Source organism: Delftia sp. S65, from assembly GCF_016516495.1.
GTDB classification, from domain to species: Bacteria; Pseudomonadota; Gammaproteobacteria; order Burkholderiales; family Burkholderiaceae_C; genus Comamonas; species Comamonas acidovorans.
In genome coordinates, this window is sequence record NZ_JACVUR010000002.1 from 112,844 (window position 1) to 224,580 (window position 111,737).

A 111,737-nucleotide genomic window follows, 5' to 3' on the forward strand; every position below is an offset into this window, starting at 1 on the left:
CCAGGTGGGTGTGGCAATCGACCAGGCCCGGCGTGGCCAGCATGCCCTGGCCGTCATGGCGCGGCAGGGCCGCATATGCGGGCGGCAGGGCCTGCTGCGGCCCCACCCAGGCCACGCGGCCCTGCTGCACCACGATGCAGGCATCCTCGCCATCACCCACGGCCTGGCCGGCCTCGAACATGTCAGGCGCCAGGCGCATGTTCTGCCAGCAGCCGTCGGCCGAAGAGGATGGAGCGAGTGCGCAAGCGGATGCAGAAGCGGGTGCGTGGGGCTCGGTCATGGCGGGTGATTCCTTGGATGTCGTGGGTCGTCAGCAGGCTTGCAGCAGCACCTGCACCAGCCGCGCGTCGTCGGTCTGCGGCACCAGCTGCTGCGGGTCGGGCTGCGGCGCGCTCCACCACAGGCCCTGGCCGGGGATGAGCGCAGAGCCATCCGCCTGCCAGTTGCCCTGCAGCACCATGCACAGGCCGGCGTCGGCGCGGCCGGCGTCGGCAGCGCTGTCCAGCACCTGGACCTGCGCCCGCCACCGGCCGCGCCGCGCCATCACGTTGAAGTCGGTGGAAGTGCCGCCCAGCAGCGAGCAACCCAGCGCCACATCGCCGGAGAAGGCAAACGGCTGCCAGCGCGCGTCCAGCACATGGTCGATGCCTTCGCCGCGCAGGTGCACGCCGTCGCCATCGAGCAGCATGATCTGCCGGTCCACGCCCGCAAAGGCCGAGAACGGGCCGGGCTGGTCAATGGTGGCCACGCTGATGCGCCAGCCGAAAGCCTCCATGCCCGCCCCGGGCGGCCAGCAGGCGATCTCGCGCGTGCTGCCGCCCCCGTTCTTCCAGGGGCTGGCGGCGATCTGGTTCAGGTCGAAACGCTGCATGGCCGTGGTGTCCTGCAAGCGGCTCACTTGACCATGGGCAGGTTCAGCTGATGGCGCTTGGCGGCCGCCACGGCGATGTCGTAGCCCGCGTCGGCATGACGCATCACGCCGGTGGCCGGATCGTTCCAGAGCACGCGGCCCAGGCGGGCGGCGGCCTCGTCCGTGCCGTCGGCCACGATGACCACGCCCGCATGCTGGGAGTAGCCCATGCCCACGCCGCCGCCGTGGTGCAGGCTGACCCAGGTGGCGCCGCCTGCGGTGTTGAGCAGGGCGTTGAGCAGCGGCCAGTCGCTGACGGCGTCCGTGCCGTCCTTCATGGATTCGGTCTCGCGGTTGGGGCTGGCCACGGAGCCGCAGTCCAGGTGGTCGCGGCCGATCACGATGGGGGCCTTGAGTTCGCCGTTCTTCACCATCTCGTTGAAGGCCAGGGCCGCCTTGTGGCGCTCGCCCAGTCCCAGCCAGCAGATGCGCGCGGGCAGGCCCTGGAAGCTGATGCGCTCGCGCGCCATGTCCAGCCAGCGGTGGGTGTGCTTGTTGTCGGGGAACAGTTCCTTGATCTTGGCGTCGGTCTTGTAGATGTCCTCGGGGTCGCCGGACAGGGCCACCCAGCGGAACGGGCCCTTGCCCTCGCAGAACAGCGGCCGGATGTAGGCGGGCACGAAGCCGGGGAAGTCGAAGGCGTTCTTCACGCCCTGGTCCAGGGCCACCTGGCGGATGTTGTTGCCGTAGTCCACCGTGGGAATGCCCATGGCCTGGAAGTCCAGCATGGCCTGCACGTGCTGGGCGCAGCCCTGGGCGGCGGCGGCCTTGAGCTGGGCATGGCGCGACGGGTCGGCGGCGGCGGCACGCCACTCGTCCACGGTCCAGCCCACGGGCAGGTAGCCGTTGATCAGGTCATGGGCCGAGGTCTGGTCGGTCACGATGTCAGGACGGGCGCCGCCGGCCTGGGCGCGGCGCACCAGCTCGGGCAGGATTTCGGCGGCATTGCCCAGCAGGCCGATGGAGATGGCTTCGCCCGCGGCCGTGTGCTGGGCGATGAGCTCCAGCGCGTGGTCGATGTCGCGCGCCTGCTTGTCCAGGTAGCGCGTGCGCAGGCGGAAGTCGATGCTGCTTTGCTGGCATTCGATGGCCAGCACGCAGGCGCCGGCCAGCACGCCGGCCAGGGGCTGGGCACCGCCCATGCCGCCCAGGCCCGCCGTGAGGATCCACTTGCCCGTGAGGTCGTTGTTGTAGTGCTGGCGGCCGGCCTCGACGAAGGTCTCGAACGTGCCCTGCACGATGCCCTGGGCGCCGATGTAGATCCAGCTGCCGGCCGTCATCTGGCCGTACATGAACAGGCCCTTCTGGTCGAGCTCGTTGAAGTGCTCCCAATTCGCCCACTGGGGCACGAGGTTGGAGTTGGCCAGCAGCACGCGCGGTGCGTTCTCGTGCGTCTTGAACACGCCCACGGGCTTGCCCGACTGGATCAGCAGCGACTCGTCGGCCTCCAGCTTTTTCAGCGACTCCAGGATCTGGTCATAGCACTCCCAGTTGCGCGCCGCGCGGCCGATGCCGCCGTAGACCACCAGGGCCTTGGGGTTCTCGGCCACGTCGGGGTCCAGGTTGTTCTGCAGCATGCGGTAGGCGGCCTCGGCCAGCCAGTTCTTGCAGTGCAGTTCGCTGCCGCGCGGGGCGCGGATGACGCGGCTGGCGTCATAGCGGGGATTGGTGGCAGCCGTGGCAGCGTTGGCGTTGAGGATGGCGTCGTTGGCGTTCATGGCGATCTCCTGGATGCGGGGGGTGAGCGGTTGCGGGGTTCAGGCAGCCTGGTGGCTGGGCAGGTGGCGGGAGATGGCCTGGGGCCAGTCCGTGGCAAGCGCCCACTGGCGCATGGTTTCGATGTCGGGTGCCAGGTAGCGGTCACGGTCCAGGTGCGGAACCTGGCTGCGGATCAGCGCGTACTGCGCTTCGATCAGTTCGGAGCTGTTCAGGCTGCGGTCGAAGTCCATGCCCTGGGCGGCGGCCATGGCCTCCACGCCCACGATGACGGCGGTGTTGCGCGCCATCTCGCCCAGGCGCCGCGCGCCGTAGGTGGCCATGGAGACATGGTCTTCCTGGTTGGCCGAGGTGGGCAGGCTGGTGACGCTGCTGGGATGGGCCAGGCACTGGTTCTCGGCAGCCAGGGCGGCGGCCGTGACCTGGGCGATCATGAAGCCCGAGTTCACGCCGCTGTCGGCGATCAGGAAGGCCGGCAGGCCCGACAGGCCGGTGTCCAGCAGCAGGGCCATGCGGCGCTCGGAGATGGCGCCGATCTCGGCCAGGGCCAGGGCGATGATGTCGGCCGCGAAGGCCACGGGCTCGGCGTGGAAGTTGCCGCCCGAGATCACGTCGCCGTTGTCGAAGACCAGCGGGTTGTCCGAGGCGGCGTTGGCCTCGATCACCAGCACGCGGGCCGCATGGCTGAGGTTGTCCAGGCAGGCGCCCATGACCTGGGGCACGCAGCGGATGGAGTACGGGTCCTGCACGCGGCCGCAATGGGGGTGGGAGGTGTCGATGGCGCTGCCGTCCAGCAGCTCGCGCACGGCGGCGGCCACGGCGATCTGGCCAAGCTGGCCGCGCGCCTCATGGATGCGGGCGTCAAACGGCTTGACCGAGCCCTTGATGGCCTCCAGCGTCAGGCAGCCCGCCACCAGGCCGGCCGCGAACACGCTCTCGCCCTGGAAGAGGCCCACCAGGGCCAGCGCCGTGGACACCTGGGTGCCGTTGAGCAGGGCCAGCCCCTCCTTGGGGCCGAGCACGAAGGGCTCCAGGCCCACATGGCGCATGGCCTCGGTGCCGGACACCACCTGTCCATCGATCTTGGCCTGGCCTTCGCCGATCAGCACGCAGGCCAGGTGCGACAGCGGCGCCAGGTCGCCGGAGGCACCCACCGAGCCCTTGGCGGGAATCACGGGCAGCACGTCGGCGTTGGCCAGGGCCAGCAGCGCATCGACCAGCTCGGGGCGCACGCCCGAGTGGCCGCGTGCCAGGCTCACGGCCTTGGTGGCCAGCACCAGGCGCACCACGGCGTCAGGCAGCGGATCGCCCGTGCCCACGCTATGCGACAGCACCAGGTTGCGCTGCAGCTCTGCCAGGCGGTCATGGGCGATCTTGGTGGAGGCCAGCTTGCCGAAGCCGGTGTTGATGCCATAGACGACCTGGTCCTCATCCACGATGTGCTGCACATGGGCCTGGGCGGCGCGCATGCGCTCGTAGGCGGGCGCCGCCATGGACAGGCGCACGCCGCCCTGCTGGATGGCCCGCAGCTGGGCCAGGCTGACCTGGCCGGGCTGCAGCGTCAGCGCGGTGCCGGGACGGGAGGTGAGGCCGGGAGTCGTGATGGTGTTCATGGTGATGCCCTGTCGGTGTCTGGGAGGGTGTGCCGGGATGGATGTCTATGCCTGTCTATACAATATCAATCGAAGCGGAACAGCGCAAGAGCGGGAACCCCGCCTTTCAGGCCTCAGCCGTCGTGCGATCCGCCGTCGGTGCGAAAGCGGCTGCCCAGCCGGTAGCGCATGCCCGGATGCACGCAGTGCACCCAGGTCACGGGCGTGCCCAGGTACCAGGTGCGGCGCGTCAGCGTCAGGCAGGGCTGGTCCGCGTCCATTTGCAGCCAGCGCGCCTGCTCGGGCGTGGGCAGCATGGCGTCCACCACATGCTCGATCTGGTCGAAGGGCACGTTGCGCACCAGATACACCGAAGGCTGGATCAGCGAGAAGTCCTGCTCCATGAAGTCCGGCGCCATGCGCGGGTTCACATGGCGATCTTCCAGCTGCACGGGCACGTCGTTCTCGAAATGCACGCCCTGCAGGTGGAACACCGAGCTGCCCGCAGACAGCTGCAGCGAAGCCGCCGCCTCGGGCGAGGCCGACTCGCGGCGCACGCTGATCAGCTCGAAGCGGTGGTCATGGCCGCGCTGGCGGATTTCCTCGGCAATGTTGGCGATGCGCAGCAGCGTGGACTGCGGCTTTTCCTCGGCCACGAAGGAGCCCACGCCGGCCACGCGCACGATCACGCCCTGCTCGGCCAGCTCGCGCAGCGCGCGGTTGGCCGTCATGCGGGCCACGCCGAACTCCTGCACCAGCTCCTGCTCGGACGGCACGCGCTCGCCGGCCGACAGCGAGCCATCGGCGATCTTGCGCAGCACATGGTCCTTGACCTGCTGGTACAGGGCCATGGGCACCTCCGCCGTCGTTGCGGAAAGTCGGGAAGCCGTGGAACGCGAAGACATGGTGTGGGCAGTGGTCATGGAAAAGCGTCAGTGTGCAGCAGCGGCCAGCGACTCTGCGCGAATCTCTTCGGTCAGCCGGGCTTTCAGCTCCATGAACTCGGGCGAGGTCTTGACCGTGTAGTGGCGCGGATGCGGCAGGTTCACGGGGATATCGGCCTTGATGCGGCCCGGCCGCGCGCTGAACACGGCCACGCGGTTGGCCATGAAGATGGCCTCGTCGATGTCGTGGGTGACGAACATCACGGTCTTGCGCTCGGCCTCCCAGATGCCCAGCAGCAGCTCCTGCATGAGCACGCGGGTCTGGTTGTCGAGTGCGCCGAAGGGCTCGTCCATGAGCAGGATCTTGGGATCGTTGGCCAGCGCGCGCGCAATGGCCGTGCGCTGCTGCATGCCGCCCGACAGCTGCTTGGGAAAGTGGTTCTCGAAGCCGCGCAGCCCCACCTTGGCGATGAAGTAGTCGCTGCGCTCCTTTTGCAGCGCCTCGCTCACGCCCTTCTCGCGCAGGCCGAAGCGGATGTTCTGGGCCACCGTCAGCCAGGGGAAAAGCGTGTAGCTCTGGAACACCATGCCCCGGTCGGCGCCCGGCCCGTCCACGGCGCGGCCGTCCAGCAGCACCTGGCCCGTGGTCGGGAAATCCAGCCCCGCCGCAATGCGCAGCATGGTGGACTTGCCGCAGCCCGAGGGGCCGAGGATGGTGACGAAGTCGTTCTCGCGGACCTCGAAATCCACAGGCAGCAAGGCCTGCGTGCTCGTGCCCTTGTGGCTGGTGAAGGTGCGCGAAACACCTTGAATGGACAGCAGATTCATCACAGGGTGCTCCACTCGAACATGCGACGGTTGACGGTCTTGAAGATGAAATCGGACACCAGGCCGATGAGGCCGATCACGATGATGCCGAAGATGATCTGGCCCGTGTTCAGCAGCGCCTGGCTGTCGGTGATCATGTGGCCGATGCCCGAGGACGAGCCGATCAGCTCGGCCACGATCACATAGGTCCAGGCCCAGCCCAGCACCAGGCGCAGCGTCTCGGCAATGCCGGGCGCGGCGCCCGGGATCAGCACGCGGCGCACCACGCCGGTGTTGGAGGCGCCCAGCGTGTAGGCGGCCTCCACCAGGTCCTTGCGCGCGCCGCCCACGGTGACGGCCACCATCAGCGTGATCTGGAACACCGAGCCGATGAAGATGACCAGCAGCTTCTGCGTCTCGCCCACGCCGGCCCACAGGATCAGCAGCGGGATGAAGGCCGAGGCCGGCAGGTAGCGGCAGAACGACACAAAGGGCTCGAAGAAGGCCTCGACCGGCTTCCAGGCGCCCATGGCAATGCCCAGGGGCACGGCCACGACCGAGGCCAGGATGAAGCCGCCCATCACGCGCCAGACCGTCATGCCGATGTCGTGCAGGAAGCCGTACTCGGTGAACAGCAGCACGCCCTCGCGCGCCATGGTCATGGGGCTGGCCAGGAAGGTCGGGGAGACGAAGCCGCCCAGCGTCACAGCCGCCCAGACGAGAAAGAACAGCACGAAGAAGGCCACACCCAGCACCCACTTGGCCGTGGGGCTGACGGGCTCCAGCGGCGCCATGCGGCGGCGGCGGACGGGGGCTGGCGCCGCGGCGGGCGCGGGAGCGTGCGGTGTGGCGTGGGTCATGGGCTTGTTAGCCGGCTGGACTGCGGAAGTGGATGCGGCTTGCATGGTCATCCCCTGGCGGGCTTACTGGATGAAGCTGGCGTCGTACATCACGCCATAGTTCTCGGGGATGGAGCGGATGATGCCGGCCTCCTTGAGGATCACGGCCGATTCCTTCATGAAGGGCACCAGCTCGTTGGCGAAGAATTTCTGGTTGGCTTCCTTGTCGGACCACTTCAGGTAGGAGGCCGACTTGCCGAACTGCTCGCCGCCCTGCTTGACGGCTGCGCCCATGATCTCGAAGGACTTGGCCTTGTCGGCCTCGATCATGGCCACCGCATCGAAATACGACTGGGCCAGGGCCTTGGCGGCGGCCGCGTTGGCCTTGAGCCACTTGGGATCGCAGCCCACCGTGTCCATGACCATGGGGTAGTCGATGGTGGTGGCCAGGATCTTGCCCGCGGCCGGATTGGCGCGGATGGTGGACAGGTAGGGCTCGTAGCTCATGGCCGCATCGTTCTGGCCGGCCACGAAGGCCTGGGCCGCGGGCTGGGGCTCCAGCGAGACGGTCTTCACATCCTTCATGGTCATGCCGTTCTTGTGCAGCATCCAGGCCAGGCCGAAGTACGGCGCCGTGCCCGGCGCGCTCACGGCCACGGTCTTGCCCTTGAGGTCGGCAAAGCCCTTGACGTCATTGCGCACGGCGATGCCGTCGGCCCCATAGGACTTGTCCATCTGGAAGATCTGCACGATGGGCACGCCGTTCGTGTTCCAGGCCACATGCGTCTCGATGGTGGTGGCCGCGCACTGGATGGCGCCCGAGGCCAGGGCCAGGTGGCGGTCCTTCTGCGGAATCATCTTCAGGTCCACCGCCAGGCCGTTCTTCTTGAAGATGCCGGCCTTGTCGGCCAGGGTCAGCGGCGCGAAGCCGGTCCAGCCCGACATGCCCAGGGTGATCTTGGTCTCCTGCGCGGCAGCGGGCTGCAGTGCGGCGGCAAGGCAGAGGGCGGCGGCCAGCGGCCCCAGGGGCAGGCGGCGGAACGTGGGGATCGAACTCATGTGGCACTCCTCGGTCGGGAAAGCAAGTTGGCGATGGCAGTTTCGGGGTCCGCAGGCAGACCAGTGCGGGAGCCCGAAGTGTGTTTTTGCCGACCGGACATGTATATACAGGATTACCCGGCAAACCGGTGATGGAGCGAGCATCCTGCATCTACCTGCGATCAACACGGAGAGCAACAGCAAATGCCGTGCCAACCAAGCTTGTCCATACAACCTGGGGAAAATCCCGGGTAACAGCTCACCACCGTGGTGCATGCCCCGGGGCTGCGCGCCGCTACGGTGCAATCACGGCACGTGCCACCTTCAAGAACGGTGCAATCAGCGGCGAGGCATTGCCCGCCGGCACGGCCAGCACCACGCCCTGGGGGGCCACGCGGCCCCGGATGCGGCGGCAGGCCAGGCGCTGGCCATCGTGGGCGCGGTCCACCACCGGCCGCGTGGTCAGCACGCTCAGCCCGTGGCCGTTGGCCACCATGGAGCGCAGCATTTCGATGGAGGCGAACTCATGGGCCACCAGCGGCGTCACGCCGGCCTCGCGGAACAGCGACAGGAAATACTCGCGGCTGTGCGGCAGGTTGATCAGCACCAGCGGGTAGCGGGCCATCTCGGCCAACCCCACGCTGGTCCTGGCCGCCAGCGCATGGCGCTGCGGCAGCAGCACATAGGGCGGCAGCGCCGCCACGGGCAGCAGCTCCATGCGGGGACGCGCCAGGCCCGTGTCGTACTGCAGGGCCGCATCGAGCTCGCCGCGCTCCACCTGCTGCGTGAGCGAGGCGATATCGCCCTCCACCAGCTCCAGCGCAATGCCGGGGTGCAGGCGCTGCATCTGCGCCAGCAGGGCCGGCACCCAGCGCGCGCCCAGCGTGCTCAGAAAACCCAGGCGCAGCACACCAGCCATCGCCGCCGTGCGCGGCCCCTGCAGGCTGCGTGCGCCGTCCAGCAGCGCCTGGGCCTCGCGGCTGCGCACCGCGCCGGCCGCCGTGAGATCCAGTCCCCTGGCATGGCGGCGCACGAACAGCGCCTCGCCCCACAGCGCCTCCAGGTCGGCAATCGCCTTGGAGATGGACGGCTGGGACACGCCGATGGCCTCGGCCGCGCGCGCCGTGCTGCCATGGCGTGCGGCGGCCACGAAATACTCCAGCTGGCGCAGGCTGATTTGGATCATTTTTTTGAATGCAATGAATCAGGAATGAATATTTTCCATTGATTCAATCACGCGCCAGCATGCAGCCATAGACCACCCGTCCAAGGCTGCCCCCATGACCGAGTCCACCCCCCTTACCGCCCGCCCGCTGGACGGCGTGCGCATTCTCGACTTCACGCGCGTGCTGGCCGGGCCGCTGTCCACGGCCCTGCTGGCCGACCTGGGCGCCGAGGTCGTCAAGATCGAGCCGCCGCAGGGCGACGACTACCGCGCCATCGGCCCCATGAACAACGGCGAAAGCGCGCTGTTCACGGTGATGAACCGCAACAAGCAAAGCCTGGTGCTGGACCTCAAGCACCCCGAGGCCACGGCCCTGGTCCACGAGATGGCGGCCCAGGCCGACGTGGTGGTGGAGAACTTCCGGCCCGGCGTGGCCGAGCGCCTGGGCATAGGCGCAAGCCAGTTGCGGGCGCTCAATCCGCGCCTGGTCTATGTCAGCGTCTCGGGCTTCGGGCAGACCGGGCCGCTGGCCCACCGGCCGGCCTACGACATCATCGTGCAGGCCATGAGCGGCCTCATGGAGGCCACGGGCGAGCCCGATGGCGCGCCCACCGTGGTGGGCGAGGCCGTCAGCGACGTGGTGGCCGGCCTGTTCGCCTCCTGGGCCACGCTGGCCGCGCTGCTGCAGGCCCGCGCCACGGGACAGGGCCAGCAGGTGGACGTGGCCATGTTCGACACCACGCTGAGTTTTCTGGCCACCTCGGTGGCGCGCTACCTGTTCACGGGCCGGCCCGCGCGCCGCGTAGGCAACCGCCATCCGCTGTCCGCGCCGTTCGGCGTGTACCGCGCAGGCGACGGCCACTTCGCGCTGGCCGTGCTCAACAACAAGCTGTTCGCCGCCGCCCTGCAGGCCATGGAGCTGGGCAGCCTGGCCGGCGACCCGCGCTTTGCCAGCGATGAATCACGCTCGGCCCACGAACCCGCGCTGCGCGAGGCCATCGAGGCCTGGGCCGGCCGGCATGAAGTGGCGCAGGTGGTGGCCGCGCTGGATGCGGCCGGCGTGCCCGCCGCCCCCATCTGGAACATTGCCCAGGCGCTGGAGTCGCCCCAGAGCCAGGCGCGCGGCCTGCTCGGCGCGGTGCAGGACCCGCGCCTGCCCGGCCTGCGCCTGCCCACCCAGCCCGTGCATTTCAGCGGCGCCGCACCCAACCGCGCCGAGCGCGCACCGGCCCTGGGCGAGCACACCGAGGCCCTGCTCTCGCAGTGGCTGGGCCGGGGCGCCGAAGCCATTGCCACGCTGCGCGCATCCGGTGCCCTGGGCACTGCAGGCGCGGCCCCCTCTTTCCCATCACATTGAGCGAACCTCCATGAACTTTCAACGACTGGGCACCACCGCCGACGACCACGCCATTGCCGATGCCGTGGCCCGATTTGCCGACGACGCGCTGGCGCCCTTGGCGCAGCGCATGGACGAAGAGGCACTGTCCGCCACCTGCCATGTACCGGGCCTGTCGGCCCTGGGCGTGATGGGCATGAGCCTGCCCGAGGCCCTGGGCGGCCCCGGCGTCACGCCCACGGCCATGCTGCTGTCCCTGGTGGCCATCTCACGCGCCTGCGCGGCCACCTCGTCCATGATCGGCGCCCACTACCTGGGCACGGACGCCGTACTCATCGGCGGCGACGACGCCCAGCGCCAGCAGTGGCTGCCGCGCTGCGCCAGCGGCCAATGGCTGGCCGCCTTTGCGCTGACCGAGCCGCGCGGCGGCTCGCACCCGGCCGACATGCGCACGCGCGCCGTGCGCGATGGGGACGACTATCTGATCACGGGCGTCAAGCACTTCATCTCCAACGCCGCCGAGGCACGCTTCATGGTGGTCTTCGCCAAGACCGACATGGAGGCCGGCGCGCGCGGCGTCAGCGCCTTCATCGTGCCGCGCGATCTGCCCGGCATCCAGATCTCGGCGCCCGAAAAACTCATGGGCATCCGCGGCGGCCATGCCTTCGAGGTCTCGCTGGACGGCGTGCGCGTGCCTGCCAGCCACCGGCTGGGCGCCGAGGGCACAGGCTTCAAGACGGCGATGAAGGTGCTGGACAACAGCCGCCTGGACGTGGCGGCCACCGCCCTGGGCGTGGCCGAGGCCGCCCTGGCCGCCGCCGCGCAATGGGCCAGTCAGCGCCTGGTCGGCGGCGAGCCACTGGCCACCAAACAGGGCATCCAGTGGAAGTTGGCCGACATGAAGCTGCGCCTGGAGGCATCGTGGGCACTGACCATGCAGGCCCTGGCCTTGCGCCAGGCCGGCCAGCCCTTCACCCAGCACTCGGCCATGGCCAAGCTCCATGCCTCGGAAATGGTGGGCTTCGTCACCGACGAGGCCCTGCAGATCCACGGCGGCTACGGCTACACGCGCGAAATGCCGCTGGAGCGCCTGGTGCGCGATGCGCGCATTCTGCGCATCTACGAGGGCTCGTCCGAAGTGCAGCGCAGCATCATTGCGCGCGGGGTGCTGGGCGGCAGCTGAATGCAGCAGCGGGTGGCTAGGAGAAATCTGAAAATGGCACCCTCGCGCCCGGAAAAGGCCGTTGATGCAGAGCGGCTCAAACCCCAGGTCTTCCCTGGACCTTGCGAGGGGGCGCAAAATGGCGGCTGTTGCGGCCTTCGGGCCGCAGCGCATTTTTTGCGGGAAGCGCCCGCATCCCGCTCCCTCCCGCGCCAGCCGCCTCTGCCGAAAGAAGTCCCCGTTGTCCGCCGCGCATTCCGTCCTGCAAGCCGTGTTCGGCTACGAACAATTCCGCGGTCCGCAGGAAGCCATCGTCTCGCACGTGGTCGCCGGCGGCGATGCGCTGGTGCTCATGCCCACGGGCGGCGGCAAGAGCCTGTGCTACCAGGTGCCGGCCATCGTGCGCCAGCAGCAGGGCCACGGCGTGGCGGTGGTGGTGTCGCCGCTGATCGCGCTCATGCACGACCAGGTGGGCGCGCTGCACGAGGCCGGTGTCAGCGCGGCCTACCTGAACTCCACGCTGTCCTATGACGAGACGCAGGAAGTCGAATGGCGCCTGCAAAGCGGCGACATCACCCTGCTGTATGCCGCGCCCGAGCGCCTGAACACGCCGCGCTTCCTGGGCCTGCTCGACGACCTGCACGCCCAGGGCAAGCTGTCGCTGTTCGCCATCGACGAGGCGCACTGCGTGAGCCAGTGGGGCCATGACTTCCGGCCCGAATACCGCGCGCTGAGCGTGCTGCACGAGCGCTATGCGGGCGTGCCGCGCATTGCGCTCACGGCCACGGCCGACGCGCTGACGCGCGCCGACATCGTCGAGCGGCTGCAGCTGGAGAGCGCACGGCACTTCGTCAGCAGCTTCGACCGCCCCAACATCCGCTACCGCATCGCCGAGAAGAAGGACGTCAGCAACCAGCTGCTGCGCTTCATCGAGCGCGAGCACGAGGGCGAGGCCGGCGTGGTCTATTGCCAGTCGCGCAAGCGCGTGGAGGAGCTGGCCCAGACGCTGAGCCAGGCCGGCGTGCCCGCCCTGCCCTACCACGCGGGCCTGCCCTTCGAGACGCGCCAGCTGCACCAGGACCGCTTTCTGCGCGAGGACGGCATCGTCATCGTCGCCACCATCGCCTTCGGCATGGGCATCAACAAGCCCGATGTGCGCTTCGTGGCCCACGTGGACATGCCCAAGAACATCGAGGGCTACTACCAGGAAACCGGCCGCGCAGGCCGCGACGGGCTGCCCGCCGATGCCTGGATGGCCTACGGCCTGTCCGACGTGGTCAACCAGCGCCGCATGATCGACGAAAGCCCGGCCGAGGACACCTTCAAGCAGGTCATGCGCGGCAAGCTCGATGCCCTGCTGGGCCTGGCCGAGGCCACGGACTGCCGCCGCGTGCGGCTGCTGGCCTACTTCGGCGAGCAGTACGGCCTGGGCGCACCGGGAGAAGACGCAGAGACGGACCTTGAAGGCCGGCCTCTGCAGCGCGTGGCAAAGACCGCCTGCGGCAACTGCGACAACTGCATGGAGCCCCCGGCCCTGTGGGATGGCACGGACGCCGCGCGCAAGCTGCTGTCCACCATCTACCGCGTGCACGAGGCCAGCCAGCTGACCTTTGGCGCAGGCCACATCATGGACGTGCTGCGCGGCAAGGACACCGAGAAGGTGCGCCAGTACGGCCACGACAAGATCTCCACCTTCGGCCTGGGCAAGGACTACAGCGAGCCCCAGCTGCGCGGCGTGATGCGCCAGCTGCTGGCCACGGGCGCCCTGGGCCTGCACAAGATCACCAGCGAGAACAGCGGCCACAGCTTCGACACCCTGTGCCTGGCCGATGGCTCGCGCGACGTGCTGCGCGGCAACGTCCCCGTGCAGCTGCGCGAGGCCGTGGCCGCGCCACGCACGCGCACCTCCAAGCGCGCCACCCAGCCCAACGCGGCCGCTGCCAGCCTGGGCCCCGATGCCCAGGTGCGCTTCATCAATCTCAAGGCCTGGCGCGCCGAGGTCGCGCGCGAGCACAACCTGCCCGCCTACGTGATCTTCCACGACGCCACGCTGGCCGCCATTGCCGAACGCAACCCGGCATCGCTGGACGACCTGCAGGGCATCAGCGGCATGGGCGCCAAGAAGCTGGACGCCTATGGCGCCGAAGTGCTGCGGGTGGTGGCCACGGGCTGAGGCGCATCGCCCTCATGCACATCGCATGGGGCTGGGCTTCACCATGAGAAAAGGCCTGCACCTCCATGGCGGCAGGCCTTTTTCGTGAAACCGGAACCCCTTACTGCGCCAGCACCCTGAAGGTCAGCGTGTAGTTGTTGCCGTACTGCGGCGCGGCGGCGCCAGCGGGGGCGTCGGCGCGGTAGCGCACCAGGGCCAGGTAGATGCCGGACTTGGGCAGGGCGTAGGAGATGCGGCCCTCGCCATCGGTGGTCAGTGCATCCACGCTGTGCTGGCTCGCCAGGTCCATGGCCGAGCGGAAGATTTCCACCTTCTGCGCGGCCAGCGGCTTGCCGTCGTATTGCACGGTGAAGTCGAACTTCTCGCCCGCGAACAGGTCGGCGGGATGCGTGACGGGCACGATCTCCAGGCCCTTGCCTGAGGGCGCGAGTGCGGCCCGGCTGGGCTTGCCCACCGTGATGTAGGTCTCGGAGACCGACAGCGATTGGTAGTGGCTCAGCAGCTTGGCATCGGCCGGCGTGGGCGTGGCGGGATCACGCGCGGTCTCGACCTTGCCGTTGCGCTCCCACGAACGGAAGACGGCGCCCAGGCGCGGGCCGGTGCTCACGCGGTAGGTGCCCTTCTCGTCGGGCAGTTGGTGCTCGGCCACGGTGCGAGTCTTGAACTGGCGCACATCGGCCATGGGCGTGACCGAGCCGTCGGGCGCCGTCACGGTGAAGCGCGTTTCGCCAAAAGCCACTTCGGGGATGAAGAACTTGTCGGCAAAGCTGGCGTCCACGCTGATGACGGCCCGGGGCGAAGCCTCGAAGCTGGTGGGCAGCAGGTAGGGCGTGTGGGCCTGGGCGGAGATGCACACGGCCGACAGCAGCGGCAGCCACCAGGCCAAGCGCTTGGATGGGGTTTTGGCCATGTCCGCTCAGGGCTTCTTGACGTCGTTCTTGTCCACGACGCCATCGGCATTGACGTCGGCTTCCTTGAAGCTGCGTTCGGCGATGGCCATGTCTTCTTCCACGGTGTATTTGCCGTCGCGGTTCCTGTCCACGATGCCGAAGCGCACATGGGCCTGCTTCATGGACTGGGCATAGCGCTCGTCGGGCTGGCGGCCCGCGTACTGCTGCTTGAGGCGGGCCTCGAACTCGTCCACGTACTCCTTCTCGCTGAGCCAGCCGTCGCCATTGGTGTCGCCGGCCAGGAAGCGCTGCTTGCGCACGGTGTCGTACTCCTGGCGCGTGACCACGCCATCACGGTTGGCGTCGTAGCTGCCCATGAAGGCAGACTGGCCATGCCCGCCCGCAGGCTGGGCCGGGCCGCTGGCGGACGGTGCCGTGGGCGATGCGCAGGCGGTGAGCAGGGCCGCCAGGCCGGCAGCGGCCAGCATGCGGTGGGACAGAGAGAACTCGATCATGAAACGACTCCTGAAGTAGGCAGATACAGCGGCGGCTGCGATGGTGGTGGAGGCTTTCCGGCCGACACCGCCGCTGTAGGGAAGGCCGGCCGGCCCCTGGAGAAACTCCTCGGATCCGCGCCACGCGGCAAGTGAAGGTGGCGTGGGTGCAATGGCATGGTGCGCAGGGTGCTCAGAACGCAACGTTCATGGACACGGCGAAGGTGCGGCCCGGGTTGCTCAGCAGCTCGATGTCGCGGCGGTCGCGCGCCACGCCGGGCTGCAGGCTGCGGGTGCTGGAATAGTCCCAGTAGCGCTTGTCGCCCAGGTTGTAAATGCCGGCGTTCAGGCGCACGTTCTTTGCGACCTGCCAGTAGCCGGCCAGGTCGAAGATGGCATAGCCGGGCACGCGGAACAGCTCGGTGGTCGAGTCGGTCAGGCCGGTGCCCGCGTTCTGGTAGCTGTCGCGGTTGGTGGCCACGGCCTGCTTGCCCGCGACGAAGGTGCCGGTCAGGTTCAGGCCCCATTGCCGGGCCGGTGCGTCATAGCCCACGCCGACGATGGCCTTGCGCGGCAGCACGCTGTCCAGCGGCACATCCTTGTCGCCTGCATAGTAGGACTTGGAGGTGCCGCGGCTGATGCCCAGCGCCCAGGTGGAGTACAGGCCCCTGGCGGCGGGCATCCACTGGCCGTGGTCCAGGCGCGCGCTGGCCTCGAAGCCGTAGATCTTTGCGCTGTCGCGGTTCTCGGCCTGGTAGATGGTGCCGATGTGGGCGGGCACGTTGACGAACAGGTCGGGACGGCCCGCGCGCAGGTAGCGCGTGTAGGCGATGAAGTCGGAGTACTTGGTATAGAAGACCGAGCTGTTGAAGGTCACGCCCGGCGTGGGCGACCCCTTGAGGCCGAAGTCGAAGGCATTGCTGCTTTCCTCCTTCAGGTTGGGGTTGCCGACCAGCGCGTACTGGTTGCCGGTGTTGTAGTTGCTGGCCATGTTCCACGAGCCGAAGATCTCGCCGGCCGAGGGCGCGCGCCCGCTGCGCTTGAACTGGGCATAGGCGCTGAACGTGGGCGTGAGGTCATAGACCAGGGCCAGGCTGGGGCTGAGGATGGTGTTGCCACGCGTGCCGCCGTAGAGCTTCTGGACATCGGCGGGCGTGAGCACGCCCGAGACGAAGTTGTCCAGGTCGCGTGTCTTGATCTCCACGCGGTCCACGCGCAGCGCGGGAATCAGCGCCAGGCGGCGGCCACCGGCCTGGAAACTGATCTCGTCCTGCAGGAAGGCGCCGTAGCGGCGGGTGGTGGTGTCGGGCTGGGGCTTCATGTTGCCGGACACGGCCCAGGGGCGCTCCGTGTCCTGTGTCGATGCATTCACGCCAAAGCTCAGGCGGTGGCGGTGGATGCGCTTGTCGCCCGTGCTCGAGAAACCCCAGGTGCGCGTCTCGTTGCCGGAGACGTTGTGCACCTTGGCGCCCGTGGCCAGCGTGGTGGTGTCGGTGACGTCGTTGGTGTCCGTGTTCTGGAAGTACAGCCGCGTGTCCAGCTGGTCCACCCAGGCGCCGGCCGGTGTCCACAGGTGCTGCAGCTGCAGCGTGTTGCGACTGGTGTCGCTGTTCTGGCGCGAGCTTTCGGTGATGCTGGTGTTGGTGGTGTCCCAGCCGTGGAAGGAGGTGTCGTTCTTGCGGCGGTACAGGTCGGCCGACAGCACCAGACGGTGGGCCGGGTTGATGCGCAGGCCGCCCTTGAGCAGCAGCGCGTTGGAGTTCCAGTCGTCGGGATAGCTGTTGACGATGGCGCTGTGGTTGCGCGTCTCGTGGCCGTCGCGGCGCGAGTAGGCGATCAGGCCATCGAGGTCGCCCGAGCGGCCAGCGGCCGTGAAGCTCTCGTTCCAGGAGCGGTCGGCCGTGTCGTGGCCGATCTTGCCGCCCAGGTAGGAGGTCTTGCCGCCCACCAGGTAGTCCTCGGCGGACTTGGTGCGAAAGCCCACCGAGCCGCCGATGCCACCGGCCGCGCGCCGCGCCGTGGTGGTGCCGGAGAGGATGTCCACGGCCGAGAACATCTCGGGGTCGATGAAGTCACGGCCCACGCCGAAGGTGTTGGCGCCGACACGGCTCACATAGGGGCGCGTGGTGGCGTCGGGCATCTCGACGCCGTCCACATCCATGCCGATGCGGTTGCCCTCGATGCCGCGGATGTTGTAGCCCGTGGTGCCCGAGCGGTCGAAGCTGCTGCGGTTGCGGCTGGTGCCCGAGGCCGTGCCCGGCGCGGAGACCAGGGGCTGGTAGCGCACCACGTCGGCCATGCTGCCGGCCTGCTCCAGCGCCGGGCCGCTGACGGTGGTGGAGGCGCCCGGCGTGCGCTGCACGGGCTCGGCTGCATCGACCACATCGACCTGGGCCAGCGCCTTGGTGGGAGCCTGTGCCATCAGCCGGGCCTCATCGTCCGCAGTCTGCACATGCGTCTGCGTCTGCGTCCGCGTCTGCGCCCAGGCGCCGGGCGAGGCCAGACCGATCACGGCGGCCTGCACGGCCACGGCCAGCAGGCTGGGCCGCAATGCCGGCGTACGCGAGGGATTGCGGGAGAGGGAGAGGAAAGACGAACGCGAAGACACAGCCATGGCGGGAATCGGGGAAAGAGGGTTGCTGGCTAGCTGCCGACCTGTCCGCGGAGTGCTCTTGCGAGACCATTGCTCCCCCCGTGTGTGATTGTTCCTGCTGGCTTTCCGCGATTCTCCCATCAATTGATAATGATTATCATTTGTTTTGTCTCATTTACGTCACAGGGGCCGATCCAGGCTCCGCGCGGGCCTCCTCCACAAACCCCACACAAAGACTCGACAGCGCAGCAAGATTGCCCGCTCACACTGCGGCGGCTGAATATCTGGAGCCCTTTGCTGTGATCAATAACGCCCAACTTCTGGCCGACGAAGCCAAGTACTGCTCGTTCGGGGATACCGTCCACTACGTCAACCCGCCCAAGATCTTCTCGGGCTGCGAAGGCAGCTACATGTACGACGAGGCCGGCACGCCCTACCTTGATCTGCAGATGTGGTATTCGGCCGTGAACTTCGGCTACAAGAACAAGCGCCTCGAGCAGAAGATGATCGAGCAGCTGCAGACCCTGCCCCAGGTCGCCAGCCAGTACCTGCACCCCACCAAGATCGAACTGGCCAAGTTCATCGCCCAGGATGCGGAGCGCAAGTGGGGCCATGCCGGCCGCGTGCACTTCAACGTGGGCGGCGCCCAGGCCATCGAGGACTCGCTCAAGGTCGTGCGCAACGCCAGCGGCGGCAAGAGCCTGATGTTCGCCTTCGAGGGCGGCTACCACGGTCGCACGCTGGGCGCCTCCAGCATCACCTCCAGCTACCGCTACCGCCGCCGCTACGGCCACTTCGGCGACCGCGCGCAGTTCATCCCCTTCCCCTACCCGTTCCGCCGCCCCAAGGGCATGACGTCCGAGGAATACGCGGACTCCATCGTCCGGGAATTCGCGCGCAAGTTCGAGAACGAATACCACGCTATCTGGGACCCCAAGACCAACCAGTGCGAGTACGCGGCCTTCTACGTCGAACCCATCCAGGGCACGGGCGGCTACGTCGTGCCGCCGCCCAACTTCTTCAAGGGCCTCAAGAAGGTGCTGGACGACCACGGCGTGCTGATGGTGGTCGATGAAATCCAGATGGGCTTCTGGCGCACCGGCACGCTGTGGTCGGTGGAGAACTTCGGCGTCAAGCCCGACGTGCTGGTCTTTGCCAAGGCGCTGACCAACGGCCTCAACGCCCTGTCGGGCCTGTGGGCGCGCGAGGAGCTGATCAACCCCACCATCTTCCCGCCGGGATCGACGCACTCCACCTTCGCCTCAAACCCGCTGGGCACGGCCCTGGGCCTGGAAGTCATGAAGATGACCCACGAGATGGACTTCGGCCGCCAGGTGCGCGAATCGGGCGCCTACTTCCTCGAAGGCCTCAAGGAGCTGCAAAAGCGCCACAAGGAAATCGGCGACGTGGACGGCCTGGGCCTGGCGCTGCGCGCCGAGATCTGCACCGAAGACGGTTTCACGCCCAACAAGGCGCTGCTGGACAAGATGGTGGACATCGGCCTCGAAGGCGGCCTGGAATACCAGGGCCAGAAACGCGGCCTGGTGCTGGACGTGGGCGGCTACTACAAGAACGTGATCACCTTCGCGCCCTCGCTGATGATCTCGCGCCCCGAGATCGACGAAGCCATGGTCCTGCTGGACCAGTTGCTCACGAAAGCCAAGGCGGCCTGAAGGCGCGATGCCCGCAGAGCGCCTGCACAACCAGCTCGAACCCCCAGGCCTGCTCGCGCAGTTCGCGGCCCATCCTCCCGAGGGCTTCGCACTGCTGCAGGACTGGCCGGCGCCGGCCTTCACGGCGCCCTTCGATCTTCTGACCACGGCGGACGACGCGCTCAAGGCGCGTCTTTTGTCGTTGCCCGGTGGCGGCTGGCTGTCGCGCCGGCTGCGCCTGTCCACCGACTTCGTGGGCACCACGGTCAGCGAGTACGCCGTGCTGCCCATGGGCACCCCTGCCGCCCAGCAGGCTGCCGCGCTGCGTGCGCGCGCAGGCCGGCGCATGCTGACCATCGTCAAGGACCTGCCTCAGGATTCACCGCTGCTGCCGGACGCCGACAACGCCCACGCACGGGCGCTGGCGCAGGCGCTGGCCGATGCGGGCTTCATCCTGGTCGAAGGCCAGGCCCTGGCCCATGTACCCATCGACTTCTCCAGCCTGGACGAATACCTTGCACGCCTGTCCAGGAGCCGCCGCCAGAACCTGCGCCGCAAGCTCAGGAGCCGCGCGCAGCTGCAGGTGCAGCGCATTCCCACGGGCGCGGCCTTTGCCGATGACGCCTGCGTCGATGCCTACTACGCGCTGTTCGATGCGGTGTATGCGCAAAGCGAGATCCACTTCGACAAACTCACGCGCGATTTCTTCGCGGCCCTGCTGCGCGATGCAGGCAACGGAGGCACCGTGTTCGAGTACCGCGCGCTGCAGGACGACGGCACGCCCGGCGCGCTGCTGGGCTGGAACCTGTGCTTCGAGCACGGCGGCAAGCTGATCGACAAGTACATCGGCCTGTCCTACCCGGCCGCGCGCGAGGCCAATCTCTACTTCGTGAGCTGGATGGTCAACCTTGAATACGCCATCGAACGCGGCCTGAGCCACTACGTGGCCGGCTGGACCGACCCCGAGGTCAAGGCCCAGCTGGGCGCCAGCTTCACCTTCACGCAGCATGCGGTCTTCATCCGCAATCCGCTGCTGCGCGCACTGGGCCGGCGCTTTGCCGGCCACTTCGAAAGCGATCGCCAATGGAGCGAACAGAACTGAATGCCCAGCCGGTCGTGCTGGATGTGGATGGCTCGGTGGGGACCCTGCCCGGCGAGCTGCGCCTGCCGCTGCAGGACTGGCAGGAGCAGGTGCGCTTTGGCTGCGGCCTGCGCCGCTTTGCGCAGTTCCGCGCGGCGCTTGACGCGCAACTGCCCGCCGCGCATGGCACGGCCCTCATGGGCAGTGGCGACTTCCACCACCTGAGCTGGCCGCTGATCGAGCGCTGCATCACCGCCCAGGCCCTGTCCGCAGGCCGGCCGCTGCGCGTGGTCGTGCTCGACAACCACCCCGACAACATGCGCTTTCCCTGGGGCGTGCACTGCGGCTCCTGGGTGCGGCGCGTGGCCCTGCATCCGGCCGTCTCGCATGTGCATGTGGCCGGCATCACCTCCGGCGACATCGGCCGCGCGCACGCCTGGGAGAACTACCTCACGCCGCTGCGCGCCGGCCGCCTGAGCTACTGGAGCGCAGGCGTGGACACGGGCTGGGCGCGCCGCCTGGGCGTGGACGCCGCCTTTCGCGGCTTTGCCAGCGTGGCCGACCTGTCGCGCACGCTGGCGCGCATGCTGCGCGAGCAGGCCCAGCCCACCTACCTGAGCATCGACAAGGACGTGTTCGCGCCCGAGGTGGTGCGCACCAACTGGGACCAGGGCCGCATGCAGGAAGGCGAGGCCCTGGACATCATCGGCGCACTGGCCGGCCAGATCGTGGGCAGCGATATCACGGGCGATGTGTCCTCCTGGCGCTACACGACCTGGTGGAAGCGCTGGATGAGCGCCGGAGACGGCCAGGACACGCAGATCGACGCGCAGACGCTGGCCACCTGGCAGCTGGGCCAGCATGCCTTCAACGAACGGCTGGTCGAATACATCCAGACCTGCACCAGCCCCTAGGATCCGTTCACACCCCGCATACCCCACGTCCGCGCACCGCGGCCGACCGCAAGACAGGAGGCAACCCCATGATCGACCGGCTGACCGAAAGACTGCTGCAGCGCAGTTTCACACCCCTGGTGCGCAAGGGACTGCTCGAAATCTGCCTGCCCTGGGGGCGCATGCTGGCCTTCGGCGACGGCGGCCAGCCGCAGGCACGCATCCGCTTCACGGACAGGCGCGCACTGTGGGCCCTGATGCGCGACCCGGACCTGAACCTTGGCGAGATGTTCATGCAGCAGCGCCTGGTGGTGGAGCGGGGCAGCATCTACGACGTGCTGGAGCTCGTGCTGCGCAACGCGCGCAACCTGCCCGTGCCGGCCAGCGTTCGGCTGCTCGATGCCTGGCGCATGCGGCTGCGCCCGCTGCTGCAGCACAACCGCCGCGGCAAGGCGCGCGCCAACGTGGCGCACCACTATGACCTCGACGACCGGCTGTATCGGCTCTTTCTGGATGGCGAGCGCCAGTACTCCTGCGCCTACTTCGAGCGTGGCGACGAAAGCCTGGAGCAGGCCCAGCGGGCCAAGATGCGCCACATCGCCGCCAAGCTGCTCGTGGAGCCCGGCCACCGCGTGCTGGACATAGGCTGCGGCTGGGGCGGACTGTCGCGCTACCTGGCCGAGGTGGCTGGCGCGGGCCATGTGACGGGCGTGACGCTGTCCGGCGAGCAGTTGGCGGGCGCCCGCCAGCGTGCCGGCCAGTCCCCGTGCGCGGACCGCCTCAGCTACCGCCTGGAAGACTACCGCGACACGCGCGGCACCTTCGACCGCATCGTCTCGGTGGGCATGTTCGAGCATGTGGGCACGCGTTTTCACGACGCCTTCTTCCGCCAGTGCCGGGAGCTGCTGTCCGACGATGGCGTGATGCTGCTGCACTTCATCGGCAACAGCGATGTGCCCGACTTCAACAATCCCTGGATAGAGCGCTACATCTTCCCGGGCGGCCACATTCCATCCCTGTCGGAGTTCACGCCGGCCATCGAACGCAGCGGCCTGGTGGTCACCGATATCGAAGTGCTGCGCCTGCACTATGCGCGCACGCTGCGGCTGTGGCGCGAGCGCTTCATGGCGCGCCGCGACGAGGCTGCCGCGCTCTACGACGAGCGCTTTTGCCGCATGTGGGAGTTCTATCTGTCCATGTCGGAAGCCGCCTTCCGCTACCAGGACATCGCCATTTTCCAGGTGCAGCTGGCACGCCGCCAGGAAGCGGTTCCGCTCACGCGCGACTATGTCGCCGAACGCAGCCAGGCCCTGCGCGGGCGCGAGCCACCGGCCGGCGCCACGAAACAACCCGGCGCCACGCAGGCCGCAGCCGTCAGCCAGGCGCGGCGTGCGGCCTCTCCAGCAGGCTGAGCAAGGCCCCGAAGCGCGCGTCGTCGAACCACAGGCTGTTGCCCACGGCCACCAGGCGCCGTGCCCAGTCGCGCCCCTGGTCCACCACGTCCTGGCGCGCCAGGCCCAGCACATGGTCGTAGCGGCCATAGTCGGGCAGCACATGGACGAAGGGCAGCGACAAACCCCAGCCCCGCCCCCACTGCGCGCGCAGCAGCGCATCGCGCGTGGCTGCATCGCGCAGGCGCAGCAGCAGCACGGGCCAGACGCCTTGCGCACCCGGCACGGTGTCACCCACCACCTCGATCCCATCGATGGCCGACAGCCAGGCGCCGCGCTCACGGGCCTGGCGCTGCAGTTGCTGCTGGAAATCCGCCAGCCGCGCCAGCGCGCGCCGGCCCACGCGGCGGCGCCAGGCGCCCAGTTCATGGCGGGCAATGGCGTCGTCGAAATCATCGCCGGCGGCCTGCACCCAGTCGCTGCGCGACAGCGCATCGCGCAGGGGACGGCCATAGGCCAGGTCCAGCCCGGCGGGGCGGTACAGCGCCGCATAGCCCAGCAGCTCCAGGCTGCGGCGCAACTCCCAGCCCCGGTCCTGGCGCACGCTGGCCGCATGTGTCTCGCGCAGTGCCTCGCGCAGCGCGGGGTCGCGTGCCAGCAGCACGCCGCCCTCGAAGGTGGTCAGGCCCTTGCCCACGGCCAGGCTGTAGAAGCCCACATCGCCCTGCCAGCCCACGGGCTCGCCGCGCAGGCGCGCGCCCAGGGCCTGGGCCGCGTCCTCCACCACCCAGGCGCCCACGGCGCGCGCGCAGTCCACGGCCGTGGCCACATCGGCCACGCGGCCGCACAGATGCGTGGGCAACACGGCCAGGGTGCGTTCGCTGCACAGGGTGCGAAGGCGCGTGGGGTCCATGTCCAGCGTGTCGGGATGCAGATCGCACAGGCGCAGTTGCAGGCCGCAGTGCGCCACGGCCAGGGCCACCAGCGGGCAGGTATAGGCGGGTGCGATGACTTCGCTGCGGCCCGGCGCCAGGCGGCGCAGGGTCTGCAGCGCCACCATCAGCGCCGAGGTGCCCGAGCATTCAAGCTGCACGGCGGGCACGCCCAGCCACTGCGCCAGCGCCGTCGCCAGGTCCGCATCGCCCCAGGGCAGCAGGTCGGCCGCACGCAGCGGCAGGCCCGCCGTAGGCGGCAGCACGCGTTCAGCCACGGCGTGTGCCGTGCTCGGCCGAGGCCGCCAGATGCGCGGCGCCCGCGCTGGCCGAGCCCGCGCCCGGGTTGCCGCCCGCATGGCCCGGCGTGTCATCGTCTGCGCCGGGCCCCTCGGCCTCCTGCGTCTCGCTGACGGCCAGGCAGGCGATGCCGGCCACGATGAACAGGCAGCCGATGATCTGGGGCATGCCTATGCGCTCGTCGAACAAGCAGTACGACAGCGCCAGCACGGAAAGAATCTCCAGGTGCGATGCCGCAAAGGCCGGGCCGATGGGCGCGCGCTTGAGCAAGGTCATCCACGAGAAAAAGGCGCCGATGTAGCCCACGAAGGCGCCATAGATCCAGGGCTGGCCGAACACGCGCGCCAGCCAGGCCGTGGAGAACTCCAGCGGCAGCGCCGCATTGCCGGCCTGCTTGAAGCTCAGCTGGGCCAGCGTGTCGAAGGCCATGAGCACCAGAAAGCCGATGAAATAGAAACGCTTCATTTCAATGGAGGCCCACGATGGCGACGCCTATGGACACGAGGACAATTCCGGCGACCCGCATGGGTGCCAGCTTCTCGGCAAACAGCAGCCGGCCCGCGATCATGATGGCCACGATGTTGATGGAGCCCAGCAGCACGCCTTCGGACAGCGGCACCAGCGAGAGAAAGGCCAGCCACAGCACGAACTCGGCCACGTAGCAGCCCACGCCCAGCCACAGCCAGGGCCTGGAGGCCATGAAGCGCCAGCGTGCCAGGCCGTCGAGGTCACCGGGCTGGCTGGCGGCGGCCTTGAAGGCCAGCTGGCCCCCGCTGTCCACCAGCACGTTCAGCACCCACAGCGTGATGACCAGCGGCGAGAGATCACTGCCCATGCCGTGCGGCCTCCGCAGCCCGCACCTCGCGGGGGGCAGCACCGCTGGCGATGCGCGCCACGAATTCGGTGGTGCGCGCGATCACGGTGCGGCGGTCGCGGTCGATGGTGACCATGTGGTAGCTGTTGTCCAGCAGCACCAGCTCGACATGGGCCTGGCTGGCGCCATGCACGATGTCATGGGCGTTGGCCACCGAGGAGATGTCGTCGTTGCGCGCATGGATGACCAGGCAGGGCGAGCGCAGCTGGGGCAGGCGCGCCAGCACATGGGCCGAGAGGCGGCGCAGCTCGATGATGGACCACCAGGGATTGCCCGGCAGGCCGGCCGCCGCGCTGTCGCCCGAATGCATTTGCTCGACCACGCGCGCGCGCAGGGCCTCGTCCTTGATGCCGTAGGGCGGCTGCTCCATGAACACGCTGTGGCGGCCAATGCCCAGCGCGCGGAACAGCGGCAGCAGGAAGGCCAGGCGCGTGTAGAAGGGAATGCTCCAGCCGTCGTAGCGGAAGGTGGTGGACAGGGCGCAGACGCCGTCCACCTTGTCGGGGTGGCGCTGGGCCACGGCCAGGGAGAGCACGGCGCCCATGGACAGGCCGCCGACCACCACATGGTCCGTGTGCTGCGACAGTCGCTGCAGCCCGGCCTCCACGCTGGCCAGCCAGTCGGTCCAGCGCGTGTCCACGAGATCTTCCATGCTGCCGCAATGGCCGGCCAGCTGGACCGCATAGACGGTGAAGCCCTGCTTGTTCAGCCCCTTGGCCAGCAGGCGCATTTCGGCAGGCGTGCCCGTGAGCCCGTGCACCAGCAGCACGCCGGTGCGCGCGGCCGCGCCCGTGCCGGGCATGACGAATTCATGCTCGGTCACGCAAACGTTGTCCAGCCCCGTGGCAGGCTCGCTGCGCTGAACCAAGGAGAGCCCATCACTCAAATTCATGTCAATTTTCCATGACGCTGCGCGTCGCCCTCTGACCATGAAAATGGCGTGCCCTGAAGCCAGAGACACCAAGGAAGGGCCTTGGCCGGCCGCGCCGCCCCGCACCGAAGGTATCGTCCCCCTTGGGGGGCGCCGTGCAACGGGAAGGCGCGAAGCGACTCAGGGGGTGGTATGTCATGCCAGCGCCTCCAGGCCCAGGACCACCTTGTCGAGCAAGGCCGTGGCCTGCTCGAAATGCTCGAAGGGCGCATGGGCGATGCCCCGGCTTTCGCAGTGGGCGATGAGCTTGTACTTGGCCAGCACGAAGTCGGCCCGGCCCGAGACGCAGAAGTCCGAGGTGCTGTCGCCCACGTAGAGCACGCGGCCGTGCAGGGCCTGCTGCTCGGCCAGGCGCTCGCACTTGCAGTTGCCGCTGGCGCGCGCGCACTGCGCGCTGGCCCAGGGGGAGTCCAGGCGCCAGCTGCGCTCGCCGGTCTGCACCAGGCGGTTGGCGATGACCTGCAGATGGCCCAGGCCATGGCGCTCCAGCACATGGCGTATGGCGTAGTCGATGCCGTCGCTGACCACCTGCACCACCATGCCGTGGGCCTGGGCGGCCTCCACGAAGCCGGCAAAGCCGGGGTCGATCTCGATGGTGTCCAGGTGGGCGCGCAGCTCGGCCTCGTCCATGTCCAGCAGCGCGACCTGGCCCTTCATGCATTCGCGCGAGCCGATCTCGCCGCGCTCCCAGGCGTCTTCCAGTTCCTGCCAGCCGGGCTTGCCGAAGCGGTTGAGCAGGGTGTCGGTCACGTCCAGCAGGCTGATCGTGCCGTCGAAGTCGCTTTGCACCATCCAGCCGGGGGCGGCGGTGTCCAGATACAGGGGAATGCGCTTATTCATGGAACTGCACCCTTACGTTTTGACCCACGCGCACGGCGGCGGCGGGAGCTTGCTCGAAGACCAGCACGCACTCGATGACACGCACCGGCCCGCGCTGCTGGTCGTCCTGCAGCCGCGCCGTGCCATAGACGGGACTGATGCGCAGCACGCGTGCCGAGGGCAACTGCTGCTGTGCGGCGCCATCGGCGTCCAGCGTCACCGTGGCCCGCATGCCTTCGCGCACGGCGGCGGCGAAGCTTTCGTTGATTTCGGCTCGCACCTGCAGCGGGCGCTGCGGCAGCAGCACCACGGCCGGCGTGCCGGGCACGGCCTGGCTGCCCGCGTGGGTGGCCAGGCGCACCACGGTGCCGGCCTCGGGTGCGCGCAGTTCCTGGCGCTTGTGCTGGGCGCGCAATTGTTCGAGCTTGCGCTGTGCCACCTGGGCCTCGGCCGCGGCCACGTCGATCTCGGCCTGGGCATCGCGCAGCGCCTGCGCGGCCTCGTCCACGTTCTGCGCATCGGCGGCGCCCTCGCGCGCTGCGGCCTGCCAGCGCGACAGGGTCTGCTTGAGCTGGGGCAGGCGCGCGGCGCGTGCCTTCTGGCGGGCCTTGGCCAGCTGGGCCTCGGACTCGGCCACGGCCAGGTCGGCCTGGCCCGTATCGTCGGCCAGCCTCAGCAGCAACTGCCCGCGCTGCACGGACTGGCCTTCCTTGACGGACAGCTGCTGCACCACGCCGGCCACGGCGGGCGACAGGTCCAGCAGGCCGCCTTCCACCTCGATCTTGCCGCGCGCCACGGCCACGGCCGCCGGGCCGTTTTGCTGCGCCTTGGCGCTGGCCTGGCCGGCATTGGCAGGCGCATCGTGCGAAGGACCGCAGCCCGCCAGCAGCGCGGCGGCGGCCAGCGCCGCAGCCAGACCGGCAGTGGACGCGGCAAGGCCGCTCAGGGGGTACTTCATTCTTTTTCCTTCAACGGGGAGGTCTGGCGCCAGTCGCTGCGGATGGCGCCGTCCTCCATGCCGAGCACGCGGTCGGCATGGCGCACCAGGCGCGGGTCATGGCTCACGCACAGCACGGTCGTGCCATGGTTGCGCGCCGCGCGGTGCAGGATGTCGATGACGCGCTGGCCGCTTTCGGCATCCAGCGCACTCGTGGGTTCGTCGGCAAACAGCAGCTGCGGCGCCTTGGCCATGGCGCGGGCGATGGCCACGCGCTGCTTTTCGCCGCCCGACAGTTCGGCCGGGCGCATGTGGGCGCGGTGGGACAGGCCGACCTCGTCCAGCGCCTGCTGCGCGCGGCGCAGGGCCTCGTCGCTGCGCAGGCCCATGTAGCCCAGGGGCAGCTGTACCTGCTCGATGGCCGTCAGCGCCGGGAACAGGTTGAAGCCCTGGAAGACGAAGCCCGTGTGGCGCAGGCGGAATTTCTCCAGCGCCCGCGTGCCCAGCTTGCCCAGGTCCTCGCCCAGCGCCATGGCGTGGCCGCTGTCGGGCGCCTGCAGGCCCGACATCAGCGACAGCAGCGTGCTCTTGCCGCAGCCCGAGGGCCCGGAGATCAGGCTCAGCTCGCTCGGGTACAGCGACACGGACAGGCCTTGCAGCACCTGCACGCTGACCATGCCCGACAGGAAGGACTTGCACAGGCGCACGGCCTCCAGGCTGGGTGCCGTGCGGGGCGCCGCCGTGGGCGCGGGGGAGTGGGCATTCATCACGTTCATGGGGTCTGGCCGTCTTCAGCGCAGCAGCGTGGCCGGGTCGGCACGCAGCAGGCTGCGCATGGCGCCCAGGCCCGACAGCAGGGACAGCACGGCCACCAGCACGGCGCAGGCCAGCACGGCCGATGCGTTCAGCGCCACGGGCACGCGGTAGGCCATGGCCAGGGCCAGCAATACGGCGCTGGCCAGCGCGGCCATCACAAAGCCCAGGCCACCGATCCAGCAGGCCTGCTCGACCACCACGCGGCCCAGTGCCGCGCGGCTCACACCCAGCGCGTTGAGCACGGCGTACTCGCGCGAGGAAGCGGCCACCACGGCCTTGAGCGACTGGCTGGTGACCACCGAGCCCACCAGGCAGACGATGACGGCCATGAACAGCACGCCCGCGCCGGCGCCCGTGTCGAACATCCAGTAGCGCTGCGAGCGCCGCGCGAATTCCCTGGCCGTCCAGGCCTCGTAGGGGCCGAAGCTGGGTGTGGGCTGGTTCAGGCGCTGCTTCACGGCCTTGGCCGAGGCGCCCGGGCGCACGCGCGCCACGAAATAGGTGCTGCCCTGGCCGGGGTCGCCCGCAATCTCGCGGGCCGTGGCCAGCGAGGCCAATACGTTCACGCCGCCCAGGCCACGCAGGCCGTCCACGGCCGCCACCACCTGCACGCGGTGGTTGTTGACCCAGGCCACGCCGCCTTCGCTGGTGCCCAGGGTCTGCAGGTCGGCCCGGTCCACGATCACGGCGCCGGTCTCGCGCAGGCGCTGGCGCTGCCAGGGCTGGAGCACGTGGGAAAACAGCATGGAGGCGTCATCGGTGGCAATGCCCGACAGGTAGACCGACACGCCGCCGCCGTGCTCGCTCGCCGCTCCGCCGGCCGCCGAGTCCGAGCGCCAGTCGCCGTCCACCCAGACATAGGGCTCGACCGCCGCGACATCGGGGTCCATGCGCAGGCGCATGTCCACGTCGCGGCCGATGGTGCGGCCGAAGTTCACGCTCTGCGTGCCCGGATAGCCGATCCACAGGTCGGCCGAGGAAGCCGTCACATACAGCGCGGCCGATCCGAAGATGCCCAACACCAGCGCGGCCTGCATGGCCAGCAGCACGCCGGAGAAGCCCACGGCGAAGACGGAGGGAATGAAGCGGCGCCACTCGTGCACCAGCGTCTTGCGTGCCAGGGCGATCATGAGGGCGCTCCTTGTGCGAGCGGAGCCAGTGGAGCCATGCCGCTGTCGGCGTCGTCCTGGTCCTCGGCCGGCAGCGGCGCGCCGCCCAGGGCCTTGTACAGCGCCACGTAGGCCAGCGCATGGGCAGCCAGGGCCGTGGTCTGCTCGCTGCGCGCCTGCAGCGCGGCGCGCCGGGGCGCCAGGCCGCCGAATTCGCTGTCCAGGCCCAGCTTCAGGCGCTGGTCCTGCACGCGCTCGCGCTCGGCCAGCACCTGCTGGGTGGACTGCAGCGCGGCGAAGCGCTCGCGCTGGGCGTCCAGCGCGGCCAGTGCGGACTCGACCTCGGCCACGCCGTCGAGCACGCTCTGGCGGTAGGCCTGGATGGCGGCCTGCAGCGCCAGCTCGCTGGCGTCGGCCTGGGAGCGGCGGCGGCCCCAGTCGAACAGGGGAATGTCGATCTGCGGCCCGAAGGTGGGTGCGTTGTCCTGCGTGGTACGCAGGTTCTGGGTGATGTTGAACGAGTACAGCAGCGAGCCGCCGATCACGAAGCGCGGATACAGCGCCGCATGCGCAATGCCCTGCTCGGCCGCCGCGCGTTCCACGGCGGCCTGCGCCACCTGGATGTCGGGCCGTGTGCGCAGCAGGTCGGCCGGCAGGACGGCCACGCCCAGCGCCTGGGGACCGGGCAGCGGGGCCTTGGCATCGGCCTGCAGCCACTGGGCATCGGGCCGCGTGCGGCCCAGCAAGGCGGCCAGCATGTGGGCGCTGCGGGCCTGGGTTTCGCGCAGGCTGGCACGCAAGGCCGCGCTCTGGCCGGCCTGCAGTTGCAGCTGGTGCACGGCCTCTGCCGTGCCCAGGCGCTGCTGCTGGCGCACCTGGGCCAGTTGCAGGGCACGCGCATCCAGCAGTGCCTGTTCGTCGATCAGGGCGCGCTGGCGCTGGGCCATGCGGATGTCCAGATAGCGGTGGACCACATCGGCCACCAGGGCCACGCGGGCCGCCTGCAGGCGGCCCCGTGCGTCAAGCACGGAGGCGGCGGCATTGCGCTCGCCGGCCTCGCGGGCGCCGAACAGGCCCAGGTCCCAGCTCACGTCGATGCTGGCGTGGAAATACGAGTCGATGGCCGCAATGTCCTGCAGCGTGCGCGCACCGGCCGTGAACACGGGCCGGAAGGCCGAGCCGGCCGTGCCGGCCAGCAGCCGTTGCTGGCGCAGGCGCGACTGGGCCTGGGACAGGTCGAGGTTGGCGGCCAGCGCCTCCTCGACCAGAGTGTTCAGGGATTCGTCGCCCCAGGCCTTCCACCAGCCCTGCAGGTCGGGCGCCGCGGCCGAGCCAGGTGCACCCGGCGCGGCGGCGGGCAGGGGCTGCGTCCACTGCGTGGGCACCGAGCCGTCAAGCTGCGCCGGAGGCGGCGAGGAGCAACCGGCCAGCGCCAGGGCGGCGCCCAGGCACAGGCTGGAGAGGCGATGCGTCGCGGCGGCGTGGTTCACGGGATGGACAGGCGGGAGGGGATGATCGAGGGGAGGGCCGGGAAAACGAGGCCAGGGAACCATGTCCCCGGATAGCCATTGGACGCGGCCAAGCTTGCGCGAGGTTGCAGGCTTTATGGAGGAAACATGGAGAACGCAGCGCCTTGCGGGAGCCTCTCTGCCCCAACCCGGGCAAGAGCCAGTTGCGGACCGCCCGATCACCGCGGACTCGGATGATTCCGAGTTTATTTTCAGAACGCTCCAATTCCAATGCCGCATTCAGGTCAGTACATTGGCCGGATATCGCGCCCTATGCCACCTGTCCCAAGGCATTGATCCATATCTTCCAGGCTGGAGTTCACAGCATGTCTTTCACAGCCATCTTGCGCCATGCATTGGCCACGCCTCTCCTCTTGATTTTTTGTATGGCCCCTATTTCATCCTGGGCCCGTTGTTCCTCCCAGGGTTGGAATGCCCAGTTTCCGGGTTCAGCCAACACCCCCACCATCGTCAATGAAAATTATCCGATTGGCAGCGTTGTCTATTCCAGGACAATGGCTTTGCAAAATACCGGGGCCGGCAGCTACCACATTTCTTGCGACAATGATTTTTATTACATAGAAGGCATTGGAACGGAAAGCGGTGGAATATATTCCACCTCCATCCCCAACCTGGGCATGAAAATCACATGGGAAAGAGCCGCGCCTTATTCAGGGTCCATGTTGAAACAGGGCATATTCCATTCACTGCCAAGCAACAACATGACCCTCGAGCTCGTGAAAACCGGAGAACTCACCTCTGGCGGTTCCCTGAATGGCAGCTTCGCACGGATCTACTCTGGGACCAGCAATGCCCGTGACTTGCTGGCCACGATATTCTTTTCAAGTGGCATCACCGTCAACGTCAGCAGCCGCCCCAGGCCGCCGACCTGCCGGGTGTCCACGGGCAAGATCGACGTGACCATGGCCCCCGCCCCGTTCGCCGATTTCAAGGGAATCGGGTCCGTCACGGCAGCCAAGGACTTCAGCATCGAGTTGACCTGCGCGGGAGGCGAAGCCAATACACGCCTGACCGCCTTTATCACGCTGACGGATGCCACCCAGGCGACCAACCGATCGAGCACGCTGACGCTGGCCCAAAATTCCAAGGCCCGGGGTGTCGGCATACAGGTACTGAGAAACAACGTGCCCGTGAGCTTCGGCCCCGACTCCGGCAGCCTGGGCAATGCCAACCAATGGAATGCGGGCCAGGTCGCACAGGGGCAGAACAGCCTGAAGATTCCGCTGAGCGCGCGCCTGGTGCAGACGGCCGGCAGCGTGACACCTGGCATGGCCTATGGCCGGGCGACCTTCACGATGAGCTACCAATAGCCGCTGATGGGCCCGCAGGAAATGAACAGCGCCAGCCTTGCGCGCGATTGCAGACTTCGTGGAGCCAATATGGAGGGACTGCGGCACGCAGGGCATCGCACCATAATGTGCGCCTGGCCCTGCCAGCTTTCCCATGAACTCCACAGCACAGCCAACGGCAACCACCCCCCTCGTGCTCGTCGTCGAAGACGAGCCCGCCATCGCAAGCATCCTGACGGCCTATCTCGAGCGGGACGGGCTGCGTTCGCGCATGGCCTCGGACGGCCAGGAGGCGCTGCAGCTGTTCCGCCTGCTGCGGCCCGATCTGGTGCTGCTGGACATCCACCTTCCCGGCATGGACGGCATCGACGTGCTGCGCGCCATCCGCGATGACAGCCAGACGCCCGTGATCATGGTCACGGCGCTGGCCGACGATGTGGACAAGCTGCTGGCCCTGCGCCTGGGCGCCGACGACTACGTGGTCAAGCCCTTCAATCCGCCCGAGGTCGTGGCCCGCGTGCGCGCCGTGCTGCGCCGCACCCAGGCACGCAAGAACCCGGCGCCCGCGCCCATCCGCGTGGGCCCCATCGAGATCGACTCCGAGGCGCACAGCGCCGTGGTCTACGACAACGAGGGCCGCGCCCTGCCGCTGCCCCTGACGCTGACCGAATTCCGCCTGCTGGCCTGCCTGGCGGCCCAGCCCCGGCGCTGCTTCTCGCGCTCCCACCTGATCGAGCACTGCCTGCCCGAGAGCGATGCGCTGGAGCGCGTCATCGACTCGCACCTGTCCAAGCTGCGTCGCAAGCTGCAGCTGGCCGGCCAGGAAGGCCTGATCGAGACCGTGCGCGGCATTGGCTACCGGCTATGGCCCTGGGACTGAGGCCCAACCGCATCTGGGTGCGCTTCGGCCTGTGGATCACGGCCACCGTGCTCAGCACCATTGCCCTGCTGGCCATCGGCGTGCTGGTGTTCTCCGAGATCCAGTACCGCGACTTCTACAGCAGCCTGCCGCCGGCCGTGCAGATCGAGCTGGACGAACTCAACGCGCAGTCGCTGGAAGACAGCCCGCGCGCCATGCAGATCTACGGCCAGTACTGGACGGGCGATCTGCTGTTCGGCGAGAAATGGTCCCTGGTCATCGGCCTGCTGGTGTGCCTGCCCTTCGGGCTGGCCGTGGGCTTCTGGGTCTCGCGCCTGGTGACGCGGCCACTGGCCTCGATGGTCGAGGTGGCCAAGCGCGTGGAGCTGGGCGACTTCAGCGCGCGCGCCCTGCCCGGCAAGGCCCATGGCGAGATGGCCGAGATGGTGGTGGCCTTCAACCGCATGATCGATTCGCTGGAGACGCTGGAGGCCGAGCGCCGCGCCACGGCGGCCTCGATCTCGCACGAGCTGCGCACGCCGCTGACCGTGCTGCAGGCGCGCCTGCATGCCATCTGCGACGGCGTCATCGCCGCAGACGACACCGAGCTGAACACGCTGCTGTTCCAGGTCGAGCACCTGGGCCGGCTGGTCGGCGACCTGCACACGCTGTCCATGGCCGATGCCGGCCAGCTGTCGCTGCAAAAGCAGCGCCTGGACCTGGCCGAACTCGTGGCCGAGACGCTGGACCACCTGCACCCCCAGCTCCTGCAGCATGGCATGCAGCTGGAGATGCACCTGCCCGCGCCCAGTGACATCGGCATGGCCGACATCCGTGCCGACGCCGACCGCATGCGCCAGATCCTCTCCAACCTCGTCAGCAACGCCATCCGCCATGCGGCCAGCGGCGCATGGCTGGGCGTGGCGCTGACGGTGGAATCCGATATCGAGGGCCGTGCCTGGGCCGTGCTGCGCATCAGCGATGCCGGTCCCGGCCTGCCCAGCGAGCTGCGCTCCCACCCCTTCCAGCGCTTTGCCCAGGTGCCCGGCAAGCGCCGCCGCGAGGGCTCGGGCCTGGGCCTGTCCATCGTCAAGGCACTGACCGTCTCCCAGGGCGGCAGCGTGGAGGCCGACGACTCCGAGCAGGGCGGTGCCCGCTTCACGCTGCGCTTTCCGCGCGTCTGATCCCGCGCCGCTGGAGGCCGCCGGGGCCGCTGCCGGGTCCGCTACGCGGACGGAGCCTGCGCCTCGCGCAGCAGCGCATGGATGGCCCAGCCCAGCGGCACGCGCAGCTGCTGCAGCGTCTGCTGCGGCCCCAGCGCCAGCAGCGACTGCGACACCCAGCCATAGGTCAGCGTGTGCAGCAGCCGTGCCAGGGGCTGGGCCGGCGCGGGCAGCGGCGGATCGCAGTCCTGCAATGCCGTGCCCCACAGCTGTACATAGGCTTGGTAGTGGCGGCGGAAGGGCTCGGGCGCGGACACCTTGCGCTCCAGCATGAACAGCGCGGCCCACATCGGCGCCTCGCGCGCAATGCCGTCGACCAGGGTGTCCAGCAGGCGGTCCACGCGCGTGGCCAGCGGCATGCCGGCACTGTCCTGCAGCGTTTGCAGCCCCTGGGCGTGCAGGGCCTGCACCTGGCGGTGGATGCACATGGCCGCCAGCGTGTCCATGTTGCCGAAGTATTCATAGAAGGTGCCCAGGCCCACGCCGGCCACGGCCGCCACCTCGCGCACCGTGGTGCGCTCGTAGCCCTGCTCGATCACAAGCCGAACAAAGGCGTCCTGCAGCGCCTGCGACGTGGCCTGCGCACGCGATTGCAGGGGGCGGCGCCGCACTTTGGGCGGCTGCGGCTGCTGCCGTGAAACCCGAACACCTTTGCTGGGCATTTTTCCTAGACTTTTGCGTTGAGACCAACGATCACGGAGACACGCATGAGCACCGGCCAGACATTGCAGACAGGGCACACCTGGAACACGCACGACGTCCTGAACCAGGTCGACGAACTCACCGACTTCAACCTGCTGGAGGCCGACCCTGCCCTGGCCGAGGCCCTTCAGCGCAACGGCGCCGCGCGCCACATTCCTTCGCTGTCGCGCTATGCGCAGCAGCTGGGCGAGCGCGCCACCTGGGAGCTGGCCGAGCAGGCCAACCGCCACACGCCCGAGCTGCACCGCTTCGACGCGCGCGGCCGCATCATCGACGCCGTGGAGTTCCACCCGAGCTGGCACACGCTGCTGGGACTATACCGGCAGCAGGGGCTGATCTCCCTGCCCTTCGAGGACAGCAGCGCGGGCCGCTGGAGCGCCTGGGCCGCAGGTTTCTACCTGCACGGCCAGGTCGAACAGGGCACGCTGTGCCCGGCCACCATGACCACGGCCGCCATCCCGCTGCTGCAAAAGGAACCGGCGCTGTGGCAGCAGCTGCAGGGCAAGCTGTTCAGCCACGAATACGATCCGCGCGACCTGCCCGTGGCCGACAAGGCATCGATGTGGCTGGGCATGGGCATGACCGAGAAGCAGGGCGGCTCCGACGTGCGCGCCAACACGACGGTGGCCATGCCGGTGCACGCCGGCGGGCGTGGCGGCGAGTACCTGCTGCGCGGCCACAAGTGGTTCTTCTCGGCACCCATGTGCGATGCCCACCTGGTGGTGGCGCGCATGGGGGAAGGCGGTGGGCAGGCCTGCTTCTACGTACCGCGCTGGCGCCCGGACGGCAGCAGGAATGCCGTGCGCGTGCAGCGCTTGAAGGACAAGGTGGGCAACCGCAGCAACTCCAGCAGCGAAGTGGAGTTCGAGGACGCCTGGGGCATCCTGATGGGCGAGGAAGGCCGGGGCATTCCCACCATCATCGAGATGGCCACCTACACCCGCCTGAACTGCGTGCTGGGCAGCGCCGCCATCCTGCGCTCGGCCACGGTGCAGGCCCTGGCCTATGCGCGCCGGCGCAGCGTCTTCGGCAAGCTGCTGGCCGAGCAGCCGCTGATGCGCACCGTGCTGGCCGACCTGGCGCTGGAAAGCGAGGCCGCGCTGCAGATCGCCATGCGCTTGGCCCAGGCCTATGAGCGTGGAGGCGACGAGGGCGATCCGCTGGAGCGCGCCTGGAAACGCATCATGACGCCAGCGGCCAAGTTCTGGGTCTGCAAGCGCGGCGTGGAGCTGACGGGCGAGGCCATGGAGGTGCTGGGCGGCAACGGCTATGTGGACACGGGCGTGATGGCGCGCCTGTTCCGCGAGGCGCCCGTGAACTCGATCTGGGAAGGCTCGGGCAACGTCATGTGCCTGGACGTGCTGCGCGCCATCTCGCGCGAGCCCGACGGCGCGCAGCTGCTGCTGCAGGACCTGATCGACACGGCAGCGGGCGAGCCCGCGCTGCTGCAGCAGGCGCAATCGCTGGCACGGCGCCTGTCCGGCCCGCCTGACCAGCTCGAGGCCCAGGCACGCCGCCTGGTGCAGGACCTGGTGCTGCTGGCCCAGGCCTGCCTGCTGCGCCGCCATGCGCCGCCCGCCATGGCCGATGGCTTCATCGCCACGCGCCTGAGGGCGCAGCAGGGCGCCATGGTGGCGGGCGCCTTCGACCCGGCAGGCCTGGACATCGCCGCCATCCTGCAGCGCGCGCTGCCCGCCTGAAGCGGCCGCCGGCCCACCACACAACAAAGCACAAGGAGACAAGACATGAACCTGCTCGACGCCTTCGACAGCGCCGTGCGCAAGACGCCCGCCAAGGCCTTTCTGCGCGACCGCGGCGCCTCCATCAGCTATGCCGACATGCAGCGGCGCTCGCAGCGCGCGGCCGCCGTGCTCCAGGCCCAGGGCGTGGGCCGAGGCGATACCGTGGCCCTGATGTGCCTGAACACGCCGGGCTTTGTCGAAGCCCTGTTCGGCGCCTGGCGCCTGGGCGCCGCGCTGGTGCCCGTCAACCACAAACTGCAGGCGCCCGAGCTGCAGTACATCCTCGACCACGCGCAGTGCAAGGCCCTGGTGTTTGACGCCGCACTCGCGCCCGTGGTCGCCGCCGCGCCACACCCCTGCGCCCGCCTTGTGACCGAGGCGCAAGAGGCCGTCCCGGGTGTCCAGGACTGGGACACGCTGGTGGCGGCCACCATGCCCATGGAAGGCACGCGGCCCGCCGATGGCGACATCGCCCAGGTGCTCTACACCTCGGGCACCACGGGCCGGCCCAAGGGCTGCCTGCTGAGCCACCGCGCCATCACGCTGGCGGCGATCACGGCGGCGCTGGGCCTGTCCATCACGCGCGAGGAACGCACGCTGATGGCCATGCCCATCTGGCATTCCTCGCCGCTCAACAACTGGTTTGGCGGCACGCTGTACATGGGCGGCACCGTGGTGCTGCTGCGCGAGTACCACCCGCAGCATTTCCTGCAGGCCGTGCAGGACGAGGGCGTGACGCTGTACTTCGGCGCGCCGGTCTCCTACTTCGCGCCGCTGCAGATGCTGCCCGACTTTGCCCGCTACGACCTGAGCAGCGTGCGCGCCTGGGTCTACGGCGGCGGCCCCATCGGTGCCGAGATGGCGCGCAAGCTGGCCACGGCCTACCGCAGCGACCGCTTCTACCAGGTCTACGGCATGACCGAGACCGGCCCCACGGGCACCACGCTCTACCCCGAGGAGCAGGTGGAGCGGGCCGGCTCCATCGGCCGCGTGGCCCTGCCCGGCGTGGACATGCGCGTGGTGCGCGACGACGGCGAGGATGCCGGCCCGGGCGACACCGGCGAGATCTGGCTGCGCACCGGCAGCGTGATGGACGGCTACCTGCACGACGCCCAGGCCACGGCTGCCGCCTTCGCGCCCGGCGGCTGGTACCGCACGGGCGATCTTGCGCGCCTGGACGACGCGGGCTATCTCTTCATCGTGGACCGGACCAAGGACATGGTCATCACGGGTGGCGAGAACGTGTATTCCAAGGAGGTGGAGGACGCGCTGTCGGCCCATCCCCAGGTCGCCGATGTCGCCGTCGTGGGCCGGCCCCACGCCGAATGGGGCGAGACCGTCGTCGCCCACGTGGTGACGCGCGGCGAGGCCGCGCCGCAGGCCGAGGCACTGCAGCAGTTCCTGGCCGACAGGCTGGCGCGCTACAAGATCCCGCGTGAATTCGTCTTTGCGGCCAGCCTGCCGCGCACGCCCACAGGCAAGCTGCAGAAATTCCTGCTGCGTCAGGAGCGCAGCGCCACCTGAGGCGCCGGCCCCCTGCGTGGCCTCCTGCGGGGGCTACTTCCCGACCTACTTCGCGGCCTTGAAATCCGACTCGCTCATGCCGCGCCGCCAATAGGCCACGACCAGCTGCTCGTGCTTTTCCAGACCGCGCTCCTCGCGCGCCCACTGGCGCACGGCCTGGGCGGTGTCGAACTCGCCAGCGGCCCAGACGAAGCGGCTGGCGGGATGACCGGCCAACGCATCCGGCCAGCGCACGGCGCGCAGCGCGTCGATCAGCAGCGTGGTGGTGCCGGCCTCGGCAGCGCCCCGGTGCAGCCAGTGCCATTGCAGGCCTTCGGGCGCCTGCACGGGCTGCTCGTCCTGCGGACCCTGGACTTCGGCAAACACATGGCCGCGCGTGTGCGCCGGCAGGGAGGCCGCAATGCGCAGCATGGCCGGCAGGCCGGTGTCGTCGCCGGCCAGCAGCATCCAGTCGGCCGGGGTGGCCGTGCGCCCGCCGGGGCCGGTCATGCCGATGCGCTGGCCCGGCTGGGCGCGTGCGGCCCAGGCGGACCCGGGGCCGGCGTCCTCGTGCAGCACGAAGTCCACGTCGATCCATCCGTCGGCGCCGTCTTGGGCCATTCCCATCGCACGCATGGTGTACGTGCGCATGTCCAGGCGCCCGTCACCCTCGGGCAGGCGCAGCAGGCCGCTGGCCGACAGCGTGGGCCATTCGGGCTCGGCCACGCCGGGCTGCGGAAACAGCAGCTTGACGTGGATGTTGGTGTCCTGCGCATAGCGCGCCATGTCGTCACAGGCAAAGCGCACGCGGCGCATGTGCGGCGTGAGATCCCGCACGGCCAGCACCCGCAGCTCGCGGAAGGCCGGCGGGCGCTGCAGCGCGGCACCGTCACCCTCCCAGGCCAGGGAGCCGTCGGCGGCGCCCGTGGCCTCCAGCAGCAGGTGGGCCAGCATGAGCTTCATGTCCTGCAGCAGCTCCACGCCCGGCGCCGCCACCTCGGCATGGACCTGCCCGCCCTCCAGCCACAGCTGGCCCCGGCCGCCTTCGTAGTCGGCCACCCAGCGCGTGCCTTCGCGGCGCACGGTGATGTCGTGCTCCTGCATGTGCCCGACGATGGCGGCGATGGCCTCCTCGGCCCTGTCCATGCGCACCGAAGTGCGTGCCTGCAGCTGTGTCATTGACGAATGTCCTTTCGTTCGGTGATTGCAGCATCGCCCGGCGCCCGCGGGGTTTGCGCCAGCCCCGCCGACGTTTGCGCAGCGCGCCCATAAGCCCATAAGCCCATCAGGCCCTCAGAGCCTGGCGCGCACCAGCTTGGGAGAGATGCCGAAGCGGCGCTTGAAGGCCGTGGAGAAATTGGCGGCGCTGGAATAGCCGGCCGCATGCGCGACCTCGGAGACGCTGCAGCCCGTCTGCTCCAGCGCGGCCCAGGCGCGTTCCAGCCGCTGCTCGCGCCGGTACTCGTCGATGCTCGATCCGTAGGCCAGGCGGAACTGGCGCTGCAGGGCGCTGGCGCTCAGGCCGACCTCGCGCGCGATTTCGGCCAGCGGGCGGCAGCCGTCGCCGCCGCTGTCCAGCAAGGCCTTGAGGCGCGCCATGCGCCGGTGTTCGCGCACGCCCAGCACGCCCGGCACGGTCTGCGCCGGATCGGGCTCGGGCGCGTCCAGCGCCTGCACGGCCTCGTGCACCAGCTCCAGCGTGCGGCTGGCCAGCAGCAGGGGCGCAGAGCCTTCGCGCGCCAGCTGGATGATCTGCTCGGCCACCGCCACGGCGCGCGGCGATGGCTGCCAGGGCTGTATGGCCAGCAACTGCTGCTCCATCCAGTGCCGCAGCAGCGGTGGCGCGACCATGGGCAGGGCCTGGGCGGCAAACCATTGCGGCTGCACGGTGATGCTGAGCTTGCGCTCGAACTTTCCGCGCCGCCAGTGCCGCATGAACATGTCGCCGGGCCGCGAATGGATGACGGCGCCGCAGGCCTGCACATGGGCACCGGCCGGGCTGGCGGGCGCCACCTGCATCTGCAGGCCCTGGCTGCCGAAGGCCACGTCCACGCAGCCCTCCAGCAGCACGACCAGGTGCAGCCCCGGCACGGCCGGTGAACGCGTGTTCATGGTGCGCAGGTCGCGCGCCTCCACGCCATGCAGCCACAGGCCGGGCTGGACCTGCCAGGACTGCAGGTGCCCGGCCAGCAGCGCGTCCTCGGCCGTGACCTCGGCGTCGAGGATGCGGTAGTCGGGACCGCTGAAGTCGCAGGCACGCAACGTGCCCCGCCCCAGCCAGCGCGGAGGGCGTGCAGGTGTTTGGACAGAGGAAAGAGCCATGGCCAGCCGGAGCGGTGTGCGCCCCAAAGACAAGAATGATTCTCATTTTATGGATCGCGCCGGTGCGGCGCTTTCTGCGGGGAATCCATGGCGTGCCCTGCCGCGCGCCCGGGCCGCCGTGCGCCACAATGCGTGATGCTCAGCCTCCAAGACATCCAGAACGCCGCCGACCGCCTGCGCGGCGCCGTGCTCGAAACGCCCTGCGTGGAATCGCGCACGCTGTCCCAGATCACGGGAGCGCAGGTCTATCTCAAGTTCGAGAACCTGCAGTTCACGGCCTCGTTCAAGGAACGCGGCGCCCTCAACAAGCTGGCCCAGCTCTCGCCCGAGGAGCGCGCACGCGGCGTGGTCGCCATGAGCGCCGGCAACCATGCCCAGGGCGTGGCCTACCACGCGCAGCGCCTGGGCGTGCGTGCCGTCATCGTCATGCCGCGCTTCACGCCGGGCGTGAAGGTGGAGCGCACGCGCGGCTTCGGCGCCGAGATCGTGCTGCACGGCGACTCCCTGGCCGAGGCGCGCCAGCACGCCTACACGCTGGCCGAGCAGCAGGGCCTGTGCTTCGTCCACCCCTATGACGACGAGCAGATCGCGGCGGGCCAGGGCACGCTGGCGCTGGAGATGCTGGCCGAGCAGCCCGACCTGGACCAGCTCATCGTGGCCATCGGCGGCGGCGGCCTGATCGCGGGCGTGGCCACGGCCGCCAAGGGGCTGAACCCGGGCATCGAGATCATCGGCGTGCAGACCCAGCGCTTTCCGTCCATGTTCAATGCCGTGCGCCAGGCCGGGCTGCCCATGGGCACCTCGACCATCGCCGAGGGCATTGCCGTCACCCAGCCCGGCGCGATCACGCAGGAAGTCGTATCGCGCCTGGTGGACGACATGCTGCTGGTCGACGAAGGCGACATCGAGCAGGCCGTGCTCATGCTGCTGGAGATCGAGAAGACCCTGGTCGAGGGTGCGGGCGCCGCGGGCCTGGCCGCGCTGCTGCGCCATCCGCAGCACTTCGCGGGCAAGAAGGTGGGGCTGATCCTGTCGGGCGGCAACATCGACCCGCTGCTGCTGGCGGCCATCATCGGGCGCGGCATGGTGCGCTCCGGGCGGCTGGCGCGCATCAAGGTCAGCGCACGCGACGTGCCCGGCGTGCTGGCGCGCATCACGGCCACGGTGGCGGCGGCGGGCGCCAATATCGAGGAAGTCCACCACCAGCGCGCCTTCACCATGCTGGCCGCGCAGAGCGTGGAGATCGAGCTGGTGCTGCAGACCCGCAACAAGGCCCATATCGAAGAGGTCATCGCTTCCCTGCAGGCCGAAGGCATGCAGGTCAACGCCGTCTAGAGCCCTAGCAGGCCCCTGGCCCCTTGTGTCATGGCTTTCCCCGAAGGCGCTGGCGGGCAGGCCTGCCTAGAATGGGGCATCCCCATTGGCAGCCAGGAGCTTTTGCATGTCGCATGATCCCGCAGCGAACCACGGCGAGCAGTCGCCCCCCGAAGACGCCACCGAGGCCATCGTCCCCTACATGCCCGTCATCCTGCCCCTGGCAGGTGCCGTGATGATGTTTCTGCTGGCCTTCATCGCCGTCAACATGGCCTGATACGGCCCCTTCGCCCCCTGCACCGAGCCCCGCTTTGCGGGGCTTTTTGTTTGCCTATCGCATAGGCAAACAGACAGATCATCTTGCATATTTCAATGCACAGAATGCATAGTTTTTGCCATTCGTTTGCTGACAAATTCGTGACCGCTCCCTAGAATCGAATCCCCAGCCGGTGCGCCGCCAGCTTCCGCCAGCGCCGCCTCGCCGCCCCGAGAAGAGCTTCCTTCGCGCGCCGACTGAACAAGAGCCCGTTTCTCAAAGTTGGTGCGGCAACAGGCGCGTCCCCTTTGAAAAACTGGTTTTTTCAATTGAAGGAAGCTCCGCGATGAACGCACCCGTCATGCAAGGCCTGAACATCCAGGCCCCTGCCTACGTCAAGAACAGCCGACTGATCGCCTGGGTGGCCGAGATGGCCGCACTGTGCAAGCCCGCCAAGATCCATTGGTGCGACGGCTCCCAGGAAGAGTACGAGCAGCTGTGCCAGCAGCTCGTCGATGCCGGCACCTTCAAGAAGCTCGATCCCGTCAAGCGCCCCGGCAGTTACCTGGCCTGGTCCGACCCGTCCGACGTTGCGCGCGTCGAGGACCGCACCTACATCTGCTCGGCCAACAAGGAAGATGCGGGCCCGACCAACAACTGGATGGCCCCGAACGAGATGCGCGCCACACTGCAGCCGCTGTTCGACGGCTGCATGGCCGGCCGCACCATGTATGTGGTGCCCTTCTCCATGGGCCCGCTGGGCTCGCCCATTGCCCACGTGGGCGTGGAACTGTCCGACAGCGCCTATGTGGCCGTCAACATGAAGATCATGACCCGCATGGGCCGTGCCGTGTATGACGTGATCGGCGTCGAAGGCGAGTTCGTTCCCTGCGTGCATACCGTGGGCGCGCCCCTGGCCGAAGGCGAGAAGGACCAGACCAGCTGGCCCTGCAACAAGACCAAGTACATCGTCCACTACCCCGAGACGCGCGAAATCTGGAGCTATGGCTCGGGCTACGGCGGCAACGCCCTGCTGGGCAAGAAGTGCTTTGCGCTGCGCATCGCCTCCACCATGGGCCGCGACCAGGGCTGGCTGGCCGAGCACATGCTCATCCTGGGCGTGACCAACCCCCAGGGCAAGAAGTACCACGTGGCTGCGGCCTTCCCCAGCGCCTGCGGCAAGACCAACTTCTCCATGCTGGTGCCGCCCAAGGTCTTCGAAGGCTGGAAGGTCACCACCATCGGCGACGACATCGCCTGGATCAAGCCCCAGGCCGACGGCTCGTTGCGCGCCATCAACCCCGAAGCCGGCTACTTCGGCGTGGCCCCGGGCACGAACTACCACACCAACCCCAACTGCATGGCCAGCCTCGACAAGAACGTGATCTTCACGAACGTCGCGCTGACCGATGACAACGACGTGTGGTGGGAGGGCATGGACAAGGACACCGGCAAGCAGCCCGATCACCTGATCGACTGGCAAGGCAAGGACTGGACGCCCCAGATTGCCCGTGAAACCGGCGCCAAGGCCGCCCACCCCAATGCCCGCTTCACCGTGGCCGCGACCAACAACCCCGCGCTGGACGAAGCCTGGGACGATCCCAAGGGCGTGAAGATCGACGCCATCATCTTCGGCGGCCGCCGCTCCACCACCGTGCCGTTGGTGACCGAGGCCCGCAACTGGACCGAAGGCGTCTACATGGCCGCCACCATGGGTTCGGAAACCACGGCCGCCGCCTTCGGCGCCCAGGGCGTGGTGCGCCGCGACCCCTTCGCCATGCTGCCGTTTGCCGGCTACAACATGAGCGACTACTTCCAGCACTGGCTCACGCTGGGCGCCAAGATCGAAGGCCAGGGCGCCGCCCTGCCCAAGATCTTCACCACCAACTGGTTCCGCAAGAACGCCGACGGCAAGTTCGTCTGGCCCGGCTACGGCGAGAACATGCGCGTGCTGAAGTGGATGATCGACCGCCTCGAAGGCCAGGCACAGGGCGAGCAGACCGCCTTCGGCATTGCGCCCCAGTACGCCGAGATCAACTGGACCGGCCTGGACTTCTCCACCGACCAGTTCGCCAGCGTGACCAGCATCGACAAGGCTGCCTGGGCCGAGGAAATGCAGCTGCACACCGAGCACTTCGACAAGCTGGCCCACAAGCTGCCCCAGGAGCTGCTGGTGACCAAGGCCGAACTGGAAAAGCGCCTGGGGACATAAAGCTCCCCCTGAGCGGCTACGCCGCTTCCCCCTCTCGCTTCGCGGGGGGGACGGCACCCTCGGTGCGGGGCGGCCCTTCCTCGGTGCCCCTTGCTTTGGGCATGGACTGTGGAAGATGCACAGAACAATGAATCCCTGAGTAGCTCTCGACCCATGGAAAAAGCCTCGCAGTGCGAGGCTTTTTTTGTGGCGTTTCAACGACGCCCCCAGACAACAAAAAAGCCGCGCCTTGTGGGCAGCGGCTTTTTTTGGAGGAGCGCCGCAAGGCGCCCCAGGCAGAGATCAGCTACCTTGACGATCCATGGCGCGGGCCAGGTCGGCCATCAGGCGGGCGTCCTGCAGGGCGGCATTCCAGATGCGCTCGTCGGCGGCGGCCTGCTGGCGGCTCTCGGTCCAGGCGCGGTAGCCGGCGCGGGCCGTCATGGCAGCGCGGCGGGCGGGAGCGGAGAACAGGGCCAGGCCCATGAAGGCGGCAACCCACAGCACCACCCAGGCGCCCAGCATGTGACCGTCTGTCCAGTTGTGGGCGACCTCGTTGACCACCACCATCAGCGCGGCCACCAGGGCAGCGAGCAGCAGGGCGCTGGCGCCACGCTTGCCGGAGAAACGCTTGGCAGCGCTCTTGCGGTCATCGGCGGCTTGATAGACATGCACCACACCAGGGTGCTCGACACAGTAGGAGTTGTAAATGAAGTTGCTCATGGCAGATAAACCCAGTTAAATAGCCGCTTTTGACGGCGTGGCGGGCGACTAGGTGTAACTATAGGGTTTACCCTAGAGCTCTTCAAATTTATATCTTGAATCTGTAGCATTCACGCCAGTGATGACTCAGCGCCCGCCGCCATGTCTGCCCTGAACTTCCGCACACTGGATCTGAACCTGCTGCGCGTCTTTGACGAGGTGATGGCAGAGCGCAGCCTGACGCGGGCGGCCCACAAGCTGGCCATCACCCAGCCGGCCGTGAGCAACGCCCTGCGCCGCCTGCGCGAGGCACTGGGCGACGAGCTCCTGGTGCGCCAGGGCCAGGGCGTGGAGCCCACGCCGCGCGCGCTGGCGCTGTGGCCCGTGATCCGGGAGGCGCTGCAGCAACTGCAGGACACGCTGACGCCGGGCGAATTCCATCCTTCCACCGCCACCGCCACCTTTGTGCTGGCCATGGCCGACGCCACGGCGGCCACGCTGATCCCGCCCATGTTCAGCCTGCTGGAGCGCGAGGCGCCCGGCGTGGGCATCCGCGTGCTGCCGCTGACCACGCGCGACCCGCGCGGCCTGCTGGAGGCCGGCGAGGCCGACATGGCCGTGGGCTACTTCCCCGCCGCGCTGGCCGACCTGACGGCGCGCGCGCAGTCGGGCGCCCTGGTGGCCTTCGACAGCCGGCGCCTGTACGAAGGCGAGTACCTGTGCGTGATGCGCCAGGGCCATCCCCTGGCCGATGTGCCGCTGACGCTGGACAACTACTGCGCGGCGCGCCACATGCTGGTGAGCTTCTCGGGCCGCTCCTTCGGCTTCATCGACGAGGCCCTGGCCTCGCTGGGCCGCACGCGCCAGGTGGTGCTCACCGTCAACCAGTTCTTCACGGCCGGGCGCGTGGTCATGAACTCCAACCTGCTGACCATCCTGCCGCGCCACTTCGTGCCCGTGACCGGCATGGCCGACAAGCTGGTGCTGCGCGAGCTGCCCTTCGACGTGCAGCCCGTGCATGTGGATGCGCTGTGGCGCCGGCGCGGCCAGCACCCGCAGGCCTATGAATGGCTGCTGCGCACGCTCACGCGCTCGGCCGAAGCCACCTTCCCGCACACCTGAGAGCGTGTTGCGGGGGCGCGCGCCAGCGCAGGTTCTACACTTGGCCGCATGAAGATCCAGCTGCTGTCCGACCTGCACCTCGAGGCCCATCCGCATTTCATCGCCGAGCCCGCACCCGATGCCGACGTGCTGGTGCTGGCCGGCGACATAGGCTCCTACCAAAGCGGCAGCCTGCTGCAAGGCGAGCACTTCGGGCTGGAGCGTTTCTCTCCCCTGCCCCAGTACGCGGGCTGGCCCTGTCCCGTGATCTTCGTGCCGGGCAACCATGAGTACGACATGCAGGACTTCGACGCCGCCCATGCCCGCCTGCGCGCCGCCTGCGAGCGCATGGGCATGGTCTGGCTGGAGCGCGAGACCGCCGTGCTGGGCGGCGTGCGCTTCGTGGGCACCACGCTGTGGAGCGACTACGACGCCATGTCCATGCACGAAGGCGTGAGCGACCTGACCCGGCTGCTCAAGCTGCGCGAGAAGGCCTTCCGCGCCGCCAACTTCTACCTGCACAAGACCGGCGGCACGCGCGGCGGCGAGCCCTTTCTGGCCGAGCCCATGCGCGAGCAGTCGCTGGTCTGCCAGCAATGGCTGCGCCAGGCGCTGGCCCGGCCTTTCGACGGCCCCACGGTGGCCGTCACGCATTTCGCGCCCAGCCTGCGCAGCGCCGATCCGCGCTATGGCCTGGTGCCCGGCACGGCCGGCTTTTGCAATGTGCTCGACGATCTGCTGCCCTTTGCCGATCTGTGGCTGCACGGCCACCTGCATTCGCCCAGCGACTATCTGGCCGAAGGCCTGCGCGACGATGGCAGCGCCTGGCGCTGCCGAGTGGTGGCCAACCCGCTGGGCTATGCACGCAAGGGCGAGCAGGAGGGCTTTTTCCCGCGCTCTACCATCGAGTTGCCGGTGCACGTGACCGCAGGGGCGGCAGAGGTGGCAGATGCGCCGGTCCGCGCTTGACCTGGATCAAGCACTCCATCCCGGCCTGGGCTTAGTCTTGGGCCATACCAAAGGAGGACTTTCATGAACATCCTGCTCGCAGTCGATGGCAGCCCCTACACCCAGAAGATGCTGGCCTACCTGACCTCGCACCCCGAGATCCTGGGCTCCGCCCACAGCTACAGCGCCATCACCGTCCAGCCCCAGCTGCCGGCCCGCGCGCGCGCCGCCCTGGGCAAGGAGGTGGTGGACGAGTACTACGCCGAGGAATCGACCAAGGTGCTGGACCCCGTGTGCAGCTACCTGGCCGAACACGGCGTGCAGGCCACGCGCCTGAGCAAGGTGGGCCCGGTCGCCGACTCCATCATCAAGGCCGCCGAGGAAGGCAAGTTCGACCTGCTGGTCATGGGCACGCATGGCCATGGCGCGCTGGGCCGCCTGGTCATGGGCTCGGTCAGCACCCAGGTGCTGGCCGGCAGCCAGGTGCCGGTGCTGCTGATCCGCTGATCCGCTGCACCGTGGACATGCGGCGCCCATAACCAGAAAAAGCAAAGCGCAGGCTTCACGGCGCAATGAACCAAAGACGGCTCCCCCGCGGGAGCCGTCTTTTTTTGCATGGCAGCTTGCCACCATCGTGCATGGCCTGCCGTCACCGGGCTGTCACAGCCGCCTTTTACAGTCGCGCGATTTGTCACACAGGGGATGGTGAGCATGCGCATGGATACTTTGGATTGGCGGCACAAGGCGATTGCAACGGCCTGCCTGGCCCTGTGTGGCGCTGCATGGTCCGCGCCGTTCACCCCGGGCAACCTGGTGGCCTACCGCGTGGGCACAGGCACGGGTGCCCTGCCTGTGTACCTGGACGAGTACCGCGTGGACGGCACCCTGGTGCAATCGCTGCCGCTGTCAGGCGGAGCAACGCCGCTGACGGCCAGCAGCAAGGGCTCGGAAGGCCTGCTCAACCGCTCGGACAATGGCCTGTGTCTGGTGGTTCCCGGCTATGCCGTGGCCACCGGCGGCACCGAGCCCAACGGCGTCACGGCAGCGGCGGCCCAGCGCGCCGTGGCCGTGGTGGGGTTCGACTCCGACGTGAAAAGCCTGCGCCCGCTCGGCACCACGGCCTTCAGCAAGGACACCATCCGCGGGGCAGCCAGCAGCGACTGCGGCGCCGTCTGGGCCAGCGGCAAGGGCACGGCCACGGCCAACAATGGCGTCTGGCACGTGGCTGCCGACGGCACGGGCGTCTCCCAACTGAACAGCAGCAATGTCCAGGGCCTGGCGGTCGCCGGCGGCCAGTTGATCGCCGCCATCAACGGCGGCTCGCTCAACCAGATCGGCACGAATTTGCCGACCACGGGCATCCAGACGGCCCTGCCCCTGGCGGGCCTGACGCCCTCCACCTACCGCGGCATCGCCTTCCTGCAACTCGATGGCGGCCCCGCCCTGGCGAACACCGTCTACGTGGCGGACAACGATACCGGCGCCATCCGGAAATTCCGCCTCTCGATGGACGGCACCAGCTGGCAGTCCGCAGGCTCCATTGCCGGCCTGTCCAAGGTCCACGGCCTGGCCGCCTTCGATACCGGCGGCGGCAATGTGATGCTGATGGCCACCGACACCACGGGCCGCCTGTACCGCGCGTTCGATCACGGCGGCTACGCCGGCACGCTGTCGGGCACGGCCGAGTCCATCGCCGCGCCGCAGGACGGCATGTTCTATGGCGTGGCCTGGGCTCCGCTGGAGACCGTGCCGGCGACCGTGCCCGCCGCCCCCTCCAACCTGGCGGCCACCCCGGCCGGCAACCGCGTGACGGCCGCCTGGGACGCCGTGCCGGGCGCCGCCTACTACGTGGTGGAGCTGTCGCAGGACAGCTTTGCATCGGTAGCCTCCACGGCCGTGGCCCTGGGCAACAGCCAGGCGCTGGAAGGCCTGCAGCCCGGCAGCTATACGCTGCGCGTGCGCGCCGTCAACGGCCTCGGCGGGAGCACGGCTGCAGTGAGCGTGCCTTTCATGGCCTCGGCTCCGCCGACGGCCTCGCTGCCCGAACTGACCGCGTTTTCCGGCGTGGTCGGCGACGCCAACGACCCGCTGGCCTCGGCAGGCATCGGCTTCACGGTGCAGGATGCGGGGGGCGCTGGCGGCGTACAGGTCACTGCGCGTTCGAGCAACCAGGCCGTGGTGGCCGACGCCGGCCTGGTCGCGTCCAACCAGGCCGGCAATGCCGTGCTCAGGATCACGCCCACGGGCGTGGGCTATGCCGACATCACCGTCACGCTGACCAACGCGGGCGGCGCCTCCGTCAGCCGCACCATCAAGTACGCGGCCTCGGCCAACACCGCAGCCAACACCAGCCCGCGCTGGCTGGCCGGGCGCTCGGACGCATCGACGGCCATCGTCATCGATGCCGCCACCATGCTGGTGGGCGACGACGAGGCGCCCGCCCAGGATGCCTCGGGCAATGCGCTGCCGGCCGGCAACTCCTTCTCGGCCTATGGCCCCGCCGGCGGGCTGCCCATCAAGCCGCTGATGCTGGACAGGACCGCCCTGGGCCTGGCCGATGCCGCCGCCTGCACCGCCCCCGGCCTCACGGGCCTGGACAGCTGCAAGAGCGACGAGGAAATGGACATCGAGGCCAGCTTTGCCCTGGGCAGCCGCGTGTACGTGGCGGGCTCGCACTCCAACAACAAGAGCGGCAAGTCGCGCACCGACCGCTGGCGCCTGGCGGCGATGGATGTGACCGGCTCCGGCGCCTCCACGGCGCTGACCGCACGAGGCTACTACCGCTGGCTGCGCGAGGACCTGCGCAGCTGGGACGCGGCCGCGCATGACGGCCTTGCCGCCAACTACCTGGGCCTGGTGGCCAGCTCGGACGGCGGCGCCACCAAGGCGCCCGAGGCCGAGACGATGAGCGGCTTTTCCATCGAAGGCATGTCCACCAGCCCCGACAACGGCGCCGCCTGGCTGGGCTTTCGCGCGCCGCTGGTGCCGGCACCGGGCGCGCCCGCCGTCACGGCCGACGACGCCACGGGCCGCACGCATGCGCTGATCGTGCCTGTGACCAACTTCGCGTCCCTGCCTGCGGCCGATGGCGGCAGCAAGGGCAGCGCGACCATGGGCCAGCCGATCCGCCTGGACCTGGGCGGCCGCGGCATCCGCGAAATCCGCAAGAACGCGGCCGGCGAGTACCTGATCATTGCCGGCCCCTCGGCCAGTGCCACGGGTACCGCGCCGCGCAACTTCCAGCTCTATTCCTGGGATGGCCGCGTGAACGGCGCAGGCCTGGCCCTGAACCTGCGCCCGCGCGCTGCCGACCTGGCCGCCATTACCGTGCCCAATACCGCCTGCTCGGCCGAAGGCATAGGCGCCATGCCGGCCAGCCTGGACGCAGGCGGCAGCGTGGACATCATCAGCGACTGCGGCGATGCTGATTTCTACGGCGATGGCACCGTGGCCAAGGACCTGCCCTATGCCGCCTGGAAAAAGGCGCGCCTGGACAGCCTGGCAGTGCCGGCGCTGTCCACCGTGGCCCTGTCCGCCCAGGCAGTGGACCAGACATCGGCCGTGGTCCAGGCCACGCCCAGCGTGGCCGGCAGCCTGCGCGCCGTGGCCCTGCCCGCCAACGCCCCTGTCCCCAGTTGGGAACAGGTCATGGCCGGCCTGGATGCCGCCGGCCTGCCGGCCCCTGCCAGCAACACCGTCAGCACCGCAGCCGGCACGGCCGCCACGCTGTCCTTCACCGGTCTGGACCCTGCCGTGAGCTACCGCGTGCATGCGGTCAACCTGCCGGCTTCGGGCACGGCCAGCGCGCCGGCTGTGCTGGCCCTGAGCAAGCCCACGCCCATCGGCACGCAGATCGGCACGGGCAGCAACACGGCGGGCGTCAGCAACGGCACGGGCAATGTGGGTGCAGACCAATGGCAGTTCGCCTCGAACTCGGCAGGCTTTCAGCCCGCGCCCTCGCAAAGCCCGCTGCCGGGCAACCTGCGCCTGCCCTATGGCAGCCTGAGCTTCGTGCTCATGGGCGGCACGCCGGGCTCCATGGCCACCATCCGCATGGACCTGCCTGAAGCCGCACCCGCCCAGGCCACGCTCTGGAAGTACGGCCCCACGGCCGCCACGCCCACGGCGCACTGGTATGAGCTGGCCGCATCGGCCTACCGCTTCGCACCCGACCGCCGCTCGGTGAGCTTCGACATCACCGACGGGCAGACGGGAGACAGCGACCTGACCGTCAACGGCGTCATCGTGGACCCCGTGGCGGTGGCCGCGCCTGCGGCCCTGCCGCCCGGCGCCACGGCCACCCCCGTGCCCGGCCTGTCCACACTGGCCCAGGCGCTGCTGGCGCTGGCCCTGGGCGGCATGGCCGCACTGCGCCGCCGCCGCGGCTGACGCCAGCCCCCGCCAGCACCGGCAGCGCCCGGTGCCCCTTCAAGCCCCTGCACGGTTCGCCGCGCAGGGGCTTTTTGCTGCGGCCTGGGAAAACCCTGAATCCCCCGTGTTGACGGGGCTTGTTGCAAAAACAATAATTACCACGTTAACTAAATCCACACCATGCAGATTCAGCCCTTTCTCCTGGATGACGGCCTTGCGCTGGGCACGGTCTACGGCACGCTGCTCAACCAGCAGGCCACCGTGCAGCGCCTGTCGCCGCAGTTCGACAGCGCGCCCTACAAGGCCGCTCCGCGCGCCCCCGTGCTCTACCTCAAGCCGCGCAACACCTGGGCACGCGATGGCGCTGCGGTGGCTGTGCCGGCCGATCCCGGCGAGGTCCGCGTCGATGCCAGCATCGGCCTGGTGATCGGCCGCAGCGCCACGCGCGTCAGCGAAGCAACGGCCCTGGACCATGTGGCCGGCTGGCTGATCGCCAGCGACCTCACGCTGCCGCACGAGAACTACTACCGCCCCGCCATCCGCCAGCGCTGCCGCGACGGTTTCTGCCCGCTGGGCGCCCTCGTTCGCGGCACAGGCTTTGACGTACAGGCGGCCACGCTCACGGTGTCCATCAATGGTGAACAGGTCTGGCAGCGCGGCTTTGCCGACCTGGTGCGCTCGCCCGCAAGGCTGCTGGCCGACGTGACCGAATTCATGACGCTGTCGCCCGGCGACGTGCTGCTGCTGGGCCCGGGCGAAGGCGCGCCGCTGGCGCGGCCCGGGGACCGCGTGGTCATCGAGGTGCCCGGCCTGGGCCGGCTCACGCATTCGGTGGTGGCAGAACAGGGAGCAGCAGCATGAAGCACGGACGCGTCATCTTCGAAGGACAGACCCTGCAGGTCACCGAAGGCCCGCACGGACAGGTGCAGTTGCCCGATGGCCGCCTGGTGGCGGAGACCGCCGTGCAGTGGCTGCCGCCGCTGCAGTTCGGCACCGTCTTCGCGCTGGGCCTGAACTATGCGGACCATGCCAAGGAAATTGCCTTCAACAAGGCGCCCGAGGAACCGCTGGTCTTCCTCAAGGGCCCGAACACGCTGAACGGCCACCGCGGCCGCACGTACCGGCCCGCCGACGTGGCCTACATGCACTTCGAGTGCGAGCTGGGCGTGGTCATAGGCAAGACCTGCCGCAACGTGCGCCGCGAAGACGCCTACGGCGTGGTCGCCGGCTACTGCACGGCCAACGACTACGCCATACGCGACTACCTGGAGAACTTCTACCGGCCCAACCTGCGCGTGAAGAACCGCGACGGCGCCACGCCCGTGGGCCCGTGGTTCGTCGATGCAGCCGATGTGCCCGACCCCATGAACCTGCGCCTGCGCAGCTGGGTCAACGGCGAGCTCAAGCAGGACGGCAGCACGCGCGACATGGTGCATGACATCCCCTCGCTGATCGCCCACCTGTCGGGCTTCATGACGCTGAACCCCGGCGATCTCATCCTCACCGGCACGCCCGACGGCGTGGCCGACTCCCGCGTGGGCGACGAGATCGTCACCGAGATCGAAGGCCTGGGCCGCCTGGTCAACACCATCGTCGGCGACGCGCCGGCCGCCTCCTGAAACCCATCGCACACGCCAAGGAATCCCCATGCGCATTGACCACCTGATCGACGGCAAGGCCGTCGCCGGCAAGGACTACTTCGAGACCGTCAACCCCGCCACCCAGGAGGTGCTGGCCGAGGTCGCCGCTGGCGGCGAGGCCGAGGTACAGGCCGCCGTCGCCGCCGCGAAGAACGCCTTCCCGAAATGGGCCAACACGCCCGCCACCGAACGCGCCAAGCTCGTGCGCAAGCTGGGCGACCTGATCGCCCGCCATGTGCCCGAGATCGCGCAGACCGAGACCAACGACTGCGGCCAGGTCATCGCCCAGACCGGCAAGCAGCTGGTGCCGCGCGCGGCCGACAACTTCTACTACTTTGCCGAGATGTGCACGCGCGTGGACGGCCACACCTATCCCACGCCCACGCACCTGAACTACACCCTGTTCCACCCCGTGGGCGTGTGCGCGCTGATCTCGCCCTGGAACGTGCCCTTCATGACGGCCACCTGGAAGGTGGCGCCCTGCCTGGCCTTCGGCAACACGGCCGTGCTCAAGATGAGCGAGCTGTCGCCCATGACGGCCGCGCGCCTGGGCGAGCTGGCGCTGGAGGCCGGCATTCCGCCCGGCGTGCTCAACCTGGTGCACGGCTACGGCAAGGACGCGGGCGAGCCCCTGGTGCGCCACCGCGATGTGCGCGCAGTCTCGTTCACGGGCTCGACCCAGACCGGCAACCGCATCGTGCAGGCCGCCGGCCTCAAGAAGTTCAGCATGGAGCTGGGCGGCAAGAGCCCCTTCGTGATCTTTGACGACGCCGACTTCGAGCGCGCGCTGGATGCAGCCGTGTTCATGATCTTCTCCAACAACGGCGAGCGCTGCACGGCCGGCAGCCGCATCCTGGTGCAAAAGGGCATCTACGCGAAGTTCGTGGACCGCTTCGTGGAGCGCGCCAGGAAGATCACCGTGGGCGACCCGCTGGACGAGTCCACCATCGTCGGCCCCATGATCAGCGCCAGCCACCTGGCCAAGGTGCGCCACTACATCGAACTGGGCCAGAAGGAAGGCGCCAGCATGCTGTGCGGCGGCCTGGATGCGCCGGTGCTGCCCGAGCGCGTGCGCAAGGGCAACTACGTGCTGCCCACGGTGTTTGCCGACGTGGACAACCGCATGCAGATCGCCCAGGACGAGATCTTCGGCCCCGTGGCCTGCATCATCCCCTTCAGCGACGAGGCCGAGGCCGTGCGCCTGGCCAACGACATCCAGTACGGCCTGTCCAGCTACGTCTGGACCGAGAGCGTGGGCCGCGCCCACCGCGTGGCCGCCGCCATCGAGGCCGGCATGTGCTTCGTCAACAGCCAGAACGTGCGCGACCTGCGCCAACCCTTCGGCGGCACCAAGGCCTCGGGCACGGGCCGCGAGGGCGGCAGCTGGAGCTACGAGGTCTTCTGCGAGCCCAAGAACGTGGCCGTATCGCTGGGCTCGCACCATATTCCGCACTGGGGCGTCTGAACGGGCGACCAACGACAACGACAAAGAGAACCGAGGAGACAAGACATGCAACGCCGCCATTTCCTGCAATCCACCGCAGCCACCACGGCCGCAGCGCTGATGCTCCCGGGCCTTTCCCAGGCCCAGCCCGGTAGCCCGGCCGGCACCTGGCCCGCAAAGCCGCTGCGCATCATCGTGCCCTTCACGCCGGGCGGCACCACCGACCTGGTGGCGCGCCTGGTGGGCACCGAGCTGGGCAAGTCCCTGGGCCAGCCTGTGATCGTGGAGAACAAGCCCGGCGCGGGCACGGTGATCGGCGTGGACTATGTGTCCAAGCAGCCGGCCGACGGCTACACCCTGGTGTGCGTGGCCAACAGCTTCACGGCCAACAAGACGCTGGTGAAGAACCTGCCCTACGACACCACGCGCGACCTCAAGCCCGTGGCGCTGATGGGCCTGTCCGAGCATGTGCTGGCCACCCACCCGGGCAGCGGACTGAAGACGCTGGCCGATCTGCGCAACCGCGCCAAGGCCAGGCCCGGCGAGCTCAGCTATGCCTCATTCGGCAACGGCACCTCGGCCCATCTGTCGGGCGCCCTGCTGTGCCAGGAGATGGGCATCGACATGGTCCACATCCCCTACAAGGGCCAGGGCCCGGCGCTGGCCGACCTGCTGGGCGGCCAGGTGGACGTGATGTTCGGCAACTGGCCCGAGTTCCGCGGCCATGTGCAAAGCGGCAAGCTGGTGGCCCTGGGCATGGCCACGCGCCAGCGCTCGCAGTTCGCTCCCCAGGTGCCCACGCTGGCCGAGCAGGGCGTGGCGCTGGAATCCAACTCCTGGCAGGGTCTGCTGGCACCCGGCGCCACGCCCGATGCGCTGGTGCAGCGCATCAACGCCGCCGTGGTCAAGGCCCTGGCCGAGCCCGCCGTGGTGGACGCCTTCGCGCGCGGCGGCATCGTCTCGCAGGCCGGCACGGCGCAGCAGTTCGCGGCCTTCGTCACCAGCGAAATCGCCAAGTACGAAGCCATCATCCGCCGCGCCAACATCACGCTGGGCTGAGGCCGACACCGGGAGCCGCCATGAGCCTGTACACCATGCAGAAATTCCTGTTCCAGCTCAACCGCGAGCCCGAGGTGCAGCGGCGCTTTGCCGAGGACCGCGCCGCGCTGCTGGCCGAGTACGCGCTGGAGCCCGAGGAGTACGAAGCCATGTTCCAGGGCGACATCGGCAAGCTCTACGTGCTGGGCTGCAACGGCCAGCTGCTGATGCACTTCGCGCCGCTGCTGGGCATGCCCTGGGCCGACTACCTGCAGGCCATGCGCGACGGCGTGCAAAAGCACGGACCGGTGCGCGCGGGCGTCTACGCGATGACGACAGCCACCAACGAAAAGATCGCAGGAGTTTGAGATGAGTCTGGTATTTGCAGGCGTTTGCAGCCATGCGCCCGGCATCACGGGCCGCGCACACCTGGCCGATCCGGCCACCAGGGATGCCTTCCATGCCGCCTTCCGCGACATGGGCGCACGGCTGGAGGCGGCGCGCCCCGATGCCGTGATCGTCATCGCGGCCGAGCACTTCGCCAACTTCTTCATGAACAACATGCCGGCCTATGCCATCGGCATGGCAGACCACTACGAAGGGCCCATCGAGGACCCGGCCTGGCTGGGCATAGAGCGCCACCGCATCCCCGGCAATGCCGAGCTGTCGCGGCGCCTGATCACCGAGGTCATGCAGACCGTGGACGTGGCCTTTGCCGAGGAGTGGAAGTTCGACCACGGCATCATGGTCCCGCTGCACTTTCTGACGCCGGCCTATGACAAGGACATCATCCCCGTCAACATCAACTGCCAGGGCCCGCCGCTGACGCCGCTGCACCGCGCCTGGGCCTTTGGCGAGGCCCTGCGCCGCGCCTGCGACAAGGCGCCCGAGCGCATCGCCATCGTGGGCACGGGCGGCATCTCGCACTGGCCGGCCACGCCCGACTCGGGCAAGGTCAACTGGGAATGGGACCAGCAGTTCATGGACCGCTGGTGCCGCAACGACCGGGACGCGCTGCTGTCGTACACCGACGCCGAGACCTACCGCGACGGCGGCCAGGGCGGCTTCGAGATCCGCAGCTTCATCGCCGTGGCCGCCGCCGCGCGCGGCGCGGGCCAGGTGCTGTACTGCCAGCCCATTCCCATCTTCGCCGTGAGCTGCACGGCCGCCACCATGGAGGTGGCCTGAATGCCGCACGTGGTCATCCTCTACACGGCCAGCCTGGACGCGCACACCGACATGACGCAGCTGTGCCGCGCCCTGGCCGACACCATGCTCACCGTGCGTGCCGAAGACGGCGCCCAGGTCTTTCCCACGGGTGGCACGCGCGTGTTCGCCTACCCCGCGCCGCACAGCGCCGTGGCCGATGGCGGGGCCGCGGGCCGCGCAGCGGGCGGAGATGGCGACTACGGCTTCATCTACATCAACCTGCGCATGGGCCGGGGCCGCTCGGCCGCCGTGCAGCAGCAGGCCGGCGACGCCCTGCTGGCCTGCGCGCGTCGCCATCTGCAGCCGCTGTTCGCGCAGCGCCACCTGGGCCTGACCGTGCAGGTCGATGAAAGCCCGGGCCAGGTCTACGACGGCAAGCACAGCACCCTTCATCCCCTCTTTTCCAGGCCTTGAAATGTTTTCCCAAGAACTGTTGACCCAACTGGCCCAGGAGCTCGACCGCAGCGAGAAGACGCGCGTTCAGGTCGAGCATTTCTCCAAGCGCTTTCCCGGCATGACCGTGGAGGATGGCTACCGCGTCTCGCGCGAATGGGTGCGCCTGCAGATCGCGGCGGGGCGCAAGGTGATCGGCCACAAGATCGGCCTGACCTCGCGCGCCATGCAGATATCGAGCCAGATCGACGAGCCCGACTACGGCACCCTGCTCGACAGCATGCTCTACCGCTGCACGCCGGGCCAGGTGCTGGACATCCCGGCCGCCCACTTCATCGCGCCGCGCGTGGAGGTGGAGCTGGCCTTCGTGCTCAAGGCGCCGCTGCGCGGCCCGGGCCTGCCCGGCGGCAAGGAGATCACGCTGCAGGACGTGCTGGACGCCACCGACCACGTGACGCCGGCCATCGAGATCATCGACGCGCGCATCGAGCAGTTCGACCGCCACACCAAGGCCATGCGCAAGGTCTACGACACCATCAGTGACAACGCGGCCAATGCGGGCATCGTGGTCGGCGCCGGGCAGGCTGTTCCCGGGGTGCTTGACCTGCCCTGGTGCGGCGCCATACTGCGCTGCAACGGGGTGGTCGAGGAGACCGGCCTGGCTGCCGGCGTGCAGGGCCATCCCGCCATCGGCGTGGCCTGGCTGGCCAACAAGCTCTCGCCCTGGGGCGAGGCCCTGGAGGCCGGCCAGACCGTGCTGGCCGGCTCGTTCACGCGCCCCGTGGCGGCCAGGGCCGGCGACCTGTTCGATGCCGACTACGGCCCGCTGGGCCGCCTGCAGTTCCGCTTTGTCTAGGCGCCGTCGTCCCGACGCCTGCCCCGCCCTTATTGGAGATTTCCCATGCCGCTTGCACTGCGCGACCCCAGCCTGCTCAAGAACCTCTGCCTGATCGACGGCCAATGGCTGGCCGCCGACGATGGCAGCCGCATCGACGTCCACAACCCCGCCACGGGCGAGGCCGTGGGCCATGTGCCCCGCATGGGCGAGGCCGAGACGCAGCGCGCCATCGCCGCCGCCGAACGCGCCTTCGCCCTCTGGAAGCAGCAGACCGCCGAGGCCCGCGCGCGCCTGCTGCATCGCTGGTTCGAGCTGATGATGGAGAACCAGGAGGACCTGGCCCTGATCATGACCAGCGAGCAGGGCAAGCCCCTGGCCGAGTCGCGCGGCGAGATCGCCTACGCGGCCTCCTACGTGCAGTGGTTTGCCGAGGAAGCGCGCCGCATCTACGGCTCCACCGTGCCCGCGCCCTGGGCCGACAAGCGCATCATCGTGACCAAGGAGCCCGTGGGGGTCTGCGCCGCGATCACGCCCTGGAACTTCCCGGCCGCCATGATCACGCGCAAGGTCGCGCCCGCCCTGGCGGCGGGCTGCACCATCATCGTCAAGCCCGCGCAGCAGACACCGCTGTCGGCCCTGGCCATGGCCGAGCTGGCCCAGCGCGCTGGCATTCCCGAAGGCGTGTTCAGCGTGATCACGGGCTCCTCGCGCGCCATCGGCGGCGTGCTCACGGCCAGCATGGCCGTGCGCAAGCTGACCTTCACGGGCTCCACCGAAGTGGGCCGCGTGCTGGCCGAGCAATGCGCGCCCACGCTCAAGAAGATGTCGCTGGAGCTGGGCGGCAACGCGCCCTTCATCGTCTTCGATGACGCGGACCTGGATGCCGCCGTCGAGGGTGCCATGGCCTCCAAGTACCGCAACACCGGCCAGACCTGCGTGTGCGCCAACCGCCTGCTGGTGCAGGACGGCGTTTACGACGCCTTCATGGCCAGGCTCAAGGTCGCCGTGCAGGCCCTCAAGGTGGGCAACGGCCTGGAGGCCGGCGTGGGCCAGGGCCCGCTGATCGACCAGGCCGCCGTGGACAAGGTCGAGGAGCTGGTGGCCGACGCCGTGAAGAACGGCGCCGAGGTCGTGCTGGGCGGCAAGCGCCACGCGCTGGGCGGCACCTTCTACGAGCCCACCATCCTGGCCAACGCCACGGACCGCATGCGCATCGCCAGGGAAGAGGTCTTCGGCCCCGTGGCGCCCGTGTTCCGCTTCAAGACCGAGGAAGAGGCCATCCGCATGGCCAACGACACCGAGTACGGCCTGGCCGCCTACTTCTACGCCCGCGACGTGGGCCGCGTGTGGCGCGTGGGCGAGGCGCTGGAGTACGGCATGGTGGGCATCAACAGCGGCATCATCAGCACGGCCGTGGCGCCGTTTGGCGGCGTCAAGCAGTCGGGCATGGGCCGCGAGGGCGGCGCCGCCGGCATAGAGGAATACCTGAGCACCAAGTACCTGTGCATGGGCCACTGAGGCCCGGACAATCACACCATGCAGACACCTGTGAATCGCTTCAAGGCCGCCATTGCGGCCGACCAACCCCAGATCGGCCTGTGGCTGGGCCTGGCCGACGCCTATTCGGCGGAAATCTGCGCGGGCGCCGGCTTCGACTGGCTCCTGATCGACGGCGAGCATTCGCCCAACGACACGCGCACCCTGCTGGCGCAGCTGCAGGCCATCGCGGCCTATCCCGACAGCCATGCCATTGCCCGCGTGCCCATGGGACACGGCGAGGTCGGCGAGATGCTGATCAAGCAGTACCTGGACATCGGCGTGCAGACCCTGCTCGTGCCCATGGTGGACACGGCCGAGCAGGCCGCGCGCATCGTGCGTGCCGCGCGCTATCCGCAGGCCGACGGCCAGGGCGGCATCCGCGGCATGGGCGGCGCACGCGCCTCGGCCTGGGGCCGGCGTGCCAACTACGCCCATGAAGCCAACGCCCAGGTCTGCGTGCTGGTGCAGGTGGAGACGCGCCAGGCGCTGGCCCACCTGGACGCCATTGCCGCCACCGAGGGCGTGGACGGCGTCTTCATCGGCCCGGCCGACCTGTCGGCCTCCATGGGCCACATCGGCAACCCCGGCCACCCCGAGGTGCAGGAGGCGATTGCCGACGCCATCGCGCGCATACGCCGCGCGGGCAAGGCGCCCGGCATCCTCACGCCCAACGAGGCCCTGGCACGCAAGTACCTGGAGCTGGGCTGCACCTTCACGGCCGTGGGCCTGGACACCAGCGTGCTGGTGCAGGCCACCAGCGCCCTGGCTGCGCGCTTCAAGCAGGCAGCGGCCCCCGCGCCGAAAAGCCAGACCTATTGAGGCCCCGGCCTGACAAGGCGCCCGCAACGCCGCTCCGGGGAGGGAGCGGCGGCTGCATAGAATCCAGCCGACAGATGCTGCCGAACATGCCCCAGACCACGCCCTCTTTTGCCCCCGAGCCGCTGCGCGCCTTCTCGCGCTCCCTGCCCATGGCGCTGCTGCGCGCCCGCGAATCGGTCATGGTGCGCTTTCGGCCCATGCTGCGCGCTCATGGCCTGACCGAACAGCAGTGGCGCGTGCTGCGCGCCATGGCGGCGGTCACGCACAGGCTGCGGCCCATGGAGCTGTCGCAGGCCACCTACATCAGCATGCCCAGCCTCTCGCGCCTGCTCAAGACGCTGGAAGGCCGGCAGCTGGTGGAGCGCTCGCGCCACGCCAGCGACATGCGCGGCGCCGAGTTCGAGCTCACGGCGGCCGGCCACGCCATCGTGGCAGAGATCGCGCCGCATTCCTCCGAGACCTATGCCGAGATCGAGCGCCTGGTGGGCCATGAAGAGATCGAGCAGCTCTACGCCCTGCTCGACCAGGTCGTGCAGCGCCTGGGCGCGGCCGACGGCAGCCAGGCCGAGGAATAGCCGCCCCGGCACGCCGGTCGGGCACTGCCGGGCACAATCGCCCCATGCCGCAGCCGATTGCCGTCATCGACTTTGAAACCACGGGCATGGCGCCCGCCCAGGGCGCGCGTGCCACCGAGGTCGCCATCGTGCTGATCGAGGGCGGCCAGGTGGTGGACCGCTTCCAGAGCCTGATGCGCACGGGCGCCTGGATACCGCCCTTCATCACGCGGCTGACCGGCATCACCAATGCCATGGTCGCAGCCGCGCCGCCTGCCGAGGAGGTGATGCGCGATGCCGCGCGCTTCGTGGGCAGCGCCCCCATGGTGGCGCACAACGCGGCCTTCGACAGCAAGTTCTGGCAGTCCGAACTGGCCCTGGCCGGCGAGGCCGCGCCCCAGCCCTTTGCCTGCACCGTGCTGCTGTCGCGCCGCATCTACCCGGAGGCGCCCAGCCACAGCCTGAGCCGGCTCACCGCCCACCTGGGCCTGCCCGTGGCCGAGCGTGCCCACCGGGCGCTGGCCGATGCCGAGATGGCCGCCGCCCTGCTGGCGCGCATGCAGCAGGACCTGTGCCTGCGCCACGCGCTGGCCTGGCCCGAGCATGCGCTGCTGATGCAGCTGCAGCGCTGCACGCGGGCCCGCATGAAGGCCTGGCTGAACGAGAACGCCGCGCCCGCCCAGATGAGCATGGCGCTGTGAGCCGGCGCCGCGCACACAGGGCAAAGACCTCCCTGGCAGAGGCCCCATCGGCCGCTTCTGCCGGCATCCGCACCCATAATGCAAGGTTGCTGCCCGGCTCCGGGCGCCCGTCCCAAACGCTGCAGCCCTGCTGCGGCCTTGCTGCCGCCTGGTTCTTGCACCCGTGAATTCCGCACTGCCTCCCGCCGCCATGGCCGCCCTGCCTCCACAGTCCCCGTTCTCGTCGCGCGAGTTCCGCGACGCGCTGGGCCAGTTCGCCACGGGCGTGACCATCGTCACCGCACGCAGCCCGCAGGGCCATCCGGTGGGCGTCACCGTGAGCTCGTTCAACTCCGTCTCGCTCACGCCGCCGCTGGTGCTGTGGAGCATGGCGCTGTCGGCAGCCTCGCTGCCCGTGTTCCAGCATTGCTCGCACTACGCCATCCACGTGCTGTCGGCCTCGCAAAAGCCCCTGGCCGAGCTGTTCGCGCGCAAGGGCGTGGACCGCTTCGCCAACACCGCCTGGCGCAGTTCGGCCCAGGGCGTGCCGCTGCTGTCCGAAGCCACCACCGTCTTCGAGTGCCGCAACCGCCATCGCCATGAAGAAGGCGACCATGTGATCTTCATCGGCGAGGTCGAGCAGTGCAGCCACCAGGCCGGCCACACGCCGCTGCTCTACCACGCAGGCCGCATGCACACGGGCGGCCTGGGCTGATACCGGGCCCGCGGCAGCCCTCTCGTCGGCTCTTTCGGCGACTCCCCCATTCCCGTTACTTCCCGCCTCCGGGTAATCCCCGGTCCGGGAAATCGGTGTCTGCGCATATTGTATATACAGGCTTATACATCTGATCGCAGACCCATCCGCAGGCTGATGAAGCCTGTGGATGCGGCAGCCATTTCACCAATGACGGGGGGAGACAGCACATGAGTTCACCATCTGCAGGCAGCCTGCACCGAGGGCTGTCGGCCCGCCATATCCGCTTCATGGCACTGGGCTCGGCCATAGGCACGGGGCTGTTCTACGGCTCGGCCAAGGCCATACAGCAGGCAGGCCCCTCGGTGCTGATCGCCTACCTGCTGGCGGGCGCGGCGGTCTACATGGTGATGCGCGCGCTGGGCGAGATGGCCGTGCACAACCCCGTGCCCGGCTCCTTCGGCCAGTACGCCAGCGATTACCTGGGGCCGTTCGCCGGCTTCGTCACGGGCTGGACCTATACCTTCGAGATGGTCATCGTCTGCCTGGCCGACGTGACGGCCTTCGGCATCTACATGGGGTTCTGGTTTCCCGAGGTGCCGCGCTGGATCTGGGTGCTGTCCATCGTCTGCTTCATCGGCGCGCTCAACCTGTGCTCGGTCAAGGTGTTCGGCGAGATGGAGTTCTGGCTGTCCCTGCTCAAGGTGGCGGCCATCATCGCCATGATCGGCGGCGGCCTGGGCATCATGGTGTTCGGCTTCGGCATGGCGGCCGGCCAGGCGCCGACCGGCGTGCAGAACCTGTGGGTGCACGGCGGCTTCATGCCCCATGGCGTCTCGGGCCTGATCGCCTCGCTGGCGGTGGTGGTGTTCGCCTTCGGCGGCATCGAGATCATCGGCATCTCGGCCGGCGAGGCCAAGGACCCGGCGCGCGTGATCCCGCGCGCCATCAACGCCGTGCCGCTGCGCATCCTGCTGTTCTACGTGCTCACGCTGTTCGTGCTGATGAGCATCTTCCCCTGGCCGCAGATCGGCAGCCAGGGCAGCCCCTTCGTACAGATCTTCAGCGGCCTGGGCATTTCCTCGGCCGCCACCATTCTCAACATCGTGGTGATCTCGGCGGCCGTGTCGGCCATCAACAGCGACATCTTCGGCGCCGGCCGCATGCTCTACGGCATGGCGCACCAGGGCCAGGCCCCGGCCGGCTTCGGCCGCGTCTCGCGCCATGGCGTGCCCTGGATGACGGTGGTGGTGATGGCCGTGGCGCTGCTGGCCGGCGTGGTGCTGAACTACCTGATCCCCGAGGACGTGTTCCTGCTGATCGCCTCCATCGCCACCTTCGCCACGGTCTGGGTCTGGCTGATGATCCTGCTGTCGCAGTTCGCGGCGCGCCGCCGCATGAGCCCGCAGCAGGTGGCCGCGCTGAAGTTCCCGGTCCCGCTGTGGCCCGCCGCGCCGCTGGCCGCCATCGGCTTCATGCTGCTGGTGCTGGGCGTGCTCGGCTACTTCCCCCACACCCGTGCAGCCCTGGTCGTGGGCGGCCTGTGGATCGTGCTGCTGGGCGCTGCCTACCTGCTGTGGGTACGCCCCGCCGCCGCGCGTGCGCAGAGCGAGGCGATGCGGCCTGCGGCGAACGCGAACCCTTAGTCGAACTCGACCTCGGTGGCCACCACCATCGCGCCATCGACCGAGAGCCGGCCCTTGACCTCGACCACGCGCCCCACGGCAATTTGGGCAGCGCTGCCATCCTCGAAGCGCGCATTGCGATAGTCCACGCGCACGCCGCGCAGCTCGAAGATGCCGGCCAGGCTGTCGACAGCGGTGATGCGGCCCTCGATCTCGAAGCCATCGTCACTGTCCAGCCGCAGCTTGCGCTCGACCTCGGAGGCGCGAAGCACCCCGTCCTGGAACATGCCCTCGACCTCGACCAGGTCGCCCACGGCAAGGCCGGCGGGCAGGCGTGTGGCGCTGCCCGCGTCCACGCTCAGGCCGTCCACGACGAAGCGGGTCGGCGAGTCCATGCGGGTGATATGGCCGGTGACGTCGGCCTCCACGCCTGCCTGTTCGGGCAGCGTGGGACGCTGCACCGACAGTGCGGTGGCCACCCACAGGCCGGCGGCATCGGGCTGGCGCGCCAGGCGCAGGCTGACCACGTCGCCGGCAGCCAGCGCGGGGGCAACCTGCACGCCGCTCCAGTTGACGACGGCCTCGCCGATGCGCAGGGTGCGGCGCGACATGTCAACGGCATCCACAGGCGCGCGCAGGCGCCAGGGCTCGTCGGCGTCATCCTCGATCTCGAGGCGGCTGGCAAGAATGCGGCCCTGCGCATCGCGCAGGCCGTGGACTTCCAGCACACGGCCGACCTGCAGCGCCGCCGCGCGGCCGTCCTCGAACACCGTGGCCGCATCGACGATCACGGTCTGGCCCAGTACGGTCAGCCGGTCGCCCACGACCGCGCTCAACGGACCTTCCAGATCGCTGCGCACAAGAATCTGGCGGGCCATGGCGCGCGCCACACCATCGCTGCCGGTGGTCACGGGGTCGGCCGTGACATGGACCGCCATGCCCAGCTTGAGCGCATCGCCGGCCAGCAGGACGCCATCGCCATCGGTGATCCGGGCCTGGCGCTCGTCATACCGCACCCCATTGACCAGGATGGAGCCGAAGCCGTCAATGGTGCCCGACGCATAGCTGGCGCTGGGAGTGACCGGCGTGGGGGCGGGCTTGTCAGCCCCGCCGCCGCCACCGCCGCAGGCGGCCAGCAGCACGGACAGCGAGAGCGCGCCAGCGCCCAGGGCCCGGTGCAATGGCGGGGCAGAGCGGGAAAAGCGAAGAAAATGCATGGTGTTCGATGCCAGAAAGAAACAGATGAAAAGGCACCGCGGCGGGGCCATCGGTGCAACCGCCTGCAGTGTCGGCAAAGGCGCCTAAACCGCGCATGAATGGCGCGTTCATGCAATGTTTAAGAACGTGCACATAAGATGCGTGGCCGTGAAACTCCGCCTCGCACTTGCTGCCTTGCTGGCCCTGACGCTGGCGCCCGCCTCTGCCACCACGCCAGCGGAGCATGAAAGCGTGCGCCGCGAGGTGCAGTCGAAGCGCCTGCGGCCCTTGGCGGAAATCCTCCAGGACGTGCAGCAGCGCCACAAAGGGCGCGTCATCGACATCGAACTCGAGCGCGGCGCCGACGGCCGGCGCTGGTACGAAATCAAGCTCGCCAATGGCCAGCGCACGGAGATCTATATCGATGCAGTCACGGGACAGGACATCCCCCGGCCAGGCGCGACCACCGCCGTGCTGATACCCATGTCCGCCGTGGCGGCAGCCGTCACCCGCTTGCATCCCGGCACCGTGCTGCAGATCGAGCTGGAGGAAACGCGCAGCCCCAGGCCCTACTACGAGATCCAGCTGCTCACGCGCGAAGGCCGTGAGCAGCTGCTGCGCGCCGACGCCCAGACGGGCCGCATCCTGGTGGAGCCTGTCCTGAGCCGGGAGCAGGCCGCCACGCTGCAACCGCTGCCGCGCATTCTTGAGGAGCTGGAGCGCAAGTACCAAGCCCGCGCCACAGAGGCCGAGCTCAAGATCGACGTCCGGCAGCGCGCCTACTACGAGGTCGAGTTGCAGCTGAGCGCCGGCCGCAGCATCGAAGTGCATGTGGATGCGTACAGCGGCCAGCCCATCGAAGAGGACGGACTGCGCTGATGCGGGTGCTCATCGTCGAAGACGACGCCGATCTTGCTGCAGGCCTGCAGGCCATCCTGCAGGAGGCCGGCATGCTGGCCGAGTGCTGCGCGGACGGCCGCCTCGCCCAGGAACTGGGCAGCGTCGAACACTATGACGCCGCCTTGCTGGACCTGGGGCTGCCAGGACAGGACGGCGTCTCGGTGCTGCGCCATTGGCGCGAGCAGGGCCGCTCCTTTCCCGTGCTGGTGCTCACGGCCCGCAACCGCTGGAGCGACAAGCTCACGGCCTTCCAGGCCGGCGCGGACGACTACCTGACCAAGCCCTTTCTGCACGAGGAGGTCGTCACGCGGCTGCGCGTGCTGCACCGGCGCGCAGCAGGCAGCAGCCGGCCCCTGGTGCAGATAGGCCCGCTGGCCTACGACACCATGGCAGACCGCTTCACGCTCGAAGGTCGGCCGCTTGCGCTGACCGCGCAGGAGCAACGCATCCTGAGCTTTCTGACCAACCGGCATGGACAGCTCGTCAGCCGCGCCGACATCAGCGAGCATGTCTACGCACGCGACCTGGACCCGGACTCCAACACCGTGGACGTGCTGGTCGGCCGCATCCGCCGCAAACTGTCCCCGCATGGCCTGATCCATACCGAGCGCGGACGGGGCTTTCGCCTGCAGCAGGCCAGCGGCGACCATGCGGCCTAGGCACTGGGGCCTGTCGGAGCGCCTGCTGGCACTGAGCCTGGTGGCCACGCTGGCCTGCGGCACGGCCGCCAGCTGGCTGCTGCGCGAGCAGTTGCACGATGCGGTGCTGCGCAGCTTCAAGGCCGGCCTGCAGGACCGTGCCGAGCGGCTGCAGGCCGAGCTGCAGTCCCCTGGGCCCCTGACCGGACAGGGCACGCGGCTCAATCGCGGCGAGTTCGGCCGCATTTTCTCGGGCTGGTACTGGACACTGGAGCAGGACGGGCGGCTGCAGCAGTCGCGCTCGGTCTGGGACGACAGCCTGGAGCTCGACGACGCCCGTCCCTGGCCCCGGCACAAGGGCAGCGAGACGCTGCTGTCGCTGCGCGGGCCGCAGGGGCGCGAACTGCTGGGCCTGCGCCGCAGCTTCGATGTCGCGGGCCGGCGCGTGCAGCTGCATGTCTTCGGCCCGCTGGACGGTACGCGCCAGGAATGGCGCCGCATCGACCGCATCCTGCTGGTCACCGAGCTGGGCCTGGTCGCCGCGCTGCTGCTGTGCACGGTGGCGCTGGTGCGCCTGGGATTGCAGCCGCTGCGCAGCCTGCAGCAGGCGCTGCAGGACATGGAAGACGGCACACGCACGCAGCTGGGGCGGCACTTCGGCCCCGACCTGGACCCGATTGCCGAGGCGGTGGACCAGGTGCTGCAGCGCAATGCCCAGGTCGTGGAGCGCGCGCGCCACCAGGCGGCCGACCTGAGCCATGCGCTCAAGAAGCCGCTGGCCGTGCTCGGCATCCAGGCACGCGGCCATCAGGTCGATGGCCCATGGCTGCGTGACCAGGTACAGGCCATGTCCCACACCATCGACCGCCATCTGGCGCGCTTCGCCAGCGGCGCCGGCAGCGCCGGCAGCGTGGCGCTGGATGAGGTGCTGGCCCGGCTGCTGGATGCCATGCGCCAGATCCACGCCCAGCGTCGCCTGTCCTGGTCCATCCAGACCTCCACGCCGCTGCCCGGCCACGGGCTGCGCTGGCGCGGCGCGGCCTCGGACCTGGAGGAGATGGCGGGAAACCTGCTGGACAACGCCGGCAAGTGGGCGCGCAGCCGCGTCACGCTGGCCGTGTGCCAGGACGGCACGACGACGCTGCTGCAGATCGATGACGACGGCCCAGGCCTGGCGCCGGAGCATCTCGCGCAGGCCATGGAACGCGGTGTCCGCTTCGACGAACAGGCCCAGGGCCACGGCCTGGGCCTGGCCATCGTGCGCGACATCGCCGAGACCTATGGTGGATCGCTGGAGATGGGACCGAGCCCGCTGGGCGGGTTGCGCTGCACGCTGCGCCTGGGCTGAGCACGGCGCCGGGCGGCGCTCAGCGCGAGGCGTCGGGCAGTTCGATCTTGACTTCGAGCACTTCGAGGTTTTCCTGGCGCTCCAGGTGCACCTTGATGTCGTTGACGTCGATGTCCACGTACTTGGAGATCACCGCCATCAGCTCCTTTTGCAGCGCAGGCAGGTAGTCGGGACCGCCGCCATTGCCGCCCACGCGTTCGCGCGCGAGGATGATCTGCAGGCGCTCCTTGGCCACCGAGGCCGTCTTCTTCTTTTCTCCGAGCAGGAAAGAGAGCATGGACATGGCCGCTTACCTCCCCCCGAACATGCGTTTGAAGAAGCCGGGCTTTTGCGCTTCGGTGAAGCGCATGGGCTTTTCCTCGCCCAGGAAGCGCGCGACCACGTCCTGGTAGGCCTCGGCCACGTCCGAGCCCTGCATGTGCACGGCGGGAATGCCCTGGTTGGAGGCCTGCAGCACGGTTTCGGACTCGGGCACGACGCCGATCAGCTCGATGCGCAGGATGTCCTGGATGTCCTCCAGCGACAGCATCTGGCCGTCCTGCACGCGGTTGGGGTTGTAGCGCGTGATCAGCAGGTGTTCCTTGACGCTCTCGCCCGCAATGGCACGCGCGGTCTTGGAGCTGAGCATGCCCAGGATGCGGTCGGAGTCGCGCACGGAGGAGACTTCCGGGTTGGTCACGACCAGGGCCTCGTCGGCGAAGTGCATGGCGATCAGGGCGCCGCTTTCGATGCCGGCCGGCGAGTCGCAGATGATGTACTCGAAGTCCATGCCCGCCAGGTCGTCCAGGATCTTCTTGACGCCGTCCTGCGTCAGCGCATCCTTGTCACGCGTCTGGGAGGCGGCCAGCACGAAGAGGTTGTCGCACTGCTTGTCCTTGATCAGGGCCTGGTTGAGGTTGGCCTCTCCCTGGATGACGTTGATCAGGTCGTAGACCACGCGGCGCTCGCAGCCCATGATCAGGTCCAGGTTGCGCAGGCCCACGTCGAAATCGATGACGGCGGTCTTGTGCCCGCGCAATGCGAGGCCCGATGCGAAGCTGGCGCTGGTGGTGGTCTTGCCCACGCCACCCTTGCCGGAGGTCACGACGACTATTTTGGCCATGTTTGCACGGTTCCTTAAAGACTGGAGAGCAAAGAAGAGGGGTCCGGTGTCATACCGGCTCGATGAGGATTTTCTCGCCGTCGAGACGCACCTTGGCGGGCCTGGCAGCCACGTCCGCCGGGAGATCGGTCTCGATTGTGCGATAGATGCCGGCAATCGACAGCAGCTGTGCTTCCATGCAGGTGCTGAAGATGCGCGCCTCGGTGTTGCCGCGTGCCCCGGCGATGGCCCTGCCGCGCAGCGGCGCGTAGACATGGACGTTGCCGTCGGCGATGACTTCGGCGCCATAGCTGACCATGGCCAGCACCACGATGTCGGTGCCGCGCGCATAGACGCGCTGGCCCGAGCGCAGCGGCTTGTCCACGATGAGGGCGTCGGCCTGGGGAGCAGGCACCTCGCGCACCACCTCGACCTCGCGCACGACTTCCTGGATCTCGATCTCGGGCACCGTGGGCCGCACGGGTGCGGCCTCGGGCGCGGGCGCCAGGCCTGCGGCACGCGCCGCCTCCATCTGCGCCGGGCTGCCGCCGCGCACGGCCACGGGCACGGTGCGGTGAAAGCGCAGTGCCTCCACGAGCACGGCGAAGTCGATGGCCTCCTCGGCCTCGCGCACATGGGCCAGGTCGATCAGCACGGGGTCGTTGTCGAAGAAATCCGGGTCGTCGGCCAGGCGCTGGGCCAGGTCGGCCACGAGCGCACGTACGTCGGTATCCCGCAGGGTCACGGCCACCACGGGCAGCTGCGCGCTCTTGAGGTCGAAGCTGGGGCGGGCAGTACTCGTCGTTTCAACGGCCATGGGACTGGGAGTGCGGTGGATGGGAGAGTTGCCTCTCGACGCGCAAAGTGTACTGTGTGCGCAGTACATGGGCGCCCACTCCCGCCGGGAGGCCGGCACCGGGGAGTGTCCATTTGTGTTGTGTCACACACGGCCCATGCCCCCGTGGCGGGGGCCGGGCGGGCCCGGTCACTGAAACCGGGGCTTACGCTTCTCCACGAAGGCCATCACGGCCTCGCGGTGGTCGGCGGTCTTGTGGGCCAGGGCCTGGTAGCCGGCGGACAGCTCCAGCAGCGACTCCAGCGTGCTGTGCTCACCCTCGCGCAAGAGGCGCTTGGTCATGCGCATCACGGCGCCGGGGTTGGCGGCGATCTTGTCGGCCAGCGCACGCGCCGTGGGCAGCAGCTGGTCGGCGGGCACGACGCGGCTGACCAGGCCGCAGGCCAGGGCCTGCTGCGCATCGATGGCCTCGCCCGTGAACGCCATCTCGGCCGCCTTGGCGCGGCCCACGGCGCGCGGCAGCAGCCAGGCGCCGCCGTCCCCGGGGACGATGCCCACGCGCACGAAGCTCTCGGCAAAGGTGGCCGTCTCGCTGGCGATGCGGATGTCGCACATGCAGGTCAGGTCCAGCCCCGCGCCGATGGCCGGGCCGTTGATGGCGCAGATCACGGGCACGTCCAGCTGGTTGAGGGCGCGCGGAATGCGCTGTATGCCCTGGCGGTATTCCTCGCGGATGGCATCGGGCGTGAGCGCGTCGTCGAAGAAGCGCTGCATGTCCTTGACGTTGCCGCCCGAGCTGAAGATGGGGCCGGCGCCCGTGAGGATGACGGCCTTGACCGAGGCATCGCGCCGGATCTCGTCGCAGACCTGCACGAATTCCTCCACGGCCGTGTTGCCCGTGAGCGCGTTGCGCGTCTCGGGCTGGTTCATGGTGAGGGTCCAGATGGCGCCGTCGCGCTCGATGTTCAGAAAGGGCATGGATGGGGTTCCTTCGAGAGCCTGTCAGGCGGTGATATCGGTGGTGATATCGGTGGTGGAGCGGATCAGATCCAGGGTGCTGCCCGCGTGGCCATGGACCAGCGCGGCGCCTGCCACGCCATGCCAGTACGACTCGGAGCCGGCCGTCTGGCGCCAGGCATGCAGGCGGCGGGTGAGCAGTTGCAGGTCGTATTCCTCGGTGAAGCCCATGGCGCCGTGGATGGCGTGCGCCGCCTCGGCCACGGCCAGCGCGGCCTGGCTGCAGCGCGCTTTGGCCACGGCCACGCGCAGCCGATCGGGGAAGATGCCCTGCCCCGCGCAGCCCAGCCGGGCCGCCATGCGCGCGGCGAAGACATGCTCGCTCATCACCGCCAGCTGGTGCTGTATGGCCTGGAACTTGCCGATGGGGCGGCCGAACTGCTGGCGGTCATTCGCATACTGCAGCGTGCGCTGGAACACCTCCATGAGCGCGCCCGCCAGCTGCGCCGCCACCAGGCTGGCCTGCAGCGTGCGCAGGTCCAGCCCATCCGGCAGGGCGATATCGGGAGCAGGTGCTGCGCGGACCTGATCGGCGCTCCAGCGCAGGTTCACGTCCAGGCAGAAGGCCGCCGGCTCGGACTGCGCCTGCGCCACGGGCAGCAGGCTCCAGCCCTGCGCATGCTGCACCAGCACGCTGTCCGCCACCGCGCCCAGGCGCACGGGTGCGCAGTGCAGGCTGCCATCCGGCTGGAGCAGGCCTTGCGCCAACGCGATGGCGCCTGGTGGACGCTCCGCCCCCGCGCCCGCCAGCAGCGCGCGCGCCAGCATGGTCTCGCCCAGCGGCACGGGCAGCGCATGGGCGCCGGCCTGCGACCACACATCGAACAGCTGCGCCAGCGCCAGCCCCGCGCCGCCCGCGTGCTCAGGCGCCAGGGCATCGGCAAAGCCGGCCTGCTCCAGCGATTGCCACAGCGCCCGGGGCGAGCCCCCGGCCTCGATGGCGCGCACCTGCGCGGGCGTGCACTCGCCCTGCAGCAGCTGGCGTGCGGCATCGGCAAACAAATCGTCTTCCATGTCTCTCTCCATTCATGACACATGACGCCAGGCCTTGGGCGTTCCGTTTGAAACTGGCGCGCCCCAACTCAAGGGGAACCTTATTCAACGCAGCCCCAAACCACGCGCGATCATTCCGCGCAGGATGTCGCGCGTGCCGCCGCGCAATGAATACGAAGGCGCAACCTCCGTCACGTAGTTGAGGGTGCGCAGCAGCTCCAGCGGAACCTCGGACGCCTCGCGTGCGAACAGGTCGTCGGCGATGGCGGCGGGAATGGACTGCTCCAGCGTCGTGCCCAGCTCCTTGACCAGGGCCGCCTCGACGATGGGGCTTTCGCCGCGCACCAGCTTGTCCTGCACGGCCACCGACATGGCGCGCAGCGGGGCCAGCTCGGTGAACACGCGGCCGGCCAGGCGCAGCGCACCTTCGCTGCGCTCGCCCGTTGCACGCAGCCAGGCCAGCCATTCGTCGAACAGCACGATGCTGGAGAACAGCCGCTCGGGCCCGCTGCGCTCGAAGGCCAGCTCGGCCGTGACCTGCTCCCAGCCCTGGCCTTCCTGGCCGATCAGGGCGTCGGGCGGCAGCTGCACGTTGTCGAAGAAGACTTCGCAGAAATGGCTGTCGCCCGAGAGGTCGGTGATGGGCCGCACGGTCACGCCCGGCAGCGACAGGTCCACGATGACCTGGGACAGCCCCTTGTGCCGGTCACCCGCCTCGCCCGAGGTGCGCACCAGGGCGATCATGTAGTGGCAGTGGTGGGCGTTGGTGGTCCAGATCTTCTGGCCGTTGAGCACGAAGCCCTTGTCGTTCGGCACGGCGCGCGTCTTCACGCTGGCCAGGTCCGAGCCCGCGCCGGGCTCGCTCATGCCGATGCAAAAGAAGGCCTCGCCCCGGCAGATGCGCGGCAGGTAGAACCGCTTTTGCGCCTCGGTGCCGTACTTGAGGATCAGCGGGCCGCTCTGGCGGTCGGCAATCCAGTGCGAGCCCACGGGCGCGCCGCAGGCCAGGTATTCCTCCACCAGCACATAGCGCGTGAAGGCGCTGCGCCCGCCGCCGCCGTACTCGCGCGGCAGGGTGACGCCTATCCAGCCCTTTTCGCCCAGCTGCCGGCTCAGCTCGGCGCTGTAGCCGCCCCAGGAGCGCGCACGCACATGGGGCGGCAGGCCGCTTATGGCCTGGGCGAGGAAGGCGCGCACCTCGGCGCGCAGGGCTTCGTCCTCGGCGGGGATGCGGGTCAGGGCAAGGGAATCAAGCACGCTCATTGCAGGGCTCCATGGTTGGACCCCACTCTAGGCAGCCGGTCTGTCGCAGTCCAATATTAAAAACCGCGCCACTGATATCGTTTGAATATCAGGCGGCCTGTGCCTTGGCATGCTGCGCCGCAAAGCCCACATACCAGTCCAGGCAGCCCGGGTTGGCCATGGCCTCCTTGTTGACCACCTTGTCCAGCGGCTGGCCCAGCATCAGCTTCTTGATGGGCAGCTCCTGCTTCTTGCCGCTGAGCGTGCGCGGGATCTCGGCCACCTGCACGATGTCGTCGGGCACGAAGCGCGGCGACAGGGCCTGGCGGATGGCGCCCTGCAGTCGGGCGCGCAGGGCGTCGTCCAGATCCACGCCCGGGCGCAGCACCACGAACAGCGGCATGTAGCTTTCGCGGCCCAGGTATTCGAGGTCCACGACCATGGAGTCCAGCACTTCGGGCAGGGCCTCGACGGCGCTGTAGATCTCGCTGGTGCCCATGCGCAGGCCGTGGCGGTTGATGGTGGCGTCGCTGCGGCCGTAGATGATGCAGCCGCCCTCCGGGAGGATGCGTATCCAGTCGCCGTGGCGCCAGACCGGGCCCATGGCGGCGGGGCCGTCGCCGCCGCCGGGCGCGCGGCCATGGCCGGCCGGGTACATGTCGAAGTAGCTGGACAGGTAGCGCTTGCCGTCCGCATCGCCCCACAGGTACAGGGGCATGGAGGGGATGGGCTGGGTGCAGACCAGCTCGCCCACCTCGTCGATGACGGGCTGGCCCTGCTCGTTCCACGCCTCCACGGCCGCGCCCAGCTGGCGGCACTGCATGATGCCCGGCTGCTGCGGCAGTTCGCGGTGGCCGCCGATGAAGGCGCCCGCGAAGTCGGTGCCCCCCGAGATGTTGTTCCACCAGATGTCAGGCCGCCCCATGCTGGCGAACTGCGCCGTGCCCCAGCTTTGCACCTCCGGCGACAGCGGCGAGCCCGTGGTGCCCAGGCTGCGGATGCGCGACAGGTCGCCGCACTGGGCCAGCTCCACGCCGGCCTTCATGCAGTTGGCGTAGAAGGCCGCGCCCGAGCCGAAGCTGGTCACGCCGGTCTCGGCCGCGAAGCGCCACAGCACGCCCCAGTCGGGCCTGTCCTTGCTGCCGCCGGGGCTGCCGTCGAAGATCACGCAGGTGGTGCCGCCCAGGAGGCCCGAGACCTGGGCGTTCCACATCACCCAGCCCGTGGAGCTGTACCAGTGGTAGCGCTCGCCCCAGCTGTTGGGGTGGTAGCTGCAGCCCACGTCGTTGTGCAGGGCCTTGAGCTGCAGGGCCACCAGCACCATGCCGCCATGGCCGTGGACGATGGGCTTGGGCAGGCCGGTGGTGCCGCTGGAGTAGACGATCCACAGCGGGTGGTCGAAGGGCAGCCATTCGGGCTCGAAGGCCGCCGTGGCCGCGTCGTCGCGGGCCGTGACCTGGCCGTAGTCGGCGGCATCGGCCAGCCTCGCCTGCAGGTCCAGGTTGGGCACAAGGACCACATGCTCCACGCTGGGCAGGCCTGCGCGCAGCTCCGCCAGCACGGCCATGCGGTCGATATCGCGCCCGGCGTAGTGCACGCCATCGACGGCGATCAGCGCCTTGGGCGCGATCTGGCGAAAGCGGTCCAGCACCGCGTTGGTGCCCATGTCGGGCGCGCAGATGCTCCAGACGGCGCCCAGGCTGGCCGTGGCCAGCAGGGCGACCATGGCCTCGGGGATGTTGGGCAGGTAGGCGGCCACGCGGTCGCCGCGGCCCACGCCCTGGGCCTTCAGGTGCAGGGCCAGGGCGGCGACCTGCCGGCGCAGGTCGGGCCAGGACAGTTCGCGGTGGCGGCCCGTCTCGTTGCGGCTGACCACGGCGGGCATGCCGGCCGCATGGGCGGCATCCACATGGCGCAGCGCCTGGCGCGTGTAGTTGATCTGGGCGCCCGGAAACCACTGGGCGCCGGGCATGGTGTTGCGCTCCAGCACGGCCGTGTGCGGCGTGGGCGACTGCAGCGCGTTGTAGTCCCAGATGCTTTGCCAGAAGGCGTCCAGGTCGGTCACCGACCAGCGCCACAGGGCGTCGTAGCTGTCGAACTGCAGGCCGTGGCGCTCGCGCAGCCAGTCCTGGTACAGGCGGATCTGGGGGATGAAGGCAGGGGTATGGCTCATGACCGGCCACGGTACGCGCGCGCTGCCCGCGAGCCCAGACGGGAAAGCCACTAGCCTGGCACCTGGGCGACAAAGTCTGCGGGCCGGATCGCGTATCTCCGCACAAACACTGGGAAAAAATTTCCGCTCCACCCCACCTGCCAGAAAACAAATGCCTCTAATATCGCGCCAATTTTTTACAAGGAGCGATGCCACATGGGCCTTTTCCAATGGACGGAAAAATCCGCCAACCAGCTGCAACGGGGAGGCGTGATCGGCCCCGATGAGCGCCTGCCCTGGCCCCAGACCGGGCTGATGGGCATACAGCACGTGATCGCCATGTTCGGCTCCACCGTGCTGGCGCCCATCCTCATGGGGTTCGACCCCAACGTGGCCGTGCTCATGAGCGGCATCGGCACGCTGATCTTCTTCCTGATCACGGGCGGCAAGGTGCCCAGCTACCTGGGTTCGTCCTTTGCCTTCATCGGCGTGGTGATCGCAGCCACGGCCTATGGCGGCAAGGGCGCCAACGGCAACATCGGCGTGGCGCTGGGCGGCATCATTGCCTGCGGCGCGGTCTATGCGCTGATCGGCCTGGTGGTGCAGGTGGTGGGAACGCGCTGGATCGAGCGCTTCATGCCGCCCGTGGTCACGGGCGCCGTGGTGGCCGTGATCGGGCTGAACCTGGCGGCCATCCCCGTCAAGAACATGGCGGCCAACAACTTCGAGTCGTGGATGCAGGCCCTGACCTTCGTCTGCGTGGGCCTGGTGGCCGTGTTTACGCGCGGCATGGTGCAGCGCCTGCTGATCCTGGTGGGCCTGATCGCCGCCAGCCTGCTGTACGGCCTGTTCACCAATGTGCTGGGCATGGGCAAGCCCGTGGACCTGTCGGGCGTGATCAATGCCGCCTGGTTCGGCCTGCCCCAGTTCCACGCGCCCGTGTTCAGCGGCCCGGCCATGGTGCTCATCGTGCCCGTGGTCATCATCCTGGTGGCCGAGAACCTGGGCCACATCAAGGCCGTGACCGCCATGACGGGCAAGAACCTGGACCAGTACATGGGCCGGGCCTTCATCGGCGACGGCGTGGCCACCATGGTCAGCGGCGCGGCCGGCGGCACCGGCGTGACCACCTATGCCGAGAACATCGGCGTGATGGCCGCCACGCGCATCTACTCGACGGCCGTGTTCTTCGTGGCCGCCGTCCTGGCCGTGCTGCTGGGCTTCTCGCCCAAGTTCGGCGCGCTGATCCAGGCGATCCCGCTGCCCGTGATGGGCGGCGTGTCCATCGTGGTGTTCGGCCTGATCGCCGTGGCCGGCGCCAAGATCTGGGTGGACAACCGCGTGGACTTCTCGCAGAACAAGAACCTGATCGTGGCGGCCATCACCCTGATCCTGGGCACGGGCGACTTCACGCTCAAGTTCGGCGACTTCGCGCTGGGCGGCATCGGGACCGCGACTTTCGGCGCCATCATCCTATACGCGCTGCTGGATCACGCACGCGACGATCAGCCGCTGATTCATTGAATGTGAGCACACGCAAACATTCCTTGAGCCTTTGACTGCGCGGCAGGGCCTTTACGGGGAAACCCGAGGGCCCCTGCCAGCGCTGCTACCATCGGTTTCCGGAGATATACCGCCCTTGCGTTCTTGCATGGGGCGGTTTTTTTTAGGCTTGCAAGCCAGCGCTGCGGCACCCTGCCGGCTGGCGCGAGCCGTCAGCCGGAGCCATAGATGTCCCTCGCAGACCGCGTACGTTTCCCAGAATTCCTTTCGCGCACCATGACGGCCGAGCAGGCCGCCGCCCTGATCCCCCACGGCGTCAACGTCGGCATGAGCGGATTCACGGGCGCGGGCTACCCCAAGGCCCTGCCCCAGGCCATCGCCCAGCACGCCAAGAGCGAACACGCGGCCGGCCGGCCCTACAAGATCAATGTCTGGACCGGCGCCTCCACGGCCGCCGAGATGGACGGCGCCCTGGCCGAGGCCGGCGCACTGGGCCAGCGCCTGCCCTTCAACACCGACCCGACCTGCCGCGCCAGGATCAATGCCGGCGAGATCGACTTCATCGACATGCACCTGTCCCACGTGGCCCAGCATGCGTGGTTCGGCTTCCTGGGCCCCATGAGCGTGGCCGTGGTCGAGGTGCTGGGCGTGACCGAGGACGGACGCCTCATTCCCTCCACCGCCGTGGGCAACAACAAGACCTGGCTGGAGATCGCCGACAAGGTGATTCTGGAGGTCAACACCAAGCCGCCGGCCAAGATGGAAGGCATGCACGACATCTACTACGGCACGGCCATCCCGCCGCGCCGCGTGCCCATTGCCCTGACCCATGCCGATGACCGAATCGGCGAGCCCTACCTGCGCGTGGACCCGGCCAAGGTGGTCGCCGTGGTCGAAACCCACAAGGGCGACCGCGACAACGTCTTCGCCCAGCCCGACGCCAACTCCAACCTGATCGCCGCGTCCATCATCGACTTCCTCGCGCACGAGATGAAGATGGGCCGCCTGCCCAAGGAGATGCTGCCCATCCAGTCGGGCGTGGGCAACGTGGCCAACGCCGTGCTGGCCGGCCTGCTGACGGGGCCGTTCGAGAACCTGCTGGGCTTCACCGAGGTGCTGCAGGACGGCATGCTGGACCTGCTGCGCGCAGGCAAGATGAGCCGCGCCTCGGCCACCTCGATCTCGCTGTCCGGCAGCGCCTACAGGGACTTCGAGGAGAACATCGACTTCTACCGCGAGCGCATCATCCTGCGCCCCCAGGAGATCAGCAACCACCCCGAGCTGGTGCGCCGGCTGGGCGTGATCGCCATGAACTCCATGATCGAGGCCGACATCTACGGCAACATCAACTCCACCCACGTCATGGGCACGGGGATGATGAACGGCATCGGCGGCTCGGGCGATTTCGCGCGCAACGGCTACCTGTCCTTCTTCGTCACGCCCTCGGTGGCCAAGGGCGGCAAGATCAGCTGCATCGTGCCCATGTGCTCGCACGTGGACCATACCGAGCACGACACGCAGATCATCGTCACCGAGCAGGGCCTGGCCGACCTGCGCGGCCTGTCGCCGCGCAAGCGCGCCCAGGTCATCATCGACCGCTGCGCCCATCCCGACTTCCGCCCCCAGCTGCAGGACTACTTCGACCGCGCCCAGCGCCAGGGCGCGCTGCACACGCCGCACATCCTTGGCGAAGCGCTGAGCTGGCACCAGCGCTTTGTCGAAACGGGCGACATGCGCGCCTGAACCGCGCAAGCGCGTTAGCGCGCCAGCGCGCAGTCTCCTGGGCTACAGGCGGCCATCGGCATGGCTGCCCGGACTGGCGTAGCATGCAAGGACGGCCCACGGGGCCGTCTTTTTCGTTGCACCCACAGGACTTCTCCCATGCCGATCTGGAAGCGCAGCTTCACCCTTGAAGACATCACCTCGCTGAGCGCCGACACGGCCGTCTCGCACCTGGGCATCGAGTTCACCGAGATCGGTGACGACTTCCTGCGCGGCCGCGTGCACGTGGACCAGCGCACCTGCCAGCCCTACGGCATCCTGCACGGCGGCGTGAACGTGGTGCTGGCCGAGACCCTGGGCTCGGTGGCCGCGGCCTGCTCCATCCCCGAGGGCTGGCGCAGCGTGGGCCTGAACGTCTCGGCCAACCATGTGCGCGCCGCGCGCCAGGGCTGGGTCACGGGCACGGCCCGCCCCGTGCACCTGGGCCAGACCACCCATGTCTGGGCCATCGAACTGCACGACGAAACCGGCCGCCTGACCTGCACCTGCAGCCTGACCATGGCGCTGCTGCCGCCCACGCATGCGCAGAACGTCAAGCTCGCGGCGCAGCCGCCGGTGGCGGCCCAGCCCTGACCGCTTCATGGACCGGGAACCGTCGCGCTCTCGGTCACGTTGCTGTTGTCCGTTGTATTTCTTCTTCAGTTATTGATAATTGCCTAATCAATACAACAGACTCCGGCATGCCCGCTCCTGGCTCCGCGCTCGAACAAGCCGTTCTGGCACTGGCCGAACAACGGCCGCTGCTGCGCGCACGCGACCTTGCCGCGCTTGGCCTGCCGACCATGGCGCTGAGCCGGCTGGTCGCGGCAGGCCGCCTTGAACGCGTTGCACGCGGCCTGTACAGCCTGCCGGGCCGGCCGCTCAGCGAGCACCGCTCGCTGGCGGAAGTGGCCCTGCGCGTGCCGCAAGGGGTGGTCTGCCTGCTGTCCGCGCTGCGGGTCCACGGCATAGGAACGCAGGCGCCCTTCGAGGTGTGGATGGCCATTCCCCATCACTCGCCCACGCCCCGCATAGACCAGCCTGCGTTGCGCGCCATCCGCATGTCCGGTGCGGCACTGTCCGAAGGCGTGGAAACCCTGCAGATCGATGGCGTCGGTGTCGCCGTCTTCAACGCATCGAAGACCGTGGCCGATTGCTTCAAGTACCGCAACAAGATCGGCCTGGATGTGGCGCTGGAAGCACTGCGCGACGGATGGGCACAACGCAAGCTGACGGCCGATGCGCTCTGGCACTACGCCGCCATCGACCGCGTCAGCAATGTGATACGCCCCTACCTCGAAAGCATCGCCGCATCATGAGCCGCGATATCGCAGCCTCGATCCGTGCACGTTTGAAGCAATGCGCGGACGCCCGCAGGCAGGACTTCAACCTCACGCTCACCCACTATGGCCTGGAGCGCCTGCTGTACCGCCTGTCCATCTCGCCCCATGCGGATAGCTATCTGCTCAAGGGCGCACTGCTGTTTGCCATCTGGTACGAGCAGCCGCACAGGCCGACCCGCGACGCCGATCTGCTGGGCTTTGGCCTGGACGACGTTGACTCGGCGGTGAGCGCTTTCCGCGAGATCTGCCGGATTGCCGTGGACGACGGCATTGCCTTCGATGCCGCGTCGGTGCGTGGAACCACCATCCGCAAGGAAGCCGGCTATGGCGGAGTACGGATTGACCTGCGCGCCACGCTGGACGGTGCACGCATCACGCTGCAGGTGGACATAGGCTTCGGCGATGCCGTGACACCATCGCCACAAGCCATCCGCTACCCCGTGCTGCTCGACGGCCTGCCCGCACCGCAACTGCGCAGCTACCCCAAGTACACCGTGGTGGCCGAAAAACTCCACGCGATATGCCTGCTGGGCATGGCCAATACCCGGATGAAGGACTACTTCGATCTCTGGGTATTGATGACCGAAGGCACGCTGGACCCTGCCGAACTGCGGCGCGCCATGGCAGCGACCTTCGAGCGCCGCCAACTCGCGCTGCCCGCAGGCCTGCCAGCCGGATTGAGCGATGGCTTCAGCAGCGATGCGGCCAAGCAGGCGCAGTGGGCCGCCTTCCTGAAGAAGAACCGGCTTGAAGCGCTGGAGCTGGCCCCTGTCGTGGCAAGGCTGCGAGAGGAATTCCAGCAATGCGGCATCTTCTGATACCGCCTGGAAGTCCTCCACATCCCCCGCCATCTCAAACCCCCAGCAACTCCGACAGGCGCTCCGGCTGCGCCAGCAGCTCCCGCGAGTCGGCCTGCAGCGCCAGCCGGCCCTTGGTCATGACCACGGCGCGGTCGGTGTGGGCCAGGACCTTTTTGTAGTCGCGGTCCACGATCAGGGTGGAGATGCCGGTGCTGCGGATGGCGGCGATCACGCGCCAGATTTCTGCGACGACCAGGGGGGCCAGGCCTTCGGTGGCTTCGTCGAGGATGAGCAGGCGCGGATGCGTCATCAGCGCGCGGCCTATGGACAGCATCTGCTGCTCGCCGCCAGAGAGCTGGTCGCCGCCGTTGGACAGCCGCTCCCCGAGCCGGGGGAAGGTGTCGAGCACGCGCTCCAGCGTCCAGTGGCGCTCTCCCTGCAGGCCGGGGCGGGCGCTCATGACCAGGTTCTCGCGCACGCTGAGGTTGGGGAAGATGCCGCGCCCCTCTGGCACATAGCCAATGCCCAGCCGCGCCATGCGCTCGGGCGGCGCGCCCGTGCAGTCGCGGCCATCGGCGCGCAGGCGGCCACGGCGCGCGGGCACATAGCCCATGAGCGTGCGGATCAGCGTGGTCTTGCCCATGCCGTTGCGCCCCAGCAGGCCCACGGCCTGGCCCGCGCCCAGCGCCAGGCTCACGCCCTGCAGGATGTGGCTGTCGCCGTAGTAGGTATGCAGCTCGTCGATGGCGAACATGGGCTCAGTCATGGTCTTCTCCCAGATACGCAGTACGGACCACGGGATCGACACGGATCTGCGCGGGCGTGCCCGTGGCCACCACGCTGCCGTTGACCATCACGGTGATGCGGTCGGCGATGCGGAACACGGCGTCCATGTCGTGCTCGACCAGCAGTACCGCGTGGCCGCGCTTGAGCTCCTGCAGCAGGGCCAGCATGCGCTCGGTCTCCTCGGCGCCCATGCCGGCCAGCGGCTCGTCCAGCAACAGCACGCGCGGGCCGGTGGCCAGGCACATGGCCACTTCCAGCTGGCGCTTGGCGCCGTGGCTCAGCGTGCCGGCCACGGCCAGCGCCTGCCCCGCCAGGCCCGCACGCTCCAGGGCCGCATGGGCCTGGCGCAGGCTGTCCGCGCAGCGCTGTGCGGACAGGCCCAGCTGCCAGGGCCTGAGCGCCATCTGCGCCTGGGCCGCGAGCCGGCAGTTCTCCAGCGCCGAGAACTCGGGAAAGATGGTGGTGCGCTGGTAGCTGCGGCCCACGCCGGCACGCGCGCGCCGGGGCTGGGGCATGCGCGTGACGTCCTGGCCCGCGAGCGCAATGCGCCCCGCGCTGGCCGCCAGTTCGCCCGAGAGCATGTTGACCAGGGTGGACTTGCCCGCGCCGTTGGTGCCGATCACGGCATGGACTTCGCCCTCATGCAGGTCCAGGTCCACGCCGCCCACGGCCGTGAGCCCGCCAAAGCGGCGCGTGAGGCCGCGCACCGAAAGCAGTGCCGCATCAGCCATGTCCGGCCTCCTTGCGGTGGACCTCGTTGTGCACTCCGGCGCGTTGCCGTGCAAGGCCCGCCAGCCCGATCAGCCCCATCAGTCCTTTCGGCAGCAGGGCCACGAGCACGATGATGGCCAGGCCCAGGCTCAGCTGCCAGTGATCGGCCATGGGGCCGACGATGGCATGCGTGGACAGCACCTCCTTGAGCGCGATGAAAGCTATCGTGCCCAGCACGGCGCCGCGCAGCGAGCCCAGGCCGCCGAGGATGACCATCAGCAGCACCTCACCCGAGTGGTGCCAGGACAGCAGCTCGGGGTTGACCACGGCATCGCGCACCGCCAGCAGAAAGCCTGCCACGCCGGCCAGCATGCCGGCCAGCACGAAGGCCGCGAGCTTGTACCCGTAGGTGGTGAAGCCGGCCGCACGCATGCGCTGTTCGTTGACGCGTATGCCCGCCAGCGCCGCGCCGAAGCGCGACTGGCGCAGCCCTGCCAGGAAGGCATAGACCAGCACCAGGGCGGCCAGCACCACGTAGTACTGCACGCGCGGGATTTCCATGTCGATGGCGCCCAGCGCGGGCCGGGCCATCAGGTAGATGCCATCGCTGCCGCCGCTGATGCCCGTGTCGTGGACCACGAAGTAGGCCATCTGTGCGAAGGCCAGCGTCACCATGATGAAGTAGATGCCGCGCGTGCGCAGGCTCAGCAGGCCCACCAGCAGCGCATAGCCGCCCGAGGCCAGCAGCGCCCAGCCCAGCATGGCCGGCAGGCTGCCGCCTTCGTTGCCTGCGGACAGCACGGCGGCATAGGCGCCCAGGCCCATGAAGGCCGCATGCCCCAGGCTCACCAGGCCCGTGCCGCCCACCAGCAGCTGCAGGCTGAGCGCGAAGATGGCCAGGATCATGGTCTTGACCACCAGGCCCGACAGATAGTCCGACCACCAGGGGCCGGCCAGCGCCAGCAGCGCCACGCAGGCCAGCGGCACGGCGCAGGCCTGCCATCGGCACGCGCGCTGCGGCATCTGAACAGGCTGCACGGCGGCTGCCAGCAGGGCCGGAGAAGGATTGGATACGGCCATTGTTCAGCTCCTTTGCCCCATCAGGCCCTGGGGCCGCCACACCAGCACCACCGCCATCAGCAGGTAGACGCTCATGCCGCTGAGCTCCTGGAAGAACAGCTTGCCGAAGGTATCGACAAAGCCCACCAGCAGCGAGGCCAGCAGCGCGCCCGTGATCGAGCCGATGCCGCCGATCACCACCACCACGAAGCAGATGATGAGCACGTTGCCGCCCATGCCCGGATAGACCGAACTCATGGGCGCGGCGATCATGCCCGCCAGTGCCGCCAGCGCCACGCCGATGGCGAAGACGATGCGGTACAGGCGCTTCACGTCGATGCCCAGGCCGCGCACCATGTCGCGGTTGCTGGCGCCCGCGCGCACCATCATTCCCAGGCGCGTGCGGTTGACCACCCAGTACAGCGCCAGCGCCACCAGCAGGCACACGCCCGAGGCGAACAGCCGGTACCACGGATAGCTCATGAGCCCGCCCAGCGAGAAGCTGCCCGACAGCCAGCCGGGCAGCGGCACGCCATGCACGTCGTTGCCCGCCAGCAGCGAGCGCAGCTCCTCGAACACCAGGATCAGCCCGAAGGTCATCAGCACCTGCTGCAGGTGCTCGCGCTCGTAGAGGTAGCTGAAGAAGGCCCACTCCAGCGCATAGCCCAGCACCACGGTCAGCGCCACGCCGGCCAGCAGCATGGTGATGAAGTGCTGGCCCAGCAGCGGGGACAGCGCAAAGGCCATGTAGGCGCCGATCATGTAGAAGCTGCCATGGGCCAGGTTGATCACGCCCATGATCCCGAAGATCAGCGTCAGGCCCGAGGCCAGCAGGAACAGCAGCAGCCCGTACTGGACGGCGTTCAGGCACTGCACGAGAAAGGTGGCAAGGTCCATGGCGATGTCCGTATGCGTCCGTATATGAGTGCGCCCCGCGCCTCACATGCGGCAGCCGCGGCCGGTATCGCCCAGGGCCTTGATGGCCACGCCCATGCGCTGGTTCTCCTTGCCCACGACCTTGCGCAGGTACATGTCCTGCACGGGGTTGTGCGACTTGCTGATGGTGAAGTCGCCGCGCGGGCTGGGGATGGTGGCCTTCTCGATGGCCTGGCGGAACTCGGCCTTCTTCGCGATGTCGCCGCCCGCCGCCTTCAGGCCCACGCCCAGCATCTGGGCGGCGTCGTAGCCCTGCACGGCATACACATCGGGCATCAGCTTGTAGGCCTGGGCATAGGCGGAGCGAAAGCGCCGGTCGCGCTCCGTGCCCAGCTCGTCGGCGTAGTGCAGCGTGGTCAGCACCCCCTGGGCGGCCTCGCCCTGGGCCTCCAGCGTGCCGTCGGTCAGAAAGCCCGAGCCGTACAGCGGGATGGTCTTGTGCAGGCCGGCCGCGTGGTAGTCCTTGACGAACTTGACGGCGCCCGCGCCCGCGAAGAAGGCAAACACCGCATCGGGCCTGGCCGCCGCGATCTCGGTCAGCAGGGCCTGGAACTCCACGTTGGGAAAGGGCACGGTGAGCTGCTTGCTGACCTTGCCGCCCTCCTTCTCGAAGCCTTCCTTGAAGGCATTGGTCATCTCCTCGCCGGCCGCGTATTTCCAGGTGATGGTCATGGCGGTTTTCCTGCCTTCCTGCCTGGCGGCCACCACGCCCATGGGATAGGAGGACTGCCAGTTGGAGAAGGACGAGCGGAAGATGTTGGGCGCGCACATGGCGCCCGTGACCGCATCGGCGCCTGCATTGGGCACGATGAGCACGGTGCCGCTTTCCTTGGCCGCGCGCGCCATGGCCATGGCCACGCCCGAATGCACGGTGCCCACCAGCACATCGACCTTGTCGCGCTTGATCAGGCGGTTGACGTTGTCCGTGGCCTTGGCCGGATCGGACTCGTCATCGACCTTGAAGAACTCGATCTCGCGCCCGCCCAGCCTGCCGCCCTGCTCGTTCACGAACATGCGAAAGCCGTTCTCTATGGCCGAGCCCAGCGCCGCATAGGTGCCGCTGTAGGGCAGCATGAAGCCGACCTTGATCCTGTCCTGCGCATATGCGCCGCAGGACAGGGAGGCCGTCAGGGCGAGGACGGCCCAGTGTTTGCGATCGGTGTTCATGCGTGTCTCCTTGTGGTCGATGGGTCTTGCTTTGCGGGTCTTGCTCACACAATTCATTTCGGTTCTCCATGGCACTGCCACGCCCCTTGAAACTGGCGCGTCCCAAAGCGAGGGACACCGAGGAAGGGCCGCCCCGCACCGAGGGTGTCGTCCCCCTCCCTCGCTCAGCGAGTAGAGAGGGGGAAGCCGCGTAGCGGCTCAGGGGGTGTACTGGCCTCGCGCTCTCGGAGCCTGAAACGCTGGATCTTTCCGGTGGCGGTCTTGGGAAGTTCGTCCACGAACTCGATGAAGCGCGGGTACTTGTAGGCGGCCAGGCGCTGCTTCACGAAGGCCTTGAGCTCGGCCTCGGTGGCGATGCAGCCGTCCTTGAGCACGACGAAGGACTTGGTCTTGAGCAGGCCGTCGGCGTCGGTCTTGCCGATCACGGCGGCCTCCAGCACGGCCGGGTGCTGCATCAGCGTGGCCTCGACCTCGAAGGGCGAGACATAGATGCCGCTGACCTTGAGCATGTCGTCGCTGCGCCCGGCATAGGTGTAGTAGCCATCGGCGTCGCGCACGTACTTGTCGCCGCTCTTGAGCCAGCCGCCCTGGAAGGTCTCGCGCGTCTTGTCCCGGTTGCCCCAGTACATGAGGGCGGCGCTGGGGCCCTGGATGAACAGGTCGCCCACCTCGCCATCGGCCACGGGGCGGCCGTCCTCGCCGCGCAGCTCCACGCGGTAGCCGTCCACGGGCTTGCCCGTGGTGCCGTAGCGGATGTCGCCGGGCCGGTTGGACAGGAAGATGTGCAGCATCTCGGTGGAGCCGATGCCGTCCACGATGTCGGCGCCGAAATGCGCCTTGAAGCGCTGGGCGATCTCGGCCGGCAGCGCCTCGCCGGCCGAGGAGCACATGCGCAGGCTGACCTGCTCGCGCGCGGGCAGCAGCGGCGAGGCCAGCATGCCCGCAAAGCCCGTGGGCGCGCCGAAGAACACCGTGGGCCGGTGCTGCACCCAGCGCGCAAAGGTGGCCTCGGGCGTGGGCCGCTCGGCCATCAGCAGCACGGTGGCGCCCACGCTCAGCGGAAAGCTCAGGGCATTGCCCAGGCCGTAGGCGAAGTAGAGCTTGGCGGCGGAAAAGCAGATGTCGCCCTCGCCCAGGCCCAGCACCGGGCCGCCATAGAGTTCGGCCGTCCAGTACGGATTGGCATGTGTGTGGACCGCGCCCTTGGGCTTGCCCGTGGAGCCGGAGGAATACAGCCAGAAGCCCGGGTCATCGCCCAGCGTGGGCGCCGGTGCGGGCAACGGCGGCTGCGCCGCCAGCCAGGGCTGCAGGGGCGCAAAGCCTGCGGCGCGCGCCGCCGCTTCGTCGCCGGCCACCCAGACATGGCGCACCTCGTTGGGCGCCCGGTCCATGGCCTGGCGCAGCAGGGGCAGCAGTGCATCGCAGGTCAGCACGGCCTGGGCGCGGCTGTGGCCCAGCATGTAGGCGTAGTCGTCGGCCGTGAGCAAGGTGTTCACCGCCACCGGCACCACGCCCGCATACAGCGCGCCCAGAAAGGCCACGGCCCATTCATGGCGGTCGTGCATGAGCAGCAGCACGCGCTCCTCGCGGTGGATGCCCGCCGCCAGCAGGCCGCTGGCCATGCGCTGCGCCTGCTGCTGCAGCTGGCCGTAGCTCAGCGTGCCGTGGTCGTCGATGTAGGCGATCTTGCCTGGCCGCCCCTCATTGAGCGCGAACAGGTGCGCGGCGAAATTGAAGGGCTGGGTGAAGTCGATCATCGGGGTCTCCTTCGACATCGGGCATCCGGCCCGACTTGTGATCTTCCGCACAACATGCAATATTGTGCGTGCATCAGAAAGATAGTTAGAACACCACCGAGCGTCAAGCACTATATTGCATGGCTGGTGTTAACCCCGACTGTTTATCATTCACGCCCTCTTCAAGGAAACTCTATGGACCAGTTCGAGACGGCAGCCCAGTCCGCCGGGGCGGCGGATTCCCTCTCAGAAGCCCCCAGGAACCAGGTGCTGCAGGCGCTGGGCGAGCGTGTGCGCAGCCTGCGCTCGCGCCGGGGCATGACGCGGCGCGCCCTGGCGGCGGCGGCCGATGTCTCGGAGCGCCACCTGGCCAACCTCGAATACGGCACGGGCAATGTGTCAGTGCTGGTGCTGCACCATATTGCACAGGCCCTGCAATGCTCCATGGCCGAGCTGCTGGGCGACGTGACCACCACCAGCGCCGAATGGCTGCTGATCCGCGAACTGCTGGAAGGCCGCAATGAAGAGGATCTGCGCCGCGTGCGCCTGGCCGCAGGCGAGCTGCTGGGCACGGCGCCCAGCGACCGCCAGCGCCACACGCGCATCGCCCTGATCGGCCTGCGCGGCGCAGGCAAGTCCACGCTGGGCCGCATGCTGGCCGAGCAGCTGGGCGTGCCCTTCCTCGAACTCAACCAGGAAATCGAGCGCATTGCGGGCTGCAGCGTGCGCGCCATCCACGACCTGTACGGTGCCAACGCCTACCGCCGCTACGAGCGCCGCGCGCTGGAGGAGGCCGTGCAGATCTACAGCGACGTGGTCATCGCCACGCCGGGCGGCATCGTCTCCGACCCGGCCACCTTCAACGAGCTGCTGTCGCACTGCACCACGGTCTGGCTCAAGGCCCAGCCCGAGGAGCACATGGCCCGCGTCGTGGCCCAGGGCGACACCCGCCCCATGGCCGCCAATCCCGAGGCCATGGACGATCTGCGCAGCATCCTCGAAGGCCGCGCCGGCTTCTACGCCAAGGCCGACCACGTGGTGGATACCAGCGGGCAGACGCTGGAGCAGAGCTTCGATCAGTTGAAGGCACTGTTCCTGCCCGCACGCTGAGACGGCGGCAGCAACCCACGGCATCCAGGCCCCAGGCCTGGATTTTTTTCGCCTGTGCTGGCTGGTGTTTACCCTAAATACGGTCAAAACACGCACTATCGTGCGTGTTGCTGCGTGCATTCTCCTGATGAATCTGCATAATTATGCCTGCACCGTATCTGCGACTGCACTATTTTTCATCCAAGAGGCCGTCCATGCACCCGTCCAGCCCCACTGTCGATTACCGCACCGAGCCCGCCCAGTACCGCCACTGGTCCTTCACCGTCGAGGGCGCCATCGCCCGCATGCAGCTGAACATCGCCGAGGACGGCGGCATACGGCCCGGCTACAAGCTCAAGCTCAACAGCTACGACCTGGGCGTGGACATCGAGCTGCACGACGCGCTCAACCGCATCCGCTTCGAGCATCCGCAGGTGCGCACCGTCATCGTCACCAGCGGGCGCGACCGCATCTTCTGCTCGGGCGCCAACATCTTCATGCTGGGCGTGTCCAGCCATGCCTGGAAGGTGAACTTCTGCAAGTTCACGAACGAGACGCGCAACGGCATCGAGGACAGTTCGCGCCATTCGGGCCTGAAGTTCCTGGCCGCCGTCAATGGCGCCTGCGCGGGCGGCGGCTACGAGCTGGCCCTGGCCTGCGACGACATCGTGCTGATCGACGACCGCTCCTCCTCCGTCTCCCTGCCCGAGGTGCCGCTGCTGGGCGTGCTGCCCGGCACGGGCGGCCTCACGCGCGTGACCGACAAGCGCCATGTGCGCCATGACCTGGCCGACATCTTCTGCACCAGCGTCGAAGGCGTGCGCGGCCAGCGCGCCGTGGACTGGCGCCTGGTGGATGCCGTGGCCAAGCCCGCGCAGTTCGAGGCCGTGGTGGCCCAGCGCGCGCAGCGCCTGGCCGAGGGCAGCACGCGCCCCGCCAATGCGCAGGGCATCACGCTCACGCGCCTGGAGCGCGAGGCCACGGACGACGCGCTGCACTACCGCCATGTCAGCGTGCAGATCGACCGCGCGCGCCGCTGCGCCACGCTGACCGTAAAGGCGCCCACGCTTGGGCAAGGTCCGCAGCCCGCAAGCATCGAAGCCATCGAGCAGGCCGGCGACGCCTGGTGGCCGCTGGCCATGGGCCGCGAGCTGGACGACGCCATCCTGCACCTGCGCACCAACGAGCTGGACGTGGGCACCTGGCTGCTCAAGACCGAAGGCGATGCCGCCGCCGTGCTGGCCGCAGACGCAGCCCTGCTGGCCCACCAGGACCACTGGCTGGCGCGCGAGACGCTGGGCCTGCTGCGCCGCAGCTTTGCGCGGCTGGATGTGTCCTCGCGCACGCTGTTCGCGCTGATCGAGCCCGGCTCCTGCTTCGTGGGCATGCTGGCCGAGCTGGCCTTCGCGGCCGACCGCGCCTACATGCTGGTGCTGCCCGATGACACCGAGCGCGCCCCGCGCATCCAGCTGGACGAGTTCAATTTCGGCCTGCTGCCCCTGGTCAACGACCAGTCGCGCCTGCAGCGCCGCTTCTACGAGGAAGCCGCGCCGCTGGAGGCCGCGCGCGCCGCCACGGGCCGCGCGCTGGACGGCGATCAGGCCCTGGCCCTGGGGCTGGTCACGGCCGCGCCCGACGACATCGACTGGGACGACGAGATCCGCATCGCCATGGAAGAGCGCGCCGCCATGTCGCCCGATGCGCTCACGGGCCTGGAAGCCAACCTGCGCTTTGCCAGCCGCGAGAACATGGTCACGCGCATTTTTGGGCGCCTGTCGGCCTGGCAGAACTGGATCTTCAATCGCCCCAATGCCGTGGGCGACAAGGGCGCTCTCAAGCTCTACGGCACGGGCCAGAAGGCCGGCTTCGACTTCAACCGCGTCTGACCGCAGGCACGCCCCGAAACATCCACGGAGACCCCCCATGAGCGCCATCAACTACAGCGAGAAGATCCCCAACAACGTCAACCTCGGCGAAGACCGCACCCTGCAGCGCGCGCTGGAGAGCTGGCAGCCCAACTTCCTGAACTGGTGGGGCGACGTGGGCCCCGAAGGCTCCACCGACTACGACGTCTACCTGCGCACCGCCATCAGCGTGGACCCCCAGGGCTGGGCCCAGTTCGGCCACGTGAAGATGCGCGACTACCGCTGGGGCATCTTCCTGAACCCGGCCGAGGCCGACCGCAAGGTGCACTTCGGCGACCACGCGGGCGAGAAGGCCTGGCAGGACGTGCCCGGCGAGCACCGCGCCAACCTGCGCCGCATCATCGTCACCCAGGGCGACACCGAGCCCGCCTCGGTGGAGCAGCAGCGCCACCTGGGCCTGACCGCGCCGTCCATGTACGACCTGCGCAACCTGTTCCAGGTCAACGTGGAGGAAGGCCGCCACCTGTGGGCCATGGTCTACCTGCTGCACAAGCATTTCGGCCGCGACGGCCGCGAGGAGGCCGAGGCCCTGCTGGAGCGCCAGTCCGGCGACGAGAACAACCCGCGCATCCTGGGCGCCTTCAACGAGAAGACGCCCGACTGGCTGTCCTTCTTCATGTTCACCTACTTCACCGACCGCGACGGCAAGTTCCAGCTGGCCGCGCTGGCCGAAAGCGCCTTCGACCCGCTGGCGCGCACCACCAAGTTCATGCTGACCGAGGAGGCCCACCACATGTTCGTGGGCGAGTCCGGTGTCTCGCGCGTGCTGCAGCGCACCTGCCAGGTCATGAACGAGCTGCGCACCGACGACGTGGGCCGCCTGCGCGCGGCCGGCGTGATCGACCTGCCCACTCTGCAGCGCTACCTGAACTTCCACTACAGCGTGACCATCGACCTGTTCGGCGCCGACCAGTCCAGCAATGCCGCCACCTTCTACAGCAGCGGCCTCAAGGGCCGCTACGAGGAAGGCAAGCGCGCGGACGACCACCGCCTGCACGACCAGCACTACAAGGTGCTGGAAGTGGTGGACGGCAGGCTGCAGGAAAAGGAAGTACCCATGCTCAACGCGCTCAACGAGGTGCTGCGCGACGACTACATCAAGGACTCCAACGCGGGCGTGGGCCGCTGGAACAAGGTCATGGAAAAGGCCGGCATCGATTTCCGCCTCACCGTGCCGCACAAGGCCTTCAACCGCCAGATCGGCGCGCTGGCCGGCGTGCGCATGAGCCCCGACGGCCGCGTGGTCAGCGAGCAGGAATGGCGCATGCGCGAGGGCGAATGGCTGCCCACGGACGCCGACCGCGCGTTCGTCGCCTCGCTCATGGGCCGCTGCGTGGAGCCGGGCCAGTTCGCGGGCTGGATCGCGCCGCCGGTCATGGGCATCAACCGCCAGCCCGTGGATTTCGAATACGTGCGCTTCAACTGAAGCGCCGCGCCAGCAGGGAGTCGCCCATGACAGTCGCCTTGGTAGAACACGGCATCCTCACCCAGCACCTGATCGACCCGGAGATCTGCATACGCTGCAACACCTGCGAGGCGACCTGCCCCGTGGGCGCCATCACGCACGATGACCGCAACTACGTGGTCCTGGCCGAGCAGTGCAACGGCTGCATGGACTGCGTCTCGCCCTGCCCTACGGGCGCCATCGACAACTGGCGCAAGGTGCCGCTGGCAAGCGCCTATCCCGTGGCCGAGCAGCTGCTCTGGGACGAGCTGCCCGAGGAGCTGCCGCCTGAGGCGCTGGTTCAGGCACAGGACACAGGGGACGCACCTGCCGCCGAGGACCTGAGCCAGGCCCAGGCCGTGATCGCGGCGGCCGCCACGCGCGGTGCGGATGCGGCCCGGCCCGACGACCAGGCCGATACCCAGATGTTGCGCAGCGCCAGCTACGGCGCCACCGTGCCGCCCTGGTCAGCCGCCCATCCGTACACCAACCTGCATGGTCCCAGAAGCCCCGTCACGGCGACCGTGGTCGGAAACCTCAACTGCACGGAGGCGGGATTCGACAGCGAGACCCACCACATCGTGCTGGACTTCGGCAGCCAGCCGTTCCCCGTGCTCGAAGGCCAGTCCATCGCCGTCATCGCACCCGGCACCGATGCCCAGGGCCGCCCGCATGTGGCGCGCCAGTACTCGGTGGCCAGTGCGCGCAATGGCGAGCGGCCCGGCTACAACAACCTGGCGCTGACCGTGAAACGCGTCACCCAGGACCACCAGGGCCGCCCCGTGCGCGGCGTGGCCAGCAACTACCTGTGCGACGCACGCATCGGCGACAGGGTCCAGGTCATAGGCCCGTTCGGCCAGTCGTTCCTGATGCCCAACCATCCCCGCTCGCACATCGTGATGATCTGCACGGGCACGGGCAGCGCCCCCATGCGCGCCATGACCGAATGGCGCAGGCGGCTGCGCAAGAGCGGCAGGTTCGAGGGCGGCAAGCTCATGCTGTTCTTCGGCGCACGCACGCCGCAGGAGCTGCCCTACTTCGGCCCGCTGCAAAGCCTGCCGCGCGACTTCATCGACAACAACCTGGCCTTCTCGCGCGTGGCCGGCCAGCCCCGGCGCTACGTGCAGGACCTGCTGCGCGAACGTGCGGCCGACCTGGCGGCCCTGCTGCGCGACGACAACGCGCACTTCTACGTCTGCGGGCTCAAGAGCATGGAGGAAGGCGTGGTGCTGGCACTGCGCGACGTGGCGCAGCAAGCCGGGCTGGACTGGGAACAGATCGGTACACGCCTCAAGCGCGAAGGCCGGCTGCACCTCGAGACTTACTGAAGCCGGTGGGTCTCCCGGACCTGTCCATAGGCATCGCCGGCCAGGGCCTGGGCCAGGATCCAGGCCGGGTCCACCAGCTCAGCACCGCGCGCCAGCGGCGACTGCGGCAGGGCCAGCGGGATCTCGGTGCAGCCCATGATCACGGGCACATCGCCATGGCGCTGCAGCAGCGGCGCCAGCACCTCGCCAAAGCAGCGCGCGGCCAGGTCCATGTCGCCCTGCTTGACGCCGTCGTAGATGCCCTGCATGAGCCGCGCGCGGCCCTGTGCATCGGGCTGCAGCGCGGTAATGCCGCACTCGGCCAGTGCCGCGTCGTACAGGCCGCTGTCATAGGTGCCCTGCGTGGCCAGCACGATGGCCTGCTGCGCGCCGCCGGCCTGCAGGTGCAGGGCGGCCTGGCGCGCGATGTGCAGCACATGCAGCTGCGGAAAAAGCGCCTGCAGCTGCCCATGCCAGGCATGGGCCGTGTTGCAGGCCAGGGCCACGCTGCGCACGCCCAGCGCCGCCATGCGGCCCACGCCCTGCAGCAGGTGCTGGGCCGGCCCCGTGGGCGACTGCGGGTCCGCGCGCAGCGCGGCGCTGCGGTCGGGCATGGGCAGCTGCACCAGCCAGTGCTCGGGATAGGCCTGGTCATGCACGGGCAGGCCCTGCTGCTGCAGGTGCGCCGTGCAGGCCTGCACGAACAGGCGCACGAAATCCGCGCCTGCGGCCGGACCCATGCCCCCGAGAATGCCCACCGCGCGCGGGGGCTGAAGCTGCTGCTGCATGCTGCGATCCGAAATCAAAAAGCGGGTTTGTCGCTGAGGTCCTGCAGGTTTTTCTGCAATTGCTCGCTCATCGGCAGGCCCAGGGCCACGTTCCTCGGGGCAATGGGCTGCATGAACCACTTGTCATACAGCCTGGCGAACGCGCCCGACTTCATCATGTCGCCGATCACGCCATCGACCAGCTGCTTGAACTGGGGATCGTCCTTGCGCAACATGCAGGCATAGGGCTCGACCTGCAGCGAGTCGGCCACCACCTCGAAGTCCCCGGGGTTCTTGGCCGTGGGGATCAGGCCGAAGAGCAGGATGTCGTCCATGCCGAAGGCCGCGGCGCGGTCGTTCTCCACCAGCAGGAAGCCGTCCGCATGGTCCTTGGCCATGACGATGTTCATGCCCCAGGCCTTGTCGGCATTGGCCTTGCGCAGCACCTGCAGGTTGGTGGTTCCCGTGGTGATGGCCACGGTCTTGTCCTTGAGGTCGGCGTAGTTTTTGATGCCCGAGCTCTTCTTCACCAGCAGCCGCGTGCCCGTGTAGAAATGGTTGATGGCAAAGGCCACCTCCTTGCCGCGCACCGTGTTGTTGGTGGTCGAGCCGCATTCCAGGTCGATGGTGCCGTTGGCCAGCAGCGGCATGCGGTTCTGCGAGGTCACGGCCTGCCACTGCACCTTCAGATCGGGTCGGTTCACCGCTTTCTTCACGGCCTCGGCCACGGCCTGGGACATCTCCACCGTCATGCCGATGGGCTTGCCGTTGTCCAGGTAGCTGAAGGGCACTGAGGACTCGCGGTAGGCCAGCGTGATGCGGCCGCTGTCGCGCACCTTGGCCAGCGTGTCGGCATGGGCCGCAGCCAGGCCTCCCAGGGCCAGGGCCGCGCACAGCGCGGTGGTGTGAAGTTGCATGCTTGTCTCCTCGTCTTTGGTGGATGTGCAGCCAGTGTAGGAAGGGCTGCGGCCTTTGCGGAATGACAATATCGGGCCGGTCCATGCCCGCCGGTTATGGGCTGTCGCCCTGCCCTGAGCAGCAGCCGCCGGCCATAACCTGCGTGCATGGCCCGTGTGCCAAATGCCATGGCCCGGCCTGCCGCGCGCGGCCTACAGTGCGGCTGCATGGAGAAACGATCAATGCATGTCTGCATCGTGGGCGCCGGCATCGTCGGCCTGGCAACGGCCTGGGCGCTGCAGCAGGCAGGCCACCGCATCACCGTGCTGGACCGCGCACCGGGCCCCGCCCAGGGCGCCAGCGGCGGCAATGGCGCGCAGCTGAGCTATTCCTACGTGCAGCCGCTGGCCGATCCCGGCATCTGGAAGATGCTGCCCCGCCTGCTGCTGCAAAAGGATTCGCCGCTGGCCTTCCGCCTGCGCGCCGACCCCGCGCAATGGGCCTGGGGACTGCGCTTTCTGGGCGCCTGCAATGCCCATGCCTCGGCCGAAGGCACGCGCGCCCTGCTGGCCCTGGCCGCCGAAAGCCGCCAGGCCTTCGAGTCGCTCCAGGCCGACGAAGCACTGGCCTGCGACCTGCACACGCCGGGCAAGCTGGTGCTCTACCCCACCCAGCAGACGCTGGATGCCGCCGCGCAGCAGGTGGCACTGCAGGCGGGCCTGGGTGGCGCGCCGCAGCGCATCGTCAACGCTGCCGAAGTGGCGCGCATCGAACCCGCGCTCGCCCGCTACGCCCAGCGCATTGCAGGCGCCGTACACACGCCCAGCGAGGCCGCAGCCGACTGCCGCCTGCTGTGCGAACAACTGGCCGCCCGGCTCACCGCACGCGGCGCCGAACTGCGCTACGGCGTGGAGCTGCAGGGCTTCGAGCGCGAAGGCGACGCCATCACCGGCCTGCGCACCGCCGCAGGCCCGTTGCCGCTGCATGCCGACCACTACGTGCTGGCCAGCGGCTGGGAAAGCGCGGTCCACGCGCGCCAGCTGGGCCTGCGCATTCCCGTCTACCCGCTCAAGGGCTACAGCATCACCGCCGATGCCGCCGCGCAGCTGCCGCACGCCGCGCCCCGGGTCAGCGTCACCGACACCGCACGCAAGGTCGTCTTCGCACGCATCGGCGAACGCCTGCGCGTGGCCGGCATGGTGGAGATCGTGGGCCGGGACACGCGCACCGACCCGCGCCGCATCGCCAGCCTGCGCCGCTCCACGCAGGAGGTCTTCGCCGCCCTGCCGCTGGACGGCGACCTGCACCCCTGGACCGGCATGCGACCCGCCACACCCACCGGCCTGCCCCTCACCGGCCGCCAGCGCGGCGGTCCGCGCAACCTGTGGCTGCAGACAGGGCATGGCGCGCTGGGGCTGACGCTGGCGTTCGGGTCGGCGCAGAGGCTGGTGGGACAGATGGAGGCGGGCGATCTGTAGGACCCGGTCCCGCAGCCACCTATGTCATGTCGCCGCTCAATCTCCGTACGAGTTGCCAGTCGTCCTTGGACCAGCCATGTCGGGCATCCACCGACATGGCTGCGGCGCCAATCAAGGCAAGCCAACCGCTGGCCTCCACACGTCGCAACGGCTCCCATGTCGGCCGCTGGGCTATTTGCTGCCAATCCGAACCATGGCAACCAGTGCACTTTGTCAGCGTGTCATCAGGCCGGAGTGGTTCGACCGTGACCGTCCCTGTCGGCACTTCACCCCATTCAGCGATAAGCGTCTCCAGCGAAACCGTTGAAGGCACGCCGCCTCGACCCAAAAACCACTTGAGAAAGCGCTCCCAGAGCGAAACATCGGGCGGCGCATTCCGTGAGTCGGTGTCGCGCGCTTTAAGCCAAGCGTCGTGAGACATTATGTTGGCGTAGACCACCAAAATGCATCTGCTGGATCCTGCCTGACAGATGGTCACCGTATCTCCACGCTTCCATTGTCCAATCGACAACGATGAGTTGACCGTCCCCAAGATAAATTTAGCAATATCGGCATCGTTCCAACCGCGCGGATCTTCTTGGGTGTCGGATACGCCACGCCAACTCGCGGCAATGAGCAGTGCGGCAAGCGCGATGATCACCAGTGAGCGCCACGTTTCGGAGAGGCGTGGTGAGATTGATGTTGTCTGACTAGCCACCACAGCATCTCCTCACTAGCTCCTGAGCCATATCAGTCGCACGCTGGCGCCCTTCCGGCGGCACCCGCTGGTCTATGCTCTGAAGCAAATTGGCTTGCAAGGACACATCGCCGCTGGCTTTGGCATTGGCATATAAGTAGGCCCATACCTCGGCCGGCCGCGGCTCTCCCCATGTGGGGTTGTATCGGATGGAGGCCATCATGATCAGCGCATCGACATAGCCTCGGTCGATCAGGGCATTGAGGTAGGCCAGGGTGGTGCGCCGGAATTCGTCGAGGCGCTCTGGGTCCTTCATCACATGCTCCAGATCACGGGTCCAGTAGGCCCCCCCGTAATTCATCATGCTCTGGGGATCGCCCTGGGCCGCTAGCAGGGCGGTCCATTCATCTGCCCTGGCATATGCGTCCTCGGGAAGCTCACCGCAGCCGGGCCGCGCCTTGGCCCCTTCCTCACGCAGCAGCGTCTGGGCCATCGCATGTCCTTCAGGATCGGAAGCCGGGGAAGCCCACTGCGCCATGCGCCCGTAGAGGGACACCATCCAGCAACGCTCCAATGCCTTGTGGAGTTTGGCGACTTCGCCGGCCTGGTCCAGCGTGACCTCGCTGCGGGCAAGCCGGTTGTACAGAATCTCCGCCGATGCATCCACGACAACGGCAGGAAACGCCTTGGCTCGAGGTGCAGTGGGGGGCGCCACCGGCACGGGCGCCGGTACGGAAGCGATCGCCGGTGGAGCGGAAGTTTCAGTTGCTGGCGCAGCAGGCCTGGAAGCTTGCGCAGGTGGCTTGGTTGCGCTCACCTGTACATGCCTGACCTCAGGCGCTGGTTCGGCAAAAAAGATGAGCGCCAGCCCGCCGGCAAAGGCAAGAGCAGCGCATGCCCAGGCAACGACCTGCCAGCGCGGACGCAAAGCTCCTGAATTTCTCATGACCCTCCTTCATGACGATGCAGTTGTCAGATCCCGGGTAATGATTGTGAATAATTCTCATTAGCAAATCAATCGATCATGAGAATTCAATTGAATTTGACAATCGATCGTGCCAATGACCACGGCGCATCAGCCGCAGTCCAGCAGGCATGCTTGTATGAACGGCCTCAACCAGCCAGCAACTCGCGCAAGGCCTTGCGCATTTCCTCGGTCATTGCCCGCGCCAGCACCGACCCCGGCCGCTGGGGCAGGCTGAGTGCATTCACACCCACCGTGATGCGCGGCAGCAGGGGGACGACATGGACCTTGCGGCGGTCGGCGGCCAGGGCGGTGCAGCCGTCCATGATGGCGGCGCCCAGGCCGTACTCGGCCATGGACAGGGCCGCGTGGTAGGTCTGCACGGTGACCACGGGCGACAGGCCCACGCCGTGCTCGCGGCAGGCCTGGCCCAGGCGCATGCCCAGCGGGTCGCGCGCATCGAGAGCGACCACGGGCAACTCGGCCAGGTCCTTGAGCTCCATGCCCTCTTCGCGCACGCGCGAGGGCGGCAGCAGGCCCTTGGGCAGCACGCAGAACATGTCCACCTCGGCCAGCAGTTCATGCTCCAGCGCGGGCTGGCCCACGGAGCTGATGACGAAGCCCACGTCGGCCTCCTGCAGCAGCAGGGCCGAGACCACCTGGGGGGTGTGCAGCGCCTGCACATGGACCTGCACCTGGGGGTGGCGGCGCCGAAATCCGGCCACGGCGCGCGGCAGCACCTCGCGGCTGAGCGCGAAGACAGTGAGCACCGTCAGCCGGTCCGCCGCCTGGCCATGGCGCAGGTTGTCGGCCAGGCGCTGGACCTCGTCGAGCTGCTCGAACAGCTTCTCGATGTGGGGGAACAGCGCCAGCGCCTCATTGGTCGGCGTGAGCCGCCCGCGTGCGCGCTGGAACAGCGCAAAGCCCAGCTGCAGCTCCGCGTGCTGCAGGGTGCGGCTGACGGCCGGCTGGGTGATGTTGATCAGCCGTGCGGCAGCGCTGACGCTGCCGGTCTGCATGACGGCATTGAAGACCTCGATGTGGCGCAGGCGCATGGGCCGTCCTAAACGCGGGATTGGCGCGGGATTGGCGCGGGATTAGCGCAGGTTCATTCTTCGGCGGACTGCGCGCGGGCCATCCGCTCGCTCTTCCAGTAGACGTCGTCGCCGCCATCCATGCGGTTGAGCACGCGCGCCAGCACGAACAGCAGGTCCGACAGGCGGTTCAGGTATTGGCGCGGCGCGGGCCGCATGGCCTCGCCCTGCTCCAGCGCCACCACCATGCGCTCGGCGCGGCGTGCCACCGTGCGGCAGACATGGGCCTGGGCCGCTGCGCGGCTGCCGGCCGGCAGGATGAATTCCTGCAGCCGGGGCAGCTGCGCGTTGTAGTGGGCCAGCGCTTCGTCGAGCTGCAGCAGGGCGTCGTCCTTGAGCAGTTCATAGCCGGGAATGGACAGCTCGCCACCGAGGTTGAACAGCTGGTGCTGCACATCGACCAGCAGCTCGCGCACGTCGTCGGGCAGGGCCTCGCACAGCAGCAGGCCGATGTGGGAATTGAGCTCGTCCACATCGCCCATGGCGTGCGGGCGGCCGCTGTTCTTGGAGACGCGCGTGTTGTCGCCCAGGCCCGTGCTGCCGTCGTCTCCGGTGCGCGTGGCGATCTGTGTCAAACGGTTGCCCATGGGCGTTCTCCTTGGCGGTGCGGGGGTGGAAAGCCGGACCCGTAACGGCCCAACACCCAATTGTGCGTTACAGGCGGCACGCAAATGTTGTAGCAGGCAACAGCCGGCAAAAGTGCTGGCCCTGCTGCGCTGCAACAGGTGGAATGCAGTCATGTTCCACGTTCGACAAGGAGTTCGACATATGACCTCTCAACTGCGCAAAGTCTCTGGTTTTGAAATCCGCAGCGTGATGTTGTTCGCGGCCATTTCGCTGGGCAGCGTCACTGCCATGGCGCAGGCTCCGTCCGCAGCACCGCAGCCGACGTTTGGCGGCGGCTCGGCAGCAGGCGTGCAATCTGCGCCAGCACCCGCAGCACCAGCGGGCGGCGCCAACGAGGTGCAAGCCGCATTCGACCGCGCCGACACCAACCGGGACGGCAAGCTGAGCAAGAAGGAGGCCGAGGCCCTGCCCGCCGTGAGCAGCAATTTCGCGCAGATCGATGCCGACAAGAACGGATCGCTGTCGCGCGATGAATTCAGCAAGGCTGTCCAGCCGCGCTGACACCCGGATGCCTGGCGGCTGACCCACACGGTTGGGCGGCAGGGCCGGTGGTATTCTTTCCAGTTCCCCCTGGAGAACACCGATGAACGCCCCTGTCGCCCCCGTCCGCCTGCAGCCTGACTTCGCTCAGCGCCCCATCCCCGAAGCCTTCCTCCAAGCCCTGGCCCAGCGTTTCGGCGCCCAGTGCTCCACGGCTTTGGCGGTGCGCGAACAGCACGGCCGCGACGAGGGCGCCATCCAGGCGCCCCCGCCTGCGGCCGTGGTCTTTGCCGAAAGCACGCAGGACGTGCAGGACGCGCTGAAGCTGGCCGACCAGCATGCCGTGCCGGTCATCCCCTACGGCGCGGGCTCCTCGCTCGAAGGCCATCTGCTGGCCGTCGAAGGCGGCATCAGCCTGGACCTGAGCCGCATGAACCGCATTCTCTCGGTCAACACCGAGGACCTGACGGTCACCGTGCAGCCCGGCATCACGCGCAAGCAGCTCAACGATGCCATCAAGGACACGGGCTTCTTCTTCCCCATCGATCCCGGCGCCGATGCCTCCATCGGCGGCATGACCGCCACGCGCGCCAGCGGCACCAATGCCGTGCGCTACGGCACCATGCGCGAGAACGTGCTGGCGTTGGAACTGGTCACGGCCAGCGGCGAGCTGATGCGCACCGGCACGCGCGCCAAGAAAAGCAGCGCGGGCTACGACCTCACGCGCCTGATCGTGGGCAGCGAAGGCACGCTGGGCGTGGTCACCGAGATCACGGTGCGCCTGTACCCGCTGCCCGAGGCCGTGAGCGCGGCCATCTGCTCCTTCCCCAGCATCGAGGCCGCCGTGCGCACGGTGATCCAGACCATCCAGATGGGCGTGCCTATTGCCCGCGTGGAGCTGGTGGATGTGAACTCGGTGCGCATGGTCAATGCCTACAGCAAGCTCACGCTGCGCGAGGAGCCCATGCTGCTGATGGAGTTCCACGGCTCGCCCACGGGCGTGAAGGAGCAGGCCGAGATGGTGCAGGACATTGCGGGCGAGTTCGGCGGCAATGCCTTCGAATGGGCCGAGCGTCCCGAGGACCGCACGCGATTGTTCACGGCCCGCCACAACGCCTATTTCGCGGCTGTCTCCAGCCGCCCCGGCTGCCGCTGCATCACCACCGATGCCTGCGTGCCCATCAGCCGCCTGGCCGATGCGCTGCTGGACTCGGTGCGCGAGGCCGATGACAGCGGCATTCCCTACTTCCTCGTCGGCCATGTGGGCGACGGCAACTTCCACTTCGGCTACCTGATCGACCCGGACAACGAGGACGAGCGCTCGCGCGCCGAGCAGCTCAACCACCAGCTGGTGTCGCGCTCCATTGCGCTGGGCGGCACCTGCACGGGCGAGCATGGCGTGGGCATCCACAAGATGGATTTCCTGCGCGAGGAAGCCGGCGACGGTGCGGTGCAGATGATGCGCTCCATCAAGCAGGCGCTGGACCCGAAGAACATCCTGAACCCCGGCAAGATCTTCAGCCTCTGAGTCCCTCCGCCGCGGCCTTCTCGCGCAGGAAGTCGATCAGCGTGGTGATGGCCCGCGTCTGGTAGTGGGATGGCATGTACAGCAGGTACTGGCGCGTGGCCAGAAAGTCCAGGCTGCCGGGCGGCAGCGGCAGGCGCTCAAGCGCGCCGCTGGCCAGTTCGGCCGCCACCATGTAGCGCGGCACCACGGCCACGCCCAGGCCCTGCAGCACGGCATCGCGCAGGAAATGGAAGTTGGGCGACATCAGGCGCGGGCGTATGCGCAGCTCGGTGGGCCGGGCGCCGTTCATGCCCGCCGTGCGCAGCTTCTGGCCCGTGAGCGCCGAGGTGATCAGCGGCACGCGCTTGAGCGCCAGCAGCGAGTCGGGATGGCCATGCGCCGCCAGGAACTGCGGCGTGGCGCAGGCCTCGTAGAGCACGTCGCCGAGCTTGCAGGCCACCAGGCTTTCGGGCGGCTCGGTCATCACGCGCACGGCAAAGTCCACGGCGCCCTGCATCAGGTCCTCGATGTCGTTGTCGAAGATCACCTCCAGCGTGATGCCCGGGTGCATGCGCATGAACTCCGTCAGCCAGCCCGACATCTGCAGCTGGCCATAGCCGCTGGGCACGCTCAGCCGAACGGTGCCCTGCAGGCTCTGGCCCAGGCTGTCCACCGACTCGTCCGCCGCCATGGCTTCCTGGCGTATCGCGCGTCCATGCGCGTACAGGCGCAGGCCCAGCTCGGTGGGTTCGACCTGGCGCGTGGTGCGGCGCAGCAGCTGCTGGCCGATCTGGCGCTCGAACTGGTTGAGCCGGTGGCTGACGTTGGCACGGCTCATGCCCAGGCGCACGGCGGCGCGGCTCAGGTTGCCGGCTTCGATGATGTCCACCAGCAGGGACAGTCCGCCCAGATCCATTGTCAAACCTCAGTACACACAATGTCCATTTTTTAGCACGATTGTCAAAGTCCATAAACGAATGAAGAATGCGGGCCTGCCCGGGCATCACCGGCCCGTTGCGGTTTTCGTGGTTCGACAAGGTTTCGCATGAGTGCTCTCCCCTCTTCCCTGCCGCTGGACGGCGTGCGCGTCCTGGATCTTTCGCGCGTGCTGGCCGGCCCCATGTGCGCCATGGCGCTGGCCGACCTGGGCGCCGATGTCGTCAAGGTCGAGCACCCGGGCCGCGGCGACGACACGCGCGACTGGGGCGTGCGCGTGGGCCAGCGCAACACCTCCTACTTCAACAGCGCCAACCGCAACAAGCGCTCGGTCACGCTGGACCTGCAGGCCGAAGAGGGCCTGCGCATCGCACGCGAGCTGGCGGCCGACAGCGACGTGGTCATACAGAACTTCAAGGTCGGCGGCGCCGAGAAGCTGGGGCTGGGCTACGAGCAGCTGTCGCAGCTGAACCCGCGCCTGGTGTACTGCTCCATCTCGGGCTACTCGCGCAGCGGCCCCGAGGCCACGCGGCCCGGCTACGACCTGGTGGTGCAGGGCGAGTCCGGCATCATGGCCATGAACGGCGAGCAGGGCCAGGGTCCGCTGAAGTTCGGCGTGGCCGCCGTGGACATGTTCACGGGCATGTACTCGGCCCAGGCCATCCTGGCGGCGCTCTACGAGCGCGAGCGCAGCGGGCGCGGCCGTCATGTGCAGATGGCCCTGTACGACTGCGGCCTGATGATCACCAGCTACTACGGCATGGAGACCTTGCTCAAGGCAGGCGACCCGCCCAAGTTCGGCAACGCCCATCCGTCCATCGTGCCCTACGGCGTGTTCGAGGCGGCCGACGGCCCGCTGGTCATCACCGTGGGCAACAACGGCCAGTTCCAGCGCTTTTGCACCGACGTCATCGCCAAGCCCGAGTGGGCCGCCGACGAGCGCTTTGCCACCAATACCGCACGCTCGGCAAACCGCGATCTGCTGATGCCGCTGGTGCAGGCCGAGCTGCTGCGCTTCACGCGCGCCCAGCTGCTCGAATGCCTGACGGCCGCACAGATTCCCTGCGGCGAGGTGCTGGGCCTGTTCGAGGCCCTGAACTCGCAGCGCACGGCCGACGCCGGCCTGCTGCACCGCTTCGAGGACAGCGAGGCCGGCAGCCAGTCCGTGCTGGCCCCGCCCTATGCGCTGGACGGCCAGCGCCTGCCCGTGCGCCGCCCGCCGCCGCACCAGGGCGAACACACCGACGAGGTGCTGCAGCAGCGCCTGGGCCTGGACGAACAGGCCCGCGCCGCACTGCGCGCCAAAAACATCATCTGAGAGCGCGCAGACGTTCCCACCCAGACCGCTCCACGGCTCTCATTTCCACCCCTTCCCGCTTGAGGAGACATATGACTTCCACCCCCTTCCAGGCCTCGCGCCGCCAGATCCTTTCCGCCGCCTGCGCCACCGCCATCGCCACGCTGGCCCCCGCCGCCCGGGCCCAGAGCCAGTGGCCCGACAAGCTGATCAAGCTGACCGTGGCCTTCCCGCCCGGCGGCCCCACCGACACGGCCGCGCGCATCGTCGCGCAGCGCCTGACCGAGCGCCTGGGCCAGACCATCGTCATCGACAACCGCCCTGGCGCCTCGGGCTCGGTGGGCACGGCGGCCTTCATCAAGTCGCAGCCCGACGGCTACTCGCTGTCCATGTTCGGCATGCCCGCGCTGCTGGCGCCCATGCTGTTCAACAACAACCTGTACGACGTGCGCAAGGACTTCCTGCCCGTGGCCACGGTCTATGACCTGCCCATGGCCATCGTCATCAACCCGCGCGAGCTGCCGGACGTGACCAACCTGCAGCAGCTGATCGAGCACGCCAAGAAGGCCAAGCCCGCGCTGAACTACACCAGCTCGGGCACGGGCAGCTTCGGCCACCTGTCCATGGAGCAGCTCAAGGACCTGGGCGGCTTCGACATGCAGCACGTGCCCTACCGCGGCAGCGCGCCGGCCGTGACCGACCTGATCGGCGGCCAGATCGCCGTGATGTTCGCCGACGTGGTCGCGGCCCTGCCCCACATCCAGGCCGGCAAGCTGCGCGCCATTGCCGTCAGCTCGCAAAAGGCCAAGCAGCTGCTGCCGAACGTGAAGTCTGTGGCCGAGCAGGGCTTCCCCGGCTTCGACGCCGACACCTGGGGCGGCCTGATCGCCCCGCTGAACACGCCGCCCGCCGTGGTCCAGCGCCTGAACCAGGAGCTCAAGCTCATCCTGGCCGAGCCCGAGCTGCAAAAGAAGATGCTGGCCGCAGGCGCCATCGCCACCTACCAGGACGGCGCGGCCATGAAGGCGCGCCTGAATGCCGACTTCACGCGCTGGAGCAAGATCGCCAAGGACAAGAACATCTCTTCGCAGTAAAGAACACAGAGCGCCCCACGATGCGCCTTCAGGGCATGCCGCAAGGCATGCCCTTTTTTACCGACGCCTGCTGTTCACTCCCGTATGGCCGCGCCTGTGGCGTGGTGGTTGCGGGGTTGCAGTCCTGCCGAAGGACAGAACTGCTTCGTCAACTGACTCGCTGCGGTTGTCTGAGCGGAGTTCACGCAGTGAATGCAGCGAGTTCCGCAGCGAACCCCGCAACCGCCACGACGCAGGTTGCCCCGTAGCGAAGCGCAGGGGTCGCGGACGTCCGGGTCGCCTTCTTTGACCTGACCTTTCTTGGCGAATCAAGAAAGGGCCGTCGGCCGCCGGGCCGAGACCCGGCCTCGAAAAACAACCTCCCGGCAGGGTCAGAAAAAGCGACTCAAGCCAACGTCTGCTACGGCTTGACGCATGGGGTGCTGCCGCTCCTGAGAAGCCCGGGAGCCGACGCTTACTTGGAAAGATCCATGATCATGCGCGTGGCAAGGTACAGGCGCGGCACGATGGTGTTCAGCTGCACATACTCCGCATCATTGGAGTGCGCACCGTAGCCGCTCAGGCCAAAGCCCTCGATGACCGCACCCTTGGCCTTGAGCGCCGCAAACGCCGCGTCGGTGCCGCCGCCCGTGGCCTTTTCCATCACGCTCATCTTCAGGCCCAGCTCATCGCTGTAGATGGTCTGCGCCTGTTTGGCCAGGCTGCGCGAGGCCTCGTTGGCCTCCAGCGGCGGGCGACGCACCTCGAACTTGAGCTGCACCTTGCTGGCGTCCAGCAGCTTGTGGCCCACCTTGGCCTGCATGGCCTGCTCCAGCGCCGTGAAGTCGGCCACGCGCAGCGCGCGGGCGTCGGCCTGGGCCGTGGCCTCGGCGGGAATGACGTTGCGGTTGGTGCCGGCCTTGGCCACGGTCCAGTTGAGCTTGAGGCCGGTCTCGGGCTTGGACAGGTCCTTCATCTGCAGCAGCTGGTGCGACAGCTCGTACAGCGCGTTCACGCCGTCCTCGGGCTTGGCGCCCGCGTGCGAGGCCTTGCCCTCGACCTTGAGGTAGGCCGCGCCGATGCCGCTGGTGGCCAGGCGCACGCCGCCGTCGGTGCCGCCGCCTTCGAACGAGAAGACCGCATCCTGCTCGGCGCCCATGCGCGTGATGGTGCTGCGCGCGCCGGGCGAGCTGATTTCCTCGTCGCTGTTCATCAGCACGGTCAGCGTGCCGTAGTTGTCGAAGCCCAGCTGGCGCAGCATGGCCACGGTGTGCAGGATCAGGGCCACGCCCTGCTTGTCGTCGGCAATGCCCAGGCCGTAGGCGCGCTCGCCGTCGATGCGAAACGGCTGGTCCTTGAGCATGCCGCGCAGGTAGACCGTGTCCATGTGGGCGATCAGCATGATGCGGCTGGTGCCCTTGCCCTTGAACTCGGCATGCACCATGGGACCGATCTTCTCGGGCGTGTCACCCAGCCGGTAGACGTCGGTGGGCTGCAGGATCTCGACCTTGCCGCCCTGCTCGCGCAGCTTGCCGGCCACATAGTTGGCGATCTGCTCCACGCCCTCCATGTCCTTGCTGCCCGACTCGATGTGCACCAGGTCGCGCAGCGTGTCCAGCAAGGGCTGCTGGTGCTTTTGCGCCAGCGCCTGGATATCGGCCTTGGGCGCAGCCAGGGCACTGCCGGACAGGCCGGCCATGGCAAGGGCCAGCGCCAGCGGGGCGCTGCGGAACATGAGGGAAAGCGGTGCGAAGGCGGAACGCATGGACAGGTCTCCTGTGTTGAAAAAGTTGTGCCTGCACGATAGCAGGCGCCGCGCAGGGCGCACGCAATTGCCGTGCCTGTTTTGCCCATCTCACCGCCCAAAGCAAAGGCCCCGCAAGCCTTGGCCTGCGGGGCCTTGTGGGGAGCGAGACCCGGGATCAGCCCGCGCTCAGCGCCATGCCGCCCTTCTTGCTCACGCCATCGCCCACGACCACGGCCGACACCACGCTCAGCACCAGGGCAATGGCCGATCCGTAGAACACGCCGTGGCTCATGCCGTGGTCCAGCATGTAGCCGAACACCGGCGCGGCCAGGCAAAAGCCCAGGTCCAGGCCCGAATACACCGTGCCATAGACGCGACCGGTGGCGCCGGGGGGCGCGGCGCGCTTGATCAGCATGTCGCGCGAGGGACCGGCCAGGCCCGTTCCCAGGCCCGCGATGGAGGCCACGGCCACGGCCGCCATGGCCGGCAGCCAGCCCGTGCCGACCAGAAACAGCGCAACGCCCGAGCCCAGCATGCAGATGGAAATCACCTTCTCCAGCCGCTGCACGCGGCCCACGAGGAAGCCGCCGGCCAGCATGCCTGCCGCGCCGCAGAGCATGTAGCCCGTGACGATCAGCGCCGTCACGCTCAGCGGCAGTCCGTACATGGACTGCATGGCGGGGCTGGCAAAGCTCTGGATGGCGCTGAGCGCGCAGGTGCTCCAGAAGAAGAACGAGAAGCACAGCCAGACCGAGGGCAGCTTCAGGAAGGCCATGGGATGCTCCTGCGGCACGGCGGCTGCAGCGGCGCGCGCCGCGGGGGCCTGGGCATCGGCCGCACGGTCGTCCAGCGCCTCGCGGTTGAGCACCATGATGGTGAGGATGACGGCGGCCAGGGCCGCGCCGCACAGGCAGGCCAGGCGCCACGAGCCCGTGGCCGTGGTGATGCCCGCCATGAACAGCGGCGCCAGCGCCCAGCCGATATTGCCCGACAGGCCGTGCACCGAGAACGCATGGCCGATGCGCTTGGCCGACACGCGCTTGTTGAGGATGGTGAAGTCCACCGGGTGGAAGGGCGCATTGCCCAGGCCCGCGAAGAAGGCTGCCAGCAGCAGCATTCCATAGCCCTGTGCCAGGCTGGCGACCACGCCCGCCACGGTGAAGCTGCCCAGCGCCGCAAACAGAATGGGGCGCGCGCCGAAGCGGTCCACGGCAAAGCCGGCCATGGCCTGTCCCACGCCGGAGACCACGAAGAACAGCGACACCATCACGCTGAGTTCGGCATAGCTGTAGCCGAACTCGGCGATCAGCCACGGGAACAGCGGCGGCAGCAGCAGGTGGAAGAAATGCGAGGAACCATGCGCCAGGCCGATCAGGCCGATGGTGCGCACATCGCTGCGCAGCGGGTCCGGAGCCACGGCGTCCGGCATGGAAGAAGAAGAGGCGGTCATGGGCCGCATCTTAGGCAGCAGCGTTTCGTCTTGTATGCGATAGTCTGCCAACTTCTGTCGCAAACATGCCAAAGCCTGTCTCCACGCCCGGCACCCCTGCCCACACCCCTGCCCACACCCTTGCCGACACCCTGCCCAGCGCCTGCCCCGCAGCCGCACTGCGGTCGGTGCGCAGGGCCCGGCCGATGGAGCCGGTGGAGGCCTTGCATCCTCACCTGTTCGTGCCCACGCCCCAGCGCCCCGTGCGCGCCAAGCAGCACCGCCTGTCGGCACGCACGCGCGTCATACCGCACAGCCACAGCTGGGCACAGATCGCCATCTCGCTGGACGGTGTGCTGCACCTGTCGGCCCCCCAGGGCACGCTGATCGCACCACCCTCCAAGGCCGTGTGGATTCCGCCCGGCCTGGTCCACGCGGTGGCTATGGTCGAGGAAGCCGATCTCGTCTCCATCTACGTGCTGCAGGACGATCCGGCCCAGGGTCCCGTACTGCCGGACCTCCCGCCCTGCGGCGTGGCCTGCAACCCGCAGGACTGGGCACGCTGCCGCGTGCTGGAGGTTTCGCCGCTGATGCGCGAGCTGATCACGGCCCTGCCCAAGCAAAGCGATGACCAGCCCGCACCCGACGCCGCCACCCTGCAGCGCGAGCACCATCTGAGCGCCCTGCTGCTGGAAGAGCTTCGCCGGGCCAGCGAAGTCCACCTTGGCGTGAACATGCCCCAGGACAAACGGCTGCGCATGCTCTGCGAGGCCGTGGTGGCCGACCCCACCCAGCACGAGAGCCTGGCCGACTGGGCTGCAGACACCGGCGCCAGCCCGCGCACCGTGGCTCGGCTGTTCCAGCAGCAGCTGGGCTGCAGCTTCACCACCTGGCGCCAGCAAGTCGTGCTGGCCCACGGCCTGAGCCTGGCCGCGCGCGGCCTGCCCATACAGCAGATCGCGGCCGAGCTGGGCTACAGCCCCAGCGCCTTCAGCGCCATGGTGCACCGCACGGTGGGCATGCCTCCGGCACGGTTCTTCGGGCAGCAGGCCGGCTCCGCTGCCCACAGGGTCGGAACAGGCGCTGTATCGCGGCCGACCATGGAATGACAGGGAACCATCGCCTCTTCGCGATAGCTGATCCGATATAGGGTTTGCCGATAGGCAGGCCATGGAATGCGGCGGCGCCCTGCGTGCTCTTATGCCGCATGATCTCCACCGCCGAGTCGCGCTACAACCAGTGGGTGCGCGAGCACTACCGATTCCTGCTGCGCAGCGCCTGGGCGCTGACCGGCTCGCGCGCGCTGGCCGAGGATGTGGTACAGGACTGCTTCACCAGCGCCTGGCGCTTTCGCCACCAGCTGCGCGAGGCCGCAATGGCGCGGGCCTGGCTGTTCCAGATCATGCGCCGCCATGCCTTCCGGCACCTTGCGCCATCGGCCCATCTGGTCAGCGATGACGAGGCGCTGGACCAGCATCCCGCCCCCACCCCCTCGCCTTCGGCGCTGGACGACCGGCTCGACGTGGTCAAGGCGCTGGCGCGCATCGCGCCCATCCACCGCGAAGTGCTGGTGCTCTATTACTTCGACGACATGCCCACGGCCCAGATGGCCGAGGCCCTGGACATTGCGCCGGGCACGGTGCTGTCGCGCCTGTCACGCGCCCGCGATGCGCTGAAGGCGGCGCTGGAGCAGGCCGCCCCGGCGCCTGCTCCAGAGACTGCCAGCGTGATTCCGCTGCGCCCCACCCCGCTGCGCGCCACCCGATACCAAGGCTTGAAATGACTGCCCCGGACACAACCGACGAATCGGCCTTCGACCTGCGCGCACGCGCCGAACTGGCCCTGGCCTTCGACCCCGGACCGCACGGCGAGCCGCCCGCCCATCTGCTGCGCCACACGCCCTGGCATGCGCGCAGCGGCGTGCGCCGCCTGATCGCCGCGTTGCTGGTGGGCAGCTCGGCCGCCACCGCCGTGTTCGCCATGCGCCCGCCCGAGCTGGTGCGCGCCGCCATCGAGCACGAGTACTACGAGCGTACGCTGCGCGGCAGCTTCATGCCCGAGGCCGAGGTGGCGCGCCGCATGGACCTGCCGGCCGGCGAGAAGCTGCCCGGCTACACCCAGCTGATGCGGCCCTGCGACATCGACGGCACGCGCGCCTACCACCTGACCACCTTCTTCGAGAAGGGCGGCATCGTCACCGTGCTGGCCTTCGACCAGCCCCAGCGCCTGGCCGATGGCCAGGGCTGGTGGGCCAACATGCACTGGCAGGTCGTTCGCTCGCGCGAAGGCCGGCCGCTGGTGCTGGTGGCCCAGAAGAAACAGGCCCTGGCCGTGGCCAGCAAGGCCCTGGGCACCCCTGCCCCATGAGATGCCCGATGACAACCACCACGAGGAGACACCCATGAACCACTTGCCGACATCGCCCACCTCCCCCGCGCGCCGCAGCCTGCTGGCCGGCAGCGCCAGCGCACTGGCCGCCGCAGGCCTGGCCGGTCTGCACCAGGGCGCACTGGCCCAAGCCCAGGCCCAGGCACCCGCAGCTGCGGCAGCACCGGCGGCCAAGCCCCTGCCCGGCTACGCGGGCTGGAAGAAGGCCGATGCCCTCATCGTCCACAGCTCCACCACCATAGAGACGCGGCGCGGCGCCTTCGGCACCAGCGTGATCACGCCCAGCGACCAGCTCTATGTGCGCAACAACCTGCCCACGCCGCCCGAATCCATCGTGGCCGACCGCGATGCCTGGCAGCTGCAGGTGGAGGGCGTGCGCCAACCCCGCAGCCTCAGCGTGCGCGAACTCAAGTCCCTGGGACTGGAGACCGTGGCCATGGTGCTGCAGTGCTCGGGCAATGGCCGGGCCTTCTTTCCCAGCAAGCCCAGCGGCACGGCCTGGACCGTGGGTGCGGCCGGCTGCGTGGTCTGGAGCGGCGTGCCCGTGCGCGAGGTGGTCAAGGCCCTGGGCGGTGTGTCAGACGGCGGTCTCTACATGACCGGCACGGGCGGCGAGGTGCTGCCTGCGGGGCTGGACCCCAAGAGCGTCATCGTCGAGCGCTCGGTGCCGCTGTCGGCCATGGAAGACGCCCTGCTGGCCTGGGAGATGAACGGCGAGCCCATCCCGCTGGCCCATGGCGGGCCGCTGCGCCTGATCGTGCCCGGCTACACCGGCGTGAACAACATCAAGTACATCAAGCAGCTGGCCTTCACGCCGCGCGAGAGCGAGGCCCACATCATGTCCCACGGCTACCGCATCTCGCCGCCCGGCAGCAAGGGCGACCCGAGCCAGCCCTCGGTGCAGGAGATGAGCGTCAAGTCCTGGATCAACTCGCCCCTGCCCGAGGACGGCGGGCAGGCCGCCGGCCTGGTGCAGATCCACGGCGTGGCCTTTGGCGGCATGGACGCCGTCAAGGGCGTGGAGGTGTCCACGGACGGCGGCAAGAGCTGGCAGGCCGCGCGCCTGGTCGGCCCCGACCTGGGCAAGTACGCCTGGCGCCAGTTCGTGCTGCAGGCGCGCCTGCCCAAGGGCACGCATGTGCTGGCCAGCCGCGCCACCGACGCGCGCGGCCGGGTCCAGCCCGATACGCGCGGCGAAAACCAGAGTGGCTACAACAACACCAGCTGGGCCGACCACGCCGTGACCGTCACCGTGGCCTGAACACGGCCCGCGCGCTCATCCCGCCCCCCTTCTCTTCACTCCCGTCACCTCCCGCACACGGCGCCAGACCGTGGCGGGCCCGTACCCCCATTGCCATGTTCACGATGAAACACCTGATCCACACCGCCCTGCTGGGCAGCACTTTGCTCGGCAGCGCCCTGCTGTCCGCCCCCGCCTTTGCCGATGAAGCGGCCCAGATGGCCCTGGGCAAGAAGCTGTTCGCCACGGCCACGCCCGCCTGCGCGCTGTGCCACACGCTCAAGGACGCGGGTGCCGAGGGCGCCATCGGCCCCGTACTCGATGAGCTCAAGCCCGACGCCGCGCGT

Annotated in this window: 102 protein-coding genes and 1 pseudogene (2 of these 103 running past the window's edge); 55 read left to right on the plus strand and 48 right to left on the minus strand. The window is 68.6% G+C overall.

Annotated features, from left to right (window positions below):
- The 9 genes from hutI to IAE24_RS02475 all read right to left on the minus strand — a co-directional run.
- Positions 1-280, minus strand: the start of a protein-coding gene (hutI, locus tag IAE24_RS02435) for an imidazolonepropionase (protein ID WP_199958797.1). The gene continues 1,016 nt to the left of window position 1, outside the view; 280 of the gene's 1,296 nt are visible here — the first part of the coding sequence; its start codon is at positions 278-280; its stop codon lies beyond the left edge, outside the window.
- 30 nt (positions 281-310) lie between these two features.
- The gene (locus IAE24_RS02440) at positions 311-871 is read right to left on the minus strand and encodes a HutD/Ves family protein (protein WP_199958899.1); all 561 of its coding nucleotides are present in this window, start codon (positions 869-871) and stop codon (positions 311-313) included.
- Between the two features lie 23 nt (positions 872-894).
- A complete protein-coding gene (gene hutU / locus IAE24_RS02445; protein WP_012202089.1) occupies positions 895-2,628 on the minus strand; it encodes a urocanate hydratase in 1,734 nt (577 codons plus the stop codon).
- 39 nt (positions 2,629-2,667) lie between these two features.
- A complete protein-coding gene (hutH, locus tag IAE24_RS02450) occupies positions 2,668-4,239 on the minus strand; it encodes a histidine ammonia-lyase (RefSeq protein WP_199958795.1) in 1,572 nt (523 codons plus the stop codon).
- Positions 4,240-4,352: 113 nt separating this feature from the next.
- On the minus strand, positions 4,353-5,123 hold the full coding sequence (gene hutC / locus IAE24_RS02455) for a histidine utilization repressor (protein WP_049801468.1): 771 nt from the start codon (positions 5,121-5,123) through the stop codon (positions 4,353-4,355).
- Positions 5,124-5,150: 27 nt separating this feature from the next.
- Entirely contained in the window at positions 5,151-5,930 is a 780-nt protein-coding gene (locus IAE24_RS02460) for an ABC transporter ATP-binding protein (RefSeq protein WP_012202086.1), read from the minus strand.
- Entirely contained in the window at positions 5,930-6,814 is an 885-nt protein-coding gene (locus tag IAE24_RS02465; RefSeq protein ID WP_013800044.1) for an ABC transporter permease, read from the minus strand. Before IAE24_RS02465 ends, IAE24_RS02460 begins: the two co-directional genes overlap by 1 nt.
- 18 nt (positions 6,815-6,832) lie before the next feature.
- Positions 6,833-7,807, minus strand: a complete 975-nt coding sequence (locus IAE24_RS02470) for an ABC transporter substrate-binding protein (protein WP_199958794.1) — start codon at positions 7,805-7,807, stop codon at positions 6,833-6,835.
- A gap of 274 nt (positions 7,808-8,081) precedes the next feature.
- Positions 8,082-8,972, minus strand: a complete 891-nt coding sequence (locus IAE24_RS02475) for a LysR substrate-binding domain-containing protein (RefSeq protein WP_199958792.1) — start codon at positions 8,970-8,972, stop codon at positions 8,082-8,084.
- Between the two features lie 94 nt (positions 8,973-9,066).
- On the opposite strand from IAE24_RS02475, the gene IAE24_RS02480 reads away from it, so the two are divergent.
- The 3 genes from IAE24_RS02480 to IAE24_RS02490 all read left to right on the plus strand — a co-directional run bounded on the left by IAE24_RS02480 (position 9,067) and on the right by IAE24_RS02490 (position 13,622).
- Complete coding sequence (locus tag IAE24_RS02480; protein WP_199958790.1) at positions 9,067-10,308, plus strand: CaiB/BaiF CoA transferase family protein; 1,242 nt, start codon at positions 9,067-9,069, stop codon at positions 10,306-10,308.
- A gap of 10 nt (positions 10,309-10,318) precedes the next feature.
- Positions 10,319-11,470, plus strand: a complete 1,152-nt coding sequence (locus IAE24_RS02485; RefSeq protein WP_199958788.1) for an acyl-CoA dehydrogenase family protein — start codon at positions 10,319-10,321, stop codon at positions 11,468-11,470.
- A 220-nt stretch (positions 11,471-11,690) separates the two neighbouring features.
- Positions 11,691-13,622 (plus strand): RecQ family ATP-dependent DNA helicase, encoded by a 1,932-nt coding sequence (locus tag IAE24_RS02490; RefSeq protein WP_043780224.1) that lies wholly within the window; start codon positions 11,691-11,693, stop codon positions 13,620-13,622.
- 100 nt (positions 13,623-13,722) lie between these two features.
- Here IAE24_RS02490 and IAE24_RS02495 read toward each other — a convergent pair whose 3' ends face one another.
- From IAE24_RS02495 to IAE24_RS02505, 3 genes are all read right to left on the minus strand, one after another.
- Positions 13,723-14,532 carry a DUF4198 domain-containing protein gene (locus IAE24_RS02495; protein WP_071953906.1) on the minus strand — a complete coding sequence of 270 codons (810 nt, stop codon included), beginning with the start codon at positions 14,530-14,532 and terminating at the stop codon, positions 13,723-13,725.
- Between the two features lie 6 nt (positions 14,533-14,538).
- Positions 14,539-15,027: a hypothetical protein gene (locus IAE24_RS02500; RefSeq protein WP_012202078.1), complete on the minus strand. Its 489-nt coding sequence runs from the start codon at positions 15,025-15,027 to the stop codon at positions 14,539-14,541.
- 172 nt (positions 15,028-15,199) lie between these two features.
- Entirely contained in the window at positions 15,200-17,620 is a 2,421-nt protein-coding gene (locus tag IAE24_RS02505; protein WP_199958786.1) for a TonB-dependent hemoglobin/transferrin/lactoferrin family receptor, read from the minus strand.
- A gap of 278 nt (positions 17,621-17,898) precedes the next feature.
- On the opposite strand from IAE24_RS02505, the gene IAE24_RS02510 reads away from it, so the two are divergent.
- The 4 genes from IAE24_RS02510 (at position 17,899) to IAE24_RS02525 (ending at position 22,637) form a co-directional block, all read left to right on the plus strand.
- Complete coding sequence (locus IAE24_RS02510; RefSeq protein ID WP_034397609.1) at positions 17,899-19,272, plus strand: aspartate aminotransferase family protein; 1,374 nt, start codon at positions 17,899-17,901, stop codon at positions 19,270-19,272.
- Positions 19,273-19,279: 7 nt separating this feature from the next.
- A complete protein-coding gene (locus IAE24_RS02515; RefSeq protein WP_199958784.1) occupies positions 19,280-20,353 on the plus strand; it encodes a GNAT family N-acetyltransferase in 1,074 nt (357 codons plus the stop codon).
- Positions 20,335-21,246 carry a hypothetical protein gene (locus IAE24_RS02520; RefSeq protein ID WP_013800035.1) on the plus strand — a complete coding sequence of 304 codons (912 nt, stop codon included), beginning with the start codon at positions 20,335-20,337 and terminating at the stop codon, positions 21,244-21,246. Before IAE24_RS02515 ends, IAE24_RS02520 begins: the two co-directional genes overlap by 19 nt.
- Before the next feature lie 68 nt (positions 21,247-21,314).
- Positions 21,315-22,637, plus strand: a complete 1,323-nt coding sequence (locus IAE24_RS02525) for an SAM-dependent methyltransferase (protein WP_199958782.1) — start codon at positions 21,315-21,317, stop codon at positions 22,635-22,637.
- Here the strand turns inward: IAE24_RS02525 and IAE24_RS02530 are convergent.
- From IAE24_RS02530 to IAE24_RS02570, 9 genes are all read right to left on the minus strand, one after another.
- On the minus strand, positions 22,600-23,826 hold the full coding sequence (locus IAE24_RS02530) for a DegT/DnrJ/EryC1/StrS family aminotransferase (RefSeq protein WP_199958780.1): 1,227 nt from the start codon (positions 23,824-23,826) through the stop codon (positions 22,600-22,602). The genes IAE24_RS02525 and IAE24_RS02530 overlap by 38 nt on opposite strands.
- A complete protein-coding gene (locus tag IAE24_RS02535) occupies positions 23,819-24,313 on the minus strand; it encodes a DMT family transporter (protein ID WP_199958778.1) in 495 nt (164 codons plus the stop codon). The genes IAE24_RS02530 and IAE24_RS02535 overlap by 8 nt, the downstream gene beginning before the upstream one ends.
- A 1-nt stretch (position 24,314) precedes the next feature.
- Positions 24,315-24,683, minus strand: coding sequence for an EamA family transporter (locus IAE24_RS02540; protein WP_012202070.1), 369 nt, complete (start codon positions 24,681-24,683; stop codon positions 24,315-24,317).
- Complete coding sequence (locus IAE24_RS02545) at positions 24,673-25,614, minus strand: alpha/beta hydrolase (RefSeq protein ID WP_199958776.1); 942 nt, start codon at positions 25,612-25,614, stop codon at positions 24,673-24,675. The genes IAE24_RS02540 and IAE24_RS02545 overlap by 11 nt, the downstream gene beginning before the upstream one ends.
- A gap of 174 nt (positions 25,615-25,788) precedes the next feature.
- On the minus strand, positions 25,789-26,493 hold the full coding sequence (locus IAE24_RS02550) for an MtnX-like HAD-IB family phosphatase (RefSeq protein WP_199958774.1): 705 nt from the start codon (positions 26,491-26,493) through the stop codon (positions 25,789-25,791).
- Complete coding sequence (locus IAE24_RS02555; RefSeq protein ID WP_034397595.1) at positions 26,486-27,430, minus strand: HlyD family secretion protein; 945 nt, start codon at positions 27,428-27,430, stop codon at positions 26,486-26,488. The genes IAE24_RS02550 and IAE24_RS02555 overlap by 8 nt, the downstream gene beginning before the upstream one ends.
- Positions 27,427-28,185, minus strand: coding sequence for an ABC transporter ATP-binding protein (locus tag IAE24_RS02560; RefSeq protein ID WP_013800028.1), 759 nt, complete (start codon positions 28,183-28,185; stop codon positions 27,427-27,429). The genes IAE24_RS02555 and IAE24_RS02560 overlap by 4 nt, the downstream gene beginning before the upstream one ends.
- A gap of 15 nt (positions 28,186-28,200) precedes the next feature.
- Positions 28,201-29,355, minus strand: a complete 1,155-nt coding sequence (locus IAE24_RS02565) for an ABC transporter permease (RefSeq protein ID WP_012202065.1) — start codon at positions 29,353-29,355, stop codon at positions 28,201-28,203.
- A complete protein-coding gene (locus IAE24_RS02570) occupies positions 29,352-30,824 on the minus strand; it encodes an efflux transporter outer membrane subunit (protein ID WP_199958766.1) in 1,473 nt (490 codons plus the stop codon). The genes IAE24_RS02565 and IAE24_RS02570 overlap by 4 nt, the downstream gene beginning before the upstream one ends.
- A 344-nt stretch (positions 30,825-31,168) precedes the next feature.
- Between IAE24_RS02570 and IAE24_RS02575 the strand changes: the two genes are divergently transcribed.
- From IAE24_RS02575 to IAE24_RS02585, 3 genes are all read left to right on the plus strand, one after another.
- A complete protein-coding gene (locus tag IAE24_RS02575) occupies positions 31,169-32,173 on the plus strand; it encodes a fimbrial protein (protein WP_199958757.1) in 1,005 nt (334 codons plus the stop codon).
- Positions 32,174-32,306: 133 nt separating this feature from the next.
- Complete coding sequence (locus IAE24_RS02580; protein WP_013800025.1) at positions 32,307-33,032, plus strand: response regulator; 726 nt, start codon at positions 32,307-32,309, stop codon at positions 33,030-33,032.
- Positions 33,017-34,195, plus strand: a complete 1,179-nt coding sequence (locus IAE24_RS02585; protein WP_043823338.1) for a sensor histidine kinase — start codon at positions 33,017-33,019, stop codon at positions 34,193-34,195. The genes IAE24_RS02580 and IAE24_RS02585 overlap by 16 nt, the downstream gene beginning before the upstream one ends.
- A gap of 41 nt (positions 34,196-34,236) precedes the next feature.
- On the opposite strand, the gene IAE24_RS02590 is transcribed toward IAE24_RS02585, so the two are convergent.
- Entirely contained in the window at positions 34,237-34,896 is a 660-nt protein-coding gene (locus tag IAE24_RS02590; protein WP_199958755.1) for a TetR/AcrR family transcriptional regulator, read from the minus strand.
- A 45-nt stretch (positions 34,897-34,941) separates the two neighbouring features.
- On the opposite strand from IAE24_RS02590, the gene IAE24_RS02595 reads away from it, so the two are divergent.
- Entirely contained in the window at positions 34,942-36,636 is a 1,695-nt protein-coding gene (locus tag IAE24_RS02595; RefSeq protein ID WP_199958753.1) for an acyl-CoA dehydrogenase family protein, read from the plus strand.
- 45 nt (positions 36,637-36,681) lie between these two features.
- Positions 36,682-38,202 carry a class I adenylate-forming enzyme family protein gene (locus tag IAE24_RS02600; protein WP_199958744.1) on the plus strand — a complete coding sequence of 507 codons (1,521 nt, stop codon included), beginning with the start codon at positions 36,682-36,684 and terminating at the stop codon, positions 38,200-38,202.
- A 45-nt stretch (positions 38,203-38,247) separates the two neighbouring features.
- On the opposite strand, the gene IAE24_RS02605 is transcribed toward IAE24_RS02600, so the two are convergent.
- On the minus strand, positions 38,248-39,360 hold the full coding sequence (locus IAE24_RS02605) for a siderophore-interacting protein (protein WP_199958742.1): 1,113 nt from the start codon (positions 39,358-39,360) through the stop codon (positions 38,248-38,250).
- Between the two features lie 114 nt (positions 39,361-39,474).
- Complete coding sequence (locus IAE24_RS02610) at positions 39,475-40,503, minus strand: helix-turn-helix transcriptional regulator (protein ID WP_199958740.1); 1,029 nt, start codon at positions 40,501-40,503, stop codon at positions 39,475-39,477.
- 135 nt (positions 40,504-40,638) lie between these two features.
- Here IAE24_RS02610 and IAE24_RS02615 point away from each other — a divergent pair, with 135 nt between their 5' ends.
- From IAE24_RS02615 to IAE24_RS02625, 3 genes are all read left to right on the plus strand, one after another.
- Positions 40,639-41,838, plus strand: a complete 1,200-nt coding sequence (locus IAE24_RS02615; protein WP_199958738.1) for a threonine ammonia-lyase — start codon at positions 40,639-40,641, stop codon at positions 41,836-41,838.
- Between the two features lie 106 nt (positions 41,839-41,944).
- On the plus strand, positions 41,945-42,094 hold the full coding sequence (locus IAE24_RS02620; RefSeq protein WP_013800017.1) for a hypothetical protein: 150 nt from the start codon (positions 41,945-41,947) through the stop codon (positions 42,092-42,094).
- A gap of 325 nt (positions 42,095-42,419) precedes the next feature.
- Positions 42,420-44,285 carry a phosphoenolpyruvate carboxykinase (GTP) gene (locus tag IAE24_RS02625; protein ID WP_199958736.1) on the plus strand — a complete coding sequence of 622 codons (1,866 nt, stop codon included), beginning with the start codon at positions 42,420-42,422 and terminating at the stop codon, positions 44,283-44,285.
- A gap of 282 nt (positions 44,286-44,567) precedes the next feature.
- Here IAE24_RS02625 and IAE24_RS02630 read toward each other — a convergent pair whose 3' ends face one another.
- Entirely contained in the window at positions 44,568-44,987 is a 420-nt protein-coding gene (locus IAE24_RS02630; RefSeq protein ID WP_096914423.1) for a hypothetical protein, read from the minus strand.
- Positions 44,988-45,128: 141 nt separating this feature from the next.
- Here IAE24_RS02630 and IAE24_RS02635 point away from each other — a divergent pair, with 141 nt between their 5' ends.
- The 18 genes and pseudogenes from IAE24_RS02635 (at position 45,129) to IAE24_RS02720 (ending at position 63,880) form a co-directional block, all read left to right on the plus strand.
- On the plus strand, positions 45,129-46,088 hold the full coding sequence (locus IAE24_RS02635) for a LysR family transcriptional regulator (protein ID WP_013800015.1): 960 nt from the start codon (positions 45,129-45,131) through the stop codon (positions 46,086-46,088).
- Positions 46,089-46,136: 48 nt separating this feature from the next.
- Positions 46,137-47,036, plus strand: a complete 900-nt coding sequence (locus IAE24_RS02640) for a metallophosphoesterase (RefSeq protein ID WP_199958734.1) — start codon at positions 46,137-46,139, stop codon at positions 47,034-47,036.
- Between the two features lie 63 nt (positions 47,037-47,099).
- Positions 47,100-47,522 (plus strand): universal stress protein, encoded by a 423-nt coding sequence (locus tag IAE24_RS02645; protein ID WP_012202049.1) that lies wholly within the window; start codon positions 47,100-47,102, stop codon positions 47,520-47,522.
- 210 nt (positions 47,523-47,732) lie between these two features.
- Positions 47,733-51,404, plus strand: a complete 3,672-nt coding sequence (locus IAE24_RS02650) for a fibronectin type III domain-containing protein (RefSeq protein ID WP_233626077.1) — start codon at positions 47,733-47,735, stop codon at positions 51,402-51,404.
- A 162-nt stretch (positions 51,405-51,566) separates the two neighbouring features.
- Positions 51,567-52,247 carry a fumarylacetoacetate hydrolase family protein gene (locus IAE24_RS02655; protein WP_199958730.1) on the plus strand — a complete coding sequence of 227 codons (681 nt, stop codon included), beginning with the start codon at positions 51,567-51,569 and terminating at the stop codon, positions 52,245-52,247.
- Entirely contained in the window at positions 52,244-53,005 is a 762-nt protein-coding gene (locus tag IAE24_RS02660; RefSeq protein ID WP_016452249.1) for a fumarylacetoacetate hydrolase family protein, read from the plus strand. Before IAE24_RS02655 ends, IAE24_RS02660 begins: the two co-directional genes overlap by 4 nt.
- 28 nt (positions 53,006-53,033) lie before the next feature.
- A complete protein-coding gene (gene hpaE, locus IAE24_RS02665; protein WP_017405675.1) occupies positions 53,034-54,491 on the plus strand; it encodes a 5-carboxymethyl-2-hydroxymuconate semialdehyde dehydrogenase in 1,458 nt (485 codons plus the stop codon).
- Between the two features lie 42 nt (positions 54,492-54,533).
- A pseudogene (locus tag IAE24_RS02670) lies at positions 54,534-55,529 on the plus strand (tripartite tricarboxylate transporter substrate binding protein); the annotation flags it as partial.
- A gap of 20 nt (positions 55,530-55,549) precedes the next feature.
- Entirely contained in the window at positions 55,550-55,876 is a 327-nt protein-coding gene (locus IAE24_RS02675) for an aromatic ring-opening dioxygenase LigA (RefSeq protein WP_043823357.1), read from the plus strand.
- A gap of 1 nt (position 55,877) precedes the next feature.
- Complete coding sequence (locus IAE24_RS02680) at positions 55,878-56,696, plus strand: extradiol ring-cleavage dioxygenase (RefSeq protein WP_012202042.1); 819 nt, start codon at positions 55,878-55,880, stop codon at positions 56,694-56,696.
- Complete coding sequence (locus IAE24_RS02685) at positions 56,697-57,131, plus strand: 5-carboxymethyl-2-hydroxymuconate isomerase (protein ID WP_199958721.1); 435 nt, start codon at positions 56,697-56,699, stop codon at positions 57,129-57,131.
- Position 57,132: 1 nt separating this feature from the next.
- A complete protein-coding gene (gene hpaH, locus IAE24_RS02690; RefSeq protein ID WP_199958719.1) occupies positions 57,133-57,966 on the plus strand; it encodes a 2-oxo-hept-4-ene-1,7-dioate hydratase in 834 nt (277 codons plus the stop codon).
- Positions 57,967-58,011: 45 nt separating this feature from the next.
- Positions 58,012-59,466: an NAD-dependent succinate-semialdehyde dehydrogenase gene (locus IAE24_RS02695; protein ID WP_016452253.1), complete on the plus strand. Its 1,455-nt coding sequence runs from the start codon at positions 58,012-58,014 to the stop codon at positions 59,464-59,466.
- Positions 59,467-59,484: 18 nt separating this feature from the next.
- The gene (locus IAE24_RS02700) at positions 59,485-60,306 is read left to right on the plus strand and encodes an aldolase/citrate lyase family protein (RefSeq protein WP_012202038.1); all 822 of its coding nucleotides are present in this window, start codon (positions 59,485-59,487) and stop codon (positions 60,304-60,306) included.
- Positions 60,307-60,392: 86 nt separating this feature from the next.
- Positions 60,393-60,881, plus strand: a complete 489-nt coding sequence (hpaR, locus tag IAE24_RS02705; protein WP_013800005.1) for a homoprotocatechuate degradation operon regulator HpaR — start codon at positions 60,393-60,395, stop codon at positions 60,879-60,881.
- 44 nt (positions 60,882-60,925) lie between these two features.
- Positions 60,926-61,561: a 3'-5' exonuclease gene (locus IAE24_RS02710; protein WP_043823367.1), complete on the plus strand. Its 636-nt coding sequence runs from the start codon at positions 60,926-60,928 to the stop codon at positions 61,559-61,561.
- 190 nt (positions 61,562-61,751) lie between these two features.
- Positions 61,752-62,255: a flavin reductase family protein gene (locus IAE24_RS02715; protein WP_012202035.1), complete on the plus strand. Its 504-nt coding sequence runs from the start codon at positions 61,752-61,754 to the stop codon at positions 62,253-62,255.
- Between the two features lie 209 nt (positions 62,256-62,464).
- A complete protein-coding gene (locus IAE24_RS02720; RefSeq protein ID WP_199958717.1) occupies positions 62,465-63,880 on the plus strand; it encodes an amino acid permease in 1,416 nt (471 codons plus the stop codon).
- On the opposite strand, the gene IAE24_RS02725 is transcribed toward IAE24_RS02720, so the two are convergent.
- Positions 63,877-65,076 (minus strand): DUF5666 domain-containing protein, encoded by a 1,200-nt coding sequence (locus IAE24_RS02725; RefSeq protein ID WP_199958715.1) that lies wholly within the window; start codon positions 65,074-65,076, stop codon positions 63,877-63,879. The genes IAE24_RS02720 and IAE24_RS02725 overlap by 4 nt on opposite strands.
- A gap of 148 nt (positions 65,077-65,224) precedes the next feature.
- Here IAE24_RS02725 and IAE24_RS02730 point away from each other — a divergent pair, with 148 nt between their 5' ends.
- The 3 genes from IAE24_RS02730 to IAE24_RS02740 are packed head-to-tail and all read left to right on the plus strand — an operon-like array spanning position 65,225 to position 67,942.
- Positions 65,225-65,935 (plus strand): PepSY domain-containing protein, encoded by a 711-nt coding sequence (locus tag IAE24_RS02730; RefSeq protein WP_325100485.1) that lies wholly within the window; start codon positions 65,225-65,227, stop codon positions 65,933-65,935.
- Positions 65,935-66,615 carry a response regulator transcription factor gene (locus IAE24_RS02735; protein ID WP_199958706.1) on the plus strand — a complete coding sequence of 227 codons (681 nt, stop codon included), beginning with the start codon at positions 65,935-65,937 and terminating at the stop codon, positions 66,613-66,615. The genes IAE24_RS02730 and IAE24_RS02735 overlap by 1 nt, the downstream gene beginning before the upstream one ends.
- Positions 66,605-67,942: a sensor histidine kinase gene (locus IAE24_RS02740; RefSeq protein ID WP_154833008.1), complete on the plus strand. Its 1,338-nt coding sequence runs from the start codon at positions 66,605-66,607 to the stop codon at positions 67,940-67,942. Before IAE24_RS02735 ends, IAE24_RS02740 begins: the two co-directional genes overlap by 11 nt.
- 19 nt (positions 67,943-67,961) lie before the next feature.
- On the opposite strand, the gene minE is transcribed toward IAE24_RS02740, so the two are convergent.
- The 7 genes from minE to IAE24_RS02775 form a co-directional block, all read right to left on the minus strand.
- Complete coding sequence (gene minE, locus IAE24_RS02745) at positions 67,962-68,225, minus strand: cell division topological specificity factor MinE (RefSeq protein ID WP_012202033.1); 264 nt, start codon at positions 68,223-68,225, stop codon at positions 67,962-67,964.
- 6 nt (positions 68,226-68,231) lie between these two features.
- On the minus strand, positions 68,232-69,044 hold the full coding sequence (gene minD, locus IAE24_RS02750; RefSeq protein ID WP_012202032.1) for a septum site-determining protein MinD: 813 nt from the start codon (positions 69,042-69,044) through the stop codon (positions 68,232-68,234).
- 49 nt (positions 69,045-69,093) lie between these two features.
- Complete coding sequence (minC, locus tag IAE24_RS02755; RefSeq protein ID WP_017405687.1) at positions 69,094-69,840, minus strand: septum site-determining protein MinC; 747 nt, start codon at positions 69,838-69,840, stop codon at positions 69,094-69,096.
- 168 nt (positions 69,841-70,008) lie between these two features.
- Entirely contained in the window at positions 70,009-70,797 is a 789-nt protein-coding gene (locus tag IAE24_RS02760) for a crotonase/enoyl-CoA hydratase family protein (protein WP_199958704.1), read from the minus strand.
- 24 nt (positions 70,798-70,821) lie between these two features.
- Positions 70,822-71,850 carry an acyl-CoA dehydrogenase gene (locus IAE24_RS02765; protein ID WP_199958702.1) on the minus strand — a complete coding sequence of 343 codons (1,029 nt, stop codon included), beginning with the start codon at positions 71,848-71,850 and terminating at the stop codon, positions 70,822-70,824.
- An 84-nt stretch (positions 71,851-71,934) separates the two neighbouring features.
- The gene (locus IAE24_RS02770; RefSeq protein ID WP_099732580.1) at positions 71,935-73,092 is read right to left on the minus strand and encodes an acyl-CoA dehydrogenase family protein; all 1,158 of its coding nucleotides are present in this window, start codon (positions 73,090-73,092) and stop codon (positions 71,935-71,937) included.
- Between the two features lie 88 nt (positions 73,093-73,180).
- A complete protein-coding gene (locus tag IAE24_RS02775) occupies positions 73,181-75,244 on the minus strand; it encodes an acetoacetate--CoA ligase (RefSeq protein ID WP_199958693.1) in 2,064 nt (687 codons plus the stop codon).
- Between the two features lie 195 nt (positions 75,245-75,439).
- Here IAE24_RS02775 and IAE24_RS02780 point away from each other — a divergent pair, with 195 nt between their 5' ends.
- The 5 genes from IAE24_RS02780 (at position 75,440) to IAE24_RS02800 (ending at position 80,648) form a co-directional block, all read left to right on the plus strand.
- Positions 75,440-76,747, plus strand: coding sequence for a solute carrier family 23 protein (locus tag IAE24_RS02780; RefSeq protein WP_199958691.1), 1,308 nt, complete (start codon positions 75,440-75,442; stop codon positions 76,745-76,747).
- A gap of 207 nt (positions 76,748-76,954) precedes the next feature.
- Positions 76,955-78,469 carry an acetyl-CoA hydrolase/transferase family protein gene (locus tag IAE24_RS02785; RefSeq protein WP_012202025.1) on the plus strand — a complete coding sequence of 505 codons (1,515 nt, stop codon included), beginning with the start codon at positions 76,955-76,957 and terminating at the stop codon, positions 78,467-78,469.
- 138 nt (positions 78,470-78,607) lie between these two features.
- Positions 78,608-79,081 (plus strand): hotdog fold thioesterase, encoded by a 474-nt coding sequence (locus tag IAE24_RS02790; protein WP_012202024.1) that lies wholly within the window; start codon positions 78,608-78,610, stop codon positions 79,079-79,081.
- Positions 79,082-79,188: 107 nt separating this feature from the next.
- Positions 79,189-79,806 (plus strand): type IV toxin-antitoxin system AbiEi family antitoxin domain-containing protein, encoded by a 618-nt coding sequence (locus tag IAE24_RS02795; RefSeq protein ID WP_199958690.1) that lies wholly within the window; start codon positions 79,189-79,191, stop codon positions 79,804-79,806.
- Positions 79,803-80,648: a nucleotidyl transferase AbiEii/AbiGii toxin family protein gene (locus tag IAE24_RS02800; protein ID WP_199958689.1), complete on the plus strand. Its 846-nt coding sequence runs from the start codon at positions 79,803-79,805 to the stop codon at positions 80,646-80,648. Before IAE24_RS02795 ends, IAE24_RS02800 begins: the two co-directional genes overlap by 4 nt.
- Before the next feature lie 34 nt (positions 80,649-80,682).
- Here IAE24_RS02800 and IAE24_RS02805 read toward each other — a convergent pair whose 3' ends face one another.
- The 6 genes from IAE24_RS02805 to IAE24_RS02830 form a co-directional block, all read right to left on the minus strand.
- Positions 80,683-81,396, minus strand: a complete 714-nt coding sequence (locus IAE24_RS02805) for an ABC transporter ATP-binding protein (protein WP_442778722.1) — start codon at positions 81,394-81,396, stop codon at positions 80,683-80,685.
- A complete protein-coding gene (locus IAE24_RS02810) occupies positions 81,389-82,147 on the minus strand; it encodes an ABC transporter ATP-binding protein (protein ID WP_126311553.1) in 759 nt (252 codons plus the stop codon). Before IAE24_RS02810 ends, IAE24_RS02805 begins: the two co-directional genes overlap by 8 nt.
- The gene (locus tag IAE24_RS02815; protein WP_199958687.1) at positions 82,140-83,207 is read right to left on the minus strand and encodes a branched-chain amino acid ABC transporter permease; all 1,068 of its coding nucleotides are present in this window, start codon (positions 83,205-83,207) and stop codon (positions 82,140-82,142) included. The genes IAE24_RS02810 and IAE24_RS02815 overlap by 8 nt, the downstream gene beginning before the upstream one ends.
- 3 nt (positions 83,208-83,210) lie before the next feature.
- On the minus strand, positions 83,211-84,083 hold the full coding sequence (locus tag IAE24_RS02820) for a branched-chain amino acid ABC transporter permease (protein WP_013799989.1): 873 nt from the start codon (positions 84,081-84,083) through the stop codon (positions 83,211-83,213).
- Between the two features lie 42 nt (positions 84,084-84,125).
- The gene (locus IAE24_RS02825) at positions 84,126-85,289 is read right to left on the minus strand and encodes an ABC transporter substrate-binding protein (RefSeq protein ID WP_013799988.1); all 1,164 of its coding nucleotides are present in this window, start codon (positions 85,287-85,289) and stop codon (positions 84,126-84,128) included.
- A gap of 164 nt (positions 85,290-85,453) precedes the next feature.
- Positions 85,454-87,046 carry a benzoate-CoA ligase family protein gene (locus tag IAE24_RS02830; RefSeq protein ID WP_199958685.1) on the minus strand — a complete coding sequence of 531 codons (1,593 nt, stop codon included), beginning with the start codon at positions 87,044-87,046 and terminating at the stop codon, positions 85,454-85,456.
- Positions 87,047-87,220: 174 nt separating this feature from the next.
- Between IAE24_RS02830 and IAE24_RS02835 the strand changes: the two genes are divergently transcribed.
- The 4 genes from IAE24_RS02835 (at position 87,221) to boxA (ending at position 92,811) form a co-directional block, all read left to right on the plus strand.
- A complete protein-coding gene (locus tag IAE24_RS02835) occupies positions 87,221-88,135 on the plus strand; it encodes a helix-turn-helix transcriptional regulator (protein WP_012202015.1) in 915 nt (304 codons plus the stop codon).
- 194 nt (positions 88,136-88,329) lie between these two features.
- Positions 88,330-90,000 (plus strand): 2,3-epoxybenzoyl-CoA dihydrolase, encoded by a 1,671-nt coding sequence (boxC, locus tag IAE24_RS02840; RefSeq protein WP_123694854.1) that lies wholly within the window; start codon positions 88,330-88,332, stop codon positions 89,998-90,000.
- Positions 90,001-90,037: 37 nt separating this feature from the next.
- Positions 90,038-91,465, plus strand: coding sequence for a benzoyl-CoA 2,3-epoxidase subunit BoxB (boxB, locus tag IAE24_RS02845; protein ID WP_012202013.1), 1,428 nt, complete (start codon positions 90,038-90,040; stop codon positions 91,463-91,465).
- A gap of 26 nt (positions 91,466-91,491) precedes the next feature.
- Complete coding sequence (gene boxA / locus IAE24_RS02850) at positions 91,492-92,811, plus strand: benzoyl-CoA 2,3-epoxidase subunit BoxA (protein WP_199958683.1); 1,320 nt, start codon at positions 91,492-91,494, stop codon at positions 92,809-92,811.
- On the opposite strand, the gene IAE24_RS02855 is transcribed toward boxA, so the two are convergent.
- A complete protein-coding gene (locus IAE24_RS02855; protein ID WP_071957011.1) occupies positions 92,805-93,578 on the minus strand; it encodes an aspartate/glutamate racemase family protein in 774 nt (257 codons plus the stop codon). The genes boxA and IAE24_RS02855 overlap by 7 nt on opposite strands.
- A gap of 14 nt (positions 93,579-93,592) precedes the next feature.
- Positions 93,593-94,474 carry an amino acid ABC transporter substrate-binding protein gene (locus tag IAE24_RS02860; RefSeq protein ID WP_012202010.1) on the minus strand — a complete coding sequence of 294 codons (882 nt, stop codon included), beginning with the start codon at positions 94,472-94,474 and terminating at the stop codon, positions 93,593-93,595.
- A gap of 222 nt (positions 94,475-94,696) precedes the next feature.
- Here IAE24_RS02860 and IAE24_RS02865 point away from each other — a divergent pair, with 222 nt between their 5' ends.
- The gene (locus IAE24_RS02865; RefSeq protein ID WP_199958674.1) at positions 94,697-95,932 is read left to right on the plus strand and encodes a D-amino acid dehydrogenase; all 1,236 of its coding nucleotides are present in this window, start codon (positions 94,697-94,699) and stop codon (positions 95,930-95,932) included.
- A 19-nt stretch (positions 95,933-95,951) separates the two neighbouring features.
- On the opposite strand, the gene IAE24_RS02870 is transcribed toward IAE24_RS02865, so the two are convergent.
- The 4 genes from IAE24_RS02870 to IAE24_RS02885 form a co-directional block, all read right to left on the minus strand.
- Positions 95,952-96,572 (minus strand): hypothetical protein, encoded by a 621-nt coding sequence (locus IAE24_RS02870; protein ID WP_199958672.1) that lies wholly within the window; start codon positions 96,570-96,572, stop codon positions 95,952-95,954.
- A gap of 49 nt (positions 96,573-96,621) precedes the next feature.
- Complete coding sequence (locus tag IAE24_RS02875) at positions 96,622-97,554, minus strand: hypothetical protein (protein WP_199958670.1); 933 nt, start codon at positions 97,552-97,554, stop codon at positions 96,622-96,624.
- A gap of 167 nt (positions 97,555-97,721) precedes the next feature.
- Positions 97,722-98,627: a LysR substrate-binding domain-containing protein gene (locus IAE24_RS02880; protein WP_012202007.1), complete on the minus strand. Its 906-nt coding sequence runs from the start codon at positions 98,625-98,627 to the stop codon at positions 97,722-97,724.
- Positions 98,628-98,680: 53 nt separating this feature from the next.
- Positions 98,681-99,253, minus strand: a complete 573-nt coding sequence (locus IAE24_RS02885) for a cob(I)yrinic acid a,c-diamide adenosyltransferase (RefSeq protein WP_013799980.1) — start codon at positions 99,251-99,253, stop codon at positions 98,681-98,683.
- 181 nt (positions 99,254-99,434) lie between these two features.
- On the opposite strand from IAE24_RS02885, the gene IAE24_RS02890 reads away from it, so the two are divergent.
- On the plus strand, positions 99,435-99,794 hold the full coding sequence (locus tag IAE24_RS02890) for an EF-hand domain-containing protein (protein ID WP_199958668.1): 360 nt from the start codon (positions 99,435-99,437) through the stop codon (positions 99,792-99,794).
- 82 nt (positions 99,795-99,876) lie between these two features.
- Complete coding sequence (locus IAE24_RS02895; RefSeq protein WP_013799978.1) at positions 99,877-101,301, plus strand: FAD-binding oxidoreductase; 1,425 nt, start codon at positions 99,877-99,879, stop codon at positions 101,299-101,301.
- On the opposite strand, the gene IAE24_RS02900 is transcribed toward IAE24_RS02895, so the two are convergent.
- Complete coding sequence (locus IAE24_RS02900; RefSeq protein ID WP_047217545.1) at positions 101,291-102,196, minus strand: LysR family transcriptional regulator; 906 nt, start codon at positions 102,194-102,196, stop codon at positions 101,291-101,293. The genes IAE24_RS02895 and IAE24_RS02900 overlap by 11 nt on opposite strands.
- Positions 102,197-102,325: 129 nt before the next feature.
- On the opposite strand from IAE24_RS02900, the gene IAE24_RS02905 reads away from it, so the two are divergent.
- A complete protein-coding gene (locus IAE24_RS02905) occupies positions 102,326-103,534 on the plus strand; it encodes a CaiB/BaiF CoA transferase family protein (RefSeq protein WP_199958666.1) in 1,209 nt (402 codons plus the stop codon).
- 71 nt (positions 103,535-103,605) lie between these two features.
- The gene (locus IAE24_RS02910; protein ID WP_013799975.1) at positions 103,606-104,607 is read left to right on the plus strand and encodes a Bug family tripartite tricarboxylate transporter substrate binding protein; all 1,002 of its coding nucleotides are present in this window, start codon (positions 103,606-103,608) and stop codon (positions 104,605-104,607) included.
- A 454-nt stretch (positions 104,608-105,061) separates the two neighbouring features.
- On the opposite strand, the gene IAE24_RS02915 is transcribed toward IAE24_RS02910, so the two are convergent.
- Together IAE24_RS02915 and IAE24_RS02920 are read right to left on the minus strand one after the other, a co-directional pair.
- Positions 105,062-106,351, minus strand: coding sequence for a M20/M25/M40 family metallo-hydrolase (locus IAE24_RS02915; protein WP_012202000.1), 1,290 nt, complete (start codon positions 106,349-106,351; stop codon positions 105,062-105,064).
- Between the two features lie 157 nt (positions 106,352-106,508).
- Positions 106,509-107,783: an MFS transporter gene (locus IAE24_RS02920; RefSeq protein ID WP_043795639.1), complete on the minus strand. Its 1,275-nt coding sequence runs from the start codon at positions 107,781-107,783 to the stop codon at positions 106,509-106,511.
- Positions 107,784-107,848: 65 nt separating this feature from the next.
- On the opposite strand from IAE24_RS02920, the gene IAE24_RS02925 reads away from it, so the two are divergent.
- The 5 genes from IAE24_RS02925 to sorU form a co-directional block, all read left to right on the plus strand.
- Positions 107,849-108,871 carry an AraC family transcriptional regulator gene (locus IAE24_RS02925; protein WP_199958663.1) on the plus strand — a complete coding sequence of 341 codons (1,023 nt, stop codon included), beginning with the start codon at positions 107,849-107,851 and terminating at the stop codon, positions 108,869-108,871.
- A 98-nt stretch (positions 108,872-108,969) separates the two neighbouring features.
- On the plus strand, positions 108,970-109,545 hold the full coding sequence (locus IAE24_RS02930; RefSeq protein WP_013799971.1) for an RNA polymerase sigma factor: 576 nt from the start codon (positions 108,970-108,972) through the stop codon (positions 109,543-109,545).
- On the plus strand, positions 109,542-110,129 hold the full coding sequence (locus tag IAE24_RS02935) for a hypothetical protein (protein WP_012201996.1): 588 nt from the start codon (positions 109,542-109,544) through the stop codon (positions 110,127-110,129). The genes IAE24_RS02930 and IAE24_RS02935 overlap by 4 nt, the downstream gene beginning before the upstream one ends.
- A gap of 34 nt (positions 110,130-110,163) precedes the next feature.
- Positions 110,164-111,411: a SorT family sulfite dehydrogenase catalytic subunit gene (sorT, locus tag IAE24_RS02940; RefSeq protein WP_199958661.1), complete on the plus strand. Its 1,248-nt coding sequence runs from the start codon at positions 110,164-110,166 to the stop codon at positions 111,409-111,411.
- A gap of 95 nt (positions 111,412-111,506) precedes the next feature.
- Positions 111,507-111,737, plus strand: the 5' portion of a protein-coding gene (sorU, locus tag IAE24_RS02945; RefSeq protein WP_034397533.1) for a SorU family sulfite dehydrogenase c-type cytochrome subunit. Its footprint extends 117 nt past the window's final position; only the first 231 of its 348 coding nucleotides appear in the window; its start codon is at positions 111,507-111,509; its stop codon lies off the right edge, out of view.

What these genes read in the sequence shown, in the direction of transcription:
- IAE24_RS02635 (WP_013800015.1), top strand. Translation starts at nt 45,129, where the DNA reads ATGTCTGCCCTGAACTTCCGCACACTGGATCTGAACCTGCTGCGCGTC.
- IAE24_RS02555 (WP_034397595.1), bottom strand. Translation starts at nt 27,430, where the DNA reads ATGAAGTACCCCCTGAGCGGCCTTGCCGCGTCCACTGCCGGTCTGGCT.
- hpaE (WP_017405675.1), top strand. Translation starts at nt 53,034, where the DNA reads ATGCGCATTGACCACCTGATCGACGGCAAGGCCGTCGCCGGCAAGGAC.
- IAE24_RS02625 (WP_199958736.1), top strand. Translation starts at nt 42,420, where the DNA reads ATGAACGCACCCGTCATGCAAGGCCTGAACATCCAGGCCCCTGCCTAC.
- IAE24_RS02505 (WP_199958786.1), bottom strand. Translation starts at nt 17,620, where the DNA reads ATGGCTGTGTCTTCGCGTTCGTCTTTCCTCTCCCTCTCCCGCAATCCC.
- IAE24_RS02805 (WP_442778722.1), bottom strand. Translation starts at nt 81,396, where the DNA reads ATGACTGAGCCCATGTTCGCCATCGACGAGCTGCATACCTACTACGGC.
- IAE24_RS02785 (WP_012202025.1), top strand. Translation starts at nt 76,955, where the DNA reads ATGTCCCTCGCAGACCGCGTACGTTTCCCAGAATTCCTTTCGCGCACC.
- IAE24_RS02900 (WP_047217545.1), bottom strand. Translation starts at nt 102,196, where the DNA reads ATGGATCTGGGCGGACTGTCCCTGCTGGTGGACATCATCGAAGCCGGC.
- IAE24_RS02905 (WP_199958666.1), top strand. Translation starts at nt 102,326, where the DNA reads ATGAGTGCTCTCCCCTCTTCCCTGCCGCTGGACGGCGTGCGCGTCCTG.
- IAE24_RS02520 (WP_013800035.1), top strand. Translation starts at nt 20,335, where the DNA reads ATGGAGCGAACAGAACTGAATGCCCAGCCGGTCGTGCTGGATGTGGAT.
- IAE24_RS02775 (WP_199958693.1), bottom strand. Translation starts at nt 75,244, where the DNA reads ATGAGCCATACCCCTGCCTTCATCCCCCAGATCCGCCTGTACCAGGAC.
- IAE24_RS02470 (WP_199958794.1), bottom strand. Translation starts at nt 7,807, where the DNA reads ATGAGTTCGATCCCCACGTTCCGCCGCCTGCCCCTGGGGCCGCTGGCC.
- IAE24_RS02460 (WP_012202086.1), bottom strand. Translation starts at nt 5,930, where the DNA reads ATGAATCTGCTGTCCATTCAAGGTGTTTCGCGCACCTTCACCAGCCAC.
- IAE24_RS02485 (WP_199958788.1), top strand. Translation starts at nt 10,319, where the DNA reads ATGAACTTTCAACGACTGGGCACCACCGCCGACGACCACGCCATTGCC.
- IAE24_RS02630 (WP_096914423.1), bottom strand. Translation starts at nt 44,987, where the DNA reads ATGAGCAACTTCATTTACAACTCCTACTGTGTCGAGCACCCTGGTGTG.
- IAE24_RS02910 (WP_013799975.1), top strand. Translation starts at nt 103,606, where the DNA reads ATGACTTCCACCCCCTTCCAGGCCTCGCGCCGCCAGATCCTTTCCGCC.
- IAE24_RS02935 (WP_012201996.1), top strand. Translation starts at nt 109,542, where the DNA reads ATGACTGCCCCGGACACAACCGACGAATCGGCCTTCGACCTGCGCGCA.
- IAE24_RS02495 (WP_071953906.1), bottom strand. Translation starts at nt 14,532, where the DNA reads ATGGCCAAAACCCCATCCAAGCGCTTGGCCTGGTGGCTGCCGCTGCTG.
- IAE24_RS02765 (WP_199958702.1), bottom strand. Translation starts at nt 71,850, where the DNA reads ATGGAAGACGATTTGTTTGCCGATGCCGCACGCCAGCTGCTGCAGGGC.
- IAE24_RS02545 (WP_199958776.1), bottom strand. Translation starts at nt 25,614, where the DNA reads ATGAATTTGAGTGATGGGCTCTCCTTGGTTCAGCGCAGCGAGCCTGCC.
- IAE24_RS02815 (WP_199958687.1), bottom strand. Translation starts at nt 83,207, where the DNA reads ATGGCCGTATCCAATCCTTCTCCGGCCCTGCTGGCAGCCGCCGTGCAG.
- IAE24_RS02640 (WP_199958734.1), top strand. Translation starts at nt 46,137, where the DNA reads ATGAAGATCCAGCTGCTGTCCGACCTGCACCTCGAGGCCCATCCGCAT.
- IAE24_RS02920 (WP_043795639.1), bottom strand. Translation starts at nt 107,783, where the DNA reads ATGACCGCCTCTTCTTCTTCCATGCCGGACGCCGTGGCTCCGGACCCG.
- IAE24_RS02440 (WP_199958899.1), bottom strand. Translation starts at nt 871, where the DNA reads ATGCAGCGTTTCGACCTGAACCAGATCGCCGCCAGCCCCTGGAAGAAC.
- IAE24_RS02820 (WP_013799989.1), bottom strand. Translation starts at nt 84,083, where the DNA reads ATGGACCTTGCCACCTTTCTCGTGCAGTGCCTGAACGCCGTCCAGTAC.
- IAE24_RS02560 (WP_013800028.1), bottom strand. Translation starts at nt 28,185, where the DNA reads ATGAACGTGATGAATGCCCACTCCCCCGCGCCCACGGCGGCGCCCCGC.
- boxC (WP_123694854.1), top strand. Translation starts at nt 88,330, where the DNA reads ATGCACCCGTCCAGCCCCACTGTCGATTACCGCACCGAGCCCGCCCAG.
- IAE24_RS02500 (WP_012202078.1), bottom strand. Translation starts at nt 15,027, where the DNA reads ATGATCGAGTTCTCTCTGTCCCACCGCATGCTGGCCGCTGCCGGCCTG.
- IAE24_RS02865 (WP_199958674.1), top strand. Translation starts at nt 94,697, where the DNA reads ATGCATGTCTGCATCGTGGGCGCCGGCATCGTCGGCCTGGCAACGGCC.
- IAE24_RS02740 (WP_154833008.1), top strand. Translation starts at nt 66,605, where the DNA reads ATGCGGCCTAGGCACTGGGGCCTGTCGGAGCGCCTGCTGGCACTGAGC.
- IAE24_RS02915 (WP_012202000.1), bottom strand. Translation starts at nt 106,351, where the DNA reads ATGCGTTCCGCCTTCGCACCGCTTTCCCTCATGTTCCGCAGCGCCCCG.
- IAE24_RS02585 (WP_043823338.1), top strand. Translation starts at nt 33,017, where the DNA reads ATGGCCCTGGGACTGAGGCCCAACCGCATCTGGGTGCGCTTCGGCCTG.
- IAE24_RS02890 (WP_199958668.1), top strand. Translation starts at nt 99,435, where the DNA reads ATGACCTCTCAACTGCGCAAAGTCTCTGGTTTTGAAATCCGCAGCGTG.
- IAE24_RS02810 (WP_126311553.1), bottom strand. Translation starts at nt 82,147, where the DNA reads ATGGCTGATGCGGCACTGCTTTCGGTGCGCGGCCTCACGCGCCGCTTT.
- minD (WP_012202032.1), bottom strand. Translation starts at nt 69,044, where the DNA reads ATGGCCAAAATAGTCGTCGTGACCTCCGGCAAGGGTGGCGTGGGCAAG.
- IAE24_RS02605 (WP_199958742.1), bottom strand. Translation starts at nt 39,360, where the DNA reads ATGACACAGCTGCAGGCACGCACTTCGGTGCGCATGGACAGGGCCGAG.
- IAE24_RS02685 (WP_199958721.1), top strand. Translation starts at nt 56,697, where the DNA reads ATGCCGCACGTGGTCATCCTCTACACGGCCAGCCTGGACGCGCACACC.
- IAE24_RS02590 (WP_199958755.1), bottom strand. Translation starts at nt 34,896, where the DNA reads ATGCCCAGCAAAGGTGTTCGGGTTTCACGGCAGCAGCCGCAGCCGCCC.
- IAE24_RS02725 (WP_199958715.1), bottom strand. Translation starts at nt 65,076, where the DNA reads ATGCATTTTCTTCGCTTTTCCCGCTCTGCCCCGCCATTGCACCGGGCC.
- IAE24_RS02830 (WP_199958685.1), bottom strand. Translation starts at nt 87,046, where the DNA reads ATGATCGACTTCACCCAGCCCTTCAATTTCGCCGCGCACCTGTTCGCG.
- IAE24_RS02875 (WP_199958670.1), bottom strand. Translation starts at nt 97,554, where the DNA reads ATGAGAAATTCAGGAGCTTTGCGTCCGCGCTGGCAGGTCGTTGCCTGG.
- IAE24_RS02715 (WP_012202035.1), top strand. Translation starts at nt 61,752, where the DNA reads ATGGCCGCCCTGCCTCCACAGTCCCCGTTCTCGTCGCGCGAGTTCCGC.
- IAE24_RS02465 (WP_013800044.1), bottom strand. Translation starts at nt 6,814, where the DNA reads ATGCAAGCCGCATCCACTTCCGCAGTCCAGCCGGCTAACAAGCCCATG.
- IAE24_RS02575 (WP_199958757.1), top strand. Translation starts at nt 31,169, where the DNA reads ATGTCTTTCACAGCCATCTTGCGCCATGCATTGGCCACGCCTCTCCTC.
- IAE24_RS02525 (WP_199958782.1), top strand. Translation starts at nt 21,315, where the DNA reads ATGATCGACCGGCTGACCGAAAGACTGCTGCAGCGCAGTTTCACACCC.
- IAE24_RS02895 (WP_013799978.1), top strand. Translation starts at nt 99,877, where the DNA reads ATGAACGCCCCTGTCGCCCCCGTCCGCCTGCAGCCTGACTTCGCTCAG.
- IAE24_RS02480 (WP_199958790.1), top strand. Translation starts at nt 9,067, where the DNA reads ATGACCGAGTCCACCCCCCTTACCGCCCGCCCGCTGGACGGCGTGCGC.
- IAE24_RS02795 (WP_199958690.1), top strand. Translation starts at nt 79,189, where the DNA reads ATGCCCGCTCCTGGCTCCGCGCTCGAACAAGCCGTTCTGGCACTGGCC.
- IAE24_RS02610 (WP_199958740.1), bottom strand. Translation starts at nt 40,503, where the DNA reads ATGGCTCTTTCCTCTGTCCAAACACCTGCACGCCCTCCGCGCTGGCTG.
- minC (WP_017405687.1), bottom strand. Translation starts at nt 69,840, where the DNA reads ATGGCCGTTGAAACGACGAGTACTGCCCGCCCCAGCTTCGACCTCAAG.
- IAE24_RS02515 (WP_199958784.1), top strand. Translation starts at nt 19,280, where the DNA reads ATGCCCGCAGAGCGCCTGCACAACCAGCTCGAACCCCCAGGCCTGCTC.
- IAE24_RS02720 (WP_199958717.1), top strand. Translation starts at nt 62,465, where the DNA reads ATGAGTTCACCATCTGCAGGCAGCCTGCACCGAGGGCTGTCGGCCCGC.
- IAE24_RS02835 (WP_012202015.1), top strand. Translation starts at nt 87,221, where the DNA reads ATGGACCAGTTCGAGACGGCAGCCCAGTCCGCCGGGGCGGCGGATTCC.
- hutC (WP_049801468.1), bottom strand. Translation starts at nt 5,123, where the DNA reads ATGTCTTCGCGTTCCACGGCTTCCCGACTTTCCGCAACGACGGCGGAG.
- IAE24_RS02760 (WP_199958704.1), bottom strand. Translation starts at nt 70,797, where the DNA reads ATGCCCTTTCTGAACATCGAGCGCGACGGCGCCATCTGGACCCTCACC.
- IAE24_RS02710 (WP_043823367.1), top strand. Translation starts at nt 60,926, where the DNA reads ATGCCGCAGCCGATTGCCGTCATCGACTTTGAAACCACGGGCATGGCG.
- minE (WP_012202033.1), bottom strand. Translation starts at nt 68,225, where the DNA reads ATGTCCATGCTCTCTTTCCTGCTCGGAGAAAAGAAGAAGACGGCCTCG.
- IAE24_RS02930 (WP_013799971.1), top strand. Translation starts at nt 108,970, where the DNA reads ATGATCTCCACCGCCGAGTCGCGCTACAACCAGTGGGTGCGCGAGCAC.
- IAE24_RS02855 (WP_071957011.1), bottom strand. Translation starts at nt 93,578, where the DNA reads ATGCAGCAGCAGCTTCAGCCCCCGCGCGCGGTGGGCATTCTCGGGGGC.
- IAE24_RS02675 (WP_043823357.1), top strand. Translation starts at nt 55,550, where the DNA reads ATGAGCCTGTACACCATGCAGAAATTCCTGTTCCAGCTCAACCGCGAG.
- IAE24_RS02770 (WP_099732580.1), bottom strand. Translation starts at nt 73,092, where the DNA reads ATGAGCGTGCTTGATTCCCTTGCCCTGACCCGCATCCCCGCCGAGGAC.
- IAE24_RS02735 (WP_199958706.1), top strand. Translation starts at nt 65,935, where the DNA reads ATGCGGGTGCTCATCGTCGAAGACGACGCCGATCTTGCTGCAGGCCTG.
- IAE24_RS02645 (WP_012202049.1), top strand. Translation starts at nt 47,100, where the DNA reads ATGAACATCCTGCTCGCAGTCGATGGCAGCCCCTACACCCAGAAGATG.
- IAE24_RS02655 (WP_199958730.1), top strand. Translation starts at nt 51,567, where the DNA reads ATGCAGATTCAGCCCTTTCTCCTGGATGACGGCCTTGCGCTGGGCACG.
- IAE24_RS02695 (WP_016452253.1), top strand. Translation starts at nt 58,012, where the DNA reads ATGCCGCTTGCACTGCGCGACCCCAGCCTGCTCAAGAACCTCTGCCTG.
- boxA (WP_199958683.1), top strand. Translation starts at nt 91,492, where the DNA reads ATGACAGTCGCCTTGGTAGAACACGGCATCCTCACCCAGCACCTGATC.
- hutH (WP_199958795.1), bottom strand. Translation starts at nt 4,239, where the DNA reads ATGAACACCATCACGACTCCCGGCCTCACCTCCCGTCCCGGCACCGCG.
- IAE24_RS02540 (WP_012202070.1), bottom strand. Translation starts at nt 24,683, where the DNA reads ATGGGCAGTGATCTCTCGCCGCTGGTCATCACGCTGTGGGTGCTGAAC.
- IAE24_RS02925 (WP_199958663.1), top strand. Translation starts at nt 107,849, where the DNA reads ATGCCAAAGCCTGTCTCCACGCCCGGCACCCCTGCCCACACCCCTGCC.
- boxB (WP_012202013.1), top strand. Translation starts at nt 90,038, where the DNA reads ATGAGCGCCATCAACTACAGCGAGAAGATCCCCAACAACGTCAACCTC.
- IAE24_RS02620 (WP_013800017.1), top strand. Translation starts at nt 41,945, where the DNA reads ATGTCGCATGATCCCGCAGCGAACCACGGCGAGCAGTCGCCCCCCGAA.
- hpaH (WP_199958719.1), top strand. Translation starts at nt 57,133, where the DNA reads ATGTTTTCCCAAGAACTGTTGACCCAACTGGCCCAGGAGCTCGACCGC.
- IAE24_RS02790 (WP_012202024.1), top strand. Translation starts at nt 78,608, where the DNA reads ATGCCGATCTGGAAGCGCAGCTTCACCCTTGAAGACATCACCTCGCTG.
- IAE24_RS02550 (WP_199958774.1), bottom strand. Translation starts at nt 26,493, where the DNA reads ATGAATAAGCGCATTCCCCTGTATCTGGACACCGCCGCCCCCGGCTGG.
- IAE24_RS02680 (WP_012202042.1), top strand. Translation starts at nt 55,878, where the DNA reads ATGAGTCTGGTATTTGCAGGCGTTTGCAGCCATGCGCCCGGCATCACG.
- IAE24_RS02700 (WP_012202038.1), top strand. Translation starts at nt 59,485, where the DNA reads ATGCAGACACCTGTGAATCGCTTCAAGGCCGCCATTGCGGCCGACCAA.
- IAE24_RS02615 (WP_199958738.1), top strand. Translation starts at nt 40,639, where the DNA reads ATGCTCAGCCTCCAAGACATCCAGAACGCCGCCGACCGCCTGCGCGGC.
- IAE24_RS02800 (WP_199958689.1), top strand. Translation starts at nt 79,803, where the DNA reads ATGAGCCGCGATATCGCAGCCTCGATCCGTGCACGTTTGAAGCAATGC.
- IAE24_RS02580 (WP_013800025.1), top strand. Translation starts at nt 32,307, where the DNA reads ATGAACTCCACAGCACAGCCAACGGCAACCACCCCCCTCGTGCTCGTC.
- IAE24_RS02535 (WP_199958778.1), bottom strand. Translation starts at nt 24,313, where the DNA reads ATGAAGCGTTTCTATTTCATCGGCTTTCTGGTGCTCATGGCCTTCGAC.
- IAE24_RS02780 (WP_199958691.1), top strand. Translation starts at nt 75,440, where the DNA reads ATGGGCCTTTTCCAATGGACGGAAAAATCCGCCAACCAGCTGCAACGG.
- IAE24_RS02565 (WP_012202065.1), bottom strand. Translation starts at nt 29,355, where the DNA reads ATGATCGCCCTGGCACGCAAGACGCTGGTGCACGAGTGGCGCCGCTTC.
- IAE24_RS02885 (WP_013799980.1), bottom strand. Translation starts at nt 99,253, where the DNA reads ATGGGCAACCGTTTGACACAGATCGCCACGCGCACCGGAGACGACGGC.
- IAE24_RS02600 (WP_199958744.1), top strand. Translation starts at nt 36,682, where the DNA reads ATGAACCTGCTCGACGCCTTCGACAGCGCCGTGCGCAAGACGCCCGCC.
- IAE24_RS02660 (WP_016452249.1), top strand. Translation starts at nt 52,244, where the DNA reads ATGAAGCACGGACGCGTCATCTTCGAAGGACAGACCCTGCAGGTCACC.
- hutU (WP_012202089.1), bottom strand. Translation starts at nt 2,628, where the DNA reads ATGAACGCCAACGACGCCATCCTCAACGCCAACGCTGCCACGGCTGCC.
- IAE24_RS02650 (WP_233626077.1), top strand. Translation starts at nt 47,733, where the DNA reads ATGGATACTTTGGATTGGCGGCACAAGGCGATTGCAACGGCCTGCCTG.
- IAE24_RS02595 (WP_199958753.1), top strand. Translation starts at nt 34,942, where the DNA reads ATGAGCACCGGCCAGACATTGCAGACAGGGCACACCTGGAACACGCAC.
- IAE24_RS02475 (WP_199958792.1), bottom strand. Translation starts at nt 8,972, where the DNA reads ATGATCCAAATCAGCCTGCGCCAGCTGGAGTATTTCGTGGCCGCCGCA.
- hpaR (WP_013800005.1), top strand. Translation starts at nt 60,393, where the DNA reads ATGCCCCAGACCACGCCCTCTTTTGCCCCCGAGCCGCTGCGCGCCTTC.
- sorT (WP_199958661.1), top strand. Translation starts at nt 110,164, where the DNA reads ATGAACCACTTGCCGACATCGCCCACCTCCCCCGCGCGCCGCAGCCTG.
- IAE24_RS02880 (WP_012202007.1), bottom strand. Translation starts at nt 98,627, where the DNA reads ATGCGCCTGCGCCACATCGAGGTCTTCAATGCCGTCATGCAGACCGGC.
- IAE24_RS02860 (WP_012202010.1), bottom strand. Translation starts at nt 94,474, where the DNA reads ATGCAACTTCACACCACCGCGCTGTGCGCGGCCCTGGCCCTGGGAGGC.
- IAE24_RS02825 (WP_013799988.1), bottom strand. Translation starts at nt 85,289, where the DNA reads ATGAACACCGATCGCAAACACTGGGCCGTCCTCGCCCTGACGGCCTCC.